The organism is Methylophilaceae bacterium, from assembly GCA_018398995.1.
Taxonomy (GTDB): Bacteria; Pseudomonadota; Gammaproteobacteria; order Burkholderiales; family Methylophilaceae.
The window spans coordinates 691579-804716 of sequence record CP073759.1 but is presented as its reverse complement, the minus strand read 5'-3'; the positions used below and the strand labels follow the sequence as shown (position 1 = coordinate 804716).

The 113138-nt window shown below is 41.7% G+C and carries 130 protein-coding genes, 5 tRNA genes and 1 pseudogene (2 of these 136 only partly in view); 109 read left to right on the top strand and 27 right to left on the bottom strand.

Translation table 11 applies throughout. The features are described from left to right. On the top strand, nt 1-614 hold the 3' portion of the coding sequence (locus KFB94_04185) for a porin (GenBank protein QVL46300.1). It extends 547 nt beyond the left edge of the window; the window shows 614 of its 1161 coding nt (coding positions 548-1161); its start codon lies beyond the left edge, outside the window; its stop codon occupies nt 612-614. 243 nt (nt 615-857) lie between these two features. Then, on the top strand, nt 858-1178 hold the full coding sequence (locus tag KFB94_04180) for a hypothetical protein (GenBank protein ID QVL46299.1): 321 nt from the start codon (nt 858-860) through the stop codon (nt 1176-1178). A 32-nt stretch (nt 1179-1210) separates the two neighbouring features. Here KFB94_04180 and moaC read toward each other — a convergent pair whose 3' ends face one another. Next, on the bottom strand, nt 1211-1696 hold the full coding sequence (gene moaC, locus KFB94_04175) for a cyclic pyranopterin monophosphate synthase MoaC (GenBank protein ID QVL46298.1): 486 nt from the start codon (nt 1694-1696) through the stop codon (nt 1211-1213). Between the two features lie 82 nt (nt 1697-1778). Here moaC and KFB94_04170 point away from each other — a divergent pair, with 82 nt between their 5' ends. The 5 genes and pseudogenes from KFB94_04170 (at nt 1779) to ahpF (ending at nt 6509) form a co-directional block, all read left to right on the top strand. After that, nucleotides 1779-3281, top strand: coding sequence for a M48 family metallopeptidase (locus tag KFB94_04170; protein QVL46297.1), 1503 nt, complete (start codon nt 1779-1781; stop codon nt 3279-3281). Nucleotides 3282-3304: 23 nt separating this feature from the next. Continuing rightward, a pseudogene (locus tag KFB94_04165) lies at nt 3305-3736 on the top strand (thiosulfate oxidation carrier protein SoxY). Nucleotides 3737-3772: 36 nt separating this feature from the next. Continuing rightward, complete coding sequence (soxZ, locus tag KFB94_04160; GenBank protein QVL46567.1) at nt 3773-4081, top strand: thiosulfate oxidation carrier complex protein SoxZ; 309 nt, start codon at nt 3773-3775, stop codon at nt 4079-4081. A 166-nt stretch (nt 4082-4247) separates the two neighbouring features. Continuing rightward, a complete protein-coding gene (ahpC, locus tag KFB94_04155; GenBank protein QVL46296.1) occupies nt 4248-4811 on the top strand; it encodes a peroxiredoxin in 564 nt (187 codons plus the stop codon). A 114-nt stretch (nt 4812-4925) separates the two neighbouring features. Then, a complete protein-coding gene (gene ahpF / locus KFB94_04150; protein ID QVL46295.1) occupies nt 4926-6509 on the top strand; it encodes an alkyl hydroperoxide reductase subunit F in 1584 nt (527 codons plus the stop codon). Nucleotides 6510-6559: 50 nt separating this feature from the next. On the opposite strand, the gene KFB94_04145 is transcribed toward ahpF, so the two are convergent. From KFB94_04145 to KFB94_04130, 4 genes are all read right to left on the bottom strand, one after another. Then, nucleotides 6560-6748 carry a DUF2892 domain-containing protein gene (locus KFB94_04145; GenBank protein QVL46294.1) on the bottom strand — a complete coding sequence of 63 codons (189 nt, stop codon included), beginning with the start codon at nt 6746-6748 and terminating at the stop codon, nt 6560-6562. A 79-nt stretch (nt 6749-6827) separates the two neighbouring features. Continuing rightward, nucleotides 6828-8465, bottom strand: a complete 1638-nt coding sequence (locus KFB94_04140; protein ID QVL46293.1) for an NAD(P)/FAD-dependent oxidoreductase — start codon at nt 8463-8465, stop codon at nt 6828-6830. A gap of 71 nt (nt 8466-8536) precedes the next feature. After that, nucleotides 8537-9142, bottom strand: a complete 606-nt coding sequence (locus KFB94_04135; protein QVL46292.1) for a DnaA regulatory inactivator Hda — start codon at nt 9140-9142, stop codon at nt 8537-8539. A gap of 2 nt (nt 9143-9144) precedes the next feature. Beyond that, nucleotides 9145-10242, bottom strand: a complete 1098-nt coding sequence (locus KFB94_04130; GenBank protein ID QVL46291.1) for an AI-2E family transporter — start codon at nt 10240-10242, stop codon at nt 9145-9147. 150 nt (nt 10243-10392) lie between these two features. Here KFB94_04130 and purM point away from each other — a divergent pair, with 150 nt between their 5' ends. From purM to KFB94_04100, 6 genes are all read left to right on the top strand, one after another. Further along, nucleotides 10393-11439: a phosphoribosylformylglycinamidine cyclo-ligase gene (purM, locus tag KFB94_04125; protein ID QVL46290.1), complete on the top strand. Its 1047-nt coding sequence runs from the start codon at nt 10393-10395 to the stop codon at nt 11437-11439. 109 nt (nt 11440-11548) lie between these two features. Continuing rightward, nucleotides 11549-12232 (top strand): DUF3108 domain-containing protein, encoded by a 684-nt coding sequence (locus KFB94_04120; GenBank protein QVL46566.1) that lies wholly within the window; start codon nt 11549-11551, stop codon nt 12230-12232. A 110-nt stretch (nt 12233-12342) separates the two neighbouring features. After that, nucleotides 12343-13662 (top strand): RsmB/NOP family class I SAM-dependent RNA methyltransferase, encoded by a 1320-nt coding sequence (locus KFB94_04115; protein QVL46289.1) that lies wholly within the window; start codon nt 12343-12345, stop codon nt 13660-13662. Between the two features lie 2 nt (nt 13663-13664). Then, nucleotides 13665-14621: a 5'-nucleotidase gene (locus KFB94_04110; GenBank protein QVL46288.1), complete on the top strand. Its 957-nt coding sequence runs from the start codon at nt 13665-13667 to the stop codon at nt 14619-14621. Nucleotides 14622-14664: 43 nt separating this feature from the next. Beyond that, complete coding sequence (locus KFB94_04105; GenBank protein QVL46287.1) at nt 14665-15894, top strand: dicarboxylate/amino acid:cation symporter; 1230 nt, start codon at nt 14665-14667, stop codon at nt 15892-15894. Between the two features lie 17 nt (nt 15895-15911). Next, complete coding sequence (locus tag KFB94_04100) at nt 15912-16439, top strand: GNAT family N-acetyltransferase (protein QVL46286.1); 528 nt, start codon at nt 15912-15914, stop codon at nt 16437-16439. Nucleotides 16440-16480: 41 nt separating this feature from the next. On the opposite strand, the gene KFB94_04095 is transcribed toward KFB94_04100, so the two are convergent. From KFB94_04095 to KFB94_04075, 5 genes are all read right to left on the bottom strand, one after another. Next, complete coding sequence (locus KFB94_04095; GenBank protein ID QVL46285.1) at nt 16481-19597, bottom strand: efflux RND transporter permease subunit; 3117 nt, start codon at nt 19595-19597, stop codon at nt 16481-16483. A 12-nt stretch (nt 19598-19609) separates the two neighbouring features. Further along, entirely contained in the window at nt 19610-20704 is a 1095-nt protein-coding gene (locus KFB94_04090; GenBank protein QVL46565.1) for an efflux RND transporter periplasmic adaptor subunit, read from the bottom strand. Nucleotides 20705-20736: 32 nt separating this feature from the next. Continuing rightward, the gene (ampD, locus tag KFB94_04085) at nt 20737-21291 is read right to left on the bottom strand and encodes a 1,6-anhydro-N-acetylmuramyl-L-alanine amidase AmpD (GenBank protein ID QVL46284.1); all 555 of its coding nucleotides are present in this window, start codon (nt 21289-21291) and stop codon (nt 20737-20739) included. Nucleotides 21292-21552: 261 nt separating this feature from the next. Beyond that, complete coding sequence (locus KFB94_04080) at nt 21553-22941, bottom strand: sigma-54-dependent Fis family transcriptional regulator (GenBank protein QVL46564.1); 1389 nt, start codon at nt 22939-22941, stop codon at nt 21553-21555. Nucleotides 22942-22943: 2 nt separating this feature from the next. Continuing rightward, nucleotides 22944-24545: a sensor histidine kinase gene (locus tag KFB94_04075; protein ID QVL46283.1), complete on the bottom strand. Its 1602-nt coding sequence runs from the start codon at nt 24543-24545 to the stop codon at nt 22944-22946. Nucleotides 24546-24899: 354 nt separating this feature from the next. Between KFB94_04075 and KFB94_04070 the strand changes: the two genes are divergently transcribed. The 4 genes from KFB94_04070 to KFB94_04055 all read left to right on the top strand — a co-directional run bounded on the left by KFB94_04070 (nt 24900) and on the right by KFB94_04055 (nt 26928). Further along, on the top strand, nt 24900-25466 hold the full coding sequence (locus KFB94_04070; protein QVL46282.1) for an RNA polymerase sigma factor: 567 nt from the start codon (nt 24900-24902) through the stop codon (nt 25464-25466). Nucleotides 25467-25490: 24 nt separating this feature from the next. Next, nucleotides 25491-25889 (top strand): DUF3619 family protein, encoded by a 399-nt coding sequence (locus tag KFB94_04065; protein ID QVL46281.1) that lies wholly within the window; start codon nt 25491-25493, stop codon nt 25887-25889. Between the two features lie 31 nt (nt 25890-25920). Continuing rightward, complete coding sequence (locus KFB94_04060) at nt 25921-26436, top strand: DUF3106 domain-containing protein (protein QVL46280.1); 516 nt, start codon at nt 25921-25923, stop codon at nt 26434-26436. Between the two features lie 69 nt (nt 26437-26505). Next, the gene (locus tag KFB94_04055) at nt 26506-26928 is read left to right on the top strand and encodes an RDD family protein (protein QVL46563.1); all 423 of its coding nucleotides are present in this window, start codon (nt 26506-26508) and stop codon (nt 26926-26928) included. Here KFB94_04055 and lptG read toward each other — a convergent pair. Both lptG and lptF read right to left on the bottom strand, forming a co-directional pair. After that, complete coding sequence (gene lptG, locus KFB94_04050; GenBank protein QVL46279.1) at nt 26925-28013, bottom strand: LPS export ABC transporter permease LptG; 1089 nt, start codon at nt 28011-28013, stop codon at nt 26925-26927. The two genes, KFB94_04055 and lptG, sit on opposite strands and share 4 nt — an antisense overlap. Nucleotides 28014-28015: 2 nt before the next feature. Continuing rightward, entirely contained in the window at nt 28016-29146 is a 1131-nt protein-coding gene (gene lptF / locus KFB94_04045; GenBank protein QVL46278.1) for an LPS export ABC transporter permease LptF, read from the bottom strand. An 82-nt stretch (nt 29147-29228) separates the two neighbouring features. Between lptF and KFB94_04040 the strand changes: the two genes are divergently transcribed. From KFB94_04040 to KFB94_04030, 3 genes are read left to right on the top strand one after another with little or no spacing between them, the layout of a single operon-like run. Then, a complete protein-coding gene (locus KFB94_04040; protein ID QVL46277.1) occupies nt 29229-30719 on the top strand; it encodes a leucyl aminopeptidase in 1491 nt (496 codons plus the stop codon). Between the two features lie 6 nt (nt 30720-30725). Continuing rightward, nucleotides 30726-31154 carry a DNA polymerase III subunit chi gene (locus KFB94_04035; protein ID QVL46276.1) on the top strand — a complete coding sequence of 143 codons (429 nt, stop codon included), beginning with the start codon at nt 30726-30728 and terminating at the stop codon, nt 31152-31154. Between the two features lie 31 nt (nt 31155-31185). Beyond that, entirely contained in the window at nt 31186-31938 is a 753-nt protein-coding gene (locus tag KFB94_04030) for a hypothetical protein (protein ID QVL46275.1), read from the top strand. A gap of 1 nt (nt 31939) precedes the next feature. Here KFB94_04030 and gcvH read toward each other — a convergent pair whose 3' ends face one another. Continuing rightward, nucleotides 31940-32317: a glycine cleavage system protein GcvH gene (gene gcvH, locus KFB94_04025; protein QVL46562.1), complete on the bottom strand. Its 378-nt coding sequence runs from the start codon at nt 32315-32317 to the stop codon at nt 31940-31942. Between the two features lie 221 nt (nt 32318-32538). Here gcvH and pbpG point away from each other — a divergent pair, with 221 nt between their 5' ends. Beyond that, a complete protein-coding gene (pbpG, locus tag KFB94_04020) occupies nt 32539-33591 on the top strand; it encodes a D-alanyl-D-alanine endopeptidase (GenBank protein ID QVL46561.1) in 1053 nt (350 codons plus the stop codon). Nucleotides 33592-33676: 85 nt separating this feature from the next. Here the strand turns inward: pbpG and topA are convergent, their stop codons facing one another. From topA to KFB94_04005, 3 genes are all read right to left on the bottom strand, one after another. Further along, nucleotides 33677-36238 carry a type I DNA topoisomerase gene (gene topA, locus KFB94_04015; GenBank protein ID QVL46274.1) on the bottom strand — a complete coding sequence of 854 codons (2562 nt, stop codon included), beginning with the start codon at nt 36236-36238 and terminating at the stop codon, nt 33677-33679. A 125-nt stretch (nt 36239-36363) separates the two neighbouring features. Then, on the bottom strand, nt 36364-37266 hold the full coding sequence (gene ttcA, locus KFB94_04010) for a tRNA 2-thiocytidine(32) synthetase TtcA (GenBank protein QVL46273.1): 903 nt from the start codon (nt 37264-37266) through the stop codon (nt 36364-36366). Next, nucleotides 37263-38021 carry a pteridine reductase gene (locus tag KFB94_04005; GenBank protein ID QVL46272.1) on the bottom strand — a complete coding sequence of 253 codons (759 nt, stop codon included), beginning with the start codon at nt 38019-38021 and terminating at the stop codon, nt 37263-37265. The genes ttcA and KFB94_04005 overlap by 4 nt, the downstream gene beginning before the upstream one ends. Before the next feature lie 34 nt (nt 38022-38055). On the opposite strand from KFB94_04005, the gene KFB94_04000 reads away from it, so the two are divergent. Next, the gene (locus KFB94_04000; GenBank protein ID QVL46271.1) at nt 38056-39231 is read left to right on the top strand and encodes an SAM-dependent methyltransferase; all 1176 of its coding nucleotides are present in this window, start codon (nt 38056-38058) and stop codon (nt 39229-39231) included. Between the two features lie 13 nt (nt 39232-39244). Further along, nucleotides 39245-39955 carry a tRNA (guanosine(46)-N7)-methyltransferase TrmB gene (gene trmB / locus KFB94_03995; GenBank protein ID QVL46270.1) on the top strand — a complete coding sequence of 237 codons (711 nt, stop codon included), beginning with the start codon at nt 39245-39247 and terminating at the stop codon, nt 39953-39955. Here the strand turns inward: trmB and KFB94_03990 are convergent. Then, a complete protein-coding gene (locus KFB94_03990) occupies nt 39935-40582 on the bottom strand; it encodes a YihA family ribosome biogenesis GTP-binding protein (GenBank protein ID QVL46269.1) in 648 nt (215 codons plus the stop codon). The two genes, trmB and KFB94_03990, sit on opposite strands and share 21 nt — an antisense overlap. 112 nt (nt 40583-40694) lie before the next feature. Between KFB94_03990 and KFB94_03985 the strand changes: the two genes are divergently transcribed. From KFB94_03985 to tatC, 26 genes are all read left to right on the top strand, one after another. Beyond that, nucleotides 40695-41309 carry a cytochrome c4 gene (locus KFB94_03985; protein ID QVL46268.1) on the top strand — a complete coding sequence of 205 codons (615 nt, stop codon included), beginning with the start codon at nt 40695-40697 and terminating at the stop codon, nt 41307-41309. Nucleotides 41310-41469: 160 nt separating this feature from the next. Continuing rightward, nucleotides 41470-42108 (top strand): type II secretion system protein, encoded by a 639-nt coding sequence (locus tag KFB94_03980; protein ID QVL46267.1) that lies wholly within the window; start codon nt 41470-41472, stop codon nt 42106-42108. A gap of 114 nt (nt 42109-42222) precedes the next feature. Further along, nucleotides 42223-43017 carry an ABC transporter ATP-binding protein gene (locus KFB94_03975; protein ID QVL46266.1) on the top strand — a complete coding sequence of 265 codons (795 nt, stop codon included), beginning with the start codon at nt 42223-42225 and terminating at the stop codon, nt 43015-43017. Between the two features lie 28 nt (nt 43018-43045). Then, on the top strand, nt 43046-43828 hold the full coding sequence (gene mlaE / locus KFB94_03970) for a lipid asymmetry maintenance ABC transporter permease subunit MlaE (protein QVL46560.1): 783 nt from the start codon (nt 43046-43048) through the stop codon (nt 43826-43828). Nucleotides 43829-43847: 19 nt separating this feature from the next. Continuing rightward, nucleotides 43848-44378 (top strand): outer membrane lipid asymmetry maintenance protein MlaD, encoded by a 531-nt coding sequence (gene mlaD / locus KFB94_03965; protein ID QVL46265.1) that lies wholly within the window; start codon nt 43848-43850, stop codon nt 44376-44378. A 42-nt stretch (nt 44379-44420) separates the two neighbouring features. Beyond that, the gene (locus tag KFB94_03960) at nt 44421-45020 is read left to right on the top strand and encodes an ABC transporter substrate-binding protein (GenBank protein QVL46264.1); all 600 of its coding nucleotides are present in this window, start codon (nt 44421-44423) and stop codon (nt 45018-45020) included. A 17-nt stretch (nt 45021-45037) separates the two neighbouring features. After that, nucleotides 45038-45319, top strand: coding sequence for an STAS domain-containing protein (locus KFB94_03955; GenBank protein ID QVL46263.1), 282 nt, complete (start codon nt 45038-45040; stop codon nt 45317-45319). Between the two features lie 114 nt (nt 45320-45433). Then, a complete protein-coding gene (locus tag KFB94_03950; protein QVL46262.1) occupies nt 45434-46339 on the top strand; it encodes an ABC transporter ATP-binding protein in 906 nt (301 codons plus the stop codon). Then, a complete protein-coding gene (locus KFB94_03945) occupies nt 46336-47112 on the top strand; it encodes an ABC transporter permease (protein ID QVL46261.1) in 777 nt (258 codons plus the stop codon). Before KFB94_03950 ends, KFB94_03945 begins: the two co-directional genes overlap by 4 nt. Nucleotides 47113-47125: 13 nt before the next feature. Then, nucleotides 47126-47377 (top strand): BolA/IbaG family iron-sulfur metabolism protein, encoded by a 252-nt coding sequence (locus KFB94_03940; protein QVL46260.1) that lies wholly within the window; start codon nt 47126-47128, stop codon nt 47375-47377. 12 nt (nt 47378-47389) lie between these two features. Next, nucleotides 47390-47701 (top strand): Grx4 family monothiol glutaredoxin, encoded by a 312-nt coding sequence (gene grxD / locus KFB94_03935; protein ID QVL46259.1) that lies wholly within the window; start codon nt 47390-47392, stop codon nt 47699-47701. Continuing rightward, nucleotides 47702-48967, top strand: coding sequence for a UDP-N-acetylglucosamine 1-carboxyvinyltransferase (gene murA / locus KFB94_03930; GenBank protein QVL46258.1), 1266 nt, complete (start codon nt 47702-47704; stop codon nt 48965-48967). It begins immediately after the preceding gene. A gap of 13 nt (nt 48968-48980) precedes the next feature. Continuing rightward, nucleotides 48981-49637 carry an ATP phosphoribosyltransferase gene (locus KFB94_03925; protein ID QVL46257.1) on the top strand — a complete coding sequence of 219 codons (657 nt, stop codon included), beginning with the start codon at nt 48981-48983 and terminating at the stop codon, nt 49635-49637. A gap of 8 nt (nt 49638-49645) precedes the next feature. Further along, nucleotides 49646-50950, top strand: coding sequence for a histidinol dehydrogenase (hisD, locus tag KFB94_03920; protein QVL46256.1), 1305 nt, complete (start codon nt 49646-49648; stop codon nt 50948-50950). A 6-nt stretch (nt 50951-50956) separates the two neighbouring features. Continuing rightward, entirely contained in the window at nt 50957-52021 is a 1065-nt protein-coding gene (locus KFB94_03915; GenBank protein ID QVL46255.1) for a histidinol-phosphate transaminase, read from the top strand. A 193-nt stretch (nt 52022-52214) separates the two neighbouring features. After that, nucleotides 52215-53078: a 3-hexulose-6-phosphate synthase gene (gene hxlA / locus KFB94_03910; GenBank protein ID QVL46254.1), complete on the top strand. Its 864-nt coding sequence runs from the start codon at nt 52215-52217 to the stop codon at nt 53076-53078. 133 nt (nt 53079-53211) lie between these two features. Further along, on the top strand, nt 53212-53799 hold the full coding sequence (gene hisB, locus KFB94_03905; protein QVL46253.1) for an imidazoleglycerol-phosphate dehydratase HisB: 588 nt from the start codon (nt 53212-53214) through the stop codon (nt 53797-53799). Nucleotides 53800-53824: 25 nt separating this feature from the next. After that, the gene (hisH, locus tag KFB94_03900) at nt 53825-54472 is read left to right on the top strand and encodes an imidazole glycerol phosphate synthase subunit HisH (protein QVL46252.1); all 648 of its coding nucleotides are present in this window, start codon (nt 53825-53827) and stop codon (nt 54470-54472) included. Between the two features lie 35 nt (nt 54473-54507). Continuing rightward, nucleotides 54508-55257: a 1-(5-phosphoribosyl)-5-[(5-phosphoribosylamino)methylideneamino]imidazole-4-carboxamide isomerase gene (gene hisA, locus KFB94_03895; GenBank protein QVL46251.1), complete on the top strand. Its 750-nt coding sequence runs from the start codon at nt 54508-54510 to the stop codon at nt 55255-55257. Next, nucleotides 55247-56011, top strand: coding sequence for an imidazole glycerol phosphate synthase subunit HisF (gene hisF, locus KFB94_03890; GenBank protein ID QVL46250.1), 765 nt, complete (start codon nt 55247-55249; stop codon nt 56009-56011). Before hisA ends, hisF begins: the two co-directional genes overlap by 11 nt. A 10-nt stretch (nt 56012-56021) precedes the next feature. Further along, nucleotides 56022-56411: a phosphoribosyl-AMP cyclohydrolase gene (gene hisI / locus KFB94_03885; GenBank protein QVL46249.1), complete on the top strand. Its 390-nt coding sequence runs from the start codon at nt 56022-56024 to the stop codon at nt 56409-56411. Further along, complete coding sequence (locus KFB94_03880) at nt 56408-56728, top strand: phosphoribosyl-ATP diphosphatase (protein QVL46248.1); 321 nt, start codon at nt 56408-56410, stop codon at nt 56726-56728. Before hisI ends, KFB94_03880 begins: the two co-directional genes overlap by 4 nt. Nucleotides 56729-56766: 38 nt before the next feature. Next, complete coding sequence (locus tag KFB94_03875; protein QVL46247.1) at nt 56767-57099, top strand: histidine triad nucleotide-binding protein; 333 nt, start codon at nt 56767-56769, stop codon at nt 57097-57099. A 16-nt stretch (nt 57100-57115) separates the two neighbouring features. Beyond that, nucleotides 57116-57325, top strand: coding sequence for a Sec-independent protein translocase subunit TatA (tatA, locus tag KFB94_03870; protein ID QVL46246.1), 210 nt, complete (start codon nt 57116-57118; stop codon nt 57323-57325). Nucleotides 57326-57345: 20 nt separating this feature from the next. Continuing rightward, nucleotides 57346-57804, top strand: a complete 459-nt coding sequence (gene tatB / locus KFB94_03865; protein QVL46245.1) for a twin-arginine translocase subunit TatB — start codon at nt 57346-57348, stop codon at nt 57802-57804. Between the two features lie 3 nt (nt 57805-57807). Continuing rightward, nucleotides 57808-58545 carry a twin-arginine translocase subunit TatC gene (tatC, locus tag KFB94_03860; GenBank protein QVL46244.1) on the top strand — a complete coding sequence of 246 codons (738 nt, stop codon included), beginning with the start codon at nt 57808-57810 and terminating at the stop codon, nt 58543-58545. A 4-nt stretch (nt 58546-58549) separates the two neighbouring features. Here the strand turns inward: tatC and KFB94_03855 are convergent, their stop codons facing one another. Then, the gene (locus KFB94_03855) at nt 58550-59686 is read right to left on the bottom strand and encodes a Do family serine endopeptidase (GenBank protein QVL46243.1); all 1137 of its coding nucleotides are present in this window, start codon (nt 59684-59686) and stop codon (nt 58550-58552) included. Nucleotides 59687-59763: 77 nt separating this feature from the next. On the opposite strand from KFB94_03855, the gene KFB94_03850 reads away from it, so the two are divergent. The 52 genes from KFB94_03850 (at nt 59764) to rplQ (ending at nt 96945) form a co-directional block, all read left to right on the top strand. Then, nucleotides 59764-60510, top strand: coding sequence for a Nif3-like dinuclear metal center hexameric protein (locus tag KFB94_03850; GenBank protein QVL46242.1), 747 nt, complete (start codon nt 59764-59766; stop codon nt 60508-60510). Between the two features lie 119 nt (nt 60511-60629). Further along, nucleotides 60630-61283 carry a ubiquinol-cytochrome c reductase iron-sulfur subunit gene (gene petA / locus KFB94_03845; protein QVL46241.1) on the top strand — a complete coding sequence of 218 codons (654 nt, stop codon included), beginning with the start codon at nt 60630-60632 and terminating at the stop codon, nt 61281-61283. A 3-nt stretch (nt 61284-61286) separates the two neighbouring features. Continuing rightward, nucleotides 61287-62582, top strand: coding sequence for a cytochrome bc complex cytochrome b subunit (locus KFB94_03840; protein QVL46240.1), 1296 nt, complete (start codon nt 61287-61289; stop codon nt 62580-62582). Nucleotides 62583-62584: 2 nt separating this feature from the next. Then, a complete protein-coding gene (locus KFB94_03835; protein ID QVL46239.1) occupies nt 62585-63277 on the top strand; it encodes a cytochrome c1 in 693 nt (230 codons plus the stop codon). Nucleotides 63278-63337: 60 nt separating this feature from the next. After that, nucleotides 63338-63937, top strand: a complete 600-nt coding sequence (locus KFB94_03830; protein ID QVL46238.1) for a glutathione S-transferase N-terminal domain-containing protein — start codon at nt 63338-63340, stop codon at nt 63935-63937. 2 nt (nt 63938-63939) lie between these two features. After that, nucleotides 63940-64359, top strand: a complete 420-nt coding sequence (locus KFB94_03825) for a ClpXP protease specificity-enhancing factor (GenBank protein QVL46237.1) — start codon at nt 63940-63942, stop codon at nt 64357-64359. 83 nt (nt 64360-64442) lie between these two features. Then, a tRNA-Thr gene (locus KFB94_03820) sits at nt 64443-64518 on the top strand. Nucleotides 64519-64632: 114 nt separating this feature from the next. Beyond that, a tRNA-Tyr gene (locus KFB94_03815) sits at nt 64633-64717 on the top strand. Nucleotides 64718-64773: 56 nt separating this feature from the next. Further along, nucleotides 64774-64849 (top strand) — tRNA-Gly (locus KFB94_03810). Between the two features lie 27 nt (nt 64850-64876). Beyond that, nucleotides 64877-64951 (top strand) — tRNA-Thr (locus tag KFB94_03805). A 135-nt stretch (nt 64952-65086) separates the two neighbouring features. Next, a complete protein-coding gene (gene tuf / locus KFB94_03800; protein ID QVL46236.1) occupies nt 65087-66277 on the top strand; it encodes an elongation factor Tu in 1191 nt (396 codons plus the stop codon). A 59-nt stretch (nt 66278-66336) separates the two neighbouring features. Beyond that, nucleotides 66337-66412: transfer RNA gene (locus tag KFB94_03795), tRNA-Trp, on the top strand. A 53-nt stretch (nt 66413-66465) separates the two neighbouring features. Next, the gene (gene secE, locus KFB94_03790) at nt 66466-66813 is read left to right on the top strand and encodes a preprotein translocase subunit SecE (protein QVL46235.1); all 348 of its coding nucleotides are present in this window, start codon (nt 66466-66468) and stop codon (nt 66811-66813) included. Then, complete coding sequence (gene nusG, locus KFB94_03785; GenBank protein QVL46234.1) at nt 66813-67349, top strand: transcription termination/antitermination protein NusG; 537 nt, start codon at nt 66813-66815, stop codon at nt 67347-67349. Before secE ends, nusG begins: the two co-directional genes overlap by 1 nt. A gap of 66 nt (nt 67350-67415) precedes the next feature. After that, a complete protein-coding gene (rplK, locus tag KFB94_03780; protein QVL46233.1) occupies nt 67416-67847 on the top strand; it encodes a 50S ribosomal protein L11 in 432 nt (143 codons plus the stop codon). A 1-nt stretch (nt 67848) separates the two neighbouring features. Beyond that, nucleotides 67849-68535 (top strand): 50S ribosomal protein L1, encoded by a 687-nt coding sequence (rplA, locus tag KFB94_03775; protein QVL46232.1) that lies wholly within the window; start codon nt 67849-67851, stop codon nt 68533-68535. A gap of 274 nt (nt 68536-68809) precedes the next feature. Continuing rightward, the gene (rplJ, locus tag KFB94_03770; protein QVL46231.1) at nt 68810-69331 is read left to right on the top strand and encodes a 50S ribosomal protein L10; all 522 of its coding nucleotides are present in this window, start codon (nt 68810-68812) and stop codon (nt 69329-69331) included. Between the two features lie 41 nt (nt 69332-69372). Then, nucleotides 69373-69756, top strand: coding sequence for a 50S ribosomal protein L7/L12 (gene rplL, locus KFB94_03765; GenBank protein ID QVL46230.1), 384 nt, complete (start codon nt 69373-69375; stop codon nt 69754-69756). A gap of 173 nt (nt 69757-69929) precedes the next feature. After that, nucleotides 69930-74102 (top strand): DNA-directed RNA polymerase subunit beta, encoded by a 4173-nt coding sequence (rpoB, locus tag KFB94_03760; GenBank protein QVL46229.1) that lies wholly within the window; start codon nt 69930-69932, stop codon nt 74100-74102. A gap of 73 nt (nt 74103-74175) precedes the next feature. After that, the gene (gene rpoC, locus KFB94_03755; GenBank protein QVL46228.1) at nt 74176-78453 is read left to right on the top strand and encodes a DNA-directed RNA polymerase subunit beta'; all 4278 of its coding nucleotides are present in this window, start codon (nt 74176-74178) and stop codon (nt 78451-78453) included. A gap of 203 nt (nt 78454-78656) precedes the next feature. Further along, entirely contained in the window at nt 78657-79037 is a 381-nt protein-coding gene (rpsL, locus tag KFB94_03750; GenBank protein QVL46227.1) for a 30S ribosomal protein S12, read from the top strand. 80 nt (nt 79038-79117) lie between these two features. Then, on the top strand, nt 79118-79588 hold the full coding sequence (gene rpsG, locus KFB94_03745; protein QVL46226.1) for a 30S ribosomal protein S7: 471 nt from the start codon (nt 79118-79120) through the stop codon (nt 79586-79588). A 60-nt stretch (nt 79589-79648) separates the two neighbouring features. After that, nucleotides 79649-81739: an elongation factor G gene (gene fusA / locus KFB94_03740; protein QVL46225.1), complete on the top strand. Its 2091-nt coding sequence runs from the start codon at nt 79649-79651 to the stop codon at nt 81737-81739. Between the two features lie 33 nt (nt 81740-81772). After that, nucleotides 81773-82963 (top strand): elongation factor Tu, encoded by a 1191-nt coding sequence (gene tuf, locus KFB94_03735; protein QVL46224.1) that lies wholly within the window; start codon nt 81773-81775, stop codon nt 82961-82963. A gap of 65 nt (nt 82964-83028) precedes the next feature. Then, nucleotides 83029-83337 carry a 30S ribosomal protein S10 gene (gene rpsJ, locus KFB94_03730; GenBank protein ID QVL46223.1) on the top strand — a complete coding sequence of 103 codons (309 nt, stop codon included), beginning with the start codon at nt 83029-83031 and terminating at the stop codon, nt 83335-83337. Between the two features lie 108 nt (nt 83338-83445). Continuing rightward, nucleotides 83446-84111 (top strand): 50S ribosomal protein L3, encoded by a 666-nt coding sequence (rplC, locus tag KFB94_03725; protein ID QVL46222.1) that lies wholly within the window; start codon nt 83446-83448, stop codon nt 84109-84111. Beyond that, entirely contained in the window at nt 84111-84737 is a 627-nt protein-coding gene (rplD, locus tag KFB94_03720) for a 50S ribosomal protein L4 (GenBank protein QVL46221.1), read from the top strand. Before rplC ends, rplD begins: the two co-directional genes overlap by 1 nt. After that, a complete protein-coding gene (rplW, locus tag KFB94_03715; GenBank protein QVL46220.1) occupies nt 84734-85045 on the top strand; it encodes a 50S ribosomal protein L23 in 312 nt (103 codons plus the stop codon). The genes rplD and rplW overlap by 4 nt, the downstream gene beginning before the upstream one ends. Nucleotides 85046-85055: 10 nt before the next feature. Beyond that, the gene (gene rplB / locus KFB94_03710) at nt 85056-85889 is read left to right on the top strand and encodes a 50S ribosomal protein L2 (GenBank protein ID QVL46219.1); all 834 of its coding nucleotides are present in this window, start codon (nt 85056-85058) and stop codon (nt 85887-85889) included. A gap of 5 nt (nt 85890-85894) precedes the next feature. Beyond that, on the top strand, nt 85895-86170 hold the full coding sequence (gene rpsS / locus KFB94_03705; protein QVL46218.1) for a 30S ribosomal protein S19: 276 nt from the start codon (nt 85895-85897) through the stop codon (nt 86168-86170). A 9-nt stretch (nt 86171-86179) separates the two neighbouring features. After that, nucleotides 86180-86518: a 50S ribosomal protein L22 gene (rplV, locus tag KFB94_03700; protein QVL46559.1), complete on the top strand. Its 339-nt coding sequence runs from the start codon at nt 86180-86182 to the stop codon at nt 86516-86518. Nucleotide 86519: 1 nt separating this feature from the next. Beyond that, nucleotides 86520-87236: a 30S ribosomal protein S3 gene (gene rpsC, locus KFB94_03695; protein QVL46217.1), complete on the top strand. Its 717-nt coding sequence runs from the start codon at nt 86520-86522 to the stop codon at nt 87234-87236. After that, on the top strand, nt 87220-87636 hold the full coding sequence (gene rplP / locus KFB94_03690; protein QVL46216.1) for a 50S ribosomal protein L16: 417 nt from the start codon (nt 87220-87222) through the stop codon (nt 87634-87636). The genes rpsC and rplP overlap by 17 nt, the downstream gene beginning before the upstream one ends. Before the next feature lie 10 nt (nt 87637-87646). After that, entirely contained in the window at nt 87647-87838 is a 192-nt protein-coding gene (gene rpmC, locus KFB94_03685) for a 50S ribosomal protein L29 (protein ID QVL46558.1), read from the top strand. Between the two features lie 11 nt (nt 87839-87849). Next, nucleotides 87850-88113: a 30S ribosomal protein S17 gene (gene rpsQ / locus KFB94_03680; GenBank protein QVL46215.1), complete on the top strand. Its 264-nt coding sequence runs from the start codon at nt 87850-87852 to the stop codon at nt 88111-88113. Nucleotides 88114-88323: 210 nt separating this feature from the next. After that, entirely contained in the window at nt 88324-88692 is a 369-nt protein-coding gene (gene rplN / locus KFB94_03675) for a 50S ribosomal protein L14 (protein ID QVL46214.1), read from the top strand. Nucleotides 88693-88714: 22 nt separating this feature from the next. Continuing rightward, on the top strand, nt 88715-89032 hold the full coding sequence (gene rplX / locus KFB94_03670; GenBank protein QVL46213.1) for a 50S ribosomal protein L24: 318 nt from the start codon (nt 88715-88717) through the stop codon (nt 89030-89032). Between the two features lie 20 nt (nt 89033-89052). Continuing rightward, the gene (gene rplE, locus KFB94_03665) at nt 89053-89592 is read left to right on the top strand and encodes a 50S ribosomal protein L5 (protein ID QVL46212.1); all 540 of its coding nucleotides are present in this window, start codon (nt 89053-89055) and stop codon (nt 89590-89592) included. Nucleotides 89593-89595: 3 nt separating this feature from the next. Continuing rightward, nucleotides 89596-89901 (top strand): 30S ribosomal protein S14, encoded by a 306-nt coding sequence (gene rpsN / locus KFB94_03660; protein QVL46211.1) that lies wholly within the window; start codon nt 89596-89598, stop codon nt 89899-89901. Between the two features lie 15 nt (nt 89902-89916). Beyond that, nucleotides 89917-90312, top strand: coding sequence for a 30S ribosomal protein S8 (rpsH, locus tag KFB94_03655; protein ID QVL46210.1), 396 nt, complete (start codon nt 89917-89919; stop codon nt 90310-90312). Nucleotides 90313-90322: 10 nt separating this feature from the next. After that, entirely contained in the window at nt 90323-90856 is a 534-nt protein-coding gene (gene rplF / locus KFB94_03650; protein QVL46209.1) for a 50S ribosomal protein L6, read from the top strand. A 28-nt stretch (nt 90857-90884) separates the two neighbouring features. Beyond that, the gene (rplR, locus tag KFB94_03645) at nt 90885-91238 is read left to right on the top strand and encodes a 50S ribosomal protein L18 (GenBank protein QVL46208.1); all 354 of its coding nucleotides are present in this window, start codon (nt 90885-90887) and stop codon (nt 91236-91238) included. A gap of 16 nt (nt 91239-91254) precedes the next feature. After that, nucleotides 91255-91767, top strand: coding sequence for a 30S ribosomal protein S5 (rpsE, locus tag KFB94_03640; GenBank protein ID QVL46207.1), 513 nt, complete (start codon nt 91255-91257; stop codon nt 91765-91767). Between the two features lie 3 nt (nt 91768-91770). Continuing rightward, nucleotides 91771-91971 (top strand): 50S ribosomal protein L30, encoded by a 201-nt coding sequence (gene rpmD, locus KFB94_03635; GenBank protein QVL46206.1) that lies wholly within the window; start codon nt 91771-91773, stop codon nt 91969-91971. Then, nucleotides 91971-92408, top strand: a complete 438-nt coding sequence (gene rplO / locus KFB94_03630) for a 50S ribosomal protein L15 (protein QVL46205.1) — start codon at nt 91971-91973, stop codon at nt 92406-92408. Before rpmD ends, rplO begins: the two co-directional genes overlap by 1 nt. An 11-nt stretch (nt 92409-92419) precedes the next feature. Further along, a complete protein-coding gene (secY, locus tag KFB94_03625; GenBank protein QVL46204.1) occupies nt 92420-93736 on the top strand; it encodes a preprotein translocase subunit SecY in 1317 nt (438 codons plus the stop codon). A gap of 80 nt (nt 93737-93816) precedes the next feature. Beyond that, nucleotides 93817-93930: a 50S ribosomal protein L36 gene (gene rpmJ / locus KFB94_03620; protein ID QVL46203.1), complete on the top strand. Its 114-nt coding sequence runs from the start codon at nt 93817-93819 to the stop codon at nt 93928-93930. Between the two features lie 111 nt (nt 93931-94041). Beyond that, a complete protein-coding gene (gene rpsM / locus KFB94_03615) occupies nt 94042-94404 on the top strand; it encodes a 30S ribosomal protein S13 (protein ID QVL46202.1) in 363 nt (120 codons plus the stop codon). Nucleotides 94405-94444: 40 nt separating this feature from the next. After that, nucleotides 94445-94834, top strand: a complete 390-nt coding sequence (gene rpsK, locus KFB94_03610) for a 30S ribosomal protein S11 (protein QVL46201.1) — start codon at nt 94445-94447, stop codon at nt 94832-94834. Between the two features lie 26 nt (nt 94835-94860). Beyond that, nucleotides 94861-95490, top strand: a complete 630-nt coding sequence (rpsD, locus tag KFB94_03605) for a 30S ribosomal protein S4 (protein ID QVL46200.1) — start codon at nt 94861-94863, stop codon at nt 95488-95490. A 49-nt stretch (nt 95491-95539) separates the two neighbouring features. Further along, the gene (gene rpoA / locus KFB94_03600) at nt 95540-96526 is read left to right on the top strand and encodes a DNA-directed RNA polymerase subunit alpha (protein ID QVL46199.1); all 987 of its coding nucleotides are present in this window, start codon (nt 95540-95542) and stop codon (nt 96524-96526) included. A 32-nt stretch (nt 96527-96558) separates the two neighbouring features. Next, on the top strand, nt 96559-96945 hold the full coding sequence (gene rplQ / locus KFB94_03595) for a 50S ribosomal protein L17 (GenBank protein QVL46198.1): 387 nt from the start codon (nt 96559-96561) through the stop codon (nt 96943-96945). A gap of 55 nt (nt 96946-97000) precedes the next feature. On the opposite strand, the gene KFB94_03590 is transcribed toward rplQ, so the two are convergent. Beyond that, nucleotides 97001-97240: a glutaredoxin family protein gene (locus KFB94_03590; protein ID QVL46197.1), complete on the bottom strand. Its 240-nt coding sequence runs from the start codon at nt 97238-97240 to the stop codon at nt 97001-97003. 71 nt (nt 97241-97311) lie between these two features. Here KFB94_03590 and mgtE point away from each other — a divergent pair, with 71 nt between their 5' ends. Continuing rightward, nucleotides 97312-98748, top strand: a complete 1437-nt coding sequence (gene mgtE, locus KFB94_03585; GenBank protein ID QVL46196.1) for a magnesium transporter — start codon at nt 97312-97314, stop codon at nt 98746-98748. A gap of 97 nt (nt 98749-98845) precedes the next feature. Here mgtE and rpmG read toward each other — a convergent pair whose 3' ends face one another. From rpmG to coaBC, 4 genes are all read right to left on the bottom strand, one after another. Continuing rightward, nucleotides 98846-99001, bottom strand: a complete 156-nt coding sequence (rpmG, locus tag KFB94_03580) for a 50S ribosomal protein L33 (GenBank protein QVL46195.1) — start codon at nt 98999-99001, stop codon at nt 98846-98848. Between the two features lie 11 nt (nt 99002-99012). Further along, on the bottom strand, nt 99013-99249 hold the full coding sequence (gene rpmB, locus KFB94_03575) for a 50S ribosomal protein L28 (protein QVL46194.1): 237 nt from the start codon (nt 99247-99249) through the stop codon (nt 99013-99015). Between the two features lie 104 nt (nt 99250-99353). Continuing rightward, the gene (gene dut / locus KFB94_03570; protein QVL46193.1) at nt 99354-99806 is read right to left on the bottom strand and encodes a dUTP diphosphatase; all 453 of its coding nucleotides are present in this window, start codon (nt 99804-99806) and stop codon (nt 99354-99356) included. A 543-nt stretch (nt 99807-100349) separates the two neighbouring features. After that, on the bottom strand, nt 100350-101525 hold the full coding sequence (gene coaBC / locus KFB94_03565; GenBank protein ID QVL46192.1) for a bifunctional phosphopantothenoylcysteine decarboxylase/phosphopantothenate--cysteine ligase CoaBC: 1176 nt from the start codon (nt 101523-101525) through the stop codon (nt 100350-100352). 115 nt (nt 101526-101640) lie between these two features. On the opposite strand from coaBC, the gene KFB94_03560 reads away from it, so the two are divergent. The 4 genes from KFB94_03560 (at nt 101641) to KFB94_03545 (ending at nt 105488) form a co-directional block, all read left to right on the top strand. Continuing rightward, entirely contained in the window at nt 101641-102405 is a 765-nt protein-coding gene (locus KFB94_03560) for a hypothetical protein (GenBank protein QVL46191.1), read from the top strand. Between the two features lie 50 nt (nt 102406-102455). Beyond that, nucleotides 102456-103130, top strand: a complete 675-nt coding sequence (gene radC / locus KFB94_03555; GenBank protein ID QVL46190.1) for a DNA repair protein RadC — start codon at nt 102456-102458, stop codon at nt 103128-103130. Nucleotides 103131-103226: 96 nt separating this feature from the next. Then, nucleotides 103227-105278 (top strand): carbon starvation protein A, encoded by a 2052-nt coding sequence (locus KFB94_03550; GenBank protein QVL46189.1) that lies wholly within the window; start codon nt 103227-103229, stop codon nt 105276-105278. 3 nt (nt 105279-105281) lie between these two features. Next, nucleotides 105282-105488, top strand: a complete 207-nt coding sequence (locus KFB94_03545) for a YbdD/YjiX family protein (protein ID QVL46188.1) — start codon at nt 105282-105284, stop codon at nt 105486-105488. Here KFB94_03545 and KFB94_03540 read toward each other — a convergent pair. Beyond that, a complete protein-coding gene (locus KFB94_03540) occupies nt 105485-106285 on the bottom strand; it encodes a prolipoprotein diacylglyceryl transferase (protein QVL46557.1) in 801 nt (266 codons plus the stop codon). The genes KFB94_03545 and KFB94_03540 overlap by 4 nt on opposite strands. Before the next feature lie 218 nt (nt 106286-106503). On the opposite strand from KFB94_03540, the gene ilvD reads away from it, so the two are divergent. From ilvD to KFB94_03525, 3 genes are all read left to right on the top strand, one after another. Then, the gene (gene ilvD, locus KFB94_03535) at nt 106504-108357 is read left to right on the top strand and encodes a dihydroxy-acid dehydratase (protein ID QVL46187.1); all 1854 of its coding nucleotides are present in this window, start codon (nt 106504-106506) and stop codon (nt 108355-108357) included. Between the two features lie 2 nt (nt 108358-108359). Beyond that, a complete protein-coding gene (locus tag KFB94_03530) occupies nt 108360-109295 on the top strand; it encodes a D-hexose-6-phosphate mutarotase (protein QVL46186.1) in 936 nt (311 codons plus the stop codon). A gap of 151 nt (nt 109296-109446) precedes the next feature. Next, nucleotides 109447-109758: a c-type cytochrome gene (locus KFB94_03525; GenBank protein QVL46185.1), complete on the top strand. Its 312-nt coding sequence runs from the start codon at nt 109447-109449 to the stop codon at nt 109756-109758. A gap of 54 nt (nt 109759-109812) precedes the next feature. On the opposite strand, the gene KFB94_03520 is transcribed toward KFB94_03525, so the two are convergent. The 3 genes from KFB94_03520 to KFB94_03510 all read right to left on the bottom strand — a co-directional run. Beyond that, nucleotides 109813-111162: a sodium-dependent transporter gene (locus KFB94_03520; GenBank protein ID QVL46184.1), complete on the bottom strand. Its 1350-nt coding sequence runs from the start codon at nt 111160-111162 to the stop codon at nt 109813-109815. Nucleotides 111163-111175: 13 nt separating this feature from the next. Beyond that, nucleotides 111176-112507, bottom strand: a complete 1332-nt coding sequence (locus KFB94_03515; protein ID QVL46183.1) for a sodium:alanine symporter family protein — start codon at nt 112505-112507, stop codon at nt 111176-111178. A 62-nt stretch (nt 112508-112569) separates the two neighbouring features. Beyond that, nucleotides 112570-113138 carry the 3' portion of a M18 family aminopeptidase gene (locus KFB94_03510; protein ID QVL46182.1) on the bottom strand. Its footprint extends 736 nt past the window's final position, so 569 of the gene's 1305 nt are visible here — the last part of the coding sequence; its start codon lies beyond the right edge, outside the window — the gene reads right to left on this strand; the stop codon is at nt 112570-112572.

Here is a 113138-nt window from a genome sequence, read left to right as displayed (position 1 = left end):
CTGTTGGTAATGCTTTAGGTAACGATTTTGGTAGTGCTAATAGTACTGGCCGTGGCGGCTCGTCTCCTGCTTTCGAAGGTAAAGCGTCATATGCATGGACAGGTGATGTTGCTGGTAAAGTATGGGCATCATTTATCTCACAAAAAGTTGATGGTTTAGAAACAGACGTGAGTACTCCAGTTGCGTTGGGTGATGACCGTGCGACAGCTTTTGATATAGGTACCACTGTTAACATTGCAGGTTTAGGTTTAACAGCTTACTACGGTAATGGTGATGGTATTGGTCAAACTCATCAGCTTTATGATGGTTTTGATTCAACAGGTAAGTCACGTGATTCAGATCAATGGTACGTACAAGCTACATACGTATTGCCAACTACGACTAAAGTTGGTGTTTCGTATGGTGAGTCTACTTTAGATGGTAACTCTATTGATACATTCGACTCGGCTGAAGATTCAATGTGGACAATTGGTGCATACCACCCAATCACAAAACATTTGAACTTGGTTGCTGAATACTCAGAAGCTGAGCGAGATCGTGACAACAATGGTTCTATTGCAGACGTAAAAGCAAAAGCAAAAACAATTTCACTTGGTGCGATCTTATTCTTCTAGGATAAAATCAATCTGATACAGCATTACGCTGTAGTGTGATTAAAAACGGCAACTTCGGTTGCCGTTTTTTATTGTGTCCAAAGTAAACAACACGTATGATAATTAAAGACTTTTATTCATAGAGTCGTTCAGGAGCTTGAAATGATTTATAAGAATATATTGGCGTTTGCTAGCGTAGTTTTGCTTTGTATTGGATGCGCTAGTACGCCCATGACATCACAACATACAACTGATAACGGACCTGTGGCTGTGCAAGTGCTTGAAGGGGCTCCGTTGCCATCAGACGCATTGATTGATAATAAAAAGTCAGTGATTTTTGGCGAAGGTTTATTGTGGACTGGTCGTGTTGAAGTGAACACTGGATTAAGTGCTGAAGAAGTAATTAGGTTTTTTATTAATGAATATCCAACTGTAGGGTGGTCATTTTTATCGTCAAGCAAATCACAGACTTCTGTACTTATTTTTGTTGGCAAAAACAAAACACTAACTGCAGAAATTCAAAATAAATCATTTGGATCTGGAGCTAAAATTATTCTTACAGTTGCGCCCGCTAATCAAAATTAGCAGTTTTAATTTGCAGTTGTTAACCTTGTTGATTACACTGCTTTGTGACTTTGCCAATGACCAGATTTACCACCTTGTTTTTCTAATAACCGAATATCGCTGATGGTCATGCCTCTATCAACTGCTTTGCACATATCATAAATCGTCAGTAAGCCCACACTCACCGCGCTGAGGGCTTCCATTTCAACGCCAGTTTGCCCCGTGGTTTCTGCTGTAACCGTGCAGCTAATACAGTTTGTAGTTTCATTAATAGCAAATGCAACTGCCACTTTGCTCAGGCTAATCGGATGGCAAAGTGGAATTAAGTCTGCCGTTTTTTTACTCGCTTGAATGGCAGCAATACGCGCAATACCAAGCACATCGCCTTTTTTGGTATCGCCAGACTGAATAAGCGATAAGGTGCTGGCCAGCATCGTGATATGACCGCTAGCGACGGCAATGCGCAGTGTGGTTGCTTTGTCGCCAATATCAACCATATGGGCTTGTCCGTGATGATCAAAGTGGGTTAATTTATCCATGCCTTACTTTCTATGGTTGATTAAATATGAACTTGCCTCATAAAAACATTATCATAACAATACTGCAATCAATCTATTTTTTATGTCACGTCTATTCTATCTATTATTAACAGTTGCTCTTTTTAGTTCAAGTGCTAGTTTTGCTGGTGGTACTCTATCGGGCACAAATTATAGTAAGCCAGTCGATCTTGATACAAAGTTGCCTGCTGATTTACACGCAGACCTGCCCGATTTAGGTGATGTGTCACAAACCGTATTATCTGCACAAGATGAGCAGCGGATTGCTGAGCAAATTTTGGCTGAGGTGGCAGTGAGTGATGAGGTGTTGCAGGACGCCGAAATTCAGGACTATTTGCAAGCGCTAGGTAATCGCCTAGCTGCAGCGAGTGACGATAAAAGGCAAACTTTTCATTTTTTTATTGTGAAAGATTTATCAATTAATGCGTTTGCAATGCCTGGTGGTGTCATTGGCGTTCATACTGGTTTGTTTTTATCATCTAATTCAGAATCTGAGCTTGCCAGTGTGCTTGGACATGAAATTGGTCATGTCACACAGCGTCATTTGGCGCGTATACTGGCTAAGCAAAAGACAGATACTTTTAAAAATATTGCAGGTATTGCCGTGGCGTTATTGGTTGCGCGTAGTAATCCGCAACTGGCATCTGGCGCCATGGCAACCTCTTCAGCAGCCAGCATTCAAAGACAACTTGATTACACGCGTGAACACGAACGTGAAGCGGATAGAGTTGGTTTAAGTATTTTAGATAATGCAGGATTTGACCCGAGAGGGATGCCAGCATTTTTTACTACTTTGCAGCGTGGTTCGCGCTTTATGGAGGGGAGTGCGCCGAGTTTTCTACGCACACATCCGCTGACTTCTGAGCGTATTTCTGATGTTGAGAATCGGGTAGTCAATATGCCGTATAGGCAGGTGGTATCCAGTTTGGATTATTATTTTGTCCGTGCTAAATTACGGGCAAACAATGGATTGGCACAAACTGTCGTTGATCAATTTCAACATAATATTAAGACAGGTCGCTATGCGAATGAAGTGGCTGAGCACTATGGATTGGCTGTGGCAATGCTGCGAAAAAATGATGCAGCAGGTGCAAGTCAGCAGGTTAAATGGTTGGATAATCGTCAGGTTAAAAGTGCGTTTATAGAAAACCTCAAAGCACGCATTGCGGTGGCAGAAAATAATCCGCAAAAAGTTGCGCAACAGTATGATTTGGCATTGCAACAATATCCAGAGAATAGAGCATTAATCTATGGCTATGCTGATCATTTTTTGGCGCTTAAACAAACAAAAGAAATGGTTGAATTAATCAGAGCTAAACAACCATTGTTCCCCCTAGATGCCCATCTTTATGAGCTATTAGCAAAAGCTTATTTTGTCGAGCAAAAAGATTTATTACGCTTTCAAGCACAGGGGGAGGCTTATTATCGGCAATATAATATCAGCAAAGCGATTGAGCAGATGGAGTTTGCAACTAAGGCTAAAGATGGTTCTTTTTATGAAAAGTCGATTGTTGAGGCACGTTTGAAGGATTTGCAACGTTTACAAAAAATGAAGAAGCCAGATTAAAGAAGAGAGCGTGATGATGCATGATGAAACGTAGAGATTTTATAGGATTAAGCTTTCTATCCATCTTATTTTCCCCGCTGAATGCGTTGGCGGCATTGTGGAATGCGGCTGCTTTTCAAGCAGAAACGACGATAGAAGCAGAGCAAAGCCTATCCATTGCAAATGCAGTGGCGAGTGACGCAATTGAGATTATTGCGCCCAGTCACGCCGAAAATGGCGCAATTGTGCAGTTGGCTGTGCATAGCCATATTGCCAATACAGAAGCGATTGCTGTTTTTGTGGATAACAATCCGACTGCGCTAATTGGCAACTATATGTTTTATCAACAAGCCGCGCCTTGGATGGTGACGCGCATTAAAATGGCAGAAACATCAGATATTAAAATTATTGTGAAATCTGGCAATCAATATTTCACGGCTACCAAGCAAGTCAAAGTGTTAGAAAATGGCTGTGGTGGAAGCAGCAATAGCCGTGAGCAATTTAAATCGAGCATGAAGATTCGCGCCAAACAGCTGACTAATAGTGATGTAACGCAAATCAAAGTCATTATTACCCATCCCATGCACACGGGGTATGGCAAAGATGATAAAGGTAAGCTTATTCCTGCTCACTTTATTCAACTTGTCACCATTAAGCATAACAATCAACCTGTCATTGAGATGCAATTGGGTACTGGTATATCTAAAAATCCCTATTTAACATTTCATCTTAATCAAGCAAGACTGGGTGACATCATTATCGTGGAGTGGGAAGATAATCTCGGATATGCTGGTCAGTCTGAAACAAAAGTAACGGTATAACTGTCATATCAATGCTTTAAGATAGACTTAAGATAAATCAGTTTTCTGATAAGTATTATTTATCTAACTGATAAGAACAATCAAATTTACTAAATTTAAGCCTGCCTCTATAATGTGCGCATGGATTAGATATACCATTTTTTAACAACTAACTAAAGGAAAAAATATGTCACTTATTAATACACAAGTACAACCATTCAAAGCACAGGCCTTTCATAACGGTAAATTTATCGAAGTAACCGAAGCAAGTTTAAAAGGTAAATGGTCTGTTTTGATTTTTATGCCAGCAGCGTTTACATTTAACTGCCCAACAGAAGTAGAAGATGCTGCGGACAATTATGCAGAGTTCCAAAAAATTGGTGCAGAAGTTTATATTGTGACAACAGATACACATTTCTCACACAAAGTATGGCACGAAACTTCACCAGCGGTTGGTAAAGCAAAATTCCCATTAGTGGGTGATCCAACACATCAATTGACACATGCGTTTGGTGTGCATATTCCTGAAGAAGGTCTTGCATTAAGAGGTACGTTTATTATCAATCCAGAAGGTGTGATTAAAACGCTTGAAATTCACGATAATGCCATTGCACGTGATGTGAAAGAAACAGTGCGTAAATTAAAAGCAGCAAAATTTGTTGCAGAACATCCAAACGAAGTTTGTCCAGCTAAATGGAATGAAGGCGCTGCAACACTAACACCTTCACTAGATTTAGTCGGTAAGATTTAATCGCGTATTAGGTTGGTAGTAATTGCTAGGGCAAAACCCTAGCAAGCATTAAAACGGGCGTTGTCCAAAAGATAGCGCCTTTTTTGACCTTGAAATTATGTAAAGAGAGTAATCATGGCACTAGAACAAGATATCAAAACCCAATTGCAAACATATCTACAAATGTTGCGTGAACCTATTGTGTTGGCAGCGTCATTAGATGACAGCGCTGCTGCAAAAGAGATGCATGAATTGTTAGTTGAAATTGCCGCTATGTCGGACAAAATTAACCTCGTTCAAGAAGAAAACGAACGTAAACCATCTTTTGCCGTAAAACGTGGCGAAACACACAGCCAAGCGGGTAAAGCCGTTGGCGTGCGCTTTGCGGGTATCCCACTAGGACATGAATTTACTTCATTGGTTTTGGCTTTGCTGCATACAGGCGGTCATCCAATGAAATTAGAACAAGAGAAAATAGACCAAATTGCCGCGATAGAAGGCGAATTTCACTTTGAGACTTACGTTTCTTTAAGTTGCCATAACTGCCCCGATGTTGTTCAAGCGCTGAATATGATGGCTGTGATTAATCCTAACATTACACATGTGATGGTAGAAGGTGGTTTGTATCAAGATGAAATAAAAGCAAAAGAGATTATGTCTGTACCCACTATTTATTTGAATGGTGAAGTGTTTGGCGCAGGCCGCATGGAGCTAGACGAAATCTTGGTTAAGGTGGATACGGGTGCTGTCGCACGTGAAGCAAAAAAATTAGATGAAAAACCACCTTATGATGTACTGATTATTGGTGGCGGTCCAGCGGGTGCATCATCTGCAATTTATGCTGCCCGTAAAGGCATTAAAACAGGCATTGTGGCTGAGCGCTTTGGTGGGCAAGTGATGGATACCCTTGCGATTGAGAACTTTATATCTGTAAAAGAAACCGATGGCCCTAAATTGGTGATGGCGCTAGAAGAGCATGTAAAGAGTTATGATGTCGATATCATGAACTTGCAACGCGCAGTGAGCCTTGCTGAGCCAGGTAAATCAGGTAATAAGAATAACGACTATATTGAGGTTAAGTTAGAGAGTGGTGCTACCCTAAAAAGCAAAGCCGTTATCTTAGCCACAGGTGCACGCTGGCGTGAATTAAATGTACCTGGAGAAAAAGAGTACCGTGGTAAAGGTGTGGCCTATTGCCCACATTGCGATGGTCCTTTATTTAAAGGTAAACCCGTTGCAGTTGTTGGTGGTGGTAACTCGGGAGTTGAAGCCGCAATTGACTTGGCTGGGTTTGTTGCTCATGTGACTGTGTTGCAGTTTGATACCGAGTTAAAAGCGGATGCGGTATTGCAAAGAAAATTACGTTCTTTAGATAACGTGACGATTATTCCAAGCGCGCAAACAACAGCCATCACTGGCGATGGCAATAAAATGAATGGGTTAGATTATACCGATCGAGTAACAGGTGAAGCTAAGCACTTAGAGCTAGATGCAGTTTTTGTGCAAATTGGTTTATTACCTAATAGCGATTGGCTAAAAGGTACCGTCAATTTAAGCAAGTTTGGTGAAGTAGAAATTAATGCGCACAACGCAACTTCATTACCCGGTGTGTTTGCGGCAGGCGATGTGACCACTGCGCCTTATAAGCAAATTATTATTGCCATGGGTGAAGGTTCAAAAGCAGCATTGGGTGCGTTTGATTATTTGATTAGACAATAACGCTTGTAAAAAAAAGCGGTAACCAGCATGCGCTTGTTACCGCTTTTTAGTTATTTGGTTTTGCAGGTATTAATGCCCAATAGCGTATAAGCAGGGCAGAAATTCAATAAACCAGTCAACAATGGTGCAATGCCTATCCATGCCCATGTCGGTCCCGACGCGAATAATGCCCATGCAATCAATGCTAAACCTACGATGATTCTTAAAGGTCGATCAAAACCACCTACATTCTTTTTCATATCGCTCTCCTTAAATTAATCAATGTTAAGTACAATCGATTCAGTATACGCCACGCTCATCTTAAGCTGTTGATTTATATCAACGAGAGGCTGCTAAACTGAAAGCAACCGCCTCAGCCACTTTAATGCCATCTACGCCAGCTGATAAGATGCCGCCTGCATAACCCGCGCCTTCGCCACAAGGGAATAGGCCTTTGGTGTTAATGCTTTCAAATGTGTCGTCATCGCGTTTAATTCTAATCGGTGCAGAAGTGCGGGTTTCTACGCCTGTTAATATGGCATCTGGCAAATCAAAGCCATGAATTTTTTTGGCAAATTCGGGAATCGCTTCACGCATGGCAGTAATCGCAAATTCAGGTAAGGCATCCGCCAAGTTAGTCAGCGTCACGCCTGGTGTATAGGAGGGTGTTACTTCGCCTAATTGTGTTGAAGGTTTATTGGCTAAAAAGTCGCCAACTAATTGACCGGGCGCATTGTAATTGCGGCCACCCATGACATAAGCATGACTTTCCAATTGGCGTTGTAGCATCATGCCAGCTAGCGGGTGGTTAGGAAAATCTTGTTCTGGCGTAATGCCAACAACAATACCAGCATTCGCATTGCGCTCATTACGGCTATATTGGCTCATGCCATTAGTCACTACGCGCTCAGGCTCAGAAGTGGCCGCGACCACTGTGCCACCAGGACACATACAAAAGCTGTACACACTGCGACCATTTTTGGCATGATGCACAAGCTTATAATCGGCGGCGCCGAGCTTTGTTAGTAAGTCTTCACTATAGCTTTTTCCATAGCGAGCACGGTCAATTAATCCTTGTGGATGTTCTATTCTAAAGCCGATAGAAAAAGGCTTGGCTTCGACAAAAATACCCTTGTTATGAATCATTTCAAACGTATCGCGAGCGCTATGACCAACAGCCAATACCAAATGATTGGTTTGAATATGCTCACCTGTTTGTAAAGTCACACCTTGCACTTGGCCATTCACAATATGAATATCATCGACACGGCTTTCAAAACGAATTTCACCACCTAAATCAATAATGGTTTGGCGCATTTTCTCGACCACGCCTACCAATTTGAATGTGCCGATATGCGGATGGCTGACATATTGAATTTCTTCAGGTGCTCCCGCCTTGATAAATTCTTGAATGACTTTTCGCCCATAATGCTTGGGGTCTTTAATTTGACTATATAGTTTGCCATCAGAAAAGGTGCCTGCACCACCTTCACCAAACTGCACATTCGATTCTGGATGTAAGGTATTTTTACGCCATAAAGCCCAAGTGTCTTGTGTGCGTTTACGTACTTCTTTACCACGCTCTACTACAATCGGGTTAAAGCCTGATTGCGCTAAAATAAGTGCAGCAAAAATACCGGCAGGGCCAAACCCTACAATGATAGGTCTTTGTTTTGATGCAAGATTGTTTTGAGCAACAAAATGATAGCCAGTGTCTGGTGCCACATTGACATGCTGATCATGTTGATATTTTGCGAGTAATCTCGCTTCGTTGTTGACCTCAACATCTAAGCTATAGACATATAAAATCGCATGTGATTTACGTGCATCCACGCCACGTTTAAAAATGGTAAAGCTGCGTAAATCAGTTTCAGCAATCGCTAAGCGTTTCAGTATCGCCGCTTTAATTTGATCATCTTGATGTTTGAGTGTATCTGCCTGCTCAATGGGGAGCTTGATTTCGGTAATGCGTATCATATGTTGCCAATCTTTAACGTGGGATAGTATTTATCTATCAATAGCGAAATTGTACAGGATGTTAAATCAAGTTAGATGTCTAGGTCTAGCTGTAATCGTTTTTTTAGCATAGCGACTGTGATTGGCTTTTTTTCAATAAGCGACCACTCATCTAGCGCGTTTAGTGTAGACATTAATGTTGGCAAGTCTCTGCGCAAATAGCGAAGACAGTAAGTAATGACTTCTTCTGGTAAGCGCATGCCACGCTCCATTGCATGATTTTTTAACGCTTCTATTTTTTCTTTATCTGTAAGTGGCTGCAGTTGATATACCAGTCCCCAAGCTAAACGCGTTGCAAGGTCATCACGTAGCTGCATCTGCGAGGGCGCATGTAAGCCTGCAGCAATCAGTTTGCTACCACTAGCCTTCAGTTGATTGTAGGTGTTAAATAAATCAACTTGTGCGGCACTGTCTAGCAGGTGTACATCATCGGCAATATAGACGCCAAGATTGTGTGCTGCAGTGAGTAGGTGACTTTTGCCGCTGCCTGTTGGCCCCCATAAATAGATGAAAGAAGACTCAGCAGAGTCTGTGAGTAAGTGTTGAATGCTGGCGAGTGCTTCCGCATTATGACCAATCACAAAGTTATCTAATGTTTGCGCTGGCGCTGGCTGAATATCGAGTAAAAGCTGCTTCATATTTATTTTAAGTAAGCATCGCTTTCTAAGTAGTTTTGCTGGGTGTGACGGAGACCAACTGCAAGCGCTGCAGTGACAGGTAAAGCAAGCAATACGCCAGCAAATCCAAATAGTTGCCCGCCCGCTAATAAGGCAAGAATAACGATGACAGGATGAAGTCCAATGCGATCGCCTACTAAGTAAGGCGTGAGGACATAACTTTCAAGGAGTTGACCAATCCCAAATACCAACAGTATAGGTATCATGCCCACTAAGCTATTCAATTGCAGTAAGCTGAGCAATAGTGCCATGATGAACCCAACAGCAAACCCTAAGTAGGGAATAAAGCTGAGTAAACCAGCGAGCAGGCCAATTGATAGCGCCATTTCTAAATCTGCCATCCATAAGCCTATGCTATAAAAGAGAGATAAACAGAGCATGACAGATAATTGCCCGCGGAGAAATTGTGCCAATACTTGATCAATCTCTGAGGCAATATCGGTAGCTTTTGCTAGCCATTTCCTTGGAATAAGATGGGTTATTTTTGCGATAAGATGATCCCAGTCGCGCAAAACGTAGAATAAAACAATGGGTAATAATAAAAGATTGGTCATTATACCAATCAATGCCAATCCTTTATTCCCTGCTATTTTTAAGAGACTATTGGCCACATTGCCAGTCTCACGCCAATGGTCGGCCAATACTTGTTGAATTTGCGACATATCAATGGCGATATGAATGTCTAACTGAGCGGCCAACCATGGTTCAACATGCGATCGAAAATAATTGATAAGGAGAGGTAACCTATCTGCAATACGTATAGATTGTTGTTGTAATAAGGGGATTAATATCAATAAAACGCCAATCATAAAAGCGATGAGTGTGAGCATCACGATGATGGTTGCTGGTGTTCTGCCAAGTTTATATTGTCTAAAGCCAACAAGACTGAGTCTATCGACAAGAGGATCGCAAATATAGGCCAAAATAGCAGCCGCTAAAAATGGCGTCATAATTGGCGCTAATTGATAAAAAGCGAACAGCAGTAGTAGGGCGAAAATGGTCCAGCGATTATCGCCAAAAATACGGGTAATTGTTGCGTTGTTTTTTGGTTGAATGGCCATAGTGAGTTAAAATGTGCGCTTATAAAATAAGCGATAAGCAAAATTATACTGAAGTTAAACAGCTTAACGTAATTTATTAAGAAACACATTAATAAACGCTGACTAACCATCCTTAAAGATAACACTGAAATAAGATGAAATGAGACTATTTTGAGCGCACATTCTAACGATACTCCTATAACCTACCGCGATGCTGGTGTTGATATTGAAGCTGGCGATGCGTTAGTGAATCAAATAAAACCGTTTGCCAAGCGCACTATGCGGCCGGAGGTAATGAGTGCTATCGGTGGTTTTGGCTCAATGTTTGCTATGCCCACTAAATTTAAAGAGCCAGTATTAGTATCTGGCACTGACGGAGTTGGAACAAAGCTGAAGCTTGCATTTGAACTGAATCAGCATGACACCGTCGGTATTGATTTGGTTGCAATGAGTGTTAACGATATTTTGGTGCAAGGCGCTGAGCCTTTATTCTTTTTAGATTATTTTGCATGCGGTAAATTAGATGTTGATACTGCTGCTAACGTGATTAAGGGGATTGCTGCGGGCTGCGAAGAGTCTGGTTGTGCTTTGGTGGGTGGTGAGACCGCTGAAATGCCAGGCATGTATCCAGCAGGTGAATATGATTTAGCGGGTTTTGTGGTTGGCTGTGTGGATAAAGCCAATATTATTGATGGCTCCAGCATTATTGATGGTGACATTGTATTAGGCTTGGCATCTAGTGGCGCCCACTCAAATGGTTATTCATTGATACGCAAGTTAATTGAGAAATCTGGCGTGGATATGGAATCCGATTTTCACGGACGAACATTTAAAGATGTCGTTATGGCACCGACTAAGCTATACGTTAAATCCATTTTAGGATTATTGGAAACCATCACCGTCAAAGGTATGGCCCATATCACGGGTGGTGGCATTACTGAAAACGTGCCGCGCGTATTACCAGAAGGATTAACAGCAGAAATCAGTGCGAATAGTTGGGAGATGCCTCCCTTATTTCAATGGCTAAAAAAACAAGGCAATATCGCGGATAAAGAAATGTATAAAACATTTAACTGTGGCATTGGTATGGTTGTTATTGTTGCGAAAGAGCAGGCAACTGAGGCTAAAAAAGTATTAGAAGCAAAAGGCGAGACGGTTTATCAGATTGGTCAGATTCGTCTACAACATGCTGGGGAAGCGCCAACGATTGTCATTTAGTGATTGTAGGTTTGCACTGACAATGCAATCATGACAACGAAACGTAAAGCGTAGCCGTTATATTACGTGATAGCAATTTAAGTAAGGGTAAGCGATGATGTTGTTAAAAATGAGGCAGGGCATTTTATTCGGATTGTTAAGCGTATTAGCCATTCATTTTGCATATGCAGCACCTAAAACAGTGACGCTGGAATACGAATTAGAGCGTGATGGCAAATTATTTGCCAATATTACAGAGCAGTTTAGCCAAGAAGGCAATCAATATGCCATTCATTCTGTGACGCAAGGCATTGGTATTTATGCATTGCTAGGCAAACGAGAATTAAAAAGCAATGGCCTTGTTACCAAGCAAGGTTTAAAACCATTACACTTTGAATCACTACAAAGCGCCAATGCAAAACGGACATTAATTAATGATTTTGATTGGGAAAATCAACGCTTAAATATGCAAGTTAAGGGGCGCGAGCAGGTGCTTGCGCTACAGGATGGTACACAGGATTTATTGAGTATTATGTATCAGTTTATGTTTAGGCCACCAACACAGCCTTTATTTGCAATGCCGTTAACAACCGGTAAAAAGCTATCTGTAACTGATTATGCTGTCGTTACTCATGTGCAAGTACAAAAAACCAAAGCAGGTAGCTTTAATGTGGTGACATTAACAGAGCGTAACACAGATGAACCAAAAATCGTTTATCTGGCAAAAGACCATTATCATTTGCCAATTAAAGTCGTCATGTATGATGATGGTGCTAAATTTGAGCAAACTTTAATCAAGTTAACACTGGAATAAAGTTCGCCTATTTTGAAGCAACTGATATCAACAAGTGGTCAATGTCTGCTTTTGATGAAAATAGTCATTCATATCAACCCCATTCAACCTATTCAAGAATCGCCAAAACAATGACACCTAATTTACTCCGTCAAGCAGCCATGTTACTAAATGACATGCTCAATTTTGATAAACCAGCCGATGCCAAAATGAGTGAGTTTTTTCGTAACAATCGTGATTTGGGTAACAAGGAGCGCGCGTTTATTGCTGAAAGTGTGTATGGTGTGATTAGGCGGTTGCGCTTTTTAAGCACACTCACAGCAAACGAAGAAAATGATCCCGATGATGCGCGTAAGCTCATTTTAGCTTGGTTGCTCCGTGTGCAAGGTCGTAGTTTGCGCGATTTAGATGAAATGTTAACTGAGCAGCAGAAGGAATGGGCTATTGTGATTAAAGCCAAATCAACAGAAGGTTTTCCCATTGCGGTGCAGGCCGATGTGCGCGATTGGCTGTGGGAAAAACTGGTTGTGCAATATGGTGAAACGCAGGCACTCACAATCTGCCGTAGTATGTTTGAACAAGCGACGTTAGATTTGCGTGTTAATACGATTAAGGGCACACAAGAAGATGCGCTAGCCAACTTGATTGCCGAAAATATTAGCAATGAAAACACGATTACGGCAATGCCTTATTCCCCTATTGGTATTCGTATGCCGAATCGTGTGGGTATCAGTAAACATGTATTATTTACCGAAGGCAAAATTGAGGTGCAAGATGAAGGCAGTCAGATTTTAAGTTATTTGGTGGCACCAAAACGTGGTCAAATGGTGGCAGATTTATGTGCAGGCGCAGGTGGTAAAACACTGGCTTTAGGTGCGCTGATGCGTAACACTGGGCGTTTGTATGCGTTTGATATATCTGAAAAGCGCTTAAATAATTTAGGCAAACGGCTGAAGCGCTCTGGTTTATCCAATTTAAATGCACAAATCATTAATAACGAAAATGATTTAAAGCTAAAACGATTAAATGCTAAATTTGATCGTGTGTTGGTTGATGCGCCATGTAGTGGTTTGGGGACTTTGCGTCGCAATCCTGATTTAAAGTGGCGTCAGACAGAACAAGATGTGATTGAGTTAAATGAAAAGCAAAACAATATTTTGGCGCGTGCTGCCAAATTAGTTAAAGCAGGCGGTCGGGTAGTTTATGCAACGTGTAGCTTATTGAGAGAAGAAAACGAGGCTATCGCAGAGTCATTTTTAAACGCACATCCAGACTTTATCTTAGTACCAGCAAATGAAGTGCTGGCTCAGCAACAGATTAATCTGGACACTGGAAAGTATTTAAATTTATTGCCACACTTACATGGTACAGACGGATTTTTTGCTGCAGTATTCGAAAAAAAACTGGCTGAAATTACGCCCAATGTTAAGTCGTTAAAGAAAGTAGCTTAAACATGTCGCTCGATCTTTCTAACACCTTGGTTGTTGGTATATCAGCAACGGCCTTATTTGATTTGGGCGAGGCAGATCGATTGTTTCAAGAGCAATTGCAAGTGGACGTTGAAAAGGCCGTTGTGGAGTATCGTCAATATATGCTTGCGAGAGAAAATGAACCGTTGTTAGATGGTACGGGCATGCCGCTTATCAGAGCCTTGCTTGAGTTGAATAAGTTTCATCAGAAAGACGAATCACCTTTAGTTGAGGTGGTTGTGATGTCAAGGAACAGCCCCGAAACAGGTGTGCGTGTTTTTAATAATATCCGAAAACTAGGTCTGAAAATCAGTCGACATGCCTTTACAGGCGGTGAGTCGGTCGCCGACTATATTGAAGCATTTGATGTTGATTTATTTTTAACAACCAATATTAAAGACGCACAAAAAGTCATGGATGCAGGTAAGTGTGCGGTGGCTTTATTAAAAGAGCCACCAAAAGATATTGATCAATTGCCAAGCGATCAAGTCAGAATTGCGTTTGATGGCGATGCGGTGCTGTTTGATGAAAGTAGCGAACTGATTTTTAAATCAAAAGGCTTAGATGAATTTCAGCAAAATGAGGACTTACAACAACATGTGCCAATGCTAGAAGGTCCTTATGCTTCATTTCTGCAAAAGCTGGCTAAATTACAAAGTCGATTGCCATTTGGTGTGGAAATGTCGCCAATCCGCTTGGCTATCGTAACAGCAAGAAGTGCGCCCGCGGAGATGCGCGTGATTAACACATTACGCCATTGGGGTGTTTATGTGAATGAGGTGTTCTTTTTAGGCGGGCTCAATAAAGCGGCTATTTTAAAGGCATTTAAGCCACATATTTTTTTTGATGATCAAGATTTGCATATAGAAACTGCCTCAAAACTAGTGCCCGCAGGTAAGGTTCCTTATAAAACTGATTCTTTATTAAACAAGCATAAATAGGTAAAGTGGCTAATCCAATTCAATTTTTTAAAAGAGATTGCCAATGAAGTTGCCTAGTTTAAACATACAGATATTCCTTGGCGCCTTGTTTGGCGTGTTAATCGGCTTGTTATTACAGAAAACAGGCATAGAAAATACCAGCGCCTCTTCAAGTTTATATGCTGCCACGATTGTCGGTACTTTATTTATCGATTTGCTTAAAATGATTTTAATTCCATTGGTGTTTTGTAGCATTGTGGTGGGCATTGCCAATTTGCGCCAACATCAACAAATGCATGCCGTGTGGATTTCTACCCTTGTATTTTTTGTGTTTACAATGGTGATTGCCATGATAGTCGGCATGGCGGCTAGCAATTACTTTCAGCCTGGCGCTGGTTTGGCATTTAGTATGTTTGAAGGCGCAATGCAAAACTTCCAAGCGCAACAAATGCCGTTATCAGCTTTCTTAGCACACTTTCTACACAACTTATTTGTAAATCCATTTCAGTCTTTAGCAGAAGGTAAAGTGTTATCAGTAGTCATTTTTGCACTATTTTTAGGTATTGCACTGGTGATGGGCGGTGAGCGCTATCGGAATATTTTGGTGCTGCTAGAAGAGGCATTGGAAGTGACCATGCGTATGGTAAATTGGATTATGTATTTGGCGCCATATGGTATTGCGGCATTGTTGATTCAGTTAATTGCAACGCAGGACGTATCAGTATTAGGCACTTTGGCAAAATTTGTAGCGGTAGTGGCAGGAACATTACTGTTTCATGGCGTTATTATGTTGCCATTGCTGTTGTTTTTATTGACTGGTAAATCACCTATTTGGTTTTGGAAAGGTGCAAGGCAGGCGCTGATTACTGCTTTTGCTACCAGTTCTAGCTCTGCCACCTTGCCCATCACAATCCGCTGTGCTACCGAACAACTTGATGTCAAACCAGAGATTGCAGGCTTTGTTATCCCACTTGGCGCTACCATGAATATGGATGGCACTGCGCTTTATGAGGCTGCGGCCGCTTTATTTGTTGCAAATTTGGTTGGTGTAGATTTAAGCTTTACGCAACAGCTGATTGTTTTTTTTACTGCGATGATCGCCTCTATAGGCGCGCCTGGCATTCCGAGTGCCGGCATGGTCACCATGGTATTGGTCCTGCAATCAGTTGGTTTGCCGGCGGAAGCCATTGCGATTCTTTTGCCGGTTGACCGTATGCTTGATACTTTACGCACCACCGTGAATGTTGAAGGCGATATGACGGCCAGTTTGGTTGTTCAAAAAATTGTTTCTTAAGGTGCCACACATTTTCTATGTTACATTTTTATAAGGCCGACCTGATTGATGCTGAGCCAATCGCAAGGTTGATTAACAGCGCTTATCGTGGAGAGTCTAGCCGCAAAGGTTGGACGACAGAAGCAGATATTCTAGATGGCCTGCGCACGAAGACAGCTGATATTACTAAGATGATTAAACGACATGACGCGTTTATTTTAATTGGTGTGCAGAACAATGAGATCATAGCGACGATTTGCTGTGAACTGCAGGTCATTGCATTTAAACATACTGCCCATTTTGGCATGATTGCAGTAAAGCCAAGTTTGCAAAATAGAGGGCATGGTAAAGACATGATTAACGCTGCAGAGACGATGACTAGGCGTGAATGGCGAGTCGCTGGCTTTCATATGACCGTAATTTCTTTACGCACTGAGCTCATCGAATTTTATGAGCGTCTTGGTTATCAACGAACGGGCGAGTTTGAACAGTTTCCTAAAAATCCTGATTTATGGCAACCAAAAATAGAAGACTTGAGTTTGCAGGTGTTAGTCAAGTTAGCTTAGCGTTGTTGTGCGCCATTGGGCATGGCTAGAACAACTTCAGATTAGGTTTTATTCAATTTTTCTAGATTAAATCTTTGCATACCGTGCATAACTAATGAATACGCGGCTGGCACCACGACTAAAGTGAGTAGTGTTGATGAAATCATACCGCCGATAATGGCAATTGATAGCGGCTTATTCGTTTCACTACCAGCGCCTAAGCCAATAGCAGCAGGTAATAAAGCTAAAATAATGGTCAGTGATGTCATGATGACGGGTCGCAGTCTGATTGGGCAGGCTTCAGTCAGTGCTTGATTAATGCCAGCACCTTTTTCCCTTAATTGATTGGTCAAATCGATTAGTAAAATCGAATTTTTTGCGACGAGGCCAATGAGTAATACCAAGCCTATCATGGAATAAATATTTAAGGATTGGTTAAATAGCAGTAGCCCAATGAGGCCGCCAATAATAGCAAGTGGTTGGGCAAGCATCACAATAAGCGGTTGGATAAATGAATTAAACTGACTGGCAAGTACCATATATAACAACACGAACGCTAATACAAAGACGAAGGACATATTGTTAATCGTTTTGCGCATTTCCTCTGCTTGGCCAGAAAGTGTTAATTTATACTCGACAGGAATCATAGTCGCTGCCGTTGATTTGACAATGTCTAATGCTGCATTTAAAGAGATGGTTGGACTGGCGTAAAAATTAACAGCATATTGCAAATCATAGCGACCAATTACCGCCGCGCCCAGGGTTGATTGAAAACTAGCTACAGCGTCTAATCGGATTAATTCACCATTACTATTTCTGAGATAAATTTTACTTAAATCATCAGCTTGCTTTAATAATGCCTCATCTGCTTTTAAACGGATATCATAGCGTTGTCCGTCGCTGATGTTATCGTTATACCTAGCAACATTAATACCACCTGCATAAAGAGAAATGGCCGTGGCTATTTCTCTGGCATTTAAACCTAAATTAGCTGCACGCGTGCGATCAACATCGACGCTGAGCTGAGGTAAATCTAATTGCACATCCGTATCTACTTTACCCATGCCTTCAATTTTAGAAAGTGCTTCTTTAAACCGGTTTGCAACTTCACCTAGCTCAGTTAAATTGTTACCAGTGAGAATGAATTGTAACTTCTCCGAGCGCTGACCAGCTGATATAGAAGGAGGCGATGCGAAGGCATTGACACCTGGTATTGCAGCCAAATCTTTTTTCACTAGTTTGATAAGTTCACCTTGGCTAATGCGACGTTGCTCTTTTGGTTTGAGGCGTACACTCACGTTACCTTGATTGACTTGACCGCGTGAGCCGGTACCAATAGATGCATAGTAACTGTCAATTTCTGGGTATTTCGATAGCGCTGTTTCAATCAGTTGGAGTCGTGAGTCGGTATATTCTAGATTGGAGCCTAACGGTGTTTTTACGCTGATATTAAACGCGCTTTCATCAGATTCTGGTACAAACTCTTTAGTGACATATTTCATACTATAAAAGCCAGTTATGGCGACAAATAACGCGGTAAAGATCAGAATAAAGCCACGGTGCTGTAGGGTGAGATCTAATAGCTTCTTATAAGCAATATCTAATTGTGCTAGTGCATTGGCTATTTTTGTATAAATGATATTCTCTTTCTGTACTACGTTTAAATACCGTGAGCACAGCATGGGCGTGAGAGTGAGCGAAACGAATAATGAGATGAGGACACCAAAAGTAACGACCACAGCAAATGACTCAAAAAACATACCCACAATACCATCCATAAAAATGACGGGCGCAAAAATACAGATTAAAGAAGCTGATGATGCAAGTACGGCAAACACCACTTCGTTGCTGCCATTCAAGGTGGCTAAACGACGAAAGTTGGCTACCGCTATTGGGTTCTTAAAATCTGCATCGCTCAGCTTGTTACCTAACTCGCCCGACATATGGCGCATAATACTTTCACGCACCACAATGGCATCGTCCACCACGACCCCAATTAGCAGCAACAGTGCGAGTAAAGTCATGCTATTAAATGTATAGCCAGCAAAATACATCACTGCAATAGCGCCGAGTAATGACACGGGAATCTCTAAACAAATCATGATGGTAGAGCTTAACGACCGCATGAAAATGAGCACAATGAGTGCGGCAAATAAAGTGCCTTCTACCAAATGCTCTTTCAGAGAGTTAACAATTTGGTTAATAAAAATAGAATCATTCGAAGAGATTTCTAGTTGTAAACCAGGCGGTAAATTAGGAATGATTTCTTCATCCATCTTCTTTTTAACAGCATCAATAATCTCAACTGTGTTGGTATTTGCAATTTTGACAATCCCAATACCCACAGTTGGTTTGCCACTGTAACGCGCGATTTGCCGGTTGTCTGTGATGCCATCTTCAACCTTAGCAATGTCTTTAAGATAAATGGGGACGCCAGCCATTTGCCTCACTACCATGTTTTCTAAATCACGAATATCGTGAAACTCTAAATCTAATTTAATCAGCTGTTCGGCTTTTTCACTGACTAAAAACCCACTTGGGAGCTGTACGTGCTCTCTTTGAAAAGCATCAATTAAATCATTTGCACCTAGCTTGTATGCGGCCATCCGCTCTGGGGATACAATGACGCGAATGACACGTTCACGCTGGCCGCCAAATCGAACTTCTCCTACCCCATTAATAGTTTCAAATTTTTTCTTAAGTACATTGGTGGCATATAAATTCAATTGCTGGATAGTGCGATCACCATTTAATGAAAGCCAAATAATCGGGCGGGCGTCAGCATCTACTTTTCTAACGGTGGGTGGATCAGCATCCGCTGGTAAGCGTTTTAGAATTTGACTAATTTTAGATTGCACTTCATTGAATGCAACATCAATATTTTTTTCTAAATTAAAAGTAATGCTAATGGTGGATACACCTGGAGAAGAGGCTGAACCAATATGGTCAATGCCTGGTGTGGTATTAATCGCAGACTCAATAATACTGGTAATGCTGGTATCAACAACTTCAGCATTAGCGCCACGCAGCGTAGTAGTAATGGTAATAACCGGAAAATCTACCGAAGGAATACGATCGACTCCAATACGATCATATGAAATAACACCAAATAAAATAATCATCCCAGACAACATCCAAGCTAGGACGTGTCTCTTAATGGAGAATTCAGGAAGCGTCATATTAAATAATACCTAACTATCTGCTGTATCACGCTCTTTTGCAATCTCTACCGGCGCATTATTGGTTAAAAATCCTGCCCCATCAACAACGATAATGTCATCAATAGTTAGGCCGGAGCGTATTTCTATCAAGCCATTTTGGCGGATGCCTGACTCAACAACGGCTTCATAAGCGATGCCGTCTCGCACTATGTAGACTACTTCCCCTGCAGGACGTAGGACAAGGCTTTGCTCAGGAATCATGGTCGTATTGGGGCGCTGACTTAAGACAACGGTACCTGTGACCGTCGCTCCTGGCTGCCATCCTTGTGCATGATGAATATCTGCGATTACATCAATCGTGCGTGTACCCTCTTCAATCAATGGCTTAAGCTCGCGAATAACCGTTTCTACCATTTGGTCGCTAGTCGGGGTTTTGAGTCTAACCATTAAGCCTGGCTTTAATTGTGAACTAAGTTGCTCTGGAAAAGGTAAATGTGCACGTAACATTTGGGTCGACACAATCTGCACGATAGGGTCACCTACACGGAGGTAGTCGCCTGTATCGACAGGCTTACTTTCAATAATGCCAGTGACTGGCGCAATAATCTGTGATTTGCTACTGTCATGGTTGATGCTATTGACACGCGCTTTAGCAGCGATCAGTTGTTGTTTTAGTACATTTTCTTGAGCAATTTCATTATCGACAGCATTTTGAGAAATAAAGTTTTGATCAACTAAGGCTTGATTACGCGCAACAACTTTGGACTGATTCTGTAACAGCGCTTGAATTCTAGCCACCTCAGCTTGCGCCTCGTTACGTTGCATTATGTAGTCTGACGCATCTAGTGTTGCGATAAGTTGACCTTTTTTAACGGTATCACCAGTATTGACATACACTTTAATCACGCGCGCTGCCATTTCTGCCGCAAGCGTTGGATTGATGAGCCCCTCTAGTGAGCCGACTGAGCTTTGTGTCACCTCTATGGCCTGACTTTTGACTGATGTCACTGTAACTAAGGTGGCGCGAACGCCTGTATCTTTATTAGCAGTTGCATCATCAGTGCCGCATGAAGTTAGCATTACAGAAAGAAAAAAGGCGAAAATAACGACAGTATATTGATGCATAAGTAAGCGGTTCAGTCTATTTATTAAATGTTTCATGCTGTATTAATTTTTGACCAATCAAAAAAAGGGCCTGGATCTGTTTTACGTCCTGGCGCTATATCTGAATGACCAACAATGTGTTGAATCGGATAAGTTGCTTTTAAGGTAGTTAGTAAGCGATTCAGTATTGTATACTGTGTTGCTTCAAATGGCTCAGTATCACATCCTTCCAGCTCTATTCCGACCGAGAAATCATTACATCGTTCACGCTTTCCCCAACTAGATATACCAGCGTGCCATGCGCGTTTGTTGCAGGGCACGAATTGAATGAGACTGCCGTCTCGTCTGATTAGAAAGTGTGCTGACACTTTGGCAGTATAAATCTGAGCGTAGTAGGGGTGTTCGTCTGGATCCAGTTGATTGGTAAAGAGGGCAATAATCCCATTGCCGCCATATTGGGTTGGCGGCAAACTGATATTATGGATAACCACCATATCGATTATGCAATCGCTACTTCTGTCGTCACAATTAGGTGAGGCTATTTGCTTGGCGCTAGCAATCACCCCTGCACTGTCTATATGATACGGCCGATAGATTGATTTTCCCATGCCGTTATTTTATGTGATTTCTGCATAAAAACGCTTTCCTGTCTCAAATAAATGCATACTTCATTTAAGCGTATTTTAATATCGATGACACCCCGGATGATTATGATTGCAACTAACATGCTTATTCATCCATTACCCTCTTTAAGAATTGGATGATCGTAATAACTTGATCTGGTATGCAGTGTGGTGATAGGTAAGTGGCTTGCTAGCAGGTCGATAATGATTTAGTCTGGACCACGATCCCTTCACTACTACCATACATTAAGACTCTTCTATCACCTCGTCAGTATCGGGCGTATCGTCTTTTGCTAGGCCCAGTTTTACCAATCGATAACGCAATGTTCTAAAGCTAACGCCAAGTAATTTAGCGGCAGCCGTTTTATTATGATTGGTTTTTTCTAATGCTTTTAGAATTTCACGCTTTTCAATATCTTCTAGGTAGTTAGGTAAGCTTGTGTCATCGTTTTTACTGGCGTTAGATGTTGACGTGTCAATATTGTCAATATCTGTATCAATTAACAAATCTTCAACATTTATTATCTGTCCGTCAGATAAGGCAAGCGCGCGCTCTAGCATATTTTCTAACTCACGCACATTGCCTGTAAATGGATGTGAGGCAATCAGTTTGCTGGCTTCTGGCGATAATGTTGGTACGGCGATAGACTGTGCTTGGCACAGTTTCTCTAGAAGCTTTTGTGTTAGCTCTGGAATATCTTCAGGATGCTCTCGTAAAGCGGGCATTTTGAGTTGAATAACATTTAAACGGTAATACAAATCTTGCCTAAACTGACCGACGGCCATCATCTCTGTTAGGTTCTTATGGGTGGCACTAATGATACGAACGTCTACTGTTTCTTCAATGGTATCGCCCACTGCGCGCACCTTCTTCTCTTGGATGGCGCGTAATAGCTTAACTTGCATTAGCAAAGGCAAATCAGCCACCTCATCCAAAAACAATGTACCGCCATTCGCCGCTTGAAACAAACCAGGGGTATCTTTTATCGCGCCGGTGAAGGCACCTTTTTTATAACCAAAAAACTCACTTTCCATTAATGATTCTGGAATAGCACCGCAATTGACCGCCACAAAAGCATCGTCTCTTCGTGAGCTGTTTTGATGAATCAGTCGCGCAGCAAGTTCTTTACCACTGCCTGATTCGCCACTGATGTAAACGGGCGCTTGGCTACGCGCGAGCTTTTCTATCATTGTTCGAACCTGATTAATGGCGCTAGAGGTGCCAATTAAACCTGCTGTATTTTTAGAGGTTGTGCTAAACATGCCCGAAAGCTTAAGTGCTGATTCAACCAGAGGACGTAATTGTTTAAGTGAAATTGGCTTGGTGAGATAGTCAAAGGCACCCGCTTTAAGCGCAGAAACAGCATTTTCTGCGCTGCCATAAGCAGTAATCACCGCAACTGGTAATCCATTGTGTTCGTTCGAAATATACATAACCAGATCTAATCCCAACCCGTCAGGTAAATGCATATCGGTCAAGCATAGGTTGTATGCTTTGCTCGCTAGCATATGCTTGGCATCGCTAATATTGCGTGCACTATCCGCGTGGATATCCATGCGCTCAAGGGTCAATACCACTAATTCACGAATATCAGTTTCATCATCAACCACTAAGCATTTAAATTGATCTGACATCATTAAATTGTGGCTCCCTTAATTTGAATCGCAAACTTTGCACCACGTTTTGTTGGGCGGAATTGTAAATTTGCCCCATTCGCTTCTGCAAGCTCGCGACTGATATATAAGCCCAAGCCATTACCTGTCTTTTCAGTCGTAAAGAATGGCTCAAATAAGTGGTTGCTGACAGCATCTGGTATGCCATCACCATCATCGGTAATTTCAACCGTAATGATAAATGGCTCAATCCCGGGAGATATTTGGAGATGTAGACTTCCTTCTTGTTGCAGGCTATGTCGCCATCCATTTTTACAAAGATTCCATAAAATTTGATTTAAATGTCTGCGGTCAAAAAGGACAAGATCATCGTGATGTTCTGTTGTTAGCAGAAACTCTTTTACAGATATATTTTCAACTGCACAAAATTCCTGCTGAAATTCAGTGATAAATTGTTTGAGTGGGATTAATTCTTGATTGGTGCGATCTCGTCGATTGAGTTCAAGGATGTCTTTTATGATTTGATCAACACGCGCTACATTATCATCTATGATTTGCAACAAGCGTTGATTAGCCGCAGTCATCTCTTCTTCCTGCAATAGTTGGTTTGCATGGCTAATTGAGCTCAGCGGATTGCGAATCTCATGTGCTATCTTAGCCGTTAAGCGACCCAGTGCTGCAAGCTTAACTTGGTGAGATTGTGTTCGCACTTGTGACCAGTCTTCAATAAATACAACAGCGCCCTGATTGCGACGTTCTGCAACGGGTAGAAAACTAATGCGTAACTCACGCGCATGCACATGAACAGTTGAAATGTTTGGCATAGCATCGTCAATTGGTTGTTCATTGTTAAACCATCTAATGAGCAATACTGCAATTTCAGGGGCTATTTTCTCGAGACTTTTTTCTTCCCAATCAGCATGCTCTAAATTCAAAAAGGCATGTGCTTGTAAATTGTGGTGCTTAATAAACAAATCTTGATCAACAACAATGACGCCATCCTTCATCCTGTGCGTAATAAGCGCATTCACATAGGCTAGACTTTTTAAGTCCAAGCCCCGTTGTGAGGCAAGTTGTTCACTATTTTGCACTCTCTCTGCTAAGCTGTGCGCGAGCCAAGCTATGGCAAAGCAGGCCATGCTTAAAATAACAGATGAAGTGTAGTCATGGGTGATATCAGGATGAAGCAACGCGCTTAAAAATTGCTGTAACAAAATGCCGATAGTCGCTATCGCCGCATAAAATAGAGATAAACGACCGTCACTAATTAAACTGGCGGCTGCAATCGTAATGACCAGTAATAACCCCATCACACTATGGCTAGCTGTGTTTGCTTGTGTTAACAGCAAAATAAATACAACATCTAAAACAATTTGAAGCGGCAGGGTTAATTCTAATGTTGGTTTTTCAAACCAAGTGGCAACCGCTGAAACGATACTGAAGACGAAATACCCGAGAGCGGTTTTGGTGAAAGCATCGTGATTGATTACATCCCAATTCAGGATAAGGGTGTGGTTAAATAATAAAGTGAAGGCAACTAGTACCCGATAGCCGTTATAAAGTTTAAAGCTCATCCAGTGCGACTTAATGAGTTTTTGATTATCGGGAACGGATATTGATGCCATGTAAATGCTTTACTTTGGTTGGCAGTCGGGATTGTTGCAGTAAACTGCATGACCAATACTGTGTGCTTTACTTTCAGGGATATGAACACCGCAGTGATGACATGCGACTATTTTTTCTGATGATAATGTCTGCTCCGTTGCGGTGTCATTAGCGCCAATAAACTTGATGAAACGCTGTAACACAACATAGAGAATCAAAATAAAGATAACGAATAATAAAATTCTTAGCATGGTAATAATCATAACGGTAAAGCTTGGTTAGGGGTATAAATAAAGTCAAGTATAATCCCTCATAATAAAGGCTGGAAGCGCTTTTGCTGTTATACTGTGTATTAGTAATCATATTATTTATTCATGGCAAGCTCAAAAGAATTATCAGATTTTCTACATAACGTAGAGCGACGCGCCTTCAAGCAAACGCTTTATGCCGTTCGCGATGAACATGTTGCAATGGATATCATGCAAGATGCTATGTTGAAGCTAGCAGATAAATATCCTGATAAACCCGTGGCAGAGTATCCGATGTTGTTTCAGCGTATTTTACAAAATACCATGCGTGATTATTGGAGACGGCAAAAGGTCCGATCACTATGGACAACACTACTTTCGTCTTTTAGTAGTCAAGATGATAATGGCGATCCTAGAGATCCATTAGATACTATGGATGTGGATGATGGTGCCCAAAATCCAGCCACACAATTAGAAAATAGCCAAACACTACGGGTTATTGAAGCAGCGTTAGAAAGCTTACCTGCTCGTCAACGAGAAGCCTTTGTACTGCGTTATTGGGAAGAGATGAGTGTTGCCGAGACGGCAGAATCTATGGGCTGTTCAGAAGGCAGTGTAAAAACGCATTGCTCACGCGCGTTGCATACAATGGCCTCATTGTTAGAGCAAGAGGGTTTAGGTATAGTCAAATAGTTGAAAAATTAAGGGGGTGACGTCATGAAAACACATCATACTAATGACGAAGACAATGCACATTTGGCGGTGCAAGGCCGACAAATTGCTAAGTTACTAGATGCAAAATCGCAGCGCTTAAGTATGCGTACATTGCAACAATTGGAAGAGGGCAGGCGCCAAGCAATTAGCCACCATAAAAAACATGCTGGATTAGAAGTGAATACAGATGGTACGCTTAGTCAATGGGTAAGCTGGGCTGATCATCATCGCAGTGGACTGATGGGCTTGGCATTGTTGGTGATTGTCACAGTTTTTTTGACACTACAAAACTTAGGTGCAAATGAAACAAGTGACGCATTCTTGCTTGGAGCAGATTTGCCACCAGAAGCTTTTGTGGATAAAGGGTTTGAGCCAGCATTGAATCGGCCAACTAGCCTATAGAATAGGTATATAGATTAAAGGTATGTTAGTAATGAAAAAGTGTTGGTTGTTATGTCTATTATTGTTAGTGATGCATGTGCAAGCTGCACCATATGAGATGCAATTGGATGAACTGCAACAGCGTCAAGTGCAATTAGCCATGACAGATATTGTCCGTGTCAATTCGCCATCGAGCGACGAAGCATCTTCCAAGAAGTGGGCCCAATTGACTGAACAGCAACGCAAGGTGCTGGCCCCCTTGGCGGCTGAGTGGGATACGTTGCGATCTTGGCAACGTGAAAAGATGCTTGATATTGCCGCAGATTATCCCAAGATGGATGCAAAAAAACAAAAGCGTGTGCAGAACCGACTCAATACGTGGAGTCGGATGACACCTTATGAGCGTGAGAATGCGCGTAAGCGGTTTCATAAATTTCACAGTTTGAGTCCAGAGCAGCAGCAGATCTTGCGTGATAAGTGGGCTGAGCATCAGAAGTTGCCTGAACATCTACGTGAAGAAATGCGTAAGCAATCTGGTGAAGTTTATTATGATCCTGAGCTAGATTAATTTTGCTATTTTGGTGATATTAAAATACCCGCTGATATCTTTAGTGGGTTTTTTATGGATGTGGAATCTATGAATCGTGTTGGTTTGGTGAGTGTTTTTGCGGCTGGTGCTTATGAGATGTTATCGTTGCTTGCACTGTGGTTGCTTTTTACTGCAATCTTTTTGTTGCTGTTCGGGCCTGCAGAAACGGGATTAAACAGATTTTTTTTACAACTATTGCTATGGTTGGTGGCAGGGGCTTATTTTGTGCGCTGTTGGATGACCACAGGTCAAACGCTAGCCACACAAGCATGGAAGCTAAGAGTGGTCAGTCAGAGTGGGCAGCCATTAACGATGACATGTGCGATGTTACGATATTTATTCGCAAGCTTTTCTTTATTCAGTTTTGGCCTAGGGTTTTTGTGGGCTATTTTTGATAAGGAGGCCTTGTTTTTACATGATAGAGTGCTAAAAACACGGCTAATTAAAGTGATTCCAAGTAGCCAAAACTAGCGTCGTTCAATCATAAAAATAAGCGCTAAACCCGCCAATAGAAATAATGTTGTTGGGGTAATGGCGCTGATTAATGGTTGCCAATCGTTCAAAACGCCCAAATGACTAAATACGCGATTCATGATTTGGTAGACGACACCAAGTAATATGCCTATAAATATTTTGGTGCTCGTGCTGGATGCGCGTTGCTGTAAGAACCCAAACGGTAGTGCTAAAACCACCATTACAATACAAGCAAGTGGATAGATGACTTTTGCCCAAAGTGCAACTTCGTATCGTGTGGTTTTTTGCTTATTATTGGCTAAGTGCGAAATAAAGGCGTACAAGTGCCAAGCGGACATTTTTTCTGGTGCAACTAAAAGCACGTTTAACAACTCTGGGCGAATCGCAGATTCCCAATTGGCCTGACTGAAAAATGTTGTGTTTATCTGGGTTTGGTCAGTTTCTTTTGTGTTACTGAATTTGGTTTGAAAGACATCACTTAATCTCCATCGACCATCTAAATAATCTGCTCTTTTCGCATTGCTAATAGCGGTTAGTTTAAATGTTGCATCAAACTCGTAGATGCTGATTTCTAGTAAAGAGGCATCTGGCATTACAGTAGCAACATTGATAAAACTCTTATCATCTTTCACCCATAACCCTGACTTGAAATCTTGTGCAACAACAGCATCAGTTGCTTGGATACGCATACGCTGTGCTATTTTTTCACTAACGGGTGTGATGAGTTCACCAATTAGAAAAGTGATGATAGTGAACAAAAGTCCCACTTTTGCAAGAGTAAAACCAATATGTGCGATGGATAATCCGCTCACGCGCATAATGATGAGTTCAGAGCTGCGACCTAATGTCCCCAAGCTGACCATCATGCCAATTAATACAGCAACAGGAGCGACTTCATAAATATGACCCGGCACGCTCAACAAAACAAAAGTAAGCATGTTCGCTATGTTGTAGTTGCCGCGACCAAGATTTTCCAATTCTTGAATAAAATCAAAAAATGAGAACATCGATAGTAAGCCTAGCATGATCATTGAAATGCTAAGCATTGATTCTTGCCATAAATAGCGATGAAGAATACGCATGATTAGTGTGCTATTTTCTTTTTGCGCCCAGGCAATCTCTGCATTAAGTGCGTGATTGTGGTTGGCAAGATAGGGAGTAAATAATTACGACGATAGAATAAATAAACGGCGAGTAATGCAAACAACCCGTGCACTGGCCATAGACCAATGAGCGGATGAATTTTACTTTGCGTTATCCATGCCTCGAAAATATTTAACATATTGTTGTAGATAATAAAAATGAATACAGCTAGCATCACGTTTAGAGAACGACCAGCACGTGGATCAACAAAGCTTAAAGGAATGGCTAACAATACCAAAATAATAGCAGATACAGGAATGGCTAAACGTGATTGTAATTCTGCTATATCACTTGGATTTTCACTCGAAAATAGGTATTGAGATGGCACTGTTTCAGTTTTTGCAATTGGTTGTGCAATCTCTTTTGTTTCAAGCCGCAGCGCATAACGTTCAAATTCGGTGGATGACATTTCTGCTGAGTTAGGTTTGCCTTGATAACGCCTACCATTTTCTAACAAGATAAAACGGTCGTCATTTTTTGCGGTATATCGACTTCCTTTACTGGCAACAATAATACCTGTTTTTTGATGCTGCGTTGATTGAACAAATACATTTTTGACCACATTGCCTAACTCATCAAAGCCTTCTATAAAGTAAACGCGCTCACCATTATTCGATTCTTTAAACACACCAGGGCTAATGGACGATGACTCATCTCGTGCTTTGAGTTGTGTTTCATACTCGGCTACTTTTTGATTGGCCCACGGCATGACAAAGAAGCTGAGTAAAGTAATAATCACAATAACGGGTATTGCAAAGTTGAGAATGGGGCGAATCCATTTCGTAATGCCCAAGCCTGATGTTAGCCATATGACCATTTCAGAATCTCGATACCATCGAGTTAATGTAAGGAGCACAGTCAAAAAAATAGTGAGCGATAAAATTGCGGGTAAAAAGCGAATTAAATTAAAGCCAAGTATCGTGGTCAGCGCGTCATTGGGGATGGATCCTTTAGCCGCTTTTCCTACAAGAAAGCCCGCACGTTGTGCAACAACAATGCCAATCAGTATGAGGAATAAGGCGGTAGCTGAATAGATAAGCTCTTGCGCGAGTGATTTTTTAAAAATTTTCAATTGTTAGATTACGCTTTTATTTCACATCAAAACACTGGATAATTGATTTAATATTTTCAGACAACAGTATAAGGTTTAATAGATGGAATTTAGCATAAAAAATGGCAATCCTGAAAAACAACATCATGATTGTTTGATTATTGGTGTGTTTGACAACAAAAAATTGACGGCATCAGCAACAGCTTTAGATGCAGTTTCTGGTGAGGCGATTAGCGCCGTTGTCAAAGCTGGCGATATGAGCGGTGAGTTAGCCACTACATTATTAATGCATCAATTGCCGAATGTGGCGGCTAAACGTGTGTTGTTAGTTGGCCTTGGTGGGCAGAATGAATTTGGTGTAAAACAGTTTTTGAAAGCAACGCGAGCTGCAGTGAAAGCGCTGCCAACAGTAGCCAAGGAAGTTGGTTTTTATTTAACTGAGTTGCCGGTAACCGCAATCACTTTGCACGAAAAAGTAGCAAAAATAGCAGAAACTGTCATGGATGCGACTTATCAAATCAATGCCATAAAATCTAAAAAGCCAACAGCGATTGCATTAAAAAAAGTAGCTGTCTATGTAGAGAAATCGCAAGAAACTGAAGCAAAAAATGCTTTGGTACAAGGGTTGGCAATTGCTGAAGGTGTGAGCTTGGCAAAAGACTTAGGCAACTTACCTGGCAATGTGTGTACGCCTACCTATTTGGCCAAGCAAGCTAAACAGCTAGCTAAAGATTATGGCTTTAAAGTAGATGTGCTTGATAGAGCGCAAATTGAGAAGTTAGGAATGGGTGCCTTTCTAGGTGTTGCACAGGGTAGTGATGAACCTATGCGTTTAATCGTTTTGCAACATCAAAAAGGTAAAAAAGAGCAAAAGCCAGTGGCGCTTGTGGGCAAAGGCATTACGTTTGATACAGGCGGTATTTCACTCAAGTCTGGTGCCGAAATGGATGAGATGAAATATGATATGTGTGGTGCGGCAAGTGTATTAGGCACATTTAAAACAATTGGTGAGCTTGATTTGCCAATCAATGCGGTTGGTATTATTCCGGCATGTGACAATATGCCGAGTGGAAAAGCCTTAAAGCCTGGCGATATCATTACCAGTATGTCAGGCCAAACCATAGAAGTGCTGAATACAGATGCAGAAGGACGTTTGGTGTTATGCGATGCGTTGACATATGCAGAAATATTTGAGCCAAGTACTGTGGTTGATATTGCGACATTAACAGGCGCTTGTGTGATTGCACTCGGTCATCATGCATCTGCGGTTTACAGCAACCAAGATGCACTAGCAGCCGAGCTGATTGCGGCTGGAGAGTGTGCAGACGATAGAGCATGGCATATGCCATTGTGGGATGATTATCAAGCGCAGCTAGATAGTAATTTTGCAGACATGGCGAATATCGGTGGCCGTGCCGGCGGTAGTATTACAGCAGCTTGTTTCTTATCCAGATACGCAAAAAAATATGACTGGGCGCATTTAGATATCGCAGGAACCGCTTGGAAGTCAGGTAAAGCAAAAGGTGGAACAGGCCGCCCAGTCCCTTTGCTAACAACATTTTTAATTAAGCGCGCATCAGGCTATTCAATTTAGCATAAGATGACGCGTGTAATTTTTTACTCGAATGTTGCTGATAAGCACGCTGCCTTATTATTGTTAGTAGGTAAAGCGCTCGCGAAAAAGCATTTGATAACGTTGTTTGCTGAAAACGAAAAGGCAGCTAATGGGTATAGCGAAACCTTATGGGGAGGTGCTAGGGCTAGTTTTTTTCCCAATATGCTGGCATCGCATTCACTTGCGATTGAAACGCCAGTAGTGATTAACTGGCAAGATGATCAGTTATGCCAAGATGATATTTTGGTTAATCTGACCCAACGACAATTGACAGTTTTTAGTCGCTTTAGGCAGTTAGTTGAGCTGGTGGGCACAGATGAGAAAGATAAAGTTTTAGCAAGACAACGCTTTAAGTTTTATCGAGATAGAGGCTATGAAGTCCAACATTTTAATGAAGCACAATTAAGTGATTAAACAGTAATCTATTTGAATAGGTAGAGCAATTTTGGCAGAAGATAAAATACCAGTATTAACCGAGGTTTATAAACCAAAAGCGATTGTGAAATCAGCGTCAGAAGTAAGTGATGCGTCTGAAATGACTAGTGATTTTATTAGTAAAGTGACGGCAAAAATCAGGCCTAGACTAGAGTCTGAAATTACAGAGTTTGTGTTAGATAAGTTTAAAGCGGAAATTAAGAAAGCGCATATTGATGTGATTGCATCAACACAGAATTTTGTTGATAAAACAAAAGCTGATCTTAAAACAGAGCTGCCTAAAATGTATCAAGATAGCGTAAGGCTCGCACAGGTTGATACGGATGCGCTAAAGAAAGCAGCCTTGGATGACGTGCTTGGGCAAATACGCAATGAAATGATTGGTTTTCAAGAGACCATTGTTAGTGAGTATCAACAGCAAATCAATCAAACATTGGCGGCTATTGCTAAACAAGCAGAAGAAAGCGCATCGGAGCAAATTGGTATCATGCACAGCAGGGTAGGCACCATACAGCAGGAGGCTTTTGCCAAGCTCAGAGAAGAGTTCAGCGCAGAAAAAGCACTGATGCTCAAGGCTGCAAATGATGAACTTGAGGCAACCTTCTCAAATCAAATGACGAAACAGCAACAGGCTTTGCAAGCGAGTATTGAAGCAATCATTAATCAAAGCCTGCCTGATATAGAGAGTCGCTTGCATACGCAACTCACAACAGCGTTGCAACAATTGTTAGTAAAGGTTAAGTTTGTGCTGCCTGAACACTAGCTTAATCCAAGAGCTGGGCATAAGCCTCGGCCGTTAGTAAATCTTGTGTGTTATTCATGTTGCTAGGCGTGAACTTAAAAATCCAAGCTTGGTAAGCATTGTCGTTAATGGTTTCGGGCGTATTGATTAATACTTCATTAATCTCTGTTACAACCCCATTCATTGGGGCGTGTATGTCTGACCCTGTTTTAACCGACTCGACAAGACCGCAAGATTGCCCGGCTAGTAATGGATCGCCTACTTTTGGCAGTTCAAGAAAGACAATATCACCAAGTAAATCTTGAGCGTAGTCTGTGATACCAGCAAGCCAGTTGCCATCATCTGTTTTTTGAACCCATATGTGTTCTGCCGTGTACTGTAAAAAAGTGGGTAAATTCATCATTAATATTCAATTCACTATTGAGTTTGGAAAAAATATGCCGTTATTCTCTCATAAATAGTACATCCTAGGCAGGTGTCAAGATCACGGGATAGGCCAAACTTAAGTGACTTTTTATAAATCCAGAATAACTGATTGACGCATATCAGTTTTGTAGATAACATAAGTTTTCGTTTTGATGTAAATAAGGGTTAATCGTGAAGTTGTTTTCTAATAAATACATGTTATATGTTGTGTTGACTTCTCTGGTATCTCTGCCAATCGCTTTTTTGGTTCCGGATGCAAATGCGCAAGATAGCGCAGCTGTTTCAAGCCCTAAAAACAATATCAAAAAAATAAATGATCAACACAGCAACTCACGTAAAGAAAAGCTAAGGGAGCGTCAATTAGCTTTAGCTGAGCAACGTGCAAAAGACTTGGGTGATTATTACGATGGAAGCTCATTTCCACAGCTCGCTTCCGATAAGGCACTCGTTGTGAATCAACATACTGGCGAGGTGAAATATGCTAAAAATAGCCATGTCGTGAGTCCAATTGCCTCGATTACCAAACTGATGACGGCGATGGTTGTGTTGGATGCAAGACAATCGTTTGATGAAATAATTGATATCTCAGAACAAGATATAGACACAATTAAAGGAACGAGATCTCGTCTAGCGGTTGGCACTAGGTTAAGTCGTGCCGATATGTTTAGGTTAGCATTAATGTCGTCAGAAAATAGAGCTGCATTTGCTTTGGCGCGTCATTACCCTGGTGGGAAACATGCTTTTGTAAAAGCCATGAATGTAAAAGCGTTGTCACTAGGTCTGACACATTCAAATTTTGTTGAACCCACAGGTTTGATGTATCAAAATACATCAACAGCAGAAGATTTATATAAATTAGTTGCTGCTTCTTATCAATATCCAGAAATTCGACAAGCTACAACTACACCTTATTATCATCTTGCAATCGATGGGCGTGCAAATCCAGTAGAGTTTAAGAATACCAATAGCTTGGTTCGAGAGGGCGAGTGGGATATTGGATTGTCTAAAACGGGGTTTATTAACGAGGCTGGTCGGTGCTTAGTGATGCAAACTACAATGGATGGCGAGCCTGTCATTATGATATTGTTGAATGCAGGTGGAACAGATAAGCGCAATGGTGATGCTAACCGTATGCGTAAATGGATACAATATCATCATGCAAATCCTGTTGTCAGCAATACACACAGCGTTAAGCCATTGCACGCCAGCCCTAAACTCGTCATGAGCGGCGAGATTTATCAAAATTAAGTCATTCAATCGAGATGCATGATTTTTGCTCAGTGTTGATTTAAGTAATTGATAAAAAAGTAGCTTGCCCACTTTTTTATGGCAATCACTTTTCTGTCTTCTTAACAGCTACTTTACTTTTGACTATTTTCTTTGCCTCTGTTTTTTTCACAGTGGTTTTTTTCACTGTCGTTTTTTTGGGCACTTTTGCTTTACTTGGTGTTCCTTTTGCTTCTTTTTCTGCTAATAAGCCGATGGCTTCCTCAAATGTTAACTCTTCGGGAGCCACGCTTTTGGGCAAAGTAGCGCGTATTTTCTTATGCTGGACATAAGGGCCATAACGACCGTCAAACACCTCAACGCGCCCTTCACCAGAGGGGTGTTCACCCAAATCGGCAATGGGTGCTGGCCCTTGATTTACTTGTGCGATTAATGCAACCGCATCTGCTTGATTAATGGTAAACACACTTTGTGTTTTTGGTATCGATTTAAATTTGCCGTCGTGATTAACATAAGGCCCAAATCGACCGATATTCGCTACAATTTTTTTATTCGTTTCAGGATGTAAGCCAAGATCACGCGGTAATGAAAGTAACATATGAGCAACATCAAGATTCACATCCGCAATAGCAATTTCTTTTGGGATGCTGACACGTTTCGGTTTCTTTTTCTCACCTTCAAGCACTTCACCCAGTTGAATATAAGGGCCATATGGACCGTTCATCAAAAAGATATCTTGTTCAGTTTCTGTATCTTTTCCAATCACAACAGGGTCGGATCCAACTTCAGCCGCACCATTGGCACTACGTTTATAATCACATTTTGGTTCGTCGTTATAACCAGTGCAGCCAATAAAGGTGCCGTAGCGACTTAATTGTTTTTGTAGCTGTTTGCCACATTTTGGGCACATTTCATCAATTAGCTCATTCCCAGGACGATCAACATCGGCTTTACTAATCACTTGGTGGTTAAAGCCTTGCCAAAACTCATCCATTAGTGGCACCCATTCCTGTGTGCCTTCAGCTACGTTATCAAGTGCGTTTTCTAAATTGGCAGTAAAATCATAATCAACATATCGAGTAAAATGTTCAGTCAAAAACTTATTGACGACACGACCAACATCAGTGGGCGTAAAACGTTTTTTGTCCAAAACAACATATTCACGATCTTGTAATGTGCTAATAATGCTAGCATAAGTAGACGGACGGCCAATGCCGTACTCTTCTAGCGTTTTAACCAAGCTGGCTTCACCATAGCGCGGTGGAGGTTCAGTAAAGTGTTGATCGCCATAAATTTTATCAACGTCTAGTATTTCGCCAGTTTCCAAGCGTGGTAGTTTTGCTTCAGCGTCATCATCCTCTGTCGTATCGGTTCCTTCTTTATACACTGCTATAAAGCCTGGGAAGATTAGTGTTTGACCAGTAGCGCGAAATAGATTGGCTTCAGAGCCAACGCTTAAATCGACACTCACAGCATCAAAAACAGCGGCTGTCATTTGGCAAGCTAATGTGCGCTTCCAAATCATTTCATACAGTTTAAACTGTTCATCATTTAAGTATTGGCGAACAGACGTTGGTGTGCGCGAAATATCAGTAGGACGAACAGCCTCATGTGCTTCTTGTGCGTTTTTCGCTTTGGTTTTATAAACAATAGGCGTTTTAGGTAAGTAATCAGCATCAAAATTCTTTTTAACATGATCGCGGATTTGTGCAATTGCCTCATTAGCTAAACTTAATGAGTCCGTACGCATATAGGTAATTAAACCGACCGTGCCGCCTCCAACATCAATACCTTCATACAGCTGTTGCGCAATACGCATGGCGCGACTGGTAGTAAAGCCTAGTTTACGAACCGCTTCTTGTTGCAAAGTTGACGTGGTAAATGGAGGTGCAGGGCTGCGTTTACGTTGCTTTTTCTCAACGCGAGAAACCGTGGTTTTGCCTGCACTTGCCAGCAATAGTTTACCAACAATATCTGCTTGTTGATCGTGATTAATGACGGTAAATTGTTCAACTTTTTCGCCATTTAACTGAATGAGCTTTGCATTAAAACTGTGGTTGTGTTTTAACGCATCAAGATGAATGCTCCAATACTCTTGGCTTTTAAACGCTTCAATCTCTAATTCACGCTCTACAATTAAGCGTAAAGCGGGGCTTTGCACACGGCCTGCAGACAAACCACGTCGAATTTTTTTCCATAATAATGGCGATAAATTAAAGCCGACTAAGTAATCTAAAGCGCGTCTTGCTTGTTGTGCATTAACCAAATCCATTGCAATATCGCGAGGATGATCAATTGCATATTGCACGGCAGTTTTAGTGATTTGGTTAAACTCTACCCGTTTAATTAATTTGTTTTTTATTAGATTTTTTTCCGCTAAAATCTCTGCAATATGCCAAGAAATGGCTTCGCCTTCTCGGTCAGGATCGGTTGCAAGATAAATGCTATCCGCTGCCTTTACCGCTTTAGCAATGGCATCAACATGCTTTTTATTGCGTTCAATAATTTCATATTTCATGGCAAACTGGTTATCAGGATCAACAGCGCCATTTTTAGGAATCAGATCACGCACGTGGCCATAAGAAGCCAATACTTCAAAATCATTTCCAAGGTATTTCTTAAGTGTTTTGGCTTTTGACGGCGATTCAACAATGAGTAATTTAGACATTTATGTAAACTAAGATAAAGATATGATTGGATAAGTTGTTCAGATAATAGCAAGCAAAGTTGAATTTGCACAATCAAATACTAAATACAGCTGGCAAAAAACGTGAAATTAGGTTTAATTGTCGTCTAATTACGGGTGAATGCTATCTTTTTTCCGTCTATATGCGTTATATTCAAAGCCGCACTTTCAGTGGCAATATCACCAAATAAAGGATCATCATCATCTTTTTTGGCTTGGCTAAGGCTTTTAAAATCATATAAATCACTATCTGCCAAGTGCGATGGCTCAATATTCGTCATCGCCCGGAAAATATTATTGACCCGTCCAGGTTGCTCTCGTTCCCACGCTTGTAACATCTCTTTTATCTTTACGCGCTGTAAATTCTCTTGGCTACCACACAAATTACACGGAATAATCGGGAAATTCATTTGCCTTGCATAACTCGCAATATCTTTTTCGCTGCAGTATGCTAATGGACGAATCACAATATTCTGCTTATCATTCGTGGCCAACTTAGGCGGCATAGATTTCATCTTAGCGCCAAAAAACATATTCAAAAATAAAGTTTCTACCATGTCATCGCGGTGATGACCTAATGCAATTTTATTCGCACCTAGTTTTTTTGCAGTCGTGTAAATAATGCCGCGGCGCAAACGTGAGCAAAGCGAACAAGTTGTCTTGCCTTCTGGAATCTTCTCCTTCACCACAGAATACGTATCCGCTTCCACAATACGATAATCCACACCCAACTGCTCAAAATAGGCAGGCAAAATATGCTCAGGAAATCCTGGCTGCTTTTGGTCTAAGTTCATCGCAATCAACTTAAAGTGAATCGGCGCCCGCTCCTGCAAAGCCAGCAACATCATCAGCATGGTAAAACTATCTTTACCACCACTCATACACACCAATACCGTATCGCCATCTTCGACCATATTAAAGTCGCCAATCGCTTTGCCCGTCGCGCCAATTAATTGATTGCGTAAGCGAATGAAGTTACTAGAGGGGTTTTCGGGTAAGTGTTTGATCATAAATTTAAAGAGCGTCCGCCATCAACAGCAAGCACATGCCCGGTAATAAACGGGGCATCTGCCACAAGAAATTTAACTGCTTTGGCAATATCAGTTGGATCGCCTATGCGTTTTAGTAGGGTTTGAGAAATCACACGTTGACGATAGACTTCGTCAAATTGTGGGTTGTTTTCTGGCCACAGCACTGGGCCTGGGGCAACGGCATTTACGCGCACCTCTGGGCTGAGTTCTTGTGCAAGCGATTTGGTTAGTGTGACTAATCCCGCCTTAGCAACACTGTAAACCACATAGCCTTTTTTAGGATTTTCAATATGCATATCGGTAATGTTAACAATGCAGCCGTGCGCTTTTTGCAGATGTTTGGCGGCGGCTTGTGCAAGGAAAGTAGGCGCTTTTAAATTACTGCCAATTAAATCATGCCAGTTTTCTTCATTGATATTGCCAATTTCTGTTGGGCGATAGGTGGAAGCGTTATTAATTAAAATATCTAATTGACCAAAGCGAGTCATTGTTTCTTTGACCAAACTATTTGCAACTGCAGCATTGAGTAAATCGGCTTGAATAATGCTGACGCTATCAGGGCGTTGCAAATTTAATTCTGCTTGCAATGCTTTAGCAGCCTGTTTTGAGGTGTTGTAATGGATCATCAACTGTGCACCATTTGCATGTAGTTCACGGCAAATTGCGGCGCCAACACGTTTTGCACCACCGGTGATAAGGACAACTTTATTCTGTAAATTTGTAATCAATTGCATACTCGTTTTCTAGTGAAAAATATTATAATGGCTTATGTTCGCTTTACCTACTCCGTCAGCAGAATCGCACTACTATAGCCAACAGTTGTGCGAATTAGTTCAGAAAAAAATAATAGCATCAGGTGGTTGGATTAATTTTGCCGACTTTATGCAGATGGCTTTATATACGCCGGCACTTGGTTACTATAGCGGAGAGTTACCAAAATTTTGCAACGCTAGCAATGGCGGTGGCGATTTTGTTACAGCGCCGCAATTAACGCCTTTGTTTGCCCAATCTTTAGCAAAGCAAGTCGCACAAGTGCTTTCACTGACGCAGGGCGATGTGCTAGAACTGGGCGCTGGCACGGGAGAGCTTGCCGCTGATTTATTGTTGGCTTTAGCCCATTTGGAGCAGTTGCCAAATCAGTACGCTATTTTAGAGGTAAGCAGCCACTTGCGTTCCATTCAGCAAGAAAATCTAAAACAAAAATTACCTATCGCATTATTTGAGAAAGTGATTTGGCTGGATACATTGCCCACCAACTTTGTAGGCATGATATTGGGTAATGAAGTGCTCGATGCAATTCCCGTGCATTTGTTGGTAAAAAAAGAGGGCAAGCTATTTGAGCGAGGAGTTGGTTTTGATCATGATTTTAAATGGCAAGATTATCCATTGCAAAATAATGCACTCAGTAAACAGCTTGAAGCAGTTCAGCTGCCAGATGATTATGTAACAGAGGTTTGCCCGGCGGCGAGCGGTTTAATTCGCAGCCTTGCGAGCGCGTTGCAAACAGGCGTTATTTTGATGATTGATTATGGGTTTTCGGCCTCTGAATATTATCACCCGCAGCGCAATGAAGGCACGCTCATGTGCCATTATCAACATTATGCGCATAGCAACCCCTTCATAAACTTAGGGTTGCAAGATATAACCGCACACGTTAATTTTACTGCAATTGCAGCCGCTGGTCTGGCCCAAGGATTAAACTTGCATGGCTATTGTAATCAAGCGCAGTTTTTAATCAATTGTGGTATTTTAGATTTGCTTAGTTTGATTTCGCCTGAGCACATAGAAACTTATATGCCAATGTCGACGGCTGTGCAAAAATTACTATCGCCAGCAGAAATGGGCGACTTGTTCAAAGTGATTTCATTCACTAAAAATCTGGCAGAAAATGACGATCTGCTCCTGCTTGGTTTTGTCAGTGGCGATAAGTCTCACACACTCTAGTATAATCTCGACCATGACAAAACCGATAGCGCAGTTAGATAACACCCTTGATAATACCCATCGACCTATTCGCAGCTTTGTGTTGCGTCAAGGTCGACTCACCAAAGGCCAAGAGCGCGCTTTGGAAACAGGCTGGCCGCTATACGGTGTTGAATATCAGCACAATAAACTTGATTTAAGCCAAACATTTGGTCGTGCGCAATCTAAAAAGATGTTGGAAATTGGCTTTGGCATGGGCGATGCCACTGCAAAAATTGCACAAACTTTACCCGACCATGATTTTTTAGCAGTAGAAGTGCATACGCCAGGCATTGGTGGATTGTTAAAACTTATGCAAGAAGGCAACATCGACAATATTCGTATCATTCAACATGACGCGGTAGAGGTATTGCAAAACATGTTAGCTGACCAAAGTTTGGATGGCGTACATATTTTCTTCCCCGACCCTTGGCATAAAAAACGGCATCATAAACGCCGATTAATCCAGGCGGACTTTATAAAGCTACTGTGTAGTAAATTGAAAGTAGGTGCTTACATTCATGTAGCAACCGATTGGCAAGAATATGCAGAATGGGTATTAGAAGTGTTGCGCGCAGAACCTATGCTCAATAATACTGCGCAAGAATATGCAGAAAAGCCCAGTTATCGACCACTCACTAAGTTTGAAAACCGTGGCATCAAGCTCGGTCATGGGGTGTGGGATTTAGTTTTCAACCGAGTCTGATGCAATTGCCTCTGATTGCTCGGGAAATAACCAGCCCCCAATCATTTTTTCTGTCTCATCAACGCCAATTTTCTTAGAGCTAGAAAATAGTTGTACTGTGAGATTATCTCCCCACGTTTCATTTAATTCTTTTCTCACTTTTAATAAAGTTTGCTTTGCTTCGTTGCGGGATAGCTTGTCTGATTTGGTGAGTAATACATGTACCGGCTTTCCGCTATGACAAAACCAATCTAACATCTGTCTATCTAAAGGCGTTAGTGGGTGACGGCTATCCATCACCAGCACTAATCCAAATAAGCTGGTGCGGTCGGTCAGATAACTCGATAAAACGCCTTGCCAATGTTTGCGTACACTTTCAGGTACTTTTGCATAACCGTAACCTGGCAAGTCGACTAAGAACTTATCATCACCTTTTTCGGGGTTTAAGCAAAAAAAGTTAATTAATTGCGTTCGACCTGGTTGCTTACTCACATAAGCCAGGCGATTGTGATTGGCTAAGGTATTGAGTGCACTAGATTTTCCTGCGTTTGAACGGCCTGCAAAGGCAATTTCAATACCGTTTGGGGGTGGTAAATCACTGAGTTGATGGGCTGAAATATAAAAAGCTGCGTTTTGAAAGAGTGACATGGTGAAATTTAATTTCTAATTAGCACATCGTGCCTAAGGTTCAAATGCTATCACGAACGGGTTAACTTTGATAAAATAAGAACCTTAAATTATTTAAATATCTGGAGCATGTATGCGTATCAGGGGCTTATCCTTATTCATTTCATTTTTAATGGCTTCTTTGATTGTAAGTGCTGAAGAAGCGCCAGCAGAAAGTGTAAGTGCTGTTGAACAAACAGCAAAAACAGTTTGCGCTGCTTGCCATGGGGCTGATGGCAATAGCGCGATTACATTAAACCCAAAATTAGCAGGTCAGCACTCAGGCTATTTAGCTAAGCAGCTGTATGACTTTAAAGCAGGCAGACGGGCGAATGCAGTGATGGCTGGCATGGTGGCCAACTTATCAGACCAAGATATGCTCGGATTAGCGCATTTTTATGCAGGCCAAACGCCTAAGCTTAGCAAAGCTAAGTCAAATGGCGCGGGCTCTTTAGGTGAGAAAATATACCGAGGTGGTATTGTGGCAACCAATGTACCGGCTTGCGCTGCGTGTCATGGTGCTAATGGTGAAGGATTGCCAAAACGCTTTCCACGCTTATCTGGTCAGCATGCTGATTACACGGCGCAACAGCTTAAAATATTCCGTACTGGAGAGCGTGCTAATGCACCTATGATGCAAGCGATTGCGGCAAAAATGACGGATGCTGAAATGCAAGCTGTTGCTGACTATATTGAAGGTTTACGATAGTAGATTGCTTAAGTTTGCATTAATCAAGTTTTTGTAATCAATTTCATTTCATGGAAGGGGAGGATAAAAAAACAGCGAATTAATAAATAAATATTAACAAAACTAAGCGCTCAATAATAAATATTAGGCAGTATTAAAAATAATAAAAAAAGGATGCTATATGAATAAGAATAAAGGGTTTACGCTAGTTGAACTGGCGATTGTGTTAGTGATTATTGGTTTGTTGCTGGGATTTGTCCTCAACGGTCAGCCGCTGATAGAGAGTGCCAAAGTGAAAAAGATGCTACGAGATTTTCAAAATGTGCAGCTGTACATGCATGGTTACCAAGATAGATTTAAAGTGCTACCCGGTGATGATCATGCAGCAGATGTTCACGTCGGCGGTATGAATGCTACAAATGGTAGCCGCAATGGTTTGCTTGAAGGTGCCTGGGATACCGTCAGTAATGATGATGAGACATGTGTTTTTTGGCAGCATGTCCGTCTTGCCGGATTATCAGCGGGAACGGCGGTGGTTAATTGTGAAGCTAACAACCAATACCAGCCTAGAAATGCTGATGGTGGGTTGATTGGTGTGCAGAGTGTTGGTAGCTTTACCGAAATCACTGGGATGCGAGGCGCATACGTGGTTTGTTCTGATGCTGTCTTGGGCAGATTGGCGGCCCAAATTGATGCAACGCTTGATGATGGCATCGGTAATAGTGGCTCAGTTAGAATGCGTGTCCAAGGCGATAATGCGACTGAAGGTGTTGCCACACCAATTGACGCAGTAGCATATGTGGTTTGTATGTCGTTTTGATTAAAATTAGTTAAGTAGTGCGTGCGTTTTTCTACCCTTTCGTTTTCATTTGCATTCAATATGAATTAGAATGCAAGTCATTCTAAAAGATCAAATTGAAACAAATTATATTCAATGACCCAAAATATTGTAGAAATTGATAATCTATCGTTTGGATACAAAAATCGCACGCTGCACAAGGGCATCTCCATGTCATTTCCGCGCGGAAAAGTCGTGGCTATTATGGGCGGTAGTGGTAGCGGTAAAACAACATTGTTGCGGTTAATCGGTGGCCAAGTTAAACCATCTGCAGGTGAGGTTAGAGTTGCTGGGCAGGTGGTGCACAAGCAAAACAGAGAAGGTATTTACCAATTACGTCGCAAGATGGGCATGTTATTTCAGCAGGGTGCTTTATTTACTGATCTCTCTGTTTATGAGAATGTGGCTTTCCCGATGCGAGAACTCACAGATTTGTCAGAGAGCATGATTCATGATTTGGTGCTGATGAAATTGCATGCGGTTGGCCTGCGAGGCGCGCATGGTTTAATGCCAACTGAGCTGTCAGGTGGTATGGCTCGCAGAGTTGCGCTCGCTAGAGCTATTGCACTTGATCCGGATATTATGATGTACGATGAGCCATTTGCTGGTTTAGATCCCATTTCAATGGCTGTTATTTGTGACCTCATTCGCACATTAAATGATGCACTAGGGACTACTTCTATTGTTGTGACGCACGATGTGGAAGAGACTTTCTCATTTGCTGATTATATCTATTTTGTAGCCGATGGGGTGGTAGCAGCAGAAGGCACGCCAGATGATTTACGTCAATCTAGCTTGCCTTTTATTCATCAATTTGTTCATGGAGAAAAAGATGGGCCTGTCCCTTTTCATTATCCATCGGCCGATTACAAGCAAGATTTATTAGGTTAACTAAAGCATGATACGTTCTAAGGTTCTTATCGGTCTAGTCCGCTTTTTTCGTCATTTAGGTCGCGATTTTATCGGCAATATTTGGAGGTTAGGCGCTGGTGCTCGTTTATTTGGTTTAACGCTTATCTCTTCAGGCGAAAGTTTTCGGCGGTTTCGTTTGGTCATACGTGAAGTTTATTTCACTGGCGTCATGTCTTTAGTGATTATCTCAGTGTCAGCCTTTTTTGTGGGTATGGTCTTGGCTTTGCAAGGGTACAATACCTTGCAAAAATATGGATCATCGGAGGCAATTGGTGTGTTAGTTGCGCTAGCGCTGGTGCGTGAGTTAGGTCCAGTTGTGACTGCATTATTGTTTGCAGGTAGAGCAGGTACCGCTATAACAGCTGAAATTGGGCTGATGAAAGCAACTGAACAGTTATCAGCGATGGAAATGATGGCGATTAGTCCTATTGCGCGTGTAATAGCACCAAGGTTTTGGGCAGGCGTAATTGCTTTGCCCATATTGGCTGCACTTTTCTCAATGATAGGCATCTTGGGTGGTTATTTAGTGGCTGTACCATTAATTGGCGTTGATGCGGGTGCGTTTTGGTCGCAGATGCAAGCGAATGTCGATTGGCGCTTTGATATTCTTAATGGGGTTATCAAAAGTATAGTTTTTGGTATTGCATGTACGATGATTGCCCTTTTTGAGGGGTATGATGCCCCGCCTACGGCTGAGGGGGTTAGTCGCGCAACAACAAGGACAGTAGTGACATCGTCATTAGTTGTATTGGCACTGGATTTTGTATTAACTTCGTTTATGATTGTGTAAGAATAAGGGTGGAACCAGTATGGAAAGAACAACGATAGATTTATGGGTGGGTATATTTGTCGCATTAGGTGTTGCTGCATTGTTTGGTTTGGCGATGAAAGTGGGCAATTTAACCACTAGTCACATTGGCGAAACCTATATGATAGAGGCTGCGTTTGAGAATATTGGTGGATTAAAGCCTCGCGCTCCAGTAAAAAGTGCTGGTGTAGTGGTGGGGCGTGTTGACGATATCCGCTTTGATACAACAACTTATGAGGCGATTGTTCGTTTAAATGTCGATAAGAGTTATCGCTTTCCGACAGATACTTTTGCAAATATTTATACGGCCGGTTTATTAGGTGAACAGTATATTGGTTTGGAAGCGGGGGGTGATGAAGAGGTGTTGAAAAATGGCGATAAGATTGCTCATACGCAGGATGCCGTGGTGCTAGAGAAAATGATTAGTCAGTTTTTGTACAATAAAGCATCAGAATCCGAGCCGATAAAATCAGAATCAACTAATTTAGATAGTGGTGCGTTAACAGATGTTATGGAAGATTTGGTTCATTAATTGAATCACCTTCCGTTTATTTACAGATAATAGGATATGAATATGTTGAAAAACTTTTTTGTTGCATTAAGTTTAGTTTGTTTTAGCTTTACTGCTTTGGCAGCTGAGGCGCCAGACGCCTTGGTCAAACGTACTGCTGAAGACGTACTGGCTATCATTAAAGCTGATAGTGATATTCAAGCGGGAAATCAAGCTAAAATCTTCGCTCTAGCAGAAGAAAAAATCTTACCAAACTTTAATTTTGAACGTGTTTCTCGATTAGTATTAGGTAAAAATTGGACAAGAGCAACGCCTGAACAAAGAACAGCTTTTCAGAAAGAATTTCGTACCTTACTTTTGCGTACGTACGCGACTGCATTATCTAAATATCAAGATCAAAAAATTGAATTTTTACCTTTGCGTATGTTGGAGGACGCTAAAACGGCATCTGTAAAAACGAAAATTATACAAAATGGCGGTCAACCAATACAAGTTGACTACTCGTTGGCGCAAGAAAATAATACTTGGAAAGTATACGATATTGTTATTGAAGGTGTGAGTTTAGTGACAAATTATCGTGGTCAATTCTCCCAAGAAGTGCGTCAGAAAGGCTTGGATAGTTTAATTAAAAAGTTAGCAAGTAAAAATGCTGATGAAGCTTAATTGCCTTTTTAAAAATCATGACTGCAATTATTGATAAAGCAAGTCGCTGGGAGGTTTCAGGCGATATCGGGATGGACAATGCGAATAGCTTGTTAGTATCAAGTAAAGCGCTGGTATTAGCGGATAATGCAGAGGTTGATTTTAGCCAAGTTGGCGAAGTAGACACTTCTGCGGTAAGCTTGATGCTGGAATGGCAACGAAGAGCTGCAAGAGAGAAAAAGAAAATTACATTTGTGAATTTGCCTAAAAATCTCACTAGTTTAATGGATTTATATGGTGTAACAGGCTTAATGACTTAATCGTACTAATATTCATATAAAGCTTGGTTTTATCAATCTTGACCCCATCTAATCACGGTGGGGTTTAGTTTTATCAGTAATGTATAGTGGTGTCATGTTTTTGAGAAAGGTATCTTGACGGTTCCAGCAATAAAAATTGAGCATGTTCAGAAAAATTTTGGCGTTTTGCAGGCCCTGAAAGGGCTTGATTTGACTGTGCATCAAGGTGAATTTTTTGGTTTGCTTGGACCGAATGGTGCAGGTAAATCGACGCTCATTAATATTCTTGCTGGTTTATTAAGACCTAGTGCTGGCCGTGCTGCCATTATGGGGCATGATGTTGTCAGTGATTATCAGGCCGCGCGACAAGCCTTGGGTGTTGTACCACAAGAGTTGGTGTTCGATCCTTTTTTTAATGTGCGCGAAATGTTACGTTTCCAAGCAGGCTATTTTGGTCGCGGCAAAGAGAATGATGCTTGGGTTGATGAGATTATTGAATCTCTTGGTTTGAGCGATAAGGCATACACCAATATGCGCAAACTTTCTGGCGGCATGAAGCGCCGAGCGTTAATTGCGCAAGCTTTGGCGCATAGGCCACCGGTGATTGTGTTGGATGAGCCTACTGCAGGTGTTGATGTTGAGCTTAGGCAGCTAATGTGGGCGTTTGTCAAAAAACTCAATAGTGAAGGTCATACCATTATTCTCACTACACATTATCTGGAAGAGGCTCAGGAATTATGTTCACGAGTAGCAATGATGAAGCAAGGTGAAATTGTTGCTTTAGATACTACGGCCAACTTGTTGAGTAAATTTGCCACCAAAAACTTGTGTATTAAATTGAAATCCGGCACGTTGCCAGCAAGTTTGCGGCCATTGCTTAAATATAGTGAAGGACAAACATTTACCCTGGCATTGACTGAGTTAAATCAAGTTGAATTTGCATTAACTGAACTGCGTAAAATCAATGCAGAAATTGATGATATGCAATTAATCGAGGCCGATTTAGAGGATGTATTCTTATCCTTAGTGGGTGGAAAATGAGTTTAATCAATCAACAAACAAGAGGTATTTATACTCTTTTTAAAAAGGAAGTATTGCGTTTTTGGCGTGTCGCTTTCCAAACCATTGCCTCTCCTGTCATTACTGCTTTACTGTATTTGCTTATTTTTTCCCACGTATTGGAAGGTAAAGTGCAGGTGTATGGTGAAGTCCCTTACACCGCATTTTTAATACCCGGTCTAATAATGATGTCGCTATTACAAAACGCCTTTGCTAATAGTTCTTCTAGTCTGGTGCAGTCAAAGGTGATGGGCAATCTTGTTTTTATATTATTAACGCCATTGACTTATTCGCAATTCTACCTAGCCTTTCTTGCGGCCTCTATTTTGCGCGGTTTGGTTGTTGGTTTCAGTATTTATTTAGTGGCGCTTTGCTTTGTTGATTTGCCAATAGTGCATGTTGGCTGGGTGGTGACGTTTGCATTTGTAGGCAGTGCTTTGCTAGGCACGTTTGGTATCATTGCTGGTATATGGGCAGATCGATTTGATCAAATGGCGGCATTTCAAAATTTTGTCATTATGCCCCTCACCTTTTTATCAGGCGTATTTTACTCCATACATTCATTGCCGCCAGTTTGGCAAATGATCTCCAAATTTAATCCATTCTTTTATATGATTGATGGTTTTCGATATGGCTTTTTTGGTAAAGGCGATATTTCTCCTTGGGTAAGCTTTATTGTTGTTTTGACCTTTTTAGCGGTATTAGTCGTGTTGACACTAAAAATGTTAAAATCAGGTTATAAATTACGAGGCTAGTAGAAAGGTAAATGTGTTAAGTGCAGCGCAATTAGAAAGTTATATTACCGCCAATTTAGCGTGTGATTATATTAAAGTATTGGGAGATGATGGAACACACTTTGAGGCGGTGATCGTGAGTCCTGCCTTTGAAGGAAAAAGCATGATACAGCAGCATCAGTTGGTTTATGCAGCGCTAGGCGAACGTATGCGTGCAGAAATACATGCACTCTCAATGCGAACATTAACCCCTGAAAAGTGGGCTGAGATAAACAGTAATAATTAATTAGGAAATATGATGGATATTCAAGCAAAAATCAAAGAAACAGTGGCAACTAACCCAGTAGTGCTTTACATGAAAGGTAGCCCAAAATTTCCACAATGTGGTTTTTCAAATTTGGCAACACAAATTTTAGATGCTTGTGAGGCGCAATATTTGGCAATTGACGTATTGCAAGATCAAGGTGTGCGTGAAGGAATTAAAGTCTATGCTAATTGGCCAACAATTCCACAATTGTATATTGGTGGAGAGTTTGTAGGCGGATCAGATATTATCAAAGCGATGTACGAAAGTGGCGAGTTGCAAACACTATTAGCCGGTGTTAAATAATTGGATAAACTCATTATTCAAGGCGGCGTGCCGCTGAATGGAGAGGTGAAAATCTCTGGCGCTAAAAATGCAGCATTGCCTATTTTGTGTGCATCTTTGCTGGCTGAAACTCCGCTGGAATTAAGCAGTGTTGCAGCATTGAAGGATATTGATACCACACTAAAATTGCTTGATATGATGGGCGTTAAGGTAACGCGCAATGCTGATAAAGTAACATTAGATGCAACTGAAGTGACCTCTTTTGAGGCGACTTACGAGATGGTTAAGACCATGCGTGCCTCAATTTTGGTGTTGGGCCCCCTTTTGGCACGGTTTGGAAGCGCGCGCGTCTCCTTGCCTGGTGGATGTGCGATTGGTTCACGTCCTGTTGATTTGCATATTAAGGGATTGCAAGCAATGGGTGCCGCGATTCATATCACCCACGGCTATATTCAGGCCAGCTCATTACATCTACCAAATCGCCGTTTGCAAGGCGCACGATATTATATGGATTTAGTGACGGTTACAGGTACAGAAAATTTGATGATGGCCGCTGCATTAGCCTCGGGGACAACCATTTTAGAGAATGCTGCCAAAGAGCCGGAAGTGGTTGATTTGGCGATTTGCTTGAACAAAATGGGCGCTAAAATCAAAGGTGCTGGTACAGATGTGATTACCATTGAAGGTGTAGAGAAGCTAAGTGGCGCCTTACACAATATTATATGCGATAGAATTGAAGCGGGTACTTATCTCGTGGCGGCAGCAATGACGGGTGGTAAAGTGAAGCTCAATAATGTGCAAGCTGATTTATTGGATGCAGTCATTGATAAATTAAGGGAAGCAGGGGCTGATGTGACTGTGGCAGGTGACAGCATTACAGTTAAAAGTAATGGCAAGCTAAAGGCTGTTAATGTCAGAACCGCACCGCACCCCGCTTTCCCAACTGATATGCAAGCTCAATTTATGGCCATGAACGCGATAGCTGAAGGCGTGTCAAAAGTTACTGAAACGATTTTTGAGAACCGTTTTATGCATGTGCAAGAGTTGCAGCGCTTAGGAGCTGATATCAGTATTGATGGTAATACTGCTTTAGTTCAAGGCGTATCACATTTAGACGGCGCCACCGTGATGGCAACCGATTTGCGTGCTTCAGCTAGTTTGGTATTGGCTGGTTTGGTCGCAAGAGGTGAGACAGTCATTGAACGTATTTATCACTTAGATCGTGGTTATGAGTTCTTGGAAGATAAGCTCACCGCATTAGGCGCTAAGATTAAAAGAGCGCATTAATGAGAGAAAACATATGATTACGATAGCTTTATCTAAAGGCAGAATATTTGATGAGACTGCACCATTGTTGGCAGCGGCAGGTATTCACTCTACCGAAGAGCCTGGAGCTTCAAGAAAGCTGATTTTAGGAACGAATCGACAAGACGTGCGTCTGATTGTTGTGCGTGCATCGGACGTACCAACCTATGTGCAATATGGTGCAGCTGACATAGGCATTGCGGGCAAGGATGTGCTGGACGAGCATGGTGGTGATGGTTTATATCAACCCTTAGATTTGCAAATTGCACAGTGTAAAATGATGGTTGCTGTACGAAAAGGTTTTGATTATGAAGCCGTTATTCGTCAAGGTGCACGATTAAAAGTAGTCACAAAATATGTTAAAACTGCGCGGGAGCATTTTGCAGAAAAAGGTATGCATGTGGATCTAATCAAATTGTATGGTTCAATGGAGTTGGGTCCTTTAGTTGGACTGGCAGACGCGATTGTCGATTTGGTGAGCACTGGGAGTACACTCAAAGCCAATAATTTAGAGGCGGTTGAGCATGTAGGAGATGTCAGCTCACGTTTAATCGTCAATCAAGCTTCTTTAAAATTAAAGCGTTCTTTATTGCAGCCAATATTGGATGATTTTACGCGTGCTGTCACGGGAAACAAAGTAACAAATAACTAGGCTTAACTATGAACATTCGACGTTTATCAACAAAAGATCAGGATTTTGATGCGGTGCTAAAAGCACTATTGGCTTTTGAAACAGCGCAGGACGACAAGATTGATACCGTAGTGGCTGATATACTGAAAGACGTTAAATTACGTGGCGATGCCGCAGTGCTTGCCTATACTAATCGTTTTGATGGTACCAATGCGAATTCGTTAGTCGAGCTTGAAATTAGTAAGCCAGAGTTAGCGACGGCGTTGGCTCTTTTGCCTAATGCGCAACGTGAAGCATTGCAAGTTGCGGCAGATCGTGTGCGCAATTACCATGAAAAACAAGTCATGCAGTCATGGAGCTATACTGAAGAAGACGGTACTTTGCTCGGTCAGCAGGTAACGGCTTTGGATCGTGTAGGATTGTATGTGCCAGGCGGGAAAGCGGCTTATCCGTCCAGTGTATTGATGAACGCTATTCCTGCTAAAGTGGCTGGTGTCCAAGAGCTGATAATGGTTGTGCCAACACCCAATGGTGAAAAAAATGCATTAGTGTTAGCTGCTGCCGCGATTGCTGGCGTTGATCGCGTATTTTGCATAGGCGGTGCACAGGCTATTGGTGCATTGGCTTATGGCACAGAAACAGTGCCGCAAGTTGATAAAGTGACAGGTCCTGGTAACGCCTATGTAGCTGCTGCTAAACGTCGAGTTTTTGGTGTGGTTGGCATTGATATGGTGGCAGGACCATCAGAAATTCTGGTGATTTGTGATGGTAAAACAAACCCAGATTGGATTGCGATGGATTTGTTTAGTCAAGCCGAACATGATGAGTTGGCCCAATCTATTTTGCTATCACCAGATGCAGACTTCTTGGATAAAGTAGAAGAGAGCATGCAAAAGTTACTGCAAAAAATGCCACGTAAAGACATCATTAGTACTTCTATCACTGATAGAGGCGCATTGATATTAGTCGAAAGTTTAGATGAAGCGATTGAAATCAGTAACTATATAGCGCCAGAACATTTAGAGTTATCGGTAGGAAATCCTTTGGAAGTCAGTAAAAAAATTAAACATGCAGGTGCTATTTTTATGGGTCGTGATACTTGTGAGGCCTTGGGCGATTATTGCGCAGGCCCTAACCATGTATTACCCACTTCGAGAACGGCACGGTTTAGCTCACCACTAGGCGTCTATGACTTTCAGAAACGCTCAAGTTTGATTATGGTTTCCAGTGAAGGCGCACAAAAACTAGGTAAAATTGCATCAACATTAGCCCATGGCGAAAGCTTGCAAGCACATGCAAGGTCTGCTGAATATAGGCTCAAGGGTGAAGGCTAGAAGAATATGAGTCAGTTTTGGAGTGATGTTGTTCATGCGTTAACGCCCTATGTGCCTGGAGAACAGCCCAAAGTGCAAGATTTAATTAAGTTAAACACCAATGAAAACCCTTATGGACCAAGTCCAAAGGTATTGGCGGCAATCGCGGCTGAGGTATCAGACAGTTTACGCTTATATCCCGATCCAAGTTCTGAACGTCTAAAAAGTGCTATTGCTCATTATCACGGCCTATCGACAGAGCAGGTGTTTGTTGGTAATGGCTCGGATGAAGTGCTGGCACATGTCTTTCAAGCATTATTAAAACATTCAAGGCCATTGCTTTTTCCAGATATTACTTACAGCTTTTACCCCGTTTACTGTGGTTTGTATGGTATTGAGTATGAAGCACTTGCACTTGATCGTCATTTTGAAATTAATATTCATGATTATGATCGACCAAATGGCGGCATTATTTTGCCTAATCCGAATGCGCCAACAGGAATCCCGCTAGCGCTCACAAAAATAGAGGCGTTATTACAAAAGAATCGATATTCTGTCGTTGTTGTTGATGAGGCTTATGTTGATTTTGGCACCGAATCTGCCGTACAGTTAATTAAGCGCTATCCCAATTTGCTAGTCACACAAACTTTATCGAAAGCGCGTTCGCTGGCCGGCCTAAGAGTTGGTTTTGCCCTCGGTCATCCAGATTTGATAGAGGCGCTGACACGCGTTAAAGATAGTTTTAACTCTTATCCAGTTGACAAGCTAGCTGAAGTCGGGGCTATTGCAGCAATGGAAGATGTTGATTATTTTGAAGCGACTCGTGAAAAAGTAATTGTTGCGCGTGAGACATTAATTAAGCAAATGGAAGCGATTGGATTTATTGTATTACCATCTGGGGCTAATTTTATTTTTGCCAAACATCCAGCAATAGCAGGTGAATCGCTAGCCGATGCACTCCGTGAGCAAAATATCATTGTGAGACATTTTAAGAAACCTGAGCGTATTTCGCCATTTGTACGAATTACCATTGGCACCGACATGCAAATGGATAAGCTAATTGATGCATTAACTTTCATCGTATCAAAATAATACAAATGTTATCCAATAAAAATAAGCCTGTTGTATTTAAATGCCACTAATTTGTTGAAATTGTCTCTCAATTGCGGTTATGATGTCGGAATGTACACTTAAAGCGCATTTAATGTAACGTTAAATTTAATTAGGTGGATACAAGATTAAATTTTAATTGTTTTAAACGAGCAAATTCGGAGGAAGACTTATCATGGCACAAACCCAAATGGCATTAGATTCATTAGACTTTGACGCAACAGTAGCGCTAGCTGCTAAAGTTGCGCCACACGTTGATATTTTAGAAATCGGTACACCATGCATCAAGCATAATGGTATTGAACTATTAAAAACACTGCGTGCAAAGTTTCCAAATAACAAAATTTTAGTTGATTTAAAAACAATGGATGCTGGTTTTTACGAGGCTGAGCCATTTTATAAAGCAGGTGCTGATATTTGCACAGTATTAGGAACAGCAGACATTGGTACTATTAAAGGTGTGATTGATGTTGCTAATAAATACGGCAAAATGGCACAAGTTGATTTAATCAATGTTAAAGATAAAAAAGCTCGCACATTAGAAGTTGCAAAATTAGGCGCGCATATTATTGGTGTTCATACTGGTTTAGACCAGCAAGCTGCAGGTCAAACACCATTTACTGATTTGGCGATGGTTACTGGTTTAAAAACAGGCGCCAAAGTATCAGTTGCTGGCGGTGTTAAAGCGGCTACTGCAGCTCAAGTAGTAGAAGCAGGCGCAGATATTGTTGTTGCTGGTGCTGCTATTTATGGTGCTGCTGATCCTGCTGCTTCTGCAGCTGAAATTACAGGTATTGTACATGCTGGCAATGCAAGCGCGGGTGGCATGAAATGGTTGCCATGGGCAATCATTGCAGGCGCGGTATTGTTGGGCTTGTTTTTGCTGAATGGCGGTTCAGAGCAGTCTGTTGAAGCACCTGAAGCGGTCGTTGAAGCAATTGAAGATGCTGGCGATGAAGCCGTTGAAGCAACAAGCGACGCGATGGACGAAGCTAGTGAAGCCGTGTCTGATGTATTTGATGCAGCTGACGCTGAATAAGTGTTTAAGTAATCTAAAGCCGACCAATGGTCGGCTTTTTTTATTGCAATTTTGCTAAACAGCTTGAGATTGAGTTAGAATGCAAACAACTGTTTGAAATTACATTAATTATTCTTTATAACACATTAATCCTATGCGTCAAGCCGAAGTTAGCCGTAATACACTGGAAACACAAATTACAGTCGCTATTAATATCGATGGTACTGGTAAGTCACACTTTGAAACTGGTCTAGGCTTTTTAGATCATATGCTCGATCAAGTGGCTCGGCATGGCATGATGGATATCAGCGTTCGAGCAAAAGGTGATTTGCACATTGATGCCCATCATACAGTTGAAGATATTGGTATCACGCTTGGTCAGGCCTTTAGTCAATCAATTGGCGATAAAAAAGGGATTAATCGCTATGGTCACGCATACGTGCCATTGGATGAGGCGCTTTCTCGTGTTGTGCTCGATTTATCCGGGCGTCCTGGATTAGTGTTCAATTGTGAGTTCACACGCGCAGCAATCGGTGAGTTTGATGTCGATTTGTTTTATGAATTTTTCCAAGGATTTACTAATCATGCCTTGGTTACTTTGCATGTTGATAATCTAAGAGGACATAATTCACACCACCAAGCTGAAACCATCTTTAAGGCTTTTGGGCGCGCATTGCGGATGGCTGTGACGACTGACGAGCGGATGGCTGGTGTTATGCCTTCCACAAAAGGCGTGTTATAAACTCAATTTCTTAGTTGTTAATTAGATGAACAAAATAGATATCGCCGTGTTTGACTATGGCATGGGCAATTTAAAGTCTGTGTCGAAGGCAATAGAGCATGTTGCGCCTGGTAAAAATGTAGTGGTTACTTGTGAACCAGAAGAAATTCGGGCTGCAGATCGTGTTGTATTTCCGGGTCAAGGCGCAATGCCAGAATGCATGCATGAATTGGATACGCGCGGTTTACATGAAGCCGTTATTAGCGCAGCAAATACAAAGCCTTTTTTAGGTATTTGTATTGGATTGCAAATGCTTTTCGAACATTCCGAAGAGGGTGATGTTAAAGGGTTGGGGCTATTCCAAGGCAACGTGAAGAAGTTTATATTAGACAATCAATATGATGCTTTTGGTGAAAAGCTCAAGGTCCCGCATATGGGTTGGAATCGAGTATACCAAAGTGAGTTGCCGCATGTGATGTGGCATAATATTGTTGATGGTGAACGGTTTTACTTTGTCCACAGCTATTATGTCTGTCCAACAGATACCAGTTGTGTCACTGGTTTTGGAGAGTATCCAAAACGCTTTACCTGCGCCGTTGCAAGAGATAATATTTTTGCTGTACAGTTTCACCCAGAAAAAAGTGCCCAAGCAGGATTGCAATTACTAAGCAATTTTGTAAACTGGAAACCTTAAAAATCATTTTTTGAATAAGTTATTAAAATAATACTATGTTAATTATCCCCGCAATTGACCTTAAAGACGGACATTGTGTACGTCTTAAACAAGGTGACATGGAAGAGTCCACTATTTTTTCAGAAGATCCAGGGGCAATGGCTAAGCATTGGTTAGACCAAGGTTGTGAGCGATTGCATTTGGTTGATTTAAACGGCGCATTTGCAGGCAAGCCTGTGAACGAATTGGCAATTAAATCCATTGTTAATGCCATAGGAGGACAAGTGCCGATTCAGCTGGGTGGCGGTATTCGTGATTTGGATACCATAGAACGTTATTTAGATAATGGTATTGATTATGTCATTCTTGGTACGGCGGCTGTCAAAAACCCTGGTTTTTTACACGAAGCTTGTTATGCCTTTCCTGGACAAGTCATTGTTGGTTTAGATGCAAAAGATGGCAAGGTTGCTGTCGATGGATGGTCAAAATTAACAGGTCACGATGTGATTGATCTTGCTAAAAAGTATGAAGACTATGGGGTGAGCTCGATTGTATATACTGATATTGGCCGTGATGGGATGATGACGGGCGTCAATATTGAGGCAACAGTTGCATTGGCACAAGCCTTACTTATCCCTGTAATTGCTTCTGGAGGCGTTACTAATTTAGAAGATGTACGCAAGCTTTGCGAAGTGGAAAGCGAAGGTATTATTGGTACGATTACAGGTCGGGCAATTTATGAAGGTTCTCTTGATTTTGCTGCGGCACAAGCATTAGCCAATGAGTTGTCTTTGAATGCTCGCTAAACGCATTATTCCTTGTATGGATGTTACGGCTGGTAGAGTCGTTAAAGGTGTGAATTTCTTGGCCTTACGGGATGCGGGCGACCCAGTTGAAATTGCTAAGCGCTATGATGATCAAGGTGCTGATGAGCTGACATTCCTTGATATTACAGCGACATCAGATGAGCGAGATCTGATTTTGCATATTATCGAAGAAGTTGCTAGTCAAGTCTTTATACCATTGACAGTTGGCGGAGGTGTGCGTGAGGTGGAGGATGTGCGTAGGTTGCTTAACGCTGGTGCTGACAAAGTGAGTATTAACACGACAGCAGTTTTTAATCCCCAAGTGGTTGCCGATGCAACCGCGCGCTTTGGATCTCAATGTATTGTGGTAGCGATTGATGCAAAAAAAGTAGACAACAAACCATTCGAGTGGGAAGTTTTTACCCATGGAGGAAGAAAACCGACAGGTCTTGATGCTGTTGCGTGGGCTAAAAAGATGGTTGGCTTGGGTGCAGGTGAGCTATTAGTGACTAGTATGGATAGAGATGGGACAAAGATAGGATTTAACAATGCGCTGAATCGTGCGATTTCAGATGCAGTGCAAGTGCCTTTGATTGCATCAGGCGGAGTGGGCAATTTGCAACATTTGGTTGATGGTATCAAGATTGGTGGTGCCGATGCGGTGTTGGCCGCTAGTATTTTCCATTATGGTGAATATACTGTTAATCAAGCAAAAACCTATATGCAAGCACACAACATCGAAGTAAGGTTGTAGAATCTAATACATGAACTGGTTAGATAAGATACAGTGGGATGCCGATGGCCTTGTGCCCGTTATTGCACAAGAGCACAATAGCGGCAAGATTCTCATGTTCGCGTGGATGAACCGTGAGGCATTGGCGATCACTAATGAGACCAAGCGCGCTGTTTATTGGTCACGATCACGCCAAAAATTATGGCGTAAAGGTGAAGAATCTGGTCATACGCAATTGGTACATCAAATCCGTTTAGATTGTGATGAAGATGTTGTGCTGATTGAAGTTGAGCAAGTGGGCGGTATCGCTTGTCATACAGGCAGACACAATTGTTTTTTTAGAAGATTAGAAAATGGACAATGGTTAATCGATCAGCCAGTTGTAAAAAATCCAGATGATATTTATAAGCCAATTGCATGAGTGATATATTAAATCGATTAGCAGCGTTATTAGAGCAACGTAAAACGGCAGATCCTGAGGCGTCATATGTTGCCAAACTATATGCAAAAGGCATGGATAGCATTCTTAAAAAGATAGGTGAAGAAGCGACAGAAACAGTGATTGCAGCCAAAGGTGGTAATAAAGAAGAGATTATTTATGAGACTGCCGATTTATGGTTTCATACTATGGTGATGTTAGCGAAGGCAGACTTAAAGCCACAAGATATTTTAGATGAACTAGCAAGGCGAGAAGGTTTGTCTGGCTTAGATGAGAAAAATGCACGATCAAACAATTAAAGTAGTGATCAGTATCCGCAAAGTAGAGGGCGAGTAGTATGGAGGCAGACTGTCTTTTTTGTAAAATAGTTGCTGGTACTATTCCAGCCACAACAATATATGAAGATGATGATGTGATTGTGTTTAATGATATTAAGCCGATGGCAAAAATTCACTTTCTTATCGTACCTAAGTTGCACATTGAGAGTTTAAAAAGCTGTGATTCCACGCATCAAACACTGCTCGGAAAGATGTTGCTATTAGCCCCAAAATTATCTGCAGAGCAAGGTTTGCAAGGGTTTAAAACCTTAATTAATACTGGACGCGAAGGCGGACAGGAAGTGTTTCATATACACATACACGTATTTGGTGGCGGCCTGTCAACTATTTAAAGTTTAGGAGATTGTAATGGGTGCATTTAGTTTGTGGCATTGGCTAATTGTTTTATTGGTTGTTGTTTTGGTGTTTGGGACAAAGAAGTTGCGCAACATGGGTGGTGATGTTGGTAGCGCAGTTAAAGAGTTTAAAAAAGCAATGAAAGAGACTGAAATAGAAGATAAGTCTGAAGAGGCTGGCACAACAATAGAAGGTGATATAACTGAAAAAACCAAACATTAATGTACCAATAAGTAACAATTATGTTTGATATTTCTTTTGCGGAGTTAATGTTGATAGCTGTCGTCGGACTATTAGTGATTGGTCCTGATAAGTTGCCTCAAGTTGCGCGTTCCTTAGGTGCTTTTGTAGGACGATTGCAGCGTTATGTGATGCAAGTAAAAGAGGAAGTTAATCGCGAGGCGCGATTTGAGGATTTGCAAAAACTGCAGCAAGAAATTATAGACAATGCTCGCCAAGCAAAGTCTAGTATTATGGAAGGTGTCAATCAGACAAGTTCAGCCGTGGTATCTATACAAGGTCGCCCTCAGCCGAAACAGCCAGTGAAAGCCGCAAGGTCACCTGTTAAAAAGGCAGCAGTCAAAAAAGCATCTGTAGACACTGCTGTCGCTAAAAAGCCCGCCACTAAAAAATCGCCTTCGCAAATAAAAAATAAAACCATCAAAAAATCGGCAGTATCTACAAAAGTCGAAAAGAGTTAACTGTTGACGCCTACAGAATCTTTTGTTTCACATTTAATTGAATTACGTAATCGGTTATTAAGAATCGTTGTTGGCTTATTATTGGTTTTTTTATGCTTATTTCCCTTTGCTAATCAAATTTATGCTTTGTTGGCTTTGCCAATGTTAGACAAATTGCCAGAAGGTACGCAAATGATTGCAACAGCAGTTGTAACTCCTTTTTTTGTGCCAATGAAAGTTGCAATGTTAGCTGCATTTTTGATTTCACTGCCGCATACCTTGTATCAGCTTTGGATGTTTGTGGCGCCAGGTTTGTATGCGCATGAGAAAAAATTGATGTTGCCAGCTATCATGGCAAGTAGCTTTCTATTCCTAATGGGCATGGCATTTGCCTACTTTTTGGTTTTTCCTGTTGTCTTTTCTTTTATCGTAAATAGTGCACCAGTTGGTGTAGCAGTCATGACAGATATTGCCGAATATTTAGACTTTGTGATGACGTTGTTTCTTGCTTTTGGTTTTGCATTTGAGGTGCCAATCGCGGTGATATTGATGGCGCATTTTGGTTGGGTCAACGTCTCGCAATTAAAAGAGATTCGTGGCTATGTCATTGTGGGCGCGTTTATAGTGGCGGCTGTTTTTACGCCGCCAGACATCATCTCTCAGTTTATGTTGGCCATTCCACTTTGGTTGCTGTATGAGCTCGGTATTTTATTTGTCAAACTCATGCAGCCCAAGCCTAATAAGATTCACGTCAAATTGTAAGGTGCTATTCAATTGGCGTGGGTCTTTTGCCGATGAGAATCTTAATATCCATTTTTTGCTGAGCGCGTACGATTTTAAGTGTTGCATTTTTGTTGGGCTCAAGAACAGCAATTAAATTTAACATGGATGCACTATTGATAATGGGCTTATCATTAATGGCAATTAATACATCGCCTGCTCTTAGTCCCGCACGGTCGGCAGGACTATCTCTTAAAACACCCGCTATTAAAGCACCCCCTGACGATGTTAGGCCAAAAGACTCTGCTAATTCTGGTGTCATGTTTTGTGCTTCAACCCCTACCCATCCGCGAGTGACAGTACCCTCTCGTGCTATTTGTTCCATTACTTGTTTGGCAATACTAATGGGAATGGCAAAGCCTATGCCCATACTACCGCCATTGCGAGAGTAAATTGCACTATTAATGCCAACAAGATTGCCTGCTGTATCGATAAGTGCACCACCAGAATTGCCGGGGTTAATCGAGGCGTCAGTTTGAATAAAGTTTTCGTAGGTATTGATACCTAAGTGATTGCGACCCAATGCACTGACAATGCCTTGTGTAATTGTTTGACCAACCCCAAAAGGATTGCCGATAGCGAGAACAACATCTCCTACATCTAATTGATCGGGGCTTGCAAAAGTAATGGATGGTAAATGTTGCGCCTGTACTTGTAAAAGTGCTAAATCAGACTCTGGATCAGCACCCACAATGGTAGCGGACAATTTTCTACCGTCTGCTAACGCTACTTCGATAGCGTCGGCTGTTGCGATAACATGATTATTCGTTAAGATTAAGCCATCTTGACTAACAATAACGCCACTACCAAGACTGTTGTCAGAAGGAGCATCTTGTTCTTCTTGATCACCAAAAAAATGTCTGAATAGTGGATCATCCATGAATTGTTGATGTGGGTTGATGTTTTTGCTAGAAGTGAAAATATTCACGACAGCTGGCATCGCTTTTTTTGCCGCGTCACGATAACTACTAATCGGGCTAGATGCGGATAGTCGCGGTGCTTGTTTAATTACAATCGGCTGTGGATTTAGCTTCAGAAAATCTAATTTGATTGTTTGCAGTATAAATAATATACCCAAACATATTGTGGCTGACTGAGCAAAGATGAGCCATATTTTTCGCATAGTTTTAGTGTTTAGTAACAGAATTGTTTAGTATAGGCGAAAATGAATGAATTATTAACAATTTAAGGATGCTGATCATGCAGTTAGGTGAACTCAATCGCTATTTGACACAATATCTACAGCCACAAAAATATAGTGATTATTGCCCAAATGGCTTACAGGTTGAAGGTAAGCGTGAAGTGAAGAAAATTATTACCGGTGTGACTGCCAGTTTAGCGCTTTTGCAATTGGCTCAAGCCGCACATGCAGATGCAGTTTTAGTGCATCACGGCTACTTCTGGCGCGGTGAGTCGCAACCTGTGGTCGGTATTAAGATGCGCCGATTAAAATTTTTACTAGCAAATGACATCAATCTTTTTGCCTACCATTTGCCACTAGATGCGCACCAAGAGGTTGGAAATAACGTCATGCTTGGTCATGTATTAGGTTTGGAAATAGCAGGATGGTTGGATGGTGAAAATATGTTGGCTTGGGCTAAGCTAACACAAGCTATGCCGTTAAAAATGCTGGCCGACAGTATTGGTAAACGATTAAACAGACAAGTGCAATTAATAGGTGATGCAACTAAATTAGTTGAAACAGTTGCTTGGTGCACTGGAGCCGCTCAACATTATATTGATCAAGCAATTAACGCACAAATTGACGTCTTTATCAGTGGAGAAATTTCAGAACAAACGGTGCATATGGCGCGTGAGTCTGGCACGGCATATATCGCAGCAGGGCATCACGCCACTGAGCGTTATGGTATAGAAGCTTTAGGCGTGCATTTAGCACAAGTTTTTGATCTGCAACATGAGTTCATTGACGTTGATAATCCAGTTTAATTTATAATAATCAATGATTTAAATAATAATATTTTGATTTTTCATTTTTAAAATGTATAATCTGAATTAAATTCTTATTGTGTTCAATAACGCTTCAAAAGAGCGAGTAAAGGAAGTCAATGTCAGTTTCAGATTCAGGGAAAGAGAAGCCAGCAAAAAGTGCTGCACTCTCGTTTCAAAAGCCCTCTCAGGTTGATCAAGAAAAAAGGCAGTTTCTAGTGGCGACTACTGCGGCAGTCGGCGCAGCTGGCGTAGCTGCAGTTGCTATACCATTTGTGGGTAGTATGTTGCCCAGCGAGCGGGCAAAAGCAGCTGGTGCTCCCGTAGAAGTAGATATTAGCGATATTGCGCCAGGAGGTATTAAAACTGCTGAATGGCGTGGTCAGCCAGTATGGATTATTAAGCGGACCGATGCAATGATTGCAGACTTACCTAAGCACAATGATCAGCTATCAGATCCAATGTGTGAGGTTGCTTCTCAACAGCCTGCTTATTGTCAAAATGCAGACCGCTCTATTAAACCCAATATTGGTGTGATGGTTGGTATTTGTACCCATTTGGGTTGCTCGCCAACAGCCAAGTTAGAATCGGGTGGAGATATGGGTGATGGTTGGGTTGGAGGTTTTTACTGCCCATGTCATGGCTCGAAATTCGACTTAGCGGGTCGCGTGTTTAAAGGCTCCCCTGCCCCGACTAATTTGATTGTCCCGCCACATTCTTACGTAGATGAGAATACTTTGGTTATTGGTATTGAAACTGAGATGGAGGCATAAGACATGGATGCTAATAAACAAAAAGTAACTGCGGCAATGACCAATCTTGTCGGCTGGGTCGACCGTCGTTTGCCATTTACTAGCATGGTGAGAGCGCATCTGACGGAGTATTACGCACCCAAAAACTTTAATTTTTGGTATTTCTTTGGTTCGTTGGCAATGTTGGTTTTAGTAATGCAGATTTTGACTGGCATTTTCTTGACAATGCATTATAAACCTTCAGCAACTGAAGCATTTGCGTCGGTGGAGTATATTATGCGTGACGTCTTTGGAGGTAATATTATCCGATATATGCACTCTACTGGCGCATCTATGTTTTTTGTCGTGGTTTACTTGCATATGTTCCGAGGTATTATTTATGGTTCTTACAGAACACCGCGTGAGTTAATTTGGTTGTTTGGTGTGGGTATATTCTTGACCTTAATGGGCGAGGCGTTCTTTGGATATTTGTTGCCTTGGGGGCAAATGTCTTATTGGGGTGCTCAAGTGATTACAAGCTTATTTGGTACTGTTCCCTTTATTGGGCCAGATTTAATGGAGTGGTTACGTGGTGATTTTTTGACGTCAGATGCAACATTGAATCGTTTCTTTGCTTTTCATGTTATCGCATTGCCTCTGGTTTTATTAGGCTTGGTTATGGTTCATTTGGTTGCTTTGCATGAGGTCGGATCTAACAATCCAGATGGTATTGAGATTAAAGAAAACAAAGATAAAAAAACAGGTATTCCACTTGATGGCATTCCTTTTCATCCTTATTACACAGTAAAAGACATCGTTGGGGTAGTTGTGTTTCTGATGGTTTTTGCCGCCATTGTATTTTTTGCGCCAGAAATGGGAGGATATTTCTTAGAGCATAACAACTTTATTCCTGCTGATCCGCTCAAAACGCCGGAGCACATTGCGCCAGTATGGTATTTCACACCATACTACTCCATCTTGCGGGCTGTTCCGCCAGTATTAAATTCACAATTTCCTGGTGTACTTGCAATGGGTTTATCGGTGGTTGTATTTGCATTGTTGCCTTGGCTAGATAAAAGTCCAGTTAAGTCAATACGATATCGTGGCGTTCTTTATAAACGCTGGCTGGCTGCTTTTGTTATTAGTTTTCTTGTATTGGGCTATTTAGGGACTGAGCCTTCAAATGTTTGGGGTCAGTTTGGCGCATGGGCGGGTGGCGCTGATCGAGCAACTGTTGTTGCACGTATCTTTACGGCTATTTACTTTTTATTCTTTTTATTAATGCCTTGGTATACCGCACGTGATAAAACTAAACCAGTGCCAGAAAGGGTAACGTATTAAATATGAAACAGCTATTAGTCATGATCGCGCTTTTGCCGATGGTTGCGCTTGCGAATACGGCAGCTATTACAGAGACCGCGCCTATCGATCCATCTGACCAGGCCTCTTTGCAAAGGGGTGCACGTACGTTTATTAATAATTGTTTAAATTGTCATAGTGCAAATTACATGCGGTATAACCGTTTAGTAGATATTGGATTGACCGAGAAAGAAATTAAAGAAAACTTACTATTTGCCGGAGAAAAAGTGGGTGACACGATGCGGGTTGCCATGGATCCACAAGATGCAAAAAAATGGTTTGGTGTCACGCCTCCTGACTTATCAGTTGAAGTAAGGGCTCGTGGAGTTGATTGGCTATATGCGTATATGCGTGGATTCTATAAGGATGAAACAACGCCAAGTGGATGGAATAACATCGTTTTTGATAAAGTAGCAATGCCACATGTTTTCTACCAACAGCAAGGCGAACAAATATTAAATCATGAAACACATCAGCTAGAGTTAGTGAAGCCTGGACGTTTAAATCCAGCGGAATATAACGCTTTTGTTGCCGATTTAACAAACTATATGGCTTTTATGGCAGAGCCAGCTAAAGCACAACGAAAAAGTTTGGGCATCTGGGTGTTGGTGTTTTTAGGCATTTTGCTTGTGCTGGCCAAAAAGATTAAAGCAGCCTACTGGAAAGATATTAAATAAAATTAATAATGAGCGCTTACAGTTAAATAAACAGTAAGCGCATTTAAGGGTAAAGTAATTATGATGAAATTATATTCAGGATCGGTCGACCCTTTCAGTCACCGTTGTCGTATTGTATTATTTGAAAAAGGGATGGATTTTGATGTGATAGATGTGGATTTGGCCAATAAGACAGAAGATCTTGCTGTGTTGAATCCGTATGGTAATGTGCCAGTATTAGTTGAGCGGGATTTAGTATTGTCAGAAGCAAATATCATCAATGAGTATATTGACGAACGTTTCCCGCACCCGCAATTAATGCCGGCAGATCCGGTCATGCGCGCACGCGCACGGCTTTTTCTTCATAACTTTGAGCAAGATTTATTTAGTCATATTAAAGACTTGGAATCGAACGACGATGAGCGTGTGACAAAAGCGCGAAAGACAGTGCGTGATAATTTAACACAGCTTGTTCCTATTTTTAGTAAGCGAGATTACTTGCTAGGTGAAGAATATTCCATGTTAGACGTTGCCGTTACTCCATTATTGTGGCGGTTGGAGCATTATGGTATCGAAATGCCAAATCAAGCTGCGCCATTGCTTAAATATGCAGAGCGTTTATTTTCACGTCCACTATATGCAGATGCAATGACGCCCTCAGAAAAAGTGATGCGTCGATAATTATGGCTGATAGCTTAGGATCAACTAAGCCATATATGATTCGCGCTATCCATCAATGGTGCGTGGACAATGGTTTAACTCCCTACTTATTGGTTGCAGTAAATGCACAAACAATTGTACCAAAGGCCTTCATTAAAAACGGTGAAATTGTGCTTAATCTCAATTATTCAGCTACCAAAGATTTGAACATTGATAATGAGGCTATTTGTTTTTCTGCGCGATTTGGTGGCCATGCGCAGAATTTGTATATACCAATAATAGCAGTTCGTGGAATTTTTGCGCGTGAAAACGGGCAGGGAATGTTTTTTGAAATGGAAGCTGAGGATTCCTCTGTTAGTGGGCATGATATGAAAGTGATTGAGAAGTCTGAGTTGGCGCCTAAAAGCGCTAAAAAAGGACCTAACCTGACTGTCGTCAAATAATTTTTTTGAATACGATAAAAATTATTTAAAAAAACACTAGCGTTTAAAATATAAAAAATGCTATAGTCACGCCTCAAATAAATGCCGGATTAGCTCAGATGGTAGAGCAGCGCACTTGTAATGCGAAGGTCATCAGTTCGATTCCGATATCCGGCACCAAAGATGTTAAAGATTCATTGTGAAATAAGCTAAATATGCCACTTTAAGTGGCTTTTTTATGCTTGATTTGTTTGACAGTAGTTTAAAAGTTAAGCATAATCGCGGGTTCGGTTAGGAGGGGTGGCCGAGTGGTTAAAGGCGACGGACTGTAAATCCGTTCTCTCTGAGTACGAAGGTTCGAATCCTTCCCCCTCCACCATTAAGCGGTAGTTAAGATTGAATAGAAGTGAGTAATAGGTAAGTGTGAGCCGCAGTGCGGGAGTAGCTCAGTTGGTAGAGCTTCAGTTTTCCAAACTGAATGTCGCGAGTTCGAGCCTCGTCTCCCGCTCCAGTAAGGCATTCATTTGGAATGTTAGTGGCCCATGTGGCTCAGTGGTAGAGCACTCCCTTGGTAAGGGAGAGGTCGCGGGTCCGATTCCCGCCATGGGCACCACGAGTCGCTGCAAAGGTTGTAAGAATGATTTTTAGAAGGTTAAAGTTTTATTAAGTTAAATAAAACTTTTATAAAGCAAGATAAATTAAGTTAATAAAATTTTAGTTAAAACTAATTAAAGTAAAGGACTGGAAGATGGCAAAAGGTAAATTTGAACGGACCAAGCCGCACGTAAACGTGGGAACAATTGGTCACGTGGATCACGGTAAGACAACGTTAACGGCTGCGATTTCGACAGTGCTAACGAAGAAATATGGTGGCGATAAGCGTGACTTTGCTGAGATTGACTCAGCCCCGGAAGAGAAGGCGCGTGGTATTACGATTAATACCTCACACGTAGAGTACGAGACAGAAGGACGTCACTACGCACACGTTGATTGCCCAGGCCATGCTGACTATGTTAAGAACATGATTACTGGTGCTGCACAAATGGACGGCGCTATTTTGGTTGTATCAGCTGCTGACGGCCCAATGCCACAGACGCGTGAGCACATCCTGCTTGGTCGTCAAGTTGGCGTTCCTTACATCATCGTATTCCTAAATAAAGCTGACATGGTTGACGACGAAGAGTTGTTAGAGTTGGTTGAAATGGAAGTACGTGAGTTATTGAGTAAATATGACTTTCCAGGCGATGACACACCCATTATCCGTGGTTCAGCTAAATTAGCACTAGAAGGCGACCAATCTGAGATTGGCGAGCCAGCAATTTTCAGATTAGCAGAAGCATTAGACAGCTACATTCCAATGCCAGAGCGTGCGATTGATGGAGCATTCTTGATGCCAGTTGAAGACGTATTCTCAATTTCAGGACGTGGTACTGTAGTAACAGGCCGTATTGAGCGTGGCATTGTAAAAGTCGGTGACGAGATTGAAATCGTTGGTATCAAAGATACCGTATCAACAACCTGTACAGGTGTTGAAATGTTCCGTAAATTGCTAGATCAAGGTCAAGCAGGCGACAACGTAGGTGTATTGCTACGTGGTACTAAACGCGAAGATGTTGAGCGTGGTCAAGTGTTGGCTAAAGCGGGTACAATCAAGCCACATACAAAATTCACAGCAGAGATTTATGTGTTGGGTAAAGATGAGGGTGGTCGTCATACACCATTTTTCCAAGGATACCGTCCACAGTTTTACTTCCGTACAACGGATGTAACGGGCGCTGTTGAGTTGCCAGCTGGCACAGAGATGGTAATGCCTGGAGATAACGTATCAATTTCAGTTGCATTGATTGCACCGATTGCGATGGAAGAAGGTTTACGCTTCGCTATTCGTGAAGGTGGCCGTACCGTTGGTGCGGGTGTCGTTGCTAAAATTATTGAATAAGTAATTAGTAAAATAAGCTACGCTAATCTAGCGTAGCTTTTGATGTTTGTAGTGCTTACAGGCCAATAGCTCAATTGGTAGAGTATCGGTCTCCAAAACCGAGGGTTGGGGGTTCGAAGCCCTCTTGGCCTGCCAAATAATAGTGTAACTCATCTGTTGAGTTGCCGTATAAAGTTAAGTGATTAATTATGGTAGATAAAATTAAGCTGGTGCTGTCCTTGCTGCTCATTGCCGCGGGTATCGCTGGTTTTTATCTTTTGGCTGAAAGCCCATTGGTATTACGTATTGTTATTGTAATTGTGGGTGTTGTACTTGCAGCTTTGCTGTTTAAAACAATACCAATAGGTCAGCAAGCATTTGATTTTGTCGGTGATTCAATTGCAGAAGCGAAGCGCGTGGTTTGGCCAACACGGAAAGAAACGGTTCAAACGACGATAGTTGTTTTTGTTTTGGTGGTGGTGATGGCGGCTTTCTTGTGGGTAATTGATATTGGCTTTTCACAGATGATTCAATGGGTATTAGGACGGAGTGCTTAATGGAAATGCATTGGTATGCAGTTCAGGTGTTTTCAAGTATGGAGAAGTCCGTTAAAGCTGCGCTAGAAGAGCGTATTGGTCGCTCCGATATTCAAGATCATTTTGGTGATATTTTAGTGCCGATTGAAGAAGTTGTAGAGATGAAATCAGGCGTTAAAAAAATCTCTGAGCGACGTTTGTATCCTGGGTACGTATTAGTACAGATGGCGATGACAGATGCGAGCTGGCATCTAATTAAAAGTACGCCCCGAGTAACTGCATTTATTGGTGGAAGTGCGCAGAAACCAACACCAATAAAAGATAAAGAAGTTGAAATCATCTTACAGCGCATGGATGATAGCAAATCGAATCCAACGCAGAAAATGACGTTTGAAAAAGGCGAATCTGTGCGTGTCATTGATGGGCCATTCAAAGATTTCTCTGGCAATATTGAAGAGGTCAATTACGAGAAAAGTAAAGTGCGTGTGTCAGTTTCTATTTTTGGCCGCGCAACACCTGTTGAGTTGGATTTTAGTCAAGTAAATAAAGAAGTTTAGTAGCAAGTATTGTTAACGGGGAGCCTTTATTTTAAAGGCGTTTGCACCCAATTTAGGAGTAGCAAAATGGCAAAAAAAGTCATCGGTTATATCAAGCTGCAGATACCTGCAGGTAAAGCAAACCCAAGTCCACCGGTTGGTCCAGCGTTGGGTCAACGTGGTTTGAATATCATGGAATTTTGTAAAGCATTTAATGCTGCAACACAAGGTGTAGAGCCTGGTTTGCCAATTCCTGTAGTCATTACTGCATTTGCAGATAAGAGCTTCACTTTCATCATGAAAACGCCACCAGCATCAATTTTGCTGAAGAAGGCGGCTAAAATTACTAAAGGGTCTCCGCGTCCACACGTTGATAAAGTGGCGACTATTACCCGTAAGCAAGCTGAAGAAATTGCAACAACTAAGATGCCTGATTTGACCGCCGCTGATATGGATGCAGCTGTGCGCACAATTGCAGGTAGTGCGCGCAGTATGGGCATTATTGTGGAGGGTGAATAAGATGGCTAAAAGAATAAATGCACTTCGTGCAAAAATTGATCGTAATAAATTATATCCAGCGCAAGAGGCGCTAACACTTGCTAAAGAAGGTGCAAAAGTTAAGTTTGATGAGTCTATTGATATCTCAATTAACCTAGGAATTGATGCTAAAAAATCAGATCAATTGGTTCGCGGTTCTTTAGTGTTGCCAAATGGTATTGGTAAAACAACACGAGTAGCTGTTTTTGCACAAGGTGCACAAGCAGATGCAGCTAAAGAAGCGGGTGCTGATATTGTAGGTTTTGAAGACCTTGCTGAGCAAATTAAAGGCGGCATGATGGATTTTGATGTTGTGATTGCAACACCAGATGCAATGAGAATAGTTGGTACCTTAGGTCAAGTATTAGGCCCACGTGGTTTAATGCCAAACCCAAAAGTGGGTACGGTAACGCCAGATGCAGCAACAGCAGTAAAAAATGCGAAAGCTGGTCAGGTGCAATACCGTACAGATAAAGGCGGTATTATTCATTGCACAATCGGCCGTGCTTCATTTACCGTTGAACAACTTTCAGGAAATATGATTGCGTTAGTAGAGGCGATCAGTAAAGCTAAGCCAGCTTCATCTAAAGGTGTTTATTTAAAGAAAATGTCTATTTCTAGCACGATGGGTCCTGGTATTCGCGTGGATCAAGCTACACTAGCATCATAAGGAATTGCCGAGCATTTGCTCGGTTTGAAAGAACTTTGGGCTTGCTGCTTTAAATAAAGTAGCAAGAGCATCAAAGACCGTTGGTGCCCATAAGGGCTTAATTGATGTTGATCAGTAATGGGTGAATGAAGTGATTCAATCCTCTGTTATTGTTTATCGGAATCCAACGCAGATGGCGAACCCGATACAGGATTTGTAAGCCCTGAATCAAGGACGCCGTGAGTGGTGCGATATTTAGGTATTGTACTTAACATTAACGGAAGGAGAAAAGACCTTGAGTCTCAATCTAACAGAGAAAAAAGCAGTAGTTGCTGAAGTCAGCGAGCAAGTCGCGTCGGCGCAAGCAATTGTTCTTGCTGAGTATCGTGGCTTGACGGTGACAGAAATTACGTCACTAAGAGCTGAAGCTAGAAAAGCTGGTGTTTATTTGCGTGTTCTTAAAAACACGTTAGTCCGTCGTGCAATCGACGGTACGCCGTTTTCTGGTTTAACAAACGATATGGTTGGTCCATTGATGTTTGGCATTTCAGCCGATCCAGTGGCAGCAGCAAAAGTAATGAACAGTTTTGCGAAGACTAACGATAAGTTTGTGATCAAAGCAGGCGCAATGCCAAACGAAGTTTTAGACCAAGCAGGTGTAAAAGCGTTGGCAACAATGCCTAGCCGTGAAGAGCTGTTGTCTAAATTGCTCGGTACTATGCAAGCTCCTGTGGCCAAATTTGTGCAGACACTTAATGAAGTGCCTACCAAATTTGTACGCGGTCTTGCTGCAGTACGTGATCAAAAAGCAGCTTAATTTTACGCTAACTTAATATTTAAATTTTAGGAGTTTTACAAATGGCAATTTCAAAAGACGATATCTTAGAAGCAATCAGTGCAATGTCAGTTTTAGATTTATCTGCATTGATTAAAGAAATGGAAGAAAAATTTGGTGTATCTGCAGCCGCAGCAGCAGTTGCAGTTGCAGCGCCAGCAGCAGGTGGTGATAGTGGTGCTGCAGCAGCTGAAAAATCAGAGTTCGACGTGGTGTTAACTGCAGCTGGCGAACAAAAAGTAAGCGTAATTAAAGCTGTTCGTGAATTAACTGGTCTTGGTTTGAAAGAAGCTAAAGATTTAGTGGATGGAGCACCTAAAACAATTAAAGAAGGTTTGGCAAAAGCAGAAGCTGACGAAGCATTGAAAAAATTAATTGAAGCTGGTGCTACTGGCGAACTTAAATAATTAAGTTATGTGATTAAGTTAGGCTGGCGGGAAACCGTCAGCCTAAGCTGTTTATAGATAGTAAAAATTGTATCAAAATGTAATCGATTTTTAATATTAAAAGATGTTATAAATCAAAGCATTAGAATTTCTAGTTCTTTGATTTCTACCCTCAAAAAATATCAGGAGACGCTATGAGCTATTCCTTTACCGAAAAAAAACGTATTCGTAAGAGTTTCGCTAAAAGAGAAAGTGTGCAGGAAGTACCTTACTTACTTGCGATGCAATTGGAGTCCTACAAAGCCTTTCTACAGGCGGATGCTTCACGGGACGAGCGTAAAAATACAGGCCTCGAGTCAGCTTTCAGATCGGTTTTTCCAATTGAGAGTCATTCGGGTAATGCGCGCTTAGATTATGTCAGCTACCAATTAGGTGCTGAGCCATTTGATGTAAAGGAATGTCAGCAGCGAGGCTTAACTTATGCTGCACCAATTCGAGTTAAAGTGCGTCTAACGATAATGGACAAAGAGGCATCTAAGTCTACGGTAAAAGAAGTTAAAGAGCAGGAAGTTTATATGGGCGAGTTGCCATTGATGACTGAAAACGGCTCATTTGTGATTAATGGTACTGAGCGGGTGATTGTTTCACAATTGCACCGCAGTCCAGGTGTGTTCTTTGAGCACGATAGAGGTAAAACACACAGTTCAGGCAAGTTGCTATTTTCTGCGCGCGTGATTCCTTATCGTGGTTCTTGGTTGGATTTTGAGTTTGATCCTAAGGATTATTTGTATTTCCGCGTTGATCGCCGTCGTAAAATGCCGGTCACTGTGTTGTTAAAAGCGCTCGGCTTTATGCCAGAGCAGATTTTAGAAGCTTTCGGAGATACCGACACATTCCACATTGGACCTAAAGGGGTGGAGTTCACTTTAGTGCCTGATCGTTTACGCGGTGAAGTAGCAAAATTTGATATTACCGATAAAAATGGCGTAGTAGTGGTTGCAAAAGATAAACGTATCACTGTTAAACATATTCGTGAAATTGAAAAAGCGGGCATTGATAAAATCGCAGTGCCAGCTGAGTTTATGCTGGGCCGCGCCATCATGAAAAACATTATCGACACCGAAACAGGTGAAGTGATTGCTAATGCGAATGATGAAATGACTGAAGAGTTGTTTGAGAAGCTAGTTGAAGCTAAAGTCAAAACAGTTGATACGCTTTACTCAAACGATTTGGATCATGGTGACTTTATTTCACAAACACTACGTATCGATGAAGTGCCAGATCAGTATGCCGCACGTACCGCTATTTATCGGATGATGCGTCCAGGTGAGCCGCCGACTGAAGATTCAGTAGAGGCGCTATTTCAAGGTTTATTCTTTAATCCAGATCGCTATGATTTATCTGTAGTAGGTCGTATGAAGTTTAACCGCCGTGCTTACCCAACTAAATTGGAAGACCGTACTGCTGATTGGATGAAGCGATTCTATGAGCGCGTGGGTCCTCAGGGTGATACAGGCGAAATGATTCTGTCGACAGATGATGTGTTGGCTGTGATTGGCGTGTTGTTAGAGTTGCGTAATGGACATGGTGAGATTGATGATATTGACCACTTAGGCAATCGACGTATTCGCTCTGTAGGTGAATTAGCTGAGAACCAATTCCGTGCAGGTTTGGTGCGCGTAGAGCGTGCTGTTAAAGAGCGTTTAAGCCAAGCTGAATCAGATAACCTAATGCCGCATGATTTGATTAATGCGAAGCCAGTCTCAAGTGCGATTAGAGAATTCTTTGGCTCAAGTCAGCTTTCACAGTTTATGGATCAAACTAATCCATTATCAGAGATTACGCATAAGCGCCGTATTTCTGCATTAGGCCCAGGTGGTTTGACTCGCGAGCGTGCAGGTTTTGAAGTGCGCGATGTGCATACGACGCATTATGGTCGCGTTTGTCCAATTGAAACGCCAGAGGGTCCAAACATTGGTTTGATTAACTCGCTGGCATTGTATGCACGGACTAATGAATATGGTTTCTTAGAAACACCATACCGCCGTGTAAAAGATAATAAAGTATCGAAAGATATTGATTTCCTTTCTGCCATCGAAGAAAGTGAATTCATGATTGCGCAAGCGAATACTGAGCTTGATGCTAAAGGTGGTTTTAAAGAGGAAATCGTCTCTTCACGTTATCAAAATGAATTTACGATGGCGCAACCTGAAAGCGTCCAATATATGGACGTCGCACCGGGACAAATTGTATCAGTCGCTGCATCATTGATTCCATTCCTGGAGCATGATGATGCAAACCGTGCGCTGATGGGTGCCAACATGCAACGTCAAGCGGTTCCATGTTTACGCGCTGAAAAAGCAGTGGTTGGGACAGGTATTGAGCGTACAGTTGCGATTGACTCAGGTACGATCGTACAAGCAAGTCGTGGCGGTATTGTTGATTATGTTGACTCAAGCCGTATTGTGGTACGCGTGAATGATGATGAAGCCGTTGCTGGTCAAGTAGGCGTTGATATCTACAACTTAACCAAATACACACGTTCAAACCAAAATACCAATATTAACCAACGACCATTGGTTAAAATTGGCGATACTCTACGTCGTGGTGATGTGATTGCCGATGGTGCTTCTACCGATATGGGTGAATTGGCGCTTGGTCAAAATATGTTAGTTGGTTTTATGCCATGGAACGGCTATAACTTTGAGGATTCAATCTTAATCTCAGAGCGCGTTGTAGCAGATGACCGTTATACGTCTATTCATATTGAAGAGTTATCCGTTGTTGCGCGTGATACCAAATTAGGGCCAGAGGAAATTACACAAGATATTTCGAATCTATCAGAGCGTATGCTAGGCCGTTTAGACGAATCAGGCATCATTTATATTGGTGCTGAAGTCGAAGCTGGCGATGTGTTGGTAGGTAAAGTGACGCCAAAAGGTGAGACACAATTAACGCCAGAAGAAAAGTTGCTACGTGCGATTTTTGGTGAAAAAGCATCTGATGTGAAAGATACGAGTTTGCGTGTACCATCAGGAACAACGGGCACAGTGATTGATGTGCAGGTGTTTACGCGTGAAGGGATTGATCGTGATGCGCGTGCACAACAAATCATTGATGATCAATTAGGTCATTTTAAACAAGATTTAGCCGATCAAATGCGTATTGTTGAAGATGATGCGTTCGGTCGTATTCGTCGCTTAATCGAAAGTCAAGTTGCAACTGGCGGTCCAAACAAGCTGAAAAAAGGCGACAAAGTGTCTGCTGAGTATTTAGATTCGGTAGGGCGTTATGATTGGTTTGATATTCGTTTGTCGGATGAAGATGCTGCACGTCAATTGGAACAACTAAAAGATGGATTAACAACTGCGCGTGCTAATTTTGACAATAAATACGAAGAGAAAAAACGTAAATTAACTCAAGGTGATGAATTGCCACCGGGCGTGCAAAAAATGGTTAAAGTTTATTTAGCTGTTAAACGTCGCATTCAGCCAGGCGATAAAATGGCTGGTCGTCACGGTAACAAAGGGGTTATTTCAAAAATTGCACCAGTTGAAGATATGCCACATATGGCTGATGGTACGCCAGTTGATATTGTGTTGAATCCACTAGGTGTTCCGTCTCGTATGAACATTGGTCAGATTTTAGAAGTACATCTAGGTTGGGCTGCTAAAGGCTTGGGTATGCGAATTGCCGAAATGTTAGAAGCTGAAACTAAAGTGGCTGAAATACGTGAATTTTTAAATAAAGTGTATAACGATAGTACAGGTAAAAAAGAAGAGATTGACAGTTTATCTGATGCTGAAGTGATTGAGCTTGCGCATAATCTCAAACGCGGCGTGCCTTTCGCAACACCAGTATTCGATGGTGCTGCTGAGTCTGATATTAAAGAAATGCTTGATTTGGCTTTCCCGGATGATGATGGGCGCACCAAACAGTTACAATTTCATGCTGGTAAAACGCAAGTTAAATTATTTGATGGACGCACTGGGGACGCTTTTGAACGTCCAGTTACCGTTGGTTATATGCATGTATTGAAATTGCATCATTTGGTTGATGACAAAATGCATGCACGTTCAACGGGTCCTTACAGCTTGGTGACGCAACAACCATTGGGCGGTAAAGCGCAATTTGGCGGTCAACGTTTTGGTGAGATGGAGGTTTGGGCATTGGAGGCTTATGGTGCGGCTTATACCTTGCAAGAGATGCTCACTGTTAAGTCTGATGACGTTAATGGTCGAACTAAAGTGTATGAGAATATCGTTAAAGGCGAACACAAAATTGAAGCTGGTATGCCAGAGTCATTTAACGTGCTGGTAAAAGAAATTCGTTCGCTTGCTATCGACATCGATTTAGATCGCAACTAATTTATATTATGCGCACTTTTAGGTGCATTAGTTTTTATTTATGCGCCTGCGGGTGCATTAGAGGAGAAGTCAAATGAAAGCGCTATTAGACTTATTTAAACAGGTAACGCAAGAAGAAGAGTTTGACGCGATTAAGGTCGCGTTAGCCTCGCCTGAAAAAATCCGTTCATGGTCTTATGGGGAAGTAAAAAAACCTGAAACCATCAACTATCGTACATTCAAGCCTGAGCGTGATGGTTTATTCTGTGCAAAAATCTTTGGTCCAACTAAAGATTATGAGTGTTTGTGTGGTAAATATAAACGCCTAAAACACCGCGGTGTGATTTGTGAAAAATGCGGTGTTGAGGTGACTTTATCTAAAGTACGTCGTGAGCGTATGGGGCACATTGAGCTTGCATCTCCTGTTGCGCATATTTGGTTCTTAAAATCATTGCCAAGCCGTTTAGGTATGGTATTAGATATTGCATTGCGTGATATTGAGCGTGTGCTTTATTTTGAAGCATTCATTGTGGTTGATCCTGGTATGACGCCATTAGTACGCGGACAGTTGTTAACAGAGGATGACTATCTTTCCAAAGTGGAAGAGTACGGCGATGAGTTTAATGCAGTCATGGGTGCTGAAGCGGTGCGTGAACTGTTAAAGACCCTAGATATCCATCAAGAAATTGAAATCTTACGTAAAGATTTGTCAGAAACGGGCTCAGAAGCAAAAATTAAGAAAATTGCTAAGCGTCTAAAAGTATTAGAAGCATTCCAAAAATCTGGCATTAAACCAGAGTGGATGATACTTGAAATCTTACCAGTATTACCACCAGAGCTGCGTCCATTGGTACCATTAGATGGTGGTCGTTTTGCAACATCTGATTTGAACGATTTATATCGTCGTGTGATTAACCGTAATAATCGTTTAAGAAGATTATTAGAGTTGCGTGCCCCAGAAATTATTTGCCGCAACGAAAAGCGTATGTTGCAAGAAGCGGTTGACTCATTATTAGACAATGGTCGTCGCGGTAAAGTGATGACAGGTGCAAATAAACGACCATTGAAATCATTGGCCGACATGATTAAAGGTAAAGGCGGTCGTTTCCGTCAAAACTTGTTGGGTAAACGTGTCGATTACTCAGGCCGTTCAGTGATTGTGGTTGGACCACAACTTAAGTTACATCAATGTGGCTTGCCTAAAAAAATGGCGCTTGAGTTATTTAAACCATTTATTTTCCATAAATTGGAAGTGTTGGGTTTAGCAACAACCATTAAAGCAGCTAAGAAAAAAGTAGAAGAAGAAGGACCAGAAGTTTGGGATATCTTGGAAGACGTCATTCGTGAGCATCCTGTGATGCTAAACCGTGCGCCTACATTGCATCGTTTGGGTATCCAAGCCTTTGAGCCTGTATTAATTGAAGGTAAAGCGATTCAATTGCACCCATTGGTTTGTTCGGCATTTAACGCTGACTTCGATGGTGACCAAATGGCTGTTCACGTTCCATTAAGCTTAGAAGCGCAAATGGAAGCACGCACCTTAATGTTGGCCTCAAACAATGTGCTATCACCAGCAAATGGTGAGCCAATTATTGTGCCTTCACAAGATATTGTGTTGGGTCTTTATTACATGACGCGTGAGAAGGTAAATGCGCGCGGTGAAGGCATGATTTTTAGTGACGTAAAAGAAGTGCAGCGCGTCTATGACCAAGGTATGATTGATTTGCACGCGAAAATTACAGTGCGTATCAAAGAGTATGAAATGGATGTTGAAGGTAATAAGACAGAAAAAATCAATCGTTACGAAACGACGGTTGGACGTGCAATCTTGTCAGAAATTTTACCAGCAGGTTTGTCGTTCAGCCATTTATCAAAAGCATTGAAAAAGAAAGAGATTTCTCGCTTAATTAATGCTTCATTCCGTCAAGTTGGTATACGTGAAACAGTTATCTTTGCTGATAAATTGATGTACACAGGTTATACCTATGCGACAAAAGCGGGTATCTCTATTTCTGTGAACGACATGCTTGTGCCAGCAGAAAAAGAAGACTTAATCAATGCCGCCGATGCAGAAGTGCGTGAAATTCACGACCAGTATGTATCTGGTTTAGTCACCCAAGGTGAGCGCTACAATAAAGTGGTGGATATTTGGGGCCGCACAGGTGATAAAGTTGCTGATGCCATGATGAAGCAACTGCGCGAAGAAAAAGTACTAGATGCAAGTGGCAAGCAAGTAAAAGATGAAAATGGCAAGCCAATGACACAAGAGTCATTTAACGCGATTTATATGATGGCCGATTCTGGTGCGCGTGGTTCAGCCGCACAGGTCAGACAGCTTTCAGGTATGCGTGGTTTGATGGCTAAGCCAGATGGTTCTATTATTGAAACACCTATTAAGGCTAACTTCCGAGAAGGCTTAAATGTGTTGCAATACTTTATTTCTACCCACGGCGCCCGTAAAGGCCTAGCAGATACGGCATTAAAAACAGCAAACTCAGGTTATTTAACCCGTCGTTTAGTTGATGTTACACAAGATTTGGTTGTAACCGAGTTGGATTGTGGAACTGATTCAGGCTTGGTCACCAAGGCGTTGGTAAAAGGTGGTGAAATTGTTGAGCCGTTGCATGATCGAATTCTAGGCCGCACAGCAGCTTTAGACGTGATTCATCCTGAGACACAAGAGGTCATTTATCCCGCAGGCACACTGTTAGGTGAAGATGAAGTTGAAAGAATTGATGCTTTGGGTATTGATGAGGTCAAAGTGCGTACAGCCTTGACGTGCGACACGCGCTACGGTATCTGTGCCACTTGCTATGGTCGCGACTTAGGTCGAGGTAAGTTGATTAGTATGGGTGAAGCCGTTGGTGTAATTGCGGCCCAGTCCATCGGTGAGCCAGGTACTCAGTTAACTATGCGTACTTTCCATATTGGTGGTGCGGTGTCGCGTGCGGCTACCATTAGTCAAGTCGAAAGTAAATCTAACGGTACATTAAGTTTTACTTCAAATATGCGCTATGTAACCAATGCGCGTGGCGAACAAGTGGTGATTTCACGTAATGGCGAAGTCATTATTATGGACGACAACACAGCTCGTGAACGCGAGCGTCATAAAGTACCTTACGGTGCAACGTTAGCGGTAAGTGATGGTAAAACTGTTAAGGCTGGTCAAGCCCTAGCGACTTGGGATCCGCATACAAGACCAATCATTATCGAATATGCAGGTAAAGTAAAGTTCGAGAACGTTGAAGAGGGTGTTACTGTCGCTAAGCAAGTCGATGAAGTAACTGGTTTGTCTACTTTGGTCGTTATTGATCCTAAACAGCGCGCAGGTCAAAGCAAAGGTTTGCGTCCGCAAATTAAATTGTTAGATGCTGCGGGTCAAGAAGTAAAGGTAGCTGGCAGTGATGTGCCAGTGAATGTGACATTCCAATTGGGCTGCATCATTACTGTAAAAGATGGTCAAGATGTCGGTGTGGGTGAGGTGATTGCAAGTATCCCACAAGAGTCATCTAAAAACCGTGACATTACTGGTGGTCTACCACGAGTGGCTGAATTATTTGAAGCGCGCTCACCAAAGGATGCAGGTATGTTGGCTGAGGTCACTGGTAGTGTTTCATTTGGTAAAGATACCAAAGGTAAACAACGTTTGGTGATTACCGATGTGGATGGAGAAGTGAGTGAATTCCTAATCGCTAAAGATAAGCACGTAACGGTGCATGATGGCCAAGTCGTTACCAAGGGTGAAAGCATTGTAGACGGCCCAGCAGATCCACAAGATATTCTGCGTTTGCGTGGACGCGAAGCATTGGCAAGGTATGTGATCGATGAGGTGCAAGATGTGTATCGCTTACAAGGTGTTAAGATTAACGATAAACACATTGAAGTCATTGTGCGTCAAATGTTACGTCGTGTTCGCATTACCGATGCAGGCGACACAGGCTTTATTCAAGGTGAACAAGTTGAACGTGCAGATGTATTGACAGAGAACGAAAAAGTCATTGCTGAAAATAAACGCCCAGCTAGTTATGAATACGTGTTGCTTGGCATTACTAAAGCATCACTTTCAACTGATTCGTTTATTTCTGCAGCATCATTCCAAGAGACTACGCGTGTGTTGACCGAAGCAGCTATATTAGGTAAACGTGATGAGTTACGCGGATTAAAAGAAAATGTGATTGTTGGTCGTTTGATTCCTGCAGGTACCGGTTTGGCTTATCATGAGTCCCGTAGAAGAGCGGCGTCTGGATTAGTTGAGTCTGCAGCAGTGGCCGCGGCAGAAGAGTTATTTGCTAAGCAGGATGAGCCACTTGAAGTCACTGTAAATCAAGAAGCCGAAAGTGCTGCACCAGATATTGAAACACCTGCAGAATAATATCGCGTCGCTTTTATGTTGAATTAACAAGAGGTCGGCAAATTCGAGCTACTTTTAACTTGACACAAGAGCGGTCCGACCATACAATGCTCAGCTTTTCAGAATAGGCTAATTGCCTGCAATTAGCGCTATTCTGTAGTTGGGTATTATTAAGCATCACGAAAAGTATTTTTTTAAAGCATTTAAAATAAGGGTTCAAGGCAATGCCAACCATTAATCAGTTAATTCGTAAACCACGCGCTAAAGTGGTTGTTAAAAGTAAAGTGCCAGCGCTAGAAGCGTGCCCACAAAAGCGTGGCGTATGTACGCGTGTTTACACAACCACACCAAAAAAACCAAACTCTGCGTTACGTAAAGTGGCCAAAGTTCGCTTAACTAATGGCTATGAAGTGATTAGTTATATTGGCGGTGAAGGTCATAACTTACAAGAGCATAGTGTGGTGTTATTGCGCGGCGGTCGTGTAAAGGATTTGCCAGGTGTGCGTTACCATATGGTGCGCGGTAGTTTAGATACTGCGGGCGTAAAAGATCGTAAGCAATCTCGTTCTAAATACGGTGCAAAACGCCCTAAAGCAGGTAAGTAAAGTAGTATTTTTTAATAGCGGCTGAAATGCCTTGCTCGTGTAATTGCTAGCAAAATTAACTTAAGAGAATAGAGAATAGAATGCCTAGACGTAGAGAAGTCCCGAAGCGTGACATCCTTCCTGATCCAAAATTTGGTAGTGAAGAAGTATCAAAATTCGTCAACGTATTAATGACTGGTGGTAAAAAGTCAGTTGCGGAGCGTATTTTATATGGCGCTTTTGATCAAATTACCGCCAAAAGTGGCAAGGATGCATTAGAAGTCTTTACCACTGCGTTGGTGAATTTGCGCCCAGTTGTAGAAGTGAAGTCGCGTCGTGTTGGTGGTGCAAACTATCAAGTGCCAGTTGAGGTTCGTCCTAGCCGTCGTAGTGCGCTAGCCATGCGTTGGATGCGTGATGCCGCACGTAAGCGTGGTGAGAAATCAATGGGCTTGCGTTTAGCAGCTGAATTAATGGAGGCTTCTGAAGGTCGTGGCTCTGCGATGAAAAAACGTGAAGAAGTACATCGTATGGCTGAGGCAAACAAAGCATTCTCGCATTTTAGATTTTAATATTCATTGATTGTATTGATTAATAATCGCTCTTTAAGAATTTAAGTAAAGGTAATCACTGTGGCTCGTATAACCCCTATTAATCGCTATCGAAATATTGGTATTTCTGCTCATATTGACGCTGGTAAAACAACAACAACGGAACGTATTTTATTTTACACAGGTGTAAACCATAAAATTGGTGAGGTGCATGATGGCGCCGCAACAATGGACTGGATGGAGCAAGAACAAGAGCGTGGTATTACCATTACTTCTGCAGCTACTACCTGTTTCTGGAAGGGTATGGCTAATCAATTTGACCAACATCGTATCAATATTATCGATACACCTGGTCACGTTGACTTTACAATTGAAGTTGAACGCTCAATGCGCGTACTTGATGGTGCCGTAATGGTGTATTGTGCTGTTGGTGGCGTTCAGCCACAGTCTGAGACTGTTTGGCGTCAAGCTAACAAATATAAAGTGCCTCGCTTGGCTTTTGTTAATAAAATGGACCGTGCAGGCGCTGATTTCTTCAAAGTGTACGATCAAATGCGAGGACGTCTTAAAGCTAATCCAATACCATTGCAAGTACCAGTTGGCGCAGCGGAGACTTTTACTGGTGTTGTTGATTTGATCAAAATGAAATCAATCATTTGGGATGAAGAGTCGCAAGGCATGAAGTTTGAATACGGCGATATACCAGCAGCTTTGCAGGCTGATTGTGATAAATGGCGTTCAAATATGGTAGAAACAGCTGCTGAGGCCAATGAAACGTTAATGAACAAATATCTTGAAAATGGCGATTTGTCAGAAGAGGATATTTTGGAAGGTTTACGTATTCGTACCATTGCTTCTGAAATCGTACCAATGATGTGCGGTTCGGCTTTTAAAAATAAAGGCGTGCAAGCGATGTTGGACAAAGTGGTTGAGTTGATGCCTGCGCCAACCGATATTCCCGATACGCGTGCTGAAGATGATGAGGGTAATGAAGTTTTCTTGAAAGCATCTGACGATGAAAGATTTGCTGCGCTAGCATTTAAAATCATGACGGATCCATTTGTGGGTCAATTGATTTTCTTCCGCGTGTACTCAGGTACGCTTAATGCAGGTGACAGTGTATATAATCCAATCAAAGGTAAAAAAGAGCGTATTGGTCGTATTGTAGAGATGCACGCCAACTCGCGTGAAGCGCTTGAAGAGGTGCGTGCGGGTGATATTGCTGCTGCGATTGGTCTGAAAGATGCGACGACGGGTGATACTTTGTGTGCAGTTGGCCAAGAAATCATCCTTGAACGCATGGTTTTTCCAGAGCCAGTTATTCATGTGGCTGTTGAACCAAAAACAAAAGCTGACCAAGAGAAAATGGGTATTGCGTTAAACCGTTTGGCACAAGAAGATCCTTCATTTAGGGTAAAAACTGATATTGAAACGAATCAAACAATTATTTCTGGTATGGGTGAGTTGCACTTAGAAATTTTGGTTGATCGTATGCGCCGCGAATTTAACGTTGAAGCGAATATTGGTGCACCGCAAGTTGCTTATCGTGAAGCTTACAAAGATACTGTTGAGATTGAAGGTAAATTTGTTAAACAATCTGGTGGTAAAGGTCAATATGGTCATGTTTGGTTGAAAATGGAACCAAATGAAGCAGGTAAAGGTTTTGAATTTATTGATGCGATTAAAGGCGGTACAGTGCCACGCGAATTTATTCCTGCGGTAGAGAAAGGCTTACGTGAAACCATTCCCGCAGGTGTGTTGGCTGGGTTCCCCGTAGTTGATGCAAAAGTAACTTTATTCGATGGTTCATATCATGATGTTGACTCGAATGAAAATGCGTTCAAAATGGCGGCGTCTATGGCATTTAAAGCCGGTATGCGTAAGGCTAACCCAGTTATTCTTGAGCCAATGATGTCGGTTGAAATTGAAACGCCTGAAGATTATATGGGTGATGTAATGGGCGATTTATCATCACGTCGCGGTATCATTCAAGGAATGGATGATAATGCAACAGGCAAAATCATCCGTGCAGAAGTGCCTTTGGCAGAAATGTTTGGTTATTCAACAACCGTACGTTCACTATCGCAAGGTCGCGCATCGTATAGCATGGAATTTAAGCACTACGTGGAAGCGCCAAGAAACGTGGCTGAAGCAATTGTGAATAAGCAGTAATTGATTTTTATAGAATATTAAAGGAAGATAATCATGGCAAAAGGTAAATTTGAACGGACCAAGCCGCACGTAAACGTGGGAACAATTGGTCACGTGGATCACGGTAAGACAACGTTAACGGCTGCGATTTCGACAGTGCTAACGAAGAAATATGGTGGCGATAAGCGTGACTTTGCTGAGATTGACTCAGCCCCGGAAGAGAAGGCGCGTGGTATTACGATTAATACCTCACACGTAGAGTACGAGACAGAAGGACGTCACTACGCACACGTTGATTGCCCAGGCCATGCTGACTATGTTAAGAACATGATTACTGGTGCTGCACAAATGGACGGCGCTATTTTGGTTGTATCAGCTGCTGACGGCCCAATGCCACAGACGCGTGAGCACATCCTGCTTGGTCGTCAAGTTGGCGTTCCTTACATCATCGTATTCCTAAATAAAGCTGACATGGTTGACGACGAAGAGTTGTTAGAGTTGGTTGAAATGGAAGTACGTGAGTTATTGAGTAAATATGACTTTCCAGGCGATGACACACCCATTATCCGTGGTTCAGCTAAATTAGCACTAGAAGGCGACCAATCTGAGATTGGCGAGCCAGCAATTTTCAGATTAGCAGAAGCATTAGACAGCTACATTCCAATGCCAGAGCGTGCGATTGATGGAGCATTCTTGATGCCAGTTGAAGACGTATTCTCAATTTCAGGACGTGGTACTGTAGTAACAGGCCGTATTGAGCGTGGCATTGTAAAAGTCGGTGACGAGATTGAAATCGTTGGTATCAAAGATACCGTATCAACAACCTGTACAGGTGTTGAAATGTTCCGTAAATTGCTAGATCAAGGTCAAGCAGGCGACAACGTAGGTGTATTGCTACGTGGTACTAAACGCGAAGATGTTGAGCGTGGTCAAGTGTTGGCTAAAGCGGGTACAATCAAGCCACATACAAAATTCACAGCAGAGATTTATGTGTTGGGTAAAGATGAGGGTGGTCGTCATACACCATTTTTCCAAGGATACCGTCCACAGTTTTACTTCCGTACAACGGATGTAACGGGCGCTGTTGAGTTGCCAGCTGGCACAGAGATGGTAATGCCTGGAGATAACGTATCAATTTCAGTTGCATTGATTGCACCGATTGCGATGGAAGAAGGTTTACGCTTCGCTATTCGTGAAGGTGGCCGTACCGTTGGTGCGGGTGTCGTTGCTAAAATTATTGAATAGTAAGTAATTTAAAAATAAGGCGGCAGGCTTAAGTCTGCCGTTTCGCTCTTTATAAGGAAAAAATCATGGCAGCTCAAAAAATTCGTATTCGTTTAAAAGCATTTGATTATCGTTTGATTGATCAATCTGCTCAAGAGATTGTTGAAACAGCAAAACGTACTGGTGCTGTGGTAAAAGGACCTGTGCCTTTGCCAACTCGTATTGAACGTTTCGATATCTTACGTTCACCGCACGTTAACAAAACATCGCGTGATCAGTTTGAAATCAGAACGCATCAGCGCTTAATGGACATTGTTGAGCCTACAGATAAAACAGTAGATGCATTAATGAAGTTAGACCTGCCAGCAGGTGTTGATGTAGAAATTAAGCTGTAATTTGGCTTAAGGGTTGTAATAAAGTTTGGAGTTCGGTATAATCCGCGCTCTTTCACAGAAGTCGGTCAATTGTAATCGACTTTTTAATTAAATAATAAGGAATAGATCATGAGCTTAGGGCTTATTGGTCGCAAGGTGGGCATGACCCGCGTGTTTACTGAGGAAGGTAATAGTATCCCAGTAACCGTGCTTGAGGTTAAGCCTAATCGTGTGACACAGATCAAGACGGTCGAAACAGATGGCTATACTGGCCTTCAAGTTGCTTTCGGCGAACGTCGTGCTAGCCGCATTAATAAAGCGCTTACGGGGCACTATGCCAAAGCCGGCGCAGTTGCGGGTTCAGGCATGCAAGAATTCAATGTTGAGGCAGATGTGGCTGCTAATCATGCAATCGGCTCTGAAATTTCAGTGGCATTGTTTGAGGCGGGTCAATTAGTTGACGTGACTGGCACTTCGATTGGTAAAGGATTTGCTGGCGGTATTAAGCGTCACCACTTCTCATCAGGCCGCGCATCGCATGGTAACTCTAAAGCGCACAAGAAAATTGGCTCACAAGGTATGGCACAAGATCCAGGTCGCGTATTTCCTGGTAAGCGTATGGCTGGCCATTTGGGTGATGTTAAAGTGACAACGCAAAATCTAGAGGTGATTCGTGTTGATGCTGAACGTAACTTGTTGTTGATTAAAGGTGCTATTCCAGGCTCTAAAGGTGGTGATGTTGTTGTACGACCAGCCATTAAAGCAAAAGCGACCAAAACACAGGGAGCTAGATAATGGAAATTAAATTAATTGATAATGCAGGTAAAGTTGCCAAAAAAGGTATCACTGTATCTGAAGCAGCATTTGGTCGCGAATTTAATGAAGCACTGGTCCATCAAGTTGTAGTTGCTTATATGGCAAATGCGCGCACATCAACTCGTGCGCAAAAAACACGTGGCACAGTTGCTCACTCAACGAAAAAACCTTATGGGCAAAAAGGAACTGGTAACGCACGTGCCGGTATGACATCTAGTCCGATTTGGCGTGGAGGTGGACGTGCATTTCCTGCAAGTCCAAAAGACAACTACACGCACAAGGTCAATCGTAAAGCTTACCGAGCTGGTATGCAAACTATTCTTTCAGAATTGGTACGTCAAGAACGTATTGCTGTGGTTGAAGACTTTAAAGTTTATTCTCCTAAAACAAAACAGTTTGTAGAGAAAATTAAAGGCCTTGGCTATGCTGATGGCGTGCTATTGCTTACAGATGGTTTTGATGAAAATTTATATCTATCTTCACGTAACCTTACAAATGTAATGGTTGTGGAAGCGCAATATGCTGACCCAGTTAGCTTGGTTCGCTTTCCAAAAGTATTGGTGACAGCTGGTGCAGTGAAAAAACTTGAGGAGATGTTAGCATGAGTGCACTAATTCATACTCAAGATCGTTTGTTGCAGGTTATCGTAGCTCCCCAGGTGACTGAAAAAGCTACATATATAGCCGACAAACATGAGCAAATCGCATTTAAAGTACTTAAAGATGCAACTAAGCATGAAATTAAAGCGGCGGTCGAGCTGGTGTTTAAAGTTGAAGTTGAATCTGTTACAACGATAAACGTACTTGGTAAAACAAAGCGTGCTGGCCGCACCATGGGCAAGCGTAATGACTGGAAAAAAGCTTATGTAAGCTTGAAGCCTGGTCAAGAAATTAACTTCGCAGCTGGCGAATAAGGAGAGTGAGATGGCATTAATTAAAGTCAAACCAACTTCCCCGGGTCGTCGTGGAGTTGTTAAGGTTGTTACACCGGACTTGTATAAAGGCAAGCCTTACGCGCCGCTTTTAGAGAGTCAGAGTAAAAACGCTGGTCGTAACAATAATGGTCGCATTACAACGCGTCATCAAGGTGGTGGTCATAAGCAGCATTATCGTCTTGTTGATTTCCGTCGTAATAAAGATGGCATTCCAGCGAAAGTTGAGCACATTGCATACGATCCTAACCGTTCTGCACATATTGCATTGCTATGTTACGCCGATGGCGAGCGTCGTTACATTATTGCGCCAAAAGGTATTTCTGCTGGCGATCAGTTGATCAGTGGTTCAGAGGCGCCAATTAAAGCTGGCAATGCGCTACCGCTTCGCAACATTCCAGTTGGTAGCACTATTCATTGTATTGAGTTACAGCCTGGTAAAGGTGCGCAAATTGCACGTTCAGCAGGTACCTCAGTACAATTGTTAGCAAGAGAAGGCATCTATGCGCAGTTGCGTTTGCGCTCTGGTGAGGTTCGTCGTGTACACGTTGACTGTAAAGCGACAATGGGTGAAGTTGGTAATGGTGAGCATTCATTGCGCTCTATCGGAAAAGCTGGTGCAATGCGCTGGCGGGGTGTTCGTCCGACAGTTCGTGGTGTTGTGATGAACCCGGTTGATCACCCGCACGGTGGCGGTGAAGGTCGTACTGCAGCTGGTATGAATCCAGTAAGTCCTTGGGGTGTTCAAACTAAAGGTTTCCGCACTCGTAACAATAAACGTACGGACAATATGCGCGTTAGTCGCCGTCCGAGAGGCGTAAGGTAGAAAATATGGCACGTTCAATTAAAAAAGGTCCATTTATAGATGGACATTTAGCAAAAAAAGTAGAGGTTGCTGCGGCAAATCGTGATCGTAAACCAATTAAGACTTGGTCACGTCGTTCTACTATTTTGCCAAATTTTATTGGTTTGACGATTGCTGTGCATAACGGAAAAATTCATGTGCCAGTACTCATTTCTGAAAACATGGTAGGTCATAAGCTTGGTGAATTTGCGTTAACGCGTACATTCAAAGGTCATGCTGCTGACAAAAAAGCGAAGAAATAGGAGCTTATGATGGAAGTAACAGCAATCTTAAGAGGTGTGCACATCTCTCCGCAAAAAGCGAGACTTGTCGCTGACCTTGTGCGCGGCAAAAAAGTAGATCATGCTCTAAATATTCTAACTTTTACACCAAAAAAAGGTGCAGAGTTGATAAAAAAAGTAGTTGAGTCAGCTATTGCTAATGCAGAACATAATAACGGTGCAGATATCGATGAATTGAAAGTCACTTCAATATACGTTGATAAAGGCATTGTGTTGAAAAGAATTCGCGCTCGGGCCAAAGGCCGTGCTGGGCGTATCATTAAACCAACCTGCCACATTCATGTGACAGTAGGCGATACAAAGGCGTAATATGGGACAAAAAATACATCCAACCGGTTTCCGTTTAGCAGTAACAAAAAACTGGCAATCACGCTGGTATGCAAACTCTAAACAGTTTCCAGAAATGTTACAAAACGACATCAAAGTGCGTGACTTTCTAACAAAGAAATTAGTCAATGCTGCGGTCAGTAAAGTGGTGATTGAGCGACCTGCTAAAAATGCAAAAATTACAATTCATAGTGCCCGTCCAGGTGTTGTGATTGGTAAAAAAGGTGAGGATATCGAATCTTTACGTTCAACATTACAAGGTATGATGAATGTGCCGGTGCATTTAAATATTGAAGAAGTGCGTAAGCCTGAGCTTGATGCCACTTTAATTGCACAAAGTATTGCTCAACAATTAGAAAAACGTGTGATGTTTCGTCGTGCCATGAAGCGCGCAATGCAAAATGCCATGCGTCTTGGTGCTAAAGGCATCAAAATCATGAGTTCAGGTCGTTTAAACGGTATCGAGATTGCACGTACTGAATGGTATCGCGAAGGACGCGTTCCACTTCATACTTTGCGTGCTGATATTGATTATGGTGTTGCAGAGGCATTAACAACATACGGAATTATTGGTATTAAAGTATGGGTATTTAAAGGCGAGATTTTTGCGGATAATGCGCAAACTGCAGTTGATGCTGCTGATTCTGAACCAGAAAAAAAAGTAAGAAAGCCGAGGGTTAAAGATGCTACAACCATCTAGACAAAAATTCCGTAAAATGCAAAAAGGCCGTAACAAAGGCATTGCAACAACAGGAAATAAAGTAAGTTTTGGTGACTTTGGATTAAAAGCAATTGGTCGTGGGCGCATTACTGCTCGCCAAATCGAAGCTGCGCGTCGTGTAATGACGCGTCATATCAAACGTGGTGGTCGCGTTTGGATTCGTATTTTTCCAGATCAGCCAATTTCTAAGAAGCCAGCTGAAGTGCGTATGGGTAAAGGTAAAGGTAGTGTTGAATTTTACATCGCACAAATTAAGCCTGGCAAAATGTTATATGAAATGGACGGCGTGAGCGAAGAGCTTGCACGTGAAGCGTTTAAATTGGCAGCAGCAAAATTGCCAATTGAAACTGTATTCATGACACGTCAGCTTGGCGGTTAAGGAAAAGATGATGAAAGCTACTGATTTAAGAAGTAAAAATATTGACGAGCTAAATAACGAGCTGATCGAGTTGCGACGTGCACAATTCTCATTGCGCATGCAATCGGCAACACAGCAGCTAAACAAGCCAGATCAAATTTTAAAAACACGACGCAATATTGCGCGTATTAAGACTGTGCTAGCTGAAAAAGCGAAAGCCTAAGAGGATTGATGATGACAGAAACACAAGCAAAAGTTGTTCGCTCGTTAAGCGGTCGTGTCGTAAGTGATAAAATGGATAAAACAGTTACTGTGTTGGTGGAGCGTAAAATTAAGCACCCATTAATTGGTAAAGTTATATCTAAATCAAAGAAATTTCATGCGCACGATGAGAAGAATGAGTGTAAAGAAGGCGATATCGTAACAATTACAGAAGGTCGCCCACTATCTAAGCATAAAACTTGGGTGGTAACTAAGATTGCTGGAAAAGCCGCTTAAGCTATTCTAGAGATGTGGTAAAAATTTACATTTTCTACTTGCTAGAAAATGTAAATGAAGTATATAATGTTGGACTTTTCGGCGCTCGTATATGGTTAGTAACCCTAATTATCTACTTTAGCAAGCGCCCCAATACTGACCGTGGTCAATTGGCCGAACCAATTTTTGGCGGCTGTTTTGGTAAATACGGATTAAGTTGGAGATTATTTCATGATTCAAATGCAGTCAAGGCTAGAAGTGGCCGATAACACTGGTGCGCGTTCAGTAATGTGCATTAAAGTGTTAGGTGGTTCTAAGCGTCGTTACGCCAGTGTTGGTGATGTGATAAAAGTTACCATCAAAGATGCAGCTCCGCGTGGACGAGTTAAAAAAGGCGAGGTTTATAACGCTGTCGTTGTGCGTACCGCCAAAGGTGTGCGTCGTCCCGATGGTTCTTTAGTTAAGTTTGATAGCAATGCTGCGGTGTTGTTGACAGCTAAACTAGAGCCAATTGGTACCCGTATTTTTGGGCCAGTAACACGTGAATTACGTAGTGAGCGCTTTATGAAAATCGTTTCTTTAGCTCCTGAAGTGCTTTAAGAGCGAAGTAGAGGATATACAGATGAGTAAAATTCTTAAAGGTGATCAAGTTGTAGTCAATACAGGTAAAGATAAAGGTAAGCGTGGTGTTGTTACACGCATGCTTGAGAATGGCCTTGTTATTGTTGAAGGTATCAACTTGGCAAAAAAACATGAAAAGCCAAACCCTATGAAAGGTGTTGCTGGCGGTATCGTTACTAAAGAAATGCCAATACAGATTTCTAATATTGCTTTATTTAATGCGGCTACAGAAAAAGCTGACAGAATAGGTTATAAAGTTTTAAAAGACGGTCGCAAGATTCGTGTATACAAATCTAACGGCGAAGCTGTTGAAGCTTAAGTGAGTAAATGGGATAAATTATGGCACGCTTAAAACAATTTTATAATGAGTCAGTCGTTAAAGAAATGACTGAAAAGTTTGGTTATACCTCAGTAATGCAGGTGCCAAGAATAGAAAAAATTACACTTAACATGGGCGTCGGTGAGGCTGTTGCAGATAAGAAAGTAATGGAACACGCTGTTGGTGATATGGAAAAAATCGCCGGTCAAAAAGCTGTTGTAACCAAAGCAAAAAAATCCGTTGCAGCTTTTAAAATTCGAGATGATTACCCTGTTGGTTGTAAAGTGACTTTACGTCGTGAGCGTATGTACGAGTTCTTTGATCGTCTAGTAACTGTTGCTATTCCGCGTATAAGAGATTTTCGTGGTTTGTCATCAAGGTCTTTTGATGGTCGTGGAAATTACAACATGGGTGTAAAAGAACAAATCATTTTCCCTGAAATTGATTACGATAAAATTGATGCGATTCGTGGTATGAACATAACAATTACGACGACTGCAAAAACTGACGAAGAAGCTAAAGCATTGCTTTCTGCGTTTAACTTTCCTTTTAGAGGTTAAGACATGGCAAAAACATGTATGACAGAGCGTGAGATAAAACGACGCGCTACAGTAAAAAAATTCGCTGCTAAGCGTACGGCGCTAACAGCAATTATTAACGATCAAAGCGTTAGTGTTGAAGAGCAACGCGAAGCGCGCTTGAAATTACAAGCATTGCCGCGTAATTCAAGCCCTGTGCGGTTACGCAATCGTTGTGCGCTTACTGGACGTCCTCGTGGCGTGTTTAGTAAATTTGGAATTGGACGTAGTAAATTGCGTGACTTAATGATGGCTGGCAAAGTGCCGGGCGTTACTAAGGCTAGCTGGTAAATAAGGGACAGATCTATGAGTATGAGTGATCCAATTGCCGACATGTTAACGCGTATTCGCAATGCGCAAAGTGTTAATAAAATTTCGGTATCAATGCCAGCATCTAAATTAAAAGGTGCTATAGCGAGTGTGCTTAAAGATGAAGGCTACATTGAGAGTTATTCAGTTGAGCCAAATGATGGTAAACCAGTATTAAATATTGGTCTTAAGTATTATGCTGGACGCCCAGTTATTGAGAAAATTGAGCGTGTTAGTAAGCCAGGTTTGCGTGTTTACAATAGCGGACAGAATATACCTAAGGTAATGAATGGTCTTGGTGTGACAATTGTGTCTACATCCAAGGGTGTAATGACAGATCGTAAAGCGCAGGCTGCTGGTATTGGCGGCGAGTTGCTTTGCATAGTGGCTTAAGGAGAAGCAGATGTCACGTGTTGCTAAAAATCCAGTAGTCATTCCCGCTAAAGTGGAAGTTGTTTTGAGTGCAGATAGCATTGCTGTTAGCGGCCCTTTGGGTAAGTTATCTCACCCTTTAACCAGTGCTGTTAATTTGAATCGTGATGGTGAAACCATTACATTCAAAGCTGCAAATCAAGATGCGCATGCGCGTGCTATGTCAGGAACTTTGCGTTCTTTGGTCGCTAACATGGTGCACGGCGTTTCAGTGGGATTTACGCGTAAATTAACATTAGTTGGTGTAGGTTATAAAGCACAAGCACAAGGTCAAATGCTGAACTTGGAGTTGGGATATTCGCATCCAATCAATCATAAAATGCCTGATGGTATAACAGTGAAAACAGCGACACCTACGGAAATTGAATTGACGGGCGCTGATAAACAAGTCGTCGGTCAGGTGGCTGCACAAATACGTGCTTATCGTCAGCCTGAGCCTTACAAAGGTAAAGGTGTTCGTTATTCTGATGAAGTTGTTCAGATTAAAGAATCTAAGAAAAAATAGCAGTAATTTAAGAAATAAAGGCTAAAACATGACTACAGTAAATAATCGCTTGCGCCGTGCACGTAAAACCCGTGCCATTATTGCCGGGCAATCTGTAACGCGCTTGAGTGTGCATCGTACAAACTTACACATCTATGCACAAATCATTGATGCATCAGGTGCTAAGGTGCTTGCTAGTGCTTCTACAGCAGAAGCGGAAGTTCGTAAACAGTTAAAAAATGGTGGCAACGTTGAGGCGGCTACTGTTATAGGTAAACGCATTGCTGAGAAGGCAAAAAAAGCGGGTATTACTACAGTAGCTTTTGATCGTTCAGGCAATAAATATCATGGTCGCATTCAAGCGTTGGCAGAAGCTGCGCGTGAAAATGGTCTGTCATTTTAATAAGCGAGAATAGATTATGGCTAAAGGTTTTGAGCAACAAGCACAGCAAACAGATGGTTTGCGTGAAAAAATGATTACCGTTAACCGTGTAAGTAAAACGGTTAAAGGTGGTCGTATTATGAGTTTTGCAGCACTCAGCGTTGTTGGTGACGGCGACGGCAGTGTTGGTATGGGTAAAGGTAAAGCGCGTGAAGTGCCGACCGCCGTACAAAAGGCAATGGACGAAGCGCGTCGTGAAATGGTTAAAGTGAGTTTAAACAATGGCACGTTGCATCATACAGTCATCGGTCGTTTTGGCGCTGCTAAAGTCTTGATACAGCCAGCTCCAGAAGGTACTGGTATTATTGCTGGTGGCGCAATGCGTGCGATTTTTGAAGTGATGGGTATAACAAACGTAACTGCTAAATGCATCGGTTCTGCTAACCCTTACAACGTTGTTCGTGCAACATTAAATGGTTTAGAAGCTATGAATACGCCTTCGGACGTCGCTGCTAAACGTGGTAAATCAGTTGAAGAGATTAGAGGCTAACAAATGGCTAAAGCAAAAAAAGAGTCTGGCGCTACTGTTAAAGTAACCTTGATTAAAAGCATTATCGGTAGACTTGAGTCTCACCGTGCAACAGTAAAAGGGTTAGGTTTGCGTCGTATGCACCATACAGTAGAGTTGCAAGATACGCCAGCTGTACGAGGCATGATTAATAAAGTCAACTATCTATTAAAGGTAGAAGGATAATGGAATTAAATACAATTAAACCTGCTGAAGGTGCAAAAAAAGTAGCTCGTCGTGTTGGTCGCGGCATTGGTTCTGGGTTAGGTAAAACGGGCGGTAGAGGGCATAAAGGGCAACATTCACGTTCTGGCGGCACCCATCGTGTTGGTTTTGAAGGCGGACAGATGCCTTTACAACGTCGACTACCTAAGCGTGGCTTTAGGTCCATGACTAAAGCAGATACTGCCCACGTTCGAACAAGTGAGTTATTGGGTTTAAATGCTGGTGTGATTGATCTACTGGCTTTGAAAGAAGCGAAAATTGTTTCTAGTCGTGTTAAAGCGGCAAAAGTATATTTATCAGGTGAGTTAACTGAAAAAGTACAAGTGCAAGGTTTGTTGCTAACTAAAGGTGCGCGTGCGGCAATTGAGAGCGCTGGCGGTAGAATCGTAGAAGCGTAAGAGAAAATTAATTGGCACAAGATAATCTATTAAAGTCATTTGGAAAGATGAGCGAGCTTAAAAGCCGTTTATGGTTTGTGTTAGGCGCTTTAGTTGTGTTCCGTTTAGGTTCACATATTCCAGTGCCAGGCATCGATCCAACAGTGTTAAAACAACTTTTTGATTCACAAAGTGGTGGAATCTTGGGCATGTTTAATATGTTTTCTGGCGGCTCGCTAGAGCGTTTTGCAATATTCGCTCTTGGCATTATGCCTTATATTTCTGCTTCAATTATTATGCAGTTATTAACTGTCGTTTCACCAAAATTAGAGCAGCTTAAGAAGGATGGTGAGGCTGGTCGTCGTCTGATTACTAAGTACACGCGTTATGGAACGGTTGCATTAGCTACTTTTCAAGCGCTGGGTATTGCGATTGCTTTTGAAGGTCAAGCTGGCTTAGTTCTTGATCCTGGCATGTCTTTTAGATTGATTACAGTAGTAACTCTAGTTGGTGGCACCATGTTTTTAATGTGGTTGGGTGAGCAAATTACTGAGCGTGGTATCGGTAATGGCATTTCGATTATTATTTTTGCGGGAATTGTTGCTGGGTTACCTAGAGCAATTGGTAGCACACTAGAATTAGCACGAACAGGTGCATTCTCAATTCCATTGGTTGTATTCTTGTTTGTCATGGTGATTTTAGTTACTGCATTAGTAGTATTTGTTGAGCGAGGCCAACGTAAAATCACGGTAAACTATGCGAAGCGTCAAGTAGGTAATAAGGTGATGGGTGGTCAAACAACACATTTGCCATTGAAGTTAAATATGGCTGGTGTGATACCGCCGATTTTTGCATCTAGCATTATTTTGTTTCCTGCTTCATTAGCAGGTTGGTTTGGTAGCAGTGAAAGTATGTATTGGTTGAAGGATTTGTCTGGTGCTATTTCACCAGGTCAGCCTATTTACATTTTGTTATTTGCGTCTGCAATTTTGTTTTTCTGTTTCTTTTATACGGCGTTAGTTTTTAACCCAAAAGAAACAGCTGATAATTTGAAAAAAAGTGGTGCTTTTGTCCCAGGTATTCGTCCAGGCGAGCAGACGGCAAAGTATATTGACAAGATTATGGGTAGATTGACATTGATAGGCGCTGTCTACATTACATTGGTATGTTTGTTGCCAGAGTTTTTAAGTTTGAAGTTCAATACGCCGTTTTATTTTGGAGGCACTTCATTGTTGATTATTGTTGTCGTTACTATGGATTTTATGGCGCAAGTGCAGTCTCATTTGATGTCACACCAATATGAAGGTTTGTTAAAAAAGGCTAATTTTAAAGGTGGCGTAACGCGCTAATGATTAAAGTGTTGGAATATAGGGCGTGATTAGTTTTCACGTGAAGAAATTAAAGATTTAGTTGGTTAAAGAGGTTAATTATGAGAGTTCGTGCATCAGTTAAAAAATTATGCCGCAATTGCAAAACAGTGCGTCGCCGTGGTGTATTGCGTGTTATTTGTTCAGATCCACGTCATAAGCAGCGTCAAGGATAGTTGTTAATCTAGTCTTGTTTTGTTTGAAAAACAATATGCAAACTGTTAGAATGCAAGGCTTTTTTTATTTGGTCGCTTTTATATATCGCGATTCATTTTGGAGTTAAGAGTATGGCTCGTATTGCTGGGGTAAATGTCCCAAATCATAAACATACAGAAATCGCATTAACAGCGATTTACGGTATTGGTAAAGTGACTGCTAAAAGCATTTGTGCTGCTGCAGGTGTTGCAACGACTGCGAAAGTGAAAGATTTAAATGATGCAGAAGTAGAAAAACTACGTGAAGCAGTTGCTCAATTCACTGTCGAAGGTGATTTGCGCCGTGAAGTCACAATGAACATTAAACGTTTGATGGATTTGGGCTGTTATCGCGGTGTACGTCACCGTCGTGGTTTGCCAGTTCGCGGTCAGCGCACTAAAACAAATGCGCGTACACGTAAAGGTCCAATTAAGCCAATTAAGCAATCTAAATAACATTAATCAGTATTTAAATTATTTGTAAGGACAGTACAACATGGCAAAAGCTAATGTACGCGTAAGGAAAAAAGTTAAAAAGAATATTGCAGAGGGTGTAGCTCACGTGCACGCTTCATTTAATAATACCATTATCACGATTACCGATCGTCAAGGCAATGCTTTATCATGGGCGACTTCCGGTGGTCAAGGTTTTAAAGGTTCACGTAAAAGCACTCCTTTTGCCGCACAGGTTGCAGCAGAAGTTGCTGGTAAATCAGCGCAAGAAAATGGTGTGAAAAATTTAGAAGTGCGCATTAAGGGCCCTGGCCCAGGCCGTGAATCTGCTGTACGTGCACTGAATGCTGCTGGATTTAAAATTACCAGCATTACTGATGTGACGCCAGTGCCACATAATGGCTGTCGTCCACCCAAAAAACGTCGCATTTAAGCGAAAAAGATTACTGGAGAACTATCTTGGCTAGAAACTTAGATCCTAAATGCCGTCAGTGTCGTCGCGAAGGCGAGAAGTTGTTTTTGAAGGCTGAAAAATGCTTTACTGATAAATGTGCAATCGAAAAACGTAACTTCCCACCTGGTCAACACGGTCAGCGTCGTAGCTCACGTTTATCCGACTACGGTGTTCAATTACGTGAAAAACAAAAAGTACGTCGTATTTACGGTGTGCTAGAAAAGCAATTTCGTAGCTACTACGCAGAAGCTGATCGTAGAAAAGGTGTTACTGGCGAAAACTTACTGCAGTTGCTAGAGTGCCGTTTAGATAATGTGGCATACCGTATGGGTTTGGCTGGTTCACGTACAGAAGCACGTCAAGTTGTTAAACATAATTCAATTCTTGTTAATGGCAAACGTGTGAACATTCCTTCTTACCAAGTAAGAGCTGGTGATGTTATTTCTGTTGCTGAGGCTTCTAAAAAGCAATTGCGTATCAAATCTGCTTTAGAAGCAGCTGATGAACGTGGCTTCCCAGAATGGTTAGAAGTTGATGTTAAGGCGTTTACAGGCACATTTAAATCTGCGCCGCAACGTGATGACTTGCCTCCAACTATTAACGAATCATTGGTGGTTGAGCTGTATTCTAAGTAATTGTACTTGGCAATACGCTTTTTATTAACCAATTAGTTCAAGGACTGATATGCAAAGTAATCCTACAGAGTATTTAAAGCCACGTGTTGTAAACGTGGAAGAAATAACACCACTAAGAGCGCGTGTTACATTAGAACCGATGGAGCGTGGTTTTGGCTACACATTGGGCAATGCTTTACGCCGTGTATTGTTGTCATCAATTCCTGGTTTCGCTATTACAGAAGTGAAAATCGATGGTGTAGTACATGAATACTCAACTATTGATGGCGTTCAAGAAGATGTTGTTGATATTTTGCTTAACCTTAAAGGTGTAGCATTAAAGTTAAATAGTAAATCAGAAACGATTTTAACATTAAACAAATCTGGTGAAGGTGTTGTCACTGCTGCTGACTTTGCATCAGGTCATGATGCTGAAATTGTGAATCCAGACCATGTAATTGCCCATTTGACTAAAGGTGGAGCACTTAATCTTGAAGTTAAAGTTGAAATGGGTCGCGGTTATCAACCTGTCCCAGTAAGAACAAAAGTCAATCAGGAAGATCGCACACTTGGATTTATCATGGTTGATGCGTCATTCAGCCCAATTAACAAAGTGAGCTATCAAGTTGAAAGCGCGCGTGTCGAACAGCGTACCGACTTAGATAAATTGATTATGGATGTTGAAACGAACGGCATTGTCGATCCAGAGCAAGCAATTCGTGATGCTGCAGCAATTTTAATTGGACAGCTTTCTGTGTTTGCAAACCTAGAAGGTGCGCCAACAGAAGAGGCGGAAGCAGCAGCACCACAAGTTGATCCTATTTTATTACGTCCAGTTGATGATTTAGAGCTTACAGTGCGTTCAGCAAACTGCTTAAAAGCAGAGAATATTTTTTACATTGGTGATTTAATTCAACGCTCTGAAAATGAATTACTGAAAGCCCCTAATTTAGGCAGAAAATCATTAAATGAGATTAAAGATGTATTAGCTTCAAAAGGTCTAACATTGGGCATGAAGTTAGAGAGTTGGCCACCAGTTGGCCTTGAGAAAGCTTAAAAGCTAAATTTTAAAAGTTTAAGGAAGTTACTATGCGTCACGGTAATCAAAATCGGAAATTAAATCGTACGAGTAGTCATCGTGCAGCTATGTTTCGTAATATGTCAGTATCATTACTTCGTCATGAAGTAATTAGAACAACTTTACCTAAAGCTAAAGAGTTGCGTAAATATGCAGAACCTCTTATTACTTTAGGTAAAGATGCAACTTTGGCTAATCGTCGACTTGCATTTAATCGTTTGCGTGATCGGGAAATCGTTGGCAAGCTGTTTGGTGAACTAGGTCCTCGGTACTTAGCACGTAAAGGTGGTTATTTACGTATTCTTAAATGTGGCTTTCGTAATGGCGATAATGCACCAATGGCATTTGTTGAATTGGTTGGTCGTCCAGAAGCTACTGATGTAATAACAGCAGACTAGTGACCGCATTATCAATACCAAAAAAGCCAGCTAAATGCTGGCTTTTTTAATTGCATTACAGTTGTATAAAACGCAATATGTCATGCGCATTAAATGGCCAGTTAAGTTCCTTAGCATTATCTGTCCTTTTTAAGACAGGTATTCGGCTACCGTATACGTCGATTAAATCATTATTATCTGCTATTTCAATGAGCGTTAACTTGATATGTTGCTGTTTTGACAGAAGTTCAACTGCCTGCTCACACAGATGACAATTAGATGTGGTATAAAGCGATAGTTGGATTAATGTAGGCATTTTATTTGGTAAAAGTAGAAAACACTTCATAATAACGTTTAATCATATTAATGTCATAACACAAGGTAGCGATGGCGGATATTCAAGAGTCAAAAGATAGGTTAACCGAAACGCTAGATCGAGTAGTTTCTTTATTGAAGAAGCATCAATTAGTGGAAAATCTCGTGCATAAGCAAGAGATGCCTAAGCATGACCTTATTGAGACGATTTTACACAGGCAAAATAAGATTGAATTGCAGAACATTTTAAATGCTTTGCATCCAGCAGATGTTGCCCATATTTTAGAGGCTTTGCCGTTAAATGACCGCCTATATCTTTGGGATCTAGTGAAGGTTGATCGTGATGGTGATATTCTTTTAGAAGTTTCTGATGCCGTAAGACAGACTCTCATTGCAGATATGGACAGTCAAGAGCTACTTGCTGCCGCAGAAAAGTTAGGTACGGATGAGTTGGCAGATCTGGCGCCAGACTTGCCAAAAGACGTTCTACAAGATTTGCTAGATAGTTTAGATACGCTTAATCGGGAGCGGTTACAATCTGCACTTTCTTATCCAGAGGACACTGTTGGTGCCTTGATGGACTTTGATATTGTGACAGTGAGGGAAGATATTACGCTTGAAGTTGTCTTACGATATCTTCGTCGATTGGATGAGCTGCCAGATCATACAGATAAAATCTTTGTTATTGACCGTCACGATAATATTAAAGGTGTTTTACCGATTACGACAATATTAGTCAATGATTTGGACGAAACTGTCGAAAATGTGATGGCTGCTGATGTTGTATTGTTTCATCCAGAAGACATCGCAGATGATGCTGCAAAAGCATTTGAGCGCTATGATTTAGTGAGTGCGCCTGTAGTGGATAAGAATCATAAGTTAGTAGGACGATTAACCGTAGATGAAGTTATGGATTATATCCGAGAAGAGTCAGATTCAGATCGCTTATCAATGGCTGGCTTGCGTGAGGAAGAGGACTTTTTCTCCAGTGTATGGGCTTCTGTGCAGAACCGCTGGGCGTGGTTAGCGATCAACTTGGTAACCGCCTTAATTGCTTCACGTGTGATTGGGTTGTTTGAGAACTCCATAGGAAAAGTAGTGGCTTTGGCTGCATTGATGCCGATTGTTGCAGGCATAGGTGGTAACTCTGGCAATCAAACTACAACAATGATAGTACGTGGCTTAGCGCTGGGACAGATATCTGGCAGTAATATGCAATCGCAGTTGAGCAAAGAACTTGGAGTCGCCCTTGTTAATGGTTTAATCTGGGGAGGTGTGCTTGGAGGTGTCACTTATGCATTATATACCGACTACCGCTTGAGTTTTGTAATGACTGCAGCCATTACGCTCAACTTATTATTGGCAGCTTTAATGGGAGTTGCTATTCCGCTGGTTATGAATAAATTGGGCAAAGATCCTGCTGTGGGTTCTAGTGTGCTTATTACAGCAATGACAGATAGTGGTGGTTTTTTTATATTCTTAGGTTTGGCGACAATCTTCTTGCTGTAAATCGAACCTGATTATTCGAACCTGATTGTGTAATCTGATTATAAAGTGTAATAAAAAACCCGCAGATGCGGGTTGTTTTATTAAAAAATCAAAAGGTTTATTTGATTTTATTTTCTTTGTACATCACATGTTTACGAACTACTGGATCAAACTTTTTGATTTCCATTTTTTCTGGCATCGTACGTTTGTTTTTAGTTGTGGTATAAAAGTGACCTGTACCAGCACTTGACTCTAATTTAATTTTTTCGCGCATGGTAATACTCCTTAGATTTTTTCACCAGCAGCGCGCATTTTAGCGAGTACTGAATCAATACCGTTCTTGTCAATTGTGCGTAACGCTGCATTGGTAATGCGTAAGCTAACCCAGCGATTCTCACTCTCAACCCAAAATTTACGGTTTTGTAAATTCGGTAAGAAACGACGTCTTGTTTTATTGTGTGCGTGAGAAACATTGTTACCCACCATTGGCTTTTTGCCTGTTACCTGACATACACGTGCCATGGTTATCTCCAAATACTTTGTCTTTTCAGAAAGACGGCAATTATAGTGTAAAGACTGCTCTAATTCAACTGATATATACAGATTTATTTCAAATAATCTGAGCGTTAATGTTTACCAGTGCTTCCAAAGCCGCCTTCTCCACGATCGGTCTCTATAAACTCATCAACAATAAGAAACTCAGCCTGCACAACCGGTACGATGACCATCTGAGCAATACGCTCCATTGGATTTAGCGTAAAGGGTTCTCCACTACGATTCCAGCAAGAAACCAACAATTGTCCTTGATAATCAGAGTCGATTAATCCAACGAGATTGCCTAGCACAATACCATGCTTGTGGCCTAGACCAGAGCGCGGCAGGATAAGCGCAGCATGGTATGCATTATCAATATGAATAGCGATGCCAGTCGGAATCATCACTGTTTCACCTGGTTGTATGGTTTGGGTGTGCTCAATGCATGCACGTAAATCAAGGCCAGCGGAGCCTTTGGTTGCGTAGCTGGGCATCATATTGCGAATGCGGTTATCTAAAATTTTTAAATCAACATTAATAGACATAACAGTTTCTTACATGACAAATAAGATGTTATTAAACACTAAATAACAACGAAAATCACTAGTAACCGGAAAGCAATTGGTTAGTGCTAGTTAGTGAATTGGTATTTTTTAATTTGAAATTAGTAATAGGCGCTTAACCCCATCAGATAGTTGCCTGTAGCGCTAGTCATAGAATAATCTATTATCATCATTTATTCTGATTAAGCCAATGTACGCTTTATCATGCATATTTTCGACATAAAGAAGTTAACTGAGTCTGCAGTCGGCAAATGCTTGTTCAAAACTATGTTGTTCGTTACCCGTACCTGTTGTTACGACATGGCTAAATTGGATATTGCTTTTTTTAGCTTGTTCTGCAAATACAAGTTATGGTCAATTGCAAACATTGATGGCAAGCATCAGGGTTTTTAATTTAAATAAGTGATTTGACATGATAATAGAATGAATTAATTTTGTTACAAGAGGTGTGCTATCTGCTGATTGGTATGCGACATGCTAAAAGCATTTTCATGAATTAACCACATTTGAAATGAGGCTTTTTATTTATAGCATATTGGAGATATGTTCTAAGATTTCATGTGCAAGATGCGACTTTGAAGCACGAGTGAGCGTGTGGTGACCATTGTCATCAATTAACGTTACTTGGTTGTCATCTAAACCGATAGTAGAAGTCACTTCATTGGCGATGATTAAGGGTAGTTTTTTTGACAAACGTTTTTGTGTCGCATATTCAATCACATGTTCGCTTTCAGCGGCAAACCCAACGCAGAACGGTGGATTTGATAAATGAGCAACATCGGCCAAAATGTCTTTATTTCGCTTTAATGGTATGGTGATCGACTCAGCATTTTTCTTAATTTTTTGCGTGGCTGTTTCGCTAGGTGAGTAATCAGCAACAGCAGCAACTGCAATAAAAATATCTTGATTTTGAATGGCTTGCATGACTGCGTTGTACATGGCTTCTGCACTAGTTGCTTGCTTAAAATTGACGTTAGCTGGTTTGGCTAAATGGCTAATACCGCTTATCAACGTCACATCAGCACCCATATTAGCCGCTACTTGTGCCAACGCATAACCCATTTTTCCGCTACTTAAATTGGTAATGCCACGCACTGGGTCTAGCATTTCTATGGTTGCACCGGCTGTGATTAACACTTTCTTATCTGCTAATATTTTTGGTGTGAAATGTGCTACTACATTTGCCAGCAATTCAGATGCTTCTAACATGCGGCCGTCACCCGTTTCTCCACAAGCTTGTTCGCCATTGCCAGGACCTAAAACTACAATATTATCTGATATTAACTGTGAAAAATTACGTTGTGTGGCTGGGTTTTCCCACATTTGTTTATTCATGGCTGGTGCAACCAGTAAAGGACAATCACGGGCTAGACACAATGTAGAGAGTAAATCATCTGCACGACCATGAAGCAGTTTTGCCACAAATTCGGCAGAGGCTGGCGCGATTAGAATCGCATCAACGCCACGACTTAGCTCAATGTGTGGCATGCCGTTATCGATATTGCTGTCCCACATGCCAGTAAAAACAGGCTTTCCTGATAATGCTTGCATCGTCATTGGAGTAATAAATTTTGCCGCTGCTTCAGTCATGACTACTTGGACATCAATATGCGCTTTAATCAATAAGCGCACTAATTCTGCTGCTTTATAGGCTGCGATACCGCCTGTAATGCCTAAAATTAACGATTTATTTTTTTGCATAAGATTTGAGAAAACTTTTTTATCAACAAGCGTTGATATCAACGAGTTATATTATGATCATGTTTGATGTAATGATTGTATTTTAATATGAAACAGAGAAGAGCGGATTAAATCCATGTGGCGAAGCTTAAGAATCAGTTTTTTATTGCTTATTTTAGCGATTGTTACACAACAATTATTTTTAGAAAAAGCAGATTTAGATTGGCATGATAACTTTTATGTAGCGTTGTATCCAGTCAATGCGGATGGAAGTGAGAACGTTGCCCAGTATATTAATCGCTTAAAGCCAGATGATTTTGCGCCCTTAGAGCGCTTTTTTGCTAAAGAAGCGCAACGATACGGATTGAAGATGCGACGGCCAATCGCAATTCAGTTAGGGCCCGCGCTAGAGCGGATTCCACCAGTGCCGCCAAGCAATGGCAATATTATGCAAACGATATTTTGGAGCCTCAGCTTCCGTTGGTTTGCATGGAATAATAGCCCAACTGTCCCTGTGCCACCTGATATTCGTCTTTATTTGCTATTTTATGATGTAGAGCAACATGAGGTGTTATCGCATTCTACCGCACTGAATAAAGGCCGTATTGGACGGGTGAATTTGTTTGGTGATCGGTTGCATAATCCACAAAATTTAGTGATTACCGCACATGAGCTATTGCACACCTTAACTGCAACGGATAAATATGATTTGCAAACAGGTTTACCCATTTATCCAGATGGCTATGCTGATCCAGAAAAGCAGCCACGATATCCACAATATGATGCTGAATTGATGGGTGGCTATGTGCCAATCAGTGAAGATAAGAAAAAGATTCCCGCTAGCCTTAATGAAGTATTAATTGGATTTAAAACAACAAAGGAGATTGGTTGGATACAATAGCTAAGTAGCAGACTCAAACAATAATTCGTTAAAAAGAAAGAAGAAAAATAATGGCGATTACAGATTGGCCGGCAAGTGAGCGGCCACGAGAAAAACTGATGGAATCTGGTGCGCAAGCACTATCGGATGCTAAGTTGTTGGCAATATTTTTACGTGTTGGCGTTGTGGGCAAAAGTGCGGTTGATTTGGCACGCGATTTACTCATACAGTTTGGTAGCTTAAATGGTGTTTATGCTGCCTCTGCCAAAGAAATTAGTCTAGTGCACGGCATTGGTATGAGCAAATATGTGCAATTGCAAGCGGTATTTGAAATGAGTCGTCGTGCCTTAAGTGAGCAAATAAAAGAGCGAGATATTTTAACTTCACCTGATCAAGTGCGTGATTTTTTAAAACTAAAACTCGCTAATCAATTAAAAGAAATATTTGTTGTTTTATTTTTAGATGCACAAAACCGCTTAATTGCAACCGAGGATATGTTTACTGGTACATTAACCCAAACTAGCGTTTATCCAAGAGAAGTAGTCAAAAGGGCGTTACATTACAATGCAGCGTCTGTGATGTTCGCGCACAATCATCCTTCTGGCGTTGCCAAGCAAAGCCGTGCAGACGAAATGATTACGCAGGAGCTAAAAAAGGCACTGAATTTAGTCGATGTGCGGGTACTTGACCACTTTATTATTGCAGGCAACGAAACCTTATCATTTGTGGAAATTGGTTTATTATAACCATACGACAAAAACTGGGCGAAGCAGAACAGTTAAATGGGGGCGCTCTGCTAAACAGTGGCGTGTATTCACTAACGAATCGATTTAAACAATATCATGCAAAAATTATTAAAATTAACACTTTGGGTTGCCGTTGCTTTGCTGGGCGCTTATGCATTATCTGTTATAGCACTGAACCGTGGCGAGCCTGTTAATGCTATTTGGATGGTGACTGCTGCTGCCTGTATTTATGCCATTGCTTATCGTTTTTATGCGGCTTGGATAGCAGCAAAAGTGTTAACCATTGACGAAACGAGAGCAACGCCTGCAGAACGATTGGATAACGGACGCGACTTTATTCCGACCAATAAATGGATTGTGTTTGGACACCACTTTGCAGCAATATCTGGACCCGGTCCATTAATTGGACCTACGTTAGCGGCACAGTTTGGTTATTTGCCTGGCACATTATGGATATTAATAGGTGCGGTGTTAGGTGGCGCAGTGCAAGACATGGTTGTTCTATTCTTTTCTACTCGCCGTAATGGCCGTAGTTTAGGGCAGATGGCACGCGATGAAATTGGTACTATTGGTGGCACTGCTGCGCTAATTGGCACTTTCATGATTATGATTATCCTGATTGCCGTGCTAGGATTGGTTGTTGTTAACGCCATGAAGCATAGTCCTTGGGCAACATCAACCATTGCCGCAACTATACCAATTGCCATGATAGTGGGTCTTTATATTCGCCATATTCGCCCGGGTAGAGTATTAGAGGCATCAGCCATTGGTGTTGTCTTGTTATTACTGTCAGTATTTGCTGGTGGCTGGATTGATCACAGTGAAGGGTTGCGTACATTATTCGATCATGATGGAGTGCCATTGGCTTACGCGATTATCCTTTATGGTTTTGCAGCGGCTGTGTTGCCAGTTTGGTTGCTGCTAGCACCACGTGACTATCTATCCACCTTTATGAAACTTGGTACGATATTTTTATTGGCAATCGCTATTGTTGTTTTACAGCCAGAAATTCATATGCCAGCTGTTACTCAGTTTATTGATGGCACAGGGCCTATTTTTGGGGGCAAATTATTTCCATTTGTTTTTATCACTATTGCATGCGGTGCGATATCTGGTTTTCACGCCTTAATTGCTTCTGGCACTACACCAAAATTGATAGCCAATGAACGCGATATTCGTATGATAGGCTATGGCGGTATGTTGCTCGAGAGCTTTGTTGCGATGATGGCCATGATAGCCGCAACGGTATTAGAGCCGGGTGTATTTTTTGCGATTAATAGCCCAGCCGGTGTGGTGGGTAAAACTGCGATAGATGCTGTAGCAACAATTAATAGTTGGGGTTTCGCGGTGACCGTTGATCAAATGGAGCAATTAGCAAAAGACATGGGGGAATCAACTTTATTTGCCAGAACTGGCGGCGCGCCAAGTCTCGCAGTCGGCATGGCAAGTATTTTTGCCAATGCTTTTGGTAAGCACTTATTAGCGCTTTGGTATCATTTTGCCATTATGTTTGAGGCCCTATTTATTCTCACAACACTAGACGCGGGCACTCGGGTGGGGCGGTTTATGTTGCAAGATATTCTAGGTAATTTTAATCAAAAATTAGGTGAAACATCCTATATGCCATCCGTGATTTTAACCAGCAGTTTGGTCGTCGCTGGCTGGGGTTACTTCTTGTATATTGGTGTGATTGATCCGAATGGTGGCGTTAATATTCTTTGGCCATTGTTTGGGATTGCCAATCAAATGCTGGCCGCGATTGCCTTGTGTGTAGCCACTAGTATTATTATTAAATCTGGCAAGCCAAAACATGCTTGGGTAACTGCATTGCCGCTTATTTGGTTGATTATTATTACCACGAGTGCGGCATATGAAAAGATATTAAGTGATGATATCCGCGTTGGCTTTTTTGCTGCTGCCAATCATATGAGTATGCAACTGTTAGACGGCACTTTGAGCGCAGAACAGGCGGCAGTCGCACCGCAACTTATTTTTAATCAGCATTTAGATGCTTACCTTACGCTGTTTTTTGTAGTTGTCTTATGGATAGTTGTGATTGATATGATGAATATTTCTCGTCGCTATTTACAAGGCAAAAAAGTATTAAGCTCAAGTGAAGCGCCTTATGTGAAAACGGTGTTGGAATAGCACATGTTGGCTAAAATTAAATCGTTTAAGCTAAAGCATTTATGGCATATCGTCCGCCAACTTTCAGGCGATGATGCCTATGAACGATACTTAAAGCATCATGCTGCATTTCATGCCAGTACCGTAGATGCGCCCGCGCCACTATCACGCAAAGCATTTGTTAAGCTATGGCAAGACAATAAGTGGGCGGGTGTAAATCGCTGTTGTTAGGCGATGTTTGATGACTCAAAACGCTTTTGATAAGCAGCGCGCAACATCCATATCCCAACCAAAACCATCGGCAAACTCAGCCACTGCCCCATCGAGAGTCCTAGCCCCAATAAACCTAAAAAGTCATCTGGCTGTCGTGTATATTCAACAAGAAACCTGAAGCAACCATAGCCAATTAAAAAAAGGCCTGATATTGCGCCAGTTGGTCTTTGCTTTTTAGAAAACCACCACAATAAGATAAACAAAATAACACCTTCTAAAGCAAATTCATACAATTGAGATGGGTGGCGAGCGAGAGTATCTGCCTGCGGAAAAATCATACCAAAATTACCCTCAGTCACGCGTCCCCATAATTCACCATTAATAAAATTACCCATACGGCCAGCACCTAAACCAATAGGCACTAAAGGCGCAATAAAATCCATGGTATTTAACCAGGGTTGAGGATGTTTTTTATTGAAAAAAAACATCGCGACCAATACACCCAAAAAGCCACCATGAAAACTCATTCCCCCTTGCCACACTGCGAATATTTCCAGTGGATGATGCATAAAATAGCCAGCCTGATAAAACGCAACATAGCCTAAACGACCACCAACAATAACCCCTATGGCGCCATAAAATAACGCATCGTCAATCATAGTTTGGTTCCAGTTAAACCAAGGCTTGTGCTTAATCCGATGTTTGCCAAGTAATAAAAAGCCCAAAAAACCAGTTAAATACATGAGTCCATACCAATGAATGCCAAATGAACCAAGATGTATTGCAATAGGGTCAAATTGGGGGTGGGTCAAAATCATCAAAATCCTCTAGGTTGATTGTCATAGTTAGTTGATGCTACTAGGTGTGCCCAAATTATACGTCTTAGTGCCGATGATGAATATAGGCATGATGCAGGCAATTTAATCATCCGCACTCAGGAGATGAATCTAGCGCCTATAAGTTGGTCATACGCTAGCATGATGAAGGGTGCATCAGTTAGAATAATGTTTTAATTAGTTTATTAGGGATTCTTATGCCTCAGTATCGTTCTCGAACTACCACTCACGGTCGCAATATGGCTGGCGCGCGCGCGTTGTGGCGTGCTACAGGTATGAAAGATGGTGATTTTGATAAACCAATTATTGCAGTTGCCAACTCATTTACGCAATTTGTACCTGGTCATGTGCATTTAAAAGATATGGGACAACTGGTTGCACGTCAGATTGAAAAGGTGGGTGGTGTAGCAAAAGAATTTAATACCATTGCAGTGGATGACGGTATTGCGATGGGACACAGCGGCATGCTATACAGCTTACCAAGCCGTGATTTAATTGCAGATTCTGTTGAGTATATGGTTAATGCGCATTGCGCTGATGCGTTAGTTTGTATTTCTAATTGCGATAAGATTACGCCCGGTATGTTGATGGCGGCCATGCGATTAAATATTCCTGTGGTATTTGTCTCGGGCGGTCCTATGGAAGCGGGTAAGGTGAACTGGCAGGGTGAAGTCATGAAGCTGGATTTGGTGGATGCGATGGTGGCTGCAGCTGATGATAAGGTCAGTGATGCCCAATCTGAAGCAATTGAGCGTTCTGCTTGTCCAACATGCGGTTCTTGTTCAGGTATGTTTACCGCAAACTCAATGAATTGTTTAACAGAAGCGCTGGGTTTAAGTTTGCCTGGTAATGGTTCTACGCTTGCGACGCATGGTGCACGTAAAGAGTTATTTTTGCAGGCAGGTCGGACTATTGTTGATTTAGCTAAACGACATTATGAACAAGATGATTACTCTGTTTTACCGCGTGCAATTGCTAATTTTAAGGCGTTTGAAAATGCCATGAGCCTAGATGTTGCAATGGGGGGCTCAACAAATACGGTACTCCATTTATTGGCTGCCGCGCATGAAGCGGGAATTGATTTTACAATGAAAGATATCGACCGCATTTCACGGCATGTGCCTTGTGTGTGTAAGGTGGCGCCTGCGACTGCAAAATATCATATGGAAGACGTTCATCGTGCAGGCGGTGTGATGGGTATTTTAGGTGAATTAAATCGTGCAGGTGTGATTCATGGTGAAATACCAACGGTACATAGTGCCACATTAAATGAAGCGTTGGCAAAATGGGATGTTGCGGTAACAGCAGATGAAGAGGTAAAAAAATTCTACCGTGCAGCACCAGGTGGCATTCCAACAACAATCGCGTTTAGTCAAAGTATGTTGTGGCCAGATTTAGATATTGATCGTGCAAACGGCTGTATTCGTGATAAAGCGCATGCTTATTCACAAGATGGAGGCTTGGCGGTATTGTATGGCAATATTGCTTTAGATGGTTGTATTGTGAAGACAGCTGGCGTGGATGACAGTATTTTGAAGTTTACAGGACGTGCCCGTATTTTTGAATCACAAGATGCTTCAGTTGAAGCAATTTTAGCCGATAAAATAGTTGCAGGCGATGTAGTGCTTATTCGTTATGAAGGTCCTCGCGGTGGACCAGGTATGCAAGAAATGTTGTATCCAACTTCATATCTTAAATCTAAAGGGCTCGGCAAAGAGTGTGCTTTATTAACTGATGGGCGCTTCTCTGGAGGAACATCAGGTTTAAGTATCGGACATGTCTCGCCAGAGGCTGCTGAAGGTGGTGCGATAGGATTGGTTGAAGAGGGTGATATTATTGAAATTGATATTCCAAACCGCACCATCAATTTAAAAGTTAGTGAAGATACATTGATAGAGCGACGTGCAAAAATGGAAGCTAAAGGAAAAGATGCGTGGAAACCGCTGGGTCGAGAGCGATATCTTTCTTCCGCATTAAGAGCTTTTGCTGCAATGACGACCAGCGCAGCTTTTGGCGCGGTGCGTGATGTGTCACAAATTGAAAAAGGATAAAGATGACTATAGAGGCTGCCGTATTATCAACTGCACCAATGACGCACAAGCGGCTTAAGTTACATGCACATGTTAATCAGACACAAGATGAATCTGGACTACAGTACTTAGAAATTGATAACCCGTTGGCAACAGCCAAAGTTGCCTTGCAAGGTGCCCATCTGATGGCTTGGCAACCAAAGTTTCTAGCAAACCCAGTGTTATGGCTATCGAGTAATGCGCGCTATACTAAAGGCCGATCTATTCGTGGAGGTGTGCCTATTTGTTGGCCGTGGTTTGGTAATCATCCAACAAATAGCACCTTTTGCCCACATGGTTTTGCACGTGTAATCCCATGGCGTGTGATGGATATAGATGCAACGCCTACAGGGGCAACACGTATTATTCTATCAATGCAAATGACAGAAGAAACCAAAAGACAGTTATCATACCCTTTTGAACTGAACTTGGTGATTACCATTGGTCGTCGTTTGCGGGTTGATTTAGCTACCACTAACCTAGCCGATCATCCGTTTGTGATTAGTGAAGCTTTTCATACTTATTTTAATGTGAGTGATATCGGCAACATTGAGATTACAGGCTTACAGGATTCAGTGTATGCTGATAAGCGGGTTAAATATGAGCGCAATGTAGAACATAATGCATTGACTTTTGATGGCGCTGAATATGATCGTGTGTATATTGATCATAGCAGTGATTGTGCTATTCATGATAAAGGTTATAACCGCATTATTCATATTTCAAAATCCGGTAGTGATACGACTGTCGTTTGGAACCCCGGGGCAGAGAAAGTGGCGCAAATGACTGATATGGGTACGGGTGATGAGTGGCGTAAAACAATCTGTGTTGAAACCACCAATGCTTTAGATAACATGGTAGTGATTAATCCAAGTCGTAAGCATGTGTTGAGTGCTGAGTATTATGTTGAAACCATGTAATGGCAATAGAGTAGTAGAGTAGAGGGTCAACTGTTTATTGACACCATACGTTAAGTGTTGGTTACAGGTGTAATTGATTGAACAATTTTTAATTATAGGTATGATACGGCTTGTAATATTGGGGTTCTTTATAAGTATTTAAGGAGATAGCATGAAAGCATTTTTAATAATGGTAATGACAGTTAGTGCGTTAATGGTGGCTGGTCAAGCAGCTGCGAACGAAGCATTGGCAAAGAAAAGTGGTTGTTTAGCATGCCACGGTGTGGATAAAAAAGTGTTGGGCCCGGCTTTGAAAGATATTGCCGCGAAATATAAAAGTGATAAATCTGCAGAGGCCAAATTAGTGACTAAAGTTAAAGTAGGTGGTAGTGGCGTTTGGGGCCCTATGCCAATGCCAGCCAATAGTCCGCAAGTCAAAGATGCTGATATTCAAACGATCGTTAAGTGGATATTGTCACTTTAACGCTATCAGTTGATTGTAAGACTTAAAAAAGCCAGCCAATGCTGGCTTTTTTGATTATTTGATAACATTAAACAAGTAGAGAAATACTGCAAAAATGGCTGCTGGCGCAATAATATTATTAGCGATTTGCCATAAGGTGTAAGTGTTACTACCCAGATCAAGCTCATCTTTAGAGTGATGTTTTTTCATAAAATAACCAGCAAAAATAGCCATCAGTAAACCACCCAAAGGTAGCATGATAGTGCTTGTGAGTTTGTCTAAAGTATCAAAAATACCTAAGCCAAAAATAATTTCTACATCCTGCCAAAGGTTGAAAGATAGTAAGACGCTGATACCGACAGTCCAGATAAATATGCCTAAGAGTAGAGAGGCTTTTTTACGGTTGATATGGGTATTTTCGACTATCCAGGCAATCGATGGCTCTACCAAAGAAATGGCAGAAGTTGATGCCGCAAACGCGACTAATATAAAAAATAGCACGCCAAAAAAATTACCCAATGGCATTTGACCAAAGGCAATCGGTAATGTTTGAAAAATGAGGCCGGGCCCTGCATCTGGTGCTAAATGGTTGGCAAAGACTAAGGCGTAGATAGATAGCCCCACCAACAAGCCAAGCAAGGTATCTGCAATCGCTATATAAATAGACGTACGAGAAATTGAAACATCTCGTTTTAAGTAAGAGCCATAGACCATGATTGAGCCCATACCAATGCTAAGCGAGAAAAAGGCATGGCCCATAGCAGCCAACGCTGTAATAGGGGTAATTTTTGAAAAGTCAGGCTTGAATAAAAATTGAAAGGAAGTTTGCATATCGCCAACTGATATGCTGTAGCCCAATAATATCAATAAAATAATAAATAACGCAGGAATAAGAAAGTTGTTTGCTTTTTCTAATCCAGAGGTAACGCCACGTGACACAATGCCCATTGTCAGTGCCATAAACAACGTATGCCAGAAAAGGAGTCTGAGTGGCGATGCAAGTAAGGCGCTAAATTGTTCGCTAGATTGTGTTGGCGTCATATGCTCAAAGCCCGCTTGTGCAGCAGTGCTGATGTAGCTGAGTACCCACCCGCCAATAACACTATAAAAACACAATATTAATACACCAGTAAACATGCCCATAGTGCCAACATATTGCCAAGCATTTGAACAGTTTGATTGTTTTGCTAACTGCTTCATTGCGTCCATAGGGTTTTTATGTATGCGCCTACCTAACATCACTTCGGTCATGAGTAATGGGATACCAATGAGTATAATGCTTAGTATGTAGATTAATACAAATGCACTACCACCATTAACACCTATCATATAGGGTAGTTTCCAGATATTGCCTAAACCAATTGCAGAACCTGTGGTGGCTAATATGAAAGACCAGCGGCTATTCCACGCGCCACGATGTGACATTGCAGTATCCTTATCATGTATTGTTGGATGTAAAGTATCGCTCCGTTTCATTCTTGATGATTTTGGAGAGCAGTAATAAGCCAATCAGATTGGGAATTGCCATCAAGCCATTCATCATGTCAGAGAAGTTCCATACAAACTCTAAACTGGTCATTGCGCCAACCATCACAGCCACTGTAAAAAAGACACGGTAGATTTTAATGGCTTTGCCACCAAACAAATATTCAATGGCTTTTTCTCCATAATAACTCCACCCGATTAACGTAGAAAAAGCAAAAAATGCAGTGGCAATCCCTACGATAATACGCCCTGTATCCCCCAAGGTTTCAGCCATGCTAGCGCTGGTTAGTTGACCAGCGTCTACTCCTTGTGTCCAGCTTGATGCGGTGAGAATGACTAAAGCAGTCATCGTACAAATGACCAAAGTGTCAATAAATGTTTGTGTCATACTCACTAATGCCTGTTTTACAGGATCGTCAGTTCGGGCCGCCGCCGCCGCTATAGGTGCAGAACCTAAACCAGATTCATTAGAAAATACACCACGTGCGATACCATATCGCATTGCTGCGGCAATGGTTGCGCCAATAAAACCACCACTTGCTGCTGATGGATTAAAGGCATGATAAAAAATCAAGCCAAATGCATGTGGAATCGCCTCTATATGTGAAGCTAATACCCAGATACTACAACCAACATAAGCAGTAATCATAAAAGGCACCAAGAATGAGGTGAATTTGCCGATGGTTTTAATACCGCCAATAATGACTAAACCAGTCAGCAATGTGAGTATGATACCTGTCGTATGCGTTGGTATTTGAAAAGTGGATTCAAATATTTTTGCAGTCGCATTGGCCTGCGTCATGTTGCCAATGCCAAATGCTGCACATGCGGTGAAAACTGCAAATAGCGTCGCTAGCCAAGGTAAGCCAGCCCCTTTGCTTAAATAATACATCGGTCCGCCTCGCATCCCGTGAGAGCCTTTTTCGCGATACTTCACAGCTAAGACAGCTTCACTATATTTCGTTGCCATGCCAACAAGGCCTGTGACCCACATCCAAAACACAGCACCTGGCCCACCGAATGTAATCGCTGTCGCGACACCGACAATATTGCCAATACCGACCGTTGCTGCTAGTGCTGTCATTAACGCTGCAAAATGGCTGATATCACCTTCTTCATGTGTTTCTTTTTTAAATATAAGACGAAAAGCATGTGGTAAGACGCGAAATTGTATCCCTTTTAATAGTATCGTCAGATACAAGCCTGTGCCAACGAGTAAGGTTAGCATGATGGGTCCCCATATGATTCCAGAGAGCGTTGAAACGAGTGTTTCTATTTGTTGCATTTTATTTCCCCTTAGCCTTGATTATAGCCATAAATGACCATGCTTTGTGAGGCGGGCAATACTTAAGATTGAAAGTGCTGTTTTAATACCGCAATCATATAGCCATGATCAATCGCGCCGGCACTTTCACGGACGCTGTGCATGGCCCACATCGGGTTACCAACATCGACAGTGGGCATGCCAAGCTGTGCGGCTAGTGTTGGCCCAATGGTGCTGCCACAACCTAAATCAGTGCGATGGCTATATTGTTGATAAGGTACATTGGCTTTTTTACATAATTGAATAAAGCGTGCAGCTGTATCTGCATTAGTGCTGTAACGCTGGTTACTATTGGTTTTAATCACTGGCCCTTGATTAACTTGGGCATGGTGATGTGGTTCATAAGCGCTTGGATGATTGGGATGATAAGCATGCGCCATATCAGCACTAATCAAAAAGCTTTTGGCATAGCTACGTAAACGATCTTCTTCACTATCTGTAAAATATAAACATATACGGTTTAATACATCACGCATAAAGCTACCACTTGCCCCAGTTGCACTTTCACTACCAACTTCTTCATGATCAAAAAAAGCACATATGCTGGTTGATGCAGGGTTTTCAATTGCCATGAGTGCGGTCATTGCCGCAT

Bases quoted from the DNA above. Each gene is read 5' to 3' on its own strand.
- KFB94_04120 (QVL46566.1), top strand. From the start codon at position 11,549: ATGAGGCAGGGCATTTTATTCGGATTGTTAAGCGTATTAGCCATTCAT.
- rpsS (QVL46218.1), top strand. From the start codon at position 85,895: ATGGCACGTTCAATTAAAAAAGGTCCATTTATAGATGGACATTTAGCA.
- rplK (QVL46233.1), top strand. From the start codon at position 67,416: ATGGCAAAAAAAGTCATCGGTTATATCAAGCTGCAGATACCTGCAGGT.
- KFB94_03915 (QVL46255.1), top strand. From the start codon at position 50,957: ATGAGTCAGTTTTGGAGTGATGTTGTTCATGCGTTAACGCCCTATGTG.
- hxlA (QVL46254.1), top strand. From the start codon at position 52,215: ATGGCACAAACCCAAATGGCATTAGATTCATTAGACTTTGACGCAACA.
- rpsM (QVL46202.1), top strand. From the start codon at position 94,042: ATGGCTCGTATTGCTGGGGTAAATGTCCCAAATCATAAACATACAGAA.
- rpmG (QVL46195.1), bottom strand. From the start codon at position 99,001: ATGCGCGAAAAAATTAAATTAGAGTCAAGTGCTGGTACAGGTCACTTT.
- KFB94_03990 (QVL46269.1), bottom strand. From the start codon at position 40,582: ATGTCACTCTTTCAAAACGCAGCTTTTTATATTTCAGCCCATCAACTC.
- hisA (QVL46251.1), top strand. From the start codon at position 54,508: ATGTTAATTATCCCCGCAATTGACCTTAAAGACGGACATTGTGTACGT.
- rplE (QVL46212.1), top strand. From the start codon at position 89,053: ATGGCACGCTTAAAACAATTTTATAATGAGTCAGTCGTTAAAGAAATG.
- KFB94_04110 (QVL46288.1), top strand. From the start codon at position 13,665: ATGTCGCTCGATCTTTCTAACACCTTGGTTGTTGGTATATCAGCAACG.
- KFB94_03840 (QVL46240.1), top strand. From the start codon at position 61,287: ATGGATGCTAATAAACAAAAAGTAACTGCGGCAATGACCAATCTTGTC.
- rpsG (QVL46226.1), top strand. From the start codon at position 79,118: ATGCCTAGACGTAGAGAAGTCCCGAAGCGTGACATCCTTCCTGATCCA.
- KFB94_04005 (QVL46272.1), bottom strand. From the start codon at position 38,021: ATGCAATTGATTACAAATTTACAGAATAAAGTTGTCCTTATCACCGGT.
- KFB94_03975 (QVL46266.1), top strand. From the start codon at position 42,223: ATGACCCAAAATATTGTAGAAATTGATAATCTATCGTTTGGATACAAA.
- KFB94_04080 (QVL46564.1), bottom strand. From the start codon at position 22,941: ATGTCAGATCAATTTAAATGCTTAGTGGTTGATGATGAAACTGATATT.
- KFB94_03960 (QVL46264.1), top strand. From the start codon at position 44,421: ATGTTGAAAAACTTTTTTGTTGCATTAAGTTTAGTTTGTTTTAGCTTT.
- petA (QVL46241.1), top strand. From the start codon at position 60,630: ATGTCAGTTTCAGATTCAGGGAAAGAGAAGCCAGCAAAAAGTGCTGCA.
- KFB94_03530 (QVL46186.1), top strand. From the start codon at position 108,360: ATGACTATAGAGGCTGCCGTATTATCAACTGCACCAATGACGCACAAG.
- rpsQ (QVL46215.1), top strand. From the start codon at position 87,850: ATGACAGAAACACAAGCAAAAGTTGTTCGCTCGTTAAGCGGTCGTGTC.
- hisH (QVL46252.1), top strand. From the start codon at position 53,825: ATGAACAAAATAGATATCGCCGTGTTTGACTATGGCATGGGCAATTTA.
- ampD (QVL46284.1), bottom strand. From the start codon at position 21,291: ATGGGAAAATCAATCTATCGGCCGTATCATATAGACAGTGCAGGGGTG.
- rplQ (QVL46198.1), top strand. From the start codon at position 96,559: ATGCGTCACGGTAATCAAAATCGGAAATTAAATCGTACGAGTAGTCAT.
- tuf (QVL46224.1), top strand. From the start codon at position 81,773: ATGGCAAAAGGTAAATTTGAACGGACCAAGCCGCACGTAAACGTGGGA.
- KFB94_04100 (QVL46286.1), top strand. From the start codon at position 15,912: ATGTTACATTTTTATAAGGCCGACCTGATTGATGCTGAGCCAATCGCA.
- secE (QVL46235.1), top strand. From the start codon at position 66,466: ATGGTAGATAAAATTAAGCTGGTGCTGTCCTTGCTGCTCATTGCCGCG.
- KFB94_03855 (QVL46243.1), bottom strand. From the start codon at position 59,686: ATGCGAAAAATATGGCTCATCTTTGCTCAGTCAGCCACAATATGTTTG.
- KFB94_04065 (QVL46281.1), top strand. From the start codon at position 25,491: ATGAAAACACATCATACTAATGACGAAGACAATGCACATTTGGCGGTG.
- pbpG (QVL46561.1), top strand. From the start codon at position 32,539: ATGTTATATGTTGTGTTGACTTCTCTGGTATCTCTGCCAATCGCTTTT.
- KFB94_04055 (QVL46563.1), top strand. From the start codon at position 26,506: ATGAATCGTGTTGGTTTGGTGAGTGTTTTTGCGGCTGGTGCTTATGAG.
- KFB94_04090 (QVL46565.1), bottom strand. From the start codon at position 20,704: ATGCATCAATATACTGTCGTTATTTTCGCCTTTTTTCTTTCTGTAATG.
- KFB94_03835 (QVL46239.1), top strand. From the start codon at position 62,585: ATGAAACAGCTATTAGTCATGATCGCGCTTTTGCCGATGGTTGCGCTT.
- KFB94_03955 (QVL46263.1), top strand. From the start codon at position 45,038: ATGACTGCAATTATTGATAAAGCAAGTCGCTGGGAGGTTTCAGGCGAT.
- KFB94_04135 (QVL46292.1), bottom strand. From the start codon at position 9,142: ATGAAGCAGCTTTTACTCGATATTCAGCCAGCGCCAGCGCAAACATTA.
- rpsH (QVL46210.1), top strand. From the start codon at position 89,917: ATGAGTATGAGTGATCCAATTGCCGACATGTTAACGCGTATTCGCAAT.
- KFB94_03545 (QVL46188.1), top strand. From the start codon at position 105,282: ATGTTGGCTAAAATTAAATCGTTTAAGCTAAAGCATTTATGGCATATC.
- trmB (QVL46270.1), top strand. From the start codon at position 39,245: ATGACAAAACCGATAGCGCAGTTAGATAACACCCTTGATAATACCCAT.
- dut (QVL46193.1), bottom strand. From the start codon at position 99,806: ATGTCTATTAATGTTGATTTAAAAATTTTAGATAACCGCATTCGCAAT.
- lptG (QVL46279.1), bottom strand. From the start codon at position 28,013: ATGCGTATTCTTCATCGCTATTTATGGCAAGAATCAATGCTTAGCATT.
- KFB94_03925 (QVL46257.1), top strand. From the start codon at position 48,981: ATGATTACGATAGCTTTATCTAAAGGCAGAATATTTGATGAGACTGCA.
- KFB94_04115 (QVL46289.1), top strand. From the start codon at position 12,343: ATGACACCTAATTTACTCCGTCAAGCAGCCATGTTACTAAATGACATG.
- gcvH (QVL46562.1), bottom strand. From the start codon at position 32,317: ATGAATTTACCCACTTTTTTACAGTACACGGCAGAACACATATGGGTT.
- KFB94_03945 (QVL46261.1), top strand. From the start codon at position 46,336: ATGAGTTTAATCAATCAACAAACAAGAGGTATTTATACTCTTTTTAAA.
- coaBC (QVL46192.1), bottom strand. From the start codon at position 101,525: ATGCAAAAAAATAAATCGTTAATTTTAGGCATTACAGGCGGTATCGCA.
- rpmJ (QVL46203.1), top strand. From the start codon at position 93,817: ATGAGAGTTCGTGCATCAGTTAAAAAATTATGCCGCAATTGCAAAACA.
- KFB94_04075 (QVL46283.1), bottom strand. From the start codon at position 24,545: ATGGCATCAATATCCGTTCCCGATAATCAAAAACTCATTAAGTCGCAC.
- ahpF (QVL46295.1), top strand. From the start codon at position 4,926: ATGGCACTAGAACAAGATATCAAAACCCAATTGCAAACATATCTACAA.
- rpsJ (QVL46223.1), top strand. From the start codon at position 83,029: ATGGCAGCTCAAAAAATTCGTATTCGTTTAAAAGCATTTGATTATCGT.
- rpsN (QVL46211.1), top strand. From the start codon at position 89,596: ATGGCAAAAACATGTATGACAGAGCGTGAGATAAAACGACGCGCTACA.
- ahpC (QVL46296.1), top strand. From the start codon at position 4,248: ATGTCACTTATTAATACACAAGTACAACCATTCAAAGCACAGGCCTTT.
- rplC (QVL46222.1), top strand. From the start codon at position 83,446: ATGAGCTTAGGGCTTATTGGTCGCAAGGTGGGCATGACCCGCGTGTTT.
- mlaD (QVL46265.1), top strand. From the start codon at position 43,848: ATGGAAAGAACAACGATAGATTTATGGGTGGGTATATTTGTCGCATTA.
- KFB94_04040 (QVL46277.1), top strand. From the start codon at position 29,229: ATGGAATTTAGCATAAAAAATGGCAATCCTGAAAAACAACATCATGAT.
- KFB94_03515 (QVL46183.1), bottom strand. From the start codon at position 112,507: ATGCAACAAATAGAAACACTCGTTTCAACGCTCTCTGGAATCATATGG.
- KFB94_03560 (QVL46191.1), top strand. From the start codon at position 101,641: ATGTGGCGAAGCTTAAGAATCAGTTTTTTATTGCTTATTTTAGCGATT.
- KFB94_03985 (QVL46268.1), top strand. From the start codon at position 40,695: ATGCGTATCAGGGGCTTATCCTTATTCATTTCATTTTTAATGGCTTCT.
- rpoB (QVL46229.1), top strand. From the start codon at position 69,930: ATGAGCTATTCCTTTACCGAAAAAAAACGTATTCGTAAGAGTTTCGCT.
- rpmB (QVL46194.1), bottom strand. From the start codon at position 99,249: ATGGCACGTGTATGTCAGGTAACAGGCAAAAAGCCAATGGTGGGTAAC.
- rplL (QVL46230.1), top strand. From the start codon at position 69,373: ATGGCAATTTCAAAAGACGATATCTTAGAAGCAATCAGTGCAATGTCA.
- KFB94_04035 (QVL46276.1), top strand. From the start codon at position 30,726: ATGACGCGTGTAATTTTTTACTCGAATGTTGCTGATAAGCACGCTGCC.
- nusG (QVL46234.1), top strand. From the start codon at position 66,813: ATGGAAATGCATTGGTATGCAGTTCAGGTGTTTTCAAGTATGGAGAAG.
- hisD (QVL46256.1), top strand. From the start codon at position 49,646: ATGAACATTCGACGTTTATCAACAAAAGATCAGGATTTTGATGCGGTG.
- rpmD (QVL46206.1), top strand. From the start codon at position 91,771: ATGGCTAAAGCAAAAAAAGAGTCTGGCGCTACTGTTAAAGTAACCTTG.
- KFB94_04140 (QVL46293.1), bottom strand. From the start codon at position 8,465: ATGATACGCATTACCGAAATCAAGCTCCCCATTGAGCAGGCAGATACA.
- KFB94_04105 (QVL46287.1), top strand. From the start codon at position 14,665: ATGAAGTTGCCTAGTTTAAACATACAGATATTCCTTGGCGCCTTGTTT.
- rpsE (QVL46207.1), top strand. From the start codon at position 91,255: ATGGCTAAAGGTTTTGAGCAACAAGCACAGCAAACAGATGGTTTGCGT.
- rplN (QVL46214.1), top strand. From the start codon at position 88,324: ATGATTCAAATGCAGTCAAGGCTAGAAGTGGCCGATAACACTGGTGCG.
- ilvD (QVL46187.1), top strand. From the start codon at position 106,504: ATGCCTCAGTATCGTTCTCGAACTACCACTCACGGTCGCAATATGGCT.
- KFB94_03550 (QVL46189.1), top strand. From the start codon at position 103,227: ATGCAAAAATTATTAAAATTAACACTTTGGGTTGCCGTTGCTTTGCTG.
- rplX (QVL46213.1), top strand. From the start codon at position 88,715: ATGAGTAAAATTCTTAAAGGTGATCAAGTTGTAGTCAATACAGGTAAA.
- KFB94_03520 (QVL46184.1), bottom strand. From the start codon at position 111,162: ATGTCACATCGTGGCGCGTGGAATAGCCGCTGGTCTTTCATATTAGCC.
- rpsK (QVL46201.1), top strand. From the start codon at position 94,445: ATGGCAAAAGCTAATGTACGCGTAAGGAAAAAAGTTAAAAAGAATATT.
- hisB (QVL46253.1), top strand. From the start codon at position 53,212: ATGCGTCAAGCCGAAGTTAGCCGTAATACACTGGAAACACAAATTACA.
- rplD (QVL46221.1), top strand. From the start codon at position 84,111: ATGGAAATTAAATTAATTGATAATGCAGGTAAAGTTGCCAAAAAAGGT.
- moaC (QVL46298.1), bottom strand. From the start codon at position 1,696: ATGGATAAATTAACCCACTTTGATCATCACGGACAAGCCCATATGGTT.
- soxZ (QVL46567.1), top strand. From the start codon at position 3,773: ATGAAGATTCGCGCCAAACAGCTGACTAATAGTGATGTAACGCAAATC.
- rplP (QVL46216.1), top strand. From the start codon at position 87,220: ATGCTACAACCATCTAGACAAAAATTCCGTAAAATGCAAAAAGGCCGT.
- KFB94_04070 (QVL46282.1), top strand. From the start codon at position 24,900: ATGGCAAGCTCAAAAGAATTATCAGATTTTCTACATAACGTAGAGCGA.
- KFB94_03525 (QVL46185.1), top strand. From the start codon at position 109,447: ATGAAAGCATTTTTAATAATGGTAATGACAGTTAGTGCGTTAATGGTG.
- ttcA (QVL46273.1), bottom strand. From the start codon at position 37,266: ATGATCAAACACTTACCCGAAAACCCCTCTAGTAACTTCATTCGCTTA.
- rpsL (QVL46227.1), top strand. From the start codon at position 78,657: ATGCCAACCATTAATCAGTTAATTCGTAAACCACGCGCTAAAGTGGTT.
- KFB94_04145 (QVL46294.1), bottom strand. From the start codon at position 6,748: ATGAAAAAGAATGTAGGTGGTTTTGATCGACCTTTAAGAATCATCGTA.
- radC (QVL46190.1), top strand. From the start codon at position 102,456: ATGGCGATTACAGATTGGCCGGCAAGTGAGCGGCCACGAGAAAAACTG.
- tuf (QVL46236.1), top strand. From the start codon at position 65,087: ATGGCAAAAGGTAAATTTGAACGGACCAAGCCGCACGTAAACGTGGGA.
- tatA (QVL46246.1), top strand. From the start codon at position 57,116: ATGGGTGCATTTAGTTTGTGGCATTGGCTAATTGTTTTATTGGTTGTT.
- KFB94_03830 (QVL46238.1), top strand. From the start codon at position 63,338: ATGATGAAATTATATTCAGGATCGGTCGACCCTTTCAGTCACCGTTGT.
- KFB94_04095 (QVL46285.1), bottom strand. From the start codon at position 19,597: ATGACGCTTCCTGAATTCTCCATTAAGAGACACGTCCTAGCTTGGATG.
- rplB (QVL46219.1), top strand. From the start codon at position 85,056: ATGGCATTAATTAAAGTCAAACCAACTTCCCCGGGTCGTCGTGGAGTT.
- rpmC (QVL46558.1), top strand. From the start codon at position 87,647: ATGAAAGCTACTGATTTAAGAAGTAAAAATATTGACGAGCTAAATAAC.
- KFB94_04060 (QVL46280.1), top strand. From the start codon at position 25,921: ATGAAAAAGTGTTGGTTGTTATGTCTATTATTGTTAGTGATGCATGTG.
- tatB (QVL46245.1), top strand. From the start codon at position 57,346: ATGTTTGATATTTCTTTTGCGGAGTTAATGTTGATAGCTGTCGTCGGA.
- rplR (QVL46208.1), top strand. From the start codon at position 90,885: ATGACTACAGTAAATAATCGCTTGCGCCGTGCACGTAAAACCCGTGCC.
- rplV (QVL46559.1), top strand. From the start codon at position 86,180: ATGGAAGTAACAGCAATCTTAAGAGGTGTGCACATCTCTCCGCAAAAA.
- KFB94_03825 (QVL46237.1), top strand. From the start codon at position 63,940: ATGGCTGATAGCTTAGGATCAACTAAGCCATATATGATTCGCGCTATC.
- topA (QVL46274.1), bottom strand. From the start codon at position 36,238: ATGTCTAAATTACTCATTGTTGAATCGCCGTCAAAAGCCAAAACACTT.
- KFB94_04130 (QVL46291.1), bottom strand. From the start codon at position 10,242: ATGGCCATTCAACCAAAAAACAACGCAACAATTACCCGTATTTTTGGC.
- hisI (QVL46249.1), top strand. From the start codon at position 56,022: ATGAACTGGTTAGATAAGATACAGTGGGATGCCGATGGCCTTGTGCCC.
- mgtE (QVL46196.1), top strand. From the start codon at position 97,312: ATGGCGGATATTCAAGAGTCAAAAGATAGGTTAACCGAAACGCTAGAT.
- rplA (QVL46232.1), top strand. From the start codon at position 67,849: ATGGCTAAAAGAATAAATGCACTTCGTGCAAAAATTGATCGTAATAAA.
- KFB94_03980 (QVL46267.1), top strand. From the start codon at position 41,470: ATGAATAAGAATAAAGGGTTTACGCTAGTTGAACTGGCGATTGTGTTA.
- KFB94_03850 (QVL46242.1), top strand. From the start codon at position 59,764: ATGCAGTTAGGTGAACTCAATCGCTATTTGACACAATATCTACAGCCA.
- grxD (QVL46259.1), top strand. From the start codon at position 47,390: ATGGATATTCAAGCAAAAATCAAAGAAACAGTGGCAACTAACCCAGTA.
- rpoA (QVL46199.1), top strand. From the start codon at position 95,540: ATGCAAAGTAATCCTACAGAGTATTTAAAGCCACGTGTTGTAAACGTG.
- rpsC (QVL46217.1), top strand. From the start codon at position 86,520: ATGGGACAAAAAATACATCCAACCGGTTTCCGTTTAGCAGTAACAAAA.
- rplO (QVL46205.1), top strand. From the start codon at position 91,971: ATGGAATTAAATACAATTAAACCTGCTGAAGGTGCAAAAAAAGTAGCT.
- rpoC (QVL46228.1), top strand. From the start codon at position 74,176: ATGAAAGCGCTATTAGACTTATTTAAACAGGTAACGCAAGAAGAAGAG.
- KFB94_04170 (QVL46297.1), top strand. From the start codon at position 1,779: ATGTCACGTCTATTCTATCTATTATTAACAGTTGCTCTTTTTAGTTCA.
- KFB94_03590 (QVL46197.1), bottom strand. From the start codon at position 97,240: ATGCCTACATTAATCCAACTATCGCTTTATACCACATCTAATTGTCAT.
- KFB94_04000 (QVL46271.1), top strand. From the start codon at position 38,056: ATGTTCGCTTTACCTACTCCGTCAGCAGAATCGCACTACTATAGCCAA.
- rplF (QVL46209.1), top strand. From the start codon at position 90,323: ATGTCACGTGTTGCTAAAAATCCAGTAGTCATTCCCGCTAAAGTGGAA.
- rplW (QVL46220.1), top strand. From the start codon at position 84,734: ATGAGTGCACTAATTCATACTCAAGATCGTTTGTTGCAGGTTATCGTA.
- KFB94_03875 (QVL46247.1), top strand. From the start codon at position 56,767: ATGGAGGCAGACTGTCTTTTTTGTAAAATAGTTGCTGGTACTATTCCA.
- hisF (QVL46250.1), top strand. From the start codon at position 55,247: ATGCTCGCTAAACGCATTATTCCTTGTATGGATGTTACGGCTGGTAGA.
- KFB94_03880 (QVL46248.1), top strand. From the start codon at position 56,408: ATGAGTGATATATTAAATCGATTAGCAGCGTTATTAGAGCAACGTAAA.